Origin of the sequence: Rhizobium laguerreae, assembly GCF_002008165.1 — a bacterium.
Lineage (GTDB): Bacteria > Pseudomonadota > Alphaproteobacteria > Rhizobiales > Rhizobiaceae > Rhizobium > Rhizobium laguerreae.
The window spans coordinates 673,326-783,770 of record NZ_MRDM01000014.1; the positions used below are offsets into that span (position 1 = coordinate 673,326).

The 110,445-nt window shown below is 61.8% G+C and carries 111 protein-coding genes, 1 tRNA gene, 3 pseudogenes and 1 riboswitch (2 of these 116 running past the window's edge); of the genes and pseudogenes, 49 read left to right on the forward strand and 66 right to left on the reverse strand.

All coding sequences use genetic code 11. The features are described from left to right. Positions 1–30: the 3' end of a GNAT family N-acetyltransferase gene (locus tag BS630_RS19125; RefSeq protein ID WP_077978645.1), read on the forward strand. It extends 507 nt beyond the left edge of the window; 30 of the gene's 537 nt are visible here — the last part of the coding sequence; the start codon falls outside the window, past its left edge; the stop codon is at positions 28–30. 170 nt (positions 31–200) lie between these two features. Here the strand turns inward: BS630_RS19125 and BS630_RS19130 are convergent, their stop codons facing one another. Further along, the gene (locus BS630_RS19130) at positions 201–3,080 is read right to left on the reverse strand and encodes a helix-turn-helix transcriptional regulator (protein ID WP_077978646.1); all 2,880 of its coding nucleotides are present in this window, start codon (positions 3,078–3,080) and stop codon (positions 201–203) included. A gap of 371 nt (positions 3,081–3,451) precedes the next feature. Here BS630_RS19130 and BS630_RS19135 point away from each other — a divergent pair, with 371 nt between their 5' ends. Further along, positions 3,452–4,033, forward strand: a complete 582-nt coding sequence (locus tag BS630_RS19135; protein WP_077978647.1) for a glutathione S-transferase N-terminal domain-containing protein — start codon at positions 3,452–3,454, stop codon at positions 4,031–4,033. Next, positions 4,030–4,884, forward strand: coding sequence for an alpha/beta fold hydrolase (locus tag BS630_RS19140; protein WP_077978648.1), 855 nt, complete (start codon positions 4,030–4,032; stop codon positions 4,882–4,884). Before BS630_RS19135 ends, BS630_RS19140 begins: the two co-directional genes overlap by 4 nt. Before the next feature lie 55 nt (positions 4,885–4,939). On the opposite strand, the gene BS630_RS19145 is transcribed toward BS630_RS19140, so the two are convergent. From BS630_RS19145 to BS630_RS19155, 3 genes are all read right to left on the reverse strand, one after another. Further along, positions 4,940–5,854, reverse strand: a complete 915-nt coding sequence (locus BS630_RS19145; RefSeq protein ID WP_077978649.1) for a phosphotriesterase family protein — start codon at positions 5,852–5,854, stop codon at positions 4,940–4,942. A 223-nt stretch (positions 5,855–6,077) separates the two neighbouring features. Further along, the gene (locus BS630_RS19150; RefSeq protein WP_077979232.1) at positions 6,078–6,734 is read right to left on the reverse strand and encodes a Vgb family protein; all 657 of its coding nucleotides are present in this window, start codon (positions 6,732–6,734) and stop codon (positions 6,078–6,080) included. Between the two features lie 49 nt (positions 6,735–6,783). After that, on the reverse strand, positions 6,784–8,004 hold the full coding sequence (locus BS630_RS19155; RefSeq protein ID WP_077978650.1) for a helix-turn-helix domain-containing protein: 1,221 nt from the start codon (positions 8,002–8,004) through the stop codon (positions 6,784–6,786). A gap of 119 nt (positions 8,005–8,123) precedes the next feature. On the opposite strand from BS630_RS19155, the pseudogene BS630_RS19160 reads away from it, so the two are divergent. Together BS630_RS19160 and BS630_RS19165 are read left to right on the forward strand one after the other, a co-directional pair. After that, positions 8,124–8,920 (forward strand): annotated as a pseudogene (locus BS630_RS19160) (DUF899 domain-containing protein). A 5-nt stretch (positions 8,921–8,925) separates the two neighbouring features. Next, on the forward strand, positions 8,926–9,273 hold the full coding sequence (locus BS630_RS19165) for a hypothetical protein (protein WP_077978651.1): 348 nt from the start codon (positions 8,926–8,928) through the stop codon (positions 9,271–9,273). Positions 9,274–9,372: 99 nt separating this feature from the next. Here the strand turns inward: BS630_RS19165 and BS630_RS19170 are convergent, their stop codons facing one another. The 9 genes and pseudogenes from BS630_RS19170 to BS630_RS19205 form a co-directional block, all read right to left on the reverse strand. Further along, entirely contained in the window at positions 9,373–10,014 is a 642-nt protein-coding gene (locus tag BS630_RS19170) for a metallophosphoesterase family protein (RefSeq protein ID WP_077978652.1), read from the reverse strand. A 173-nt stretch (positions 10,015–10,187) separates the two neighbouring features. Beyond that, positions 10,188–10,715, reverse strand: a complete 528-nt coding sequence (locus BS630_RS38435; RefSeq protein ID WP_280952162.1) for an ADP-ribosylglycohydrolase family protein — start codon at positions 10,713–10,715, stop codon at positions 10,188–10,190. 86 nt (positions 10,716–10,801) lie between these two features. Further along, positions 10,802–11,095, reverse strand: a pseudogene (locus tag BS630_RS38440) (ADP-ribosylglycohydrolase family protein); the annotation flags it as partial. 333 nt (positions 11,096–11,428) lie between these two features. Beyond that, positions 11,429–12,259: an inositol monophosphatase family protein gene (locus tag BS630_RS19180; RefSeq protein WP_077978653.1), complete on the reverse strand. Its 831-nt coding sequence runs from the start codon at positions 12,257–12,259 to the stop codon at positions 11,429–11,431. Then, positions 12,256–13,086, reverse strand: coding sequence for a glycerophosphodiester phosphodiesterase family protein (locus BS630_RS19185; RefSeq protein WP_077978654.1), 831 nt, complete (start codon positions 13,084–13,086; stop codon positions 12,256–12,258). The genes BS630_RS19180 and BS630_RS19185 overlap by 4 nt, the downstream gene beginning before the upstream one ends. 10 nt (positions 13,087–13,096) lie before the next feature. Continuing rightward, the gene (locus BS630_RS19190) at positions 13,097–14,203 is read right to left on the reverse strand and encodes an ABC transporter ATP-binding protein (protein WP_077978655.1); all 1,107 of its coding nucleotides are present in this window, start codon (positions 14,201–14,203) and stop codon (positions 13,097–13,099) included. Positions 14,204–14,205: 2 nt separating this feature from the next. Further along, on the reverse strand, positions 14,206–15,123 hold the full coding sequence (locus tag BS630_RS19195; RefSeq protein WP_077978656.1) for an ABC transporter permease subunit: 918 nt from the start codon (positions 15,121–15,123) through the stop codon (positions 14,206–14,208). 4 nt (positions 15,124–15,127) lie between these two features. Beyond that, entirely contained in the window at positions 15,128–16,018 is an 891-nt protein-coding gene (locus BS630_RS19200; RefSeq protein WP_077979233.1) for a carbohydrate ABC transporter permease, read from the reverse strand. Between the two features lie 98 nt (positions 16,019–16,116). After that, entirely contained in the window at positions 16,117–17,424 is a 1,308-nt protein-coding gene (locus BS630_RS19205; protein ID WP_077978657.1) for an extracellular solute-binding protein, read from the reverse strand. Between the two features lie 208 nt (positions 17,425–17,632). On the opposite strand from BS630_RS19205, the gene BS630_RS19210 reads away from it, so the two are divergent. The 3 genes from BS630_RS19210 to BS630_RS19225 all read left to right on the forward strand — a co-directional run bounded on the left by BS630_RS19210 (position 17,633) and on the right by BS630_RS19225 (position 21,173). Then, the gene (locus BS630_RS19210; protein WP_017961112.1) at positions 17,633–18,784 is read left to right on the forward strand and encodes an ROK family transcriptional regulator; all 1,152 of its coding nucleotides are present in this window, start codon (positions 17,633–17,635) and stop codon (positions 18,782–18,784) included. A gap of 387 nt (positions 18,785–19,171) precedes the next feature. Continuing rightward, on the forward strand, positions 19,172–20,053 hold the full coding sequence (locus BS630_RS19220) for a transglutaminase-like domain-containing protein (protein WP_077979234.1): 882 nt from the start codon (positions 19,172–19,174) through the stop codon (positions 20,051–20,053). A 97-nt stretch (positions 20,054–20,150) separates the two neighbouring features. Continuing rightward, complete coding sequence (locus BS630_RS19225; RefSeq protein WP_025395152.1) at positions 20,151–21,173, forward strand: LLM class flavin-dependent oxidoreductase; 1,023 nt, start codon at positions 20,151–20,153, stop codon at positions 21,171–21,173. Between the two features lie 40 nt (positions 21,174–21,213). Here the strand turns inward: BS630_RS19225 and BS630_RS19230 are convergent, their stop codons facing one another. The 3 genes from BS630_RS19230 to BS630_RS19240 all read right to left on the reverse strand — a co-directional run bounded on the left by BS630_RS19230 (position 21,214) and on the right by BS630_RS19240 (position 23,790). After that, entirely contained in the window at positions 21,214–21,663 is a 450-nt protein-coding gene (locus BS630_RS19230) for a potassium channel family protein (RefSeq protein ID WP_077978658.1), read from the reverse strand. Further along, positions 21,660–22,766, reverse strand: a complete 1,107-nt coding sequence (locus BS630_RS19235; RefSeq protein WP_077978659.1) for an AI-2E family transporter — start codon at positions 22,764–22,766, stop codon at positions 21,660–21,662. The genes BS630_RS19230 and BS630_RS19235 overlap by 4 nt, the downstream gene beginning before the upstream one ends. A gap of 199 nt (positions 22,767–22,965) precedes the next feature. Continuing rightward, positions 22,966–23,790: a helix-turn-helix transcriptional regulator gene (locus BS630_RS19240; RefSeq protein WP_077978660.1), complete on the reverse strand. Its 825-nt coding sequence runs from the start codon at positions 23,788–23,790 to the stop codon at positions 22,966–22,968. 97 nt (positions 23,791–23,887) lie between these two features. On the opposite strand from BS630_RS19240, the gene BS630_RS19245 reads away from it, so the two are divergent. Next, complete coding sequence (locus BS630_RS19245; protein ID WP_077978661.1) at positions 23,888–24,811, forward strand: phytanoyl-CoA dioxygenase family protein; 924 nt, start codon at positions 23,888–23,890, stop codon at positions 24,809–24,811. A 297-nt stretch (positions 24,812–25,108) separates the two neighbouring features. Next, positions 25,109–26,008 (forward strand): LysR family transcriptional regulator, encoded by a 900-nt coding sequence (locus BS630_RS19250; protein ID WP_077978662.1) that lies wholly within the window; start codon positions 25,109–25,111, stop codon positions 26,006–26,008. A gap of 121 nt (positions 26,009–26,129) precedes the next feature. On the opposite strand, the gene BS630_RS19260 is transcribed toward BS630_RS19250, so the two are convergent. Continuing rightward, positions 26,130–27,365, reverse strand: a complete 1,236-nt coding sequence (locus BS630_RS19260; RefSeq protein ID WP_077978663.1) for an MFS transporter — start codon at positions 27,363–27,365, stop codon at positions 26,130–26,132. Next, positions 27,362–28,012 (reverse strand): ArsR/SmtB family transcription factor, encoded by a 651-nt coding sequence (locus BS630_RS19265; protein ID WP_077978664.1) that lies wholly within the window; start codon positions 28,010–28,012, stop codon positions 27,362–27,364. Before BS630_RS19265 ends, BS630_RS19260 begins: the two co-directional genes overlap by 4 nt. A gap of 158 nt (positions 28,013–28,170) precedes the next feature. On the opposite strand from BS630_RS19265, the gene BS630_RS19270 reads away from it, so the two are divergent. Continuing rightward, positions 28,171–28,854: a class I SAM-dependent methyltransferase gene (locus BS630_RS19270; protein ID WP_077978665.1), complete on the forward strand. Its 684-nt coding sequence runs from the start codon at positions 28,171–28,173 to the stop codon at positions 28,852–28,854. Here BS630_RS19270 and BS630_RS19275 read toward each other — a convergent pair. The 5 genes from BS630_RS19275 to BS630_RS19295 all read right to left on the reverse strand — a co-directional run bounded on the left by BS630_RS19275 (position 28,835) and on the right by BS630_RS19295 (position 33,948). Beyond that, positions 28,835–29,653 carry an ABC transporter ATP-binding protein gene (locus BS630_RS19275; RefSeq protein ID WP_077978666.1) on the reverse strand — a complete coding sequence of 273 codons (819 nt, stop codon included), beginning with the start codon at positions 29,651–29,653 and terminating at the stop codon, positions 28,835–28,837. The two genes, BS630_RS19270 and BS630_RS19275, sit on opposite strands and share 20 nt — an antisense overlap. A gap of 8 nt (positions 29,654–29,661) precedes the next feature. After that, complete coding sequence (locus BS630_RS19280; RefSeq protein ID WP_077978667.1) at positions 29,662–30,699, reverse strand: FecCD family ABC transporter permease; 1,038 nt, start codon at positions 30,697–30,699, stop codon at positions 29,662–29,664. Then, positions 30,696–31,700 carry a FecCD family ABC transporter permease gene (locus BS630_RS19285; RefSeq protein WP_077978668.1) on the reverse strand — a complete coding sequence of 335 codons (1,005 nt, stop codon included), beginning with the start codon at positions 31,698–31,700 and terminating at the stop codon, positions 30,696–30,698. Before BS630_RS19285 ends, BS630_RS19280 begins: the two co-directional genes overlap by 4 nt. Before the next feature lie 20 nt (positions 31,701–31,720). Continuing rightward, complete coding sequence (locus tag BS630_RS19290; protein WP_077978669.1) at positions 31,721–32,689, reverse strand: ABC transporter substrate-binding protein; 969 nt, start codon at positions 32,687–32,689, stop codon at positions 31,721–31,723. 155 nt (positions 32,690–32,844) lie between these two features. Beyond that, the gene (locus BS630_RS19295) at positions 32,845–33,948 is read right to left on the reverse strand and encodes an adenylate/guanylate cyclase domain-containing protein (RefSeq protein WP_077978670.1); all 1,104 of its coding nucleotides are present in this window, start codon (positions 33,946–33,948) and stop codon (positions 32,845–32,847) included. A 215-nt stretch (positions 33,949–34,163) separates the two neighbouring features. Here BS630_RS19295 and BS630_RS19300 point away from each other — a divergent pair, with 215 nt between their 5' ends. Further along, entirely contained in the window at positions 34,164–34,388 is a 225-nt protein-coding gene (locus tag BS630_RS19300) for a hypothetical protein (protein ID WP_017961130.1), read from the forward strand. Positions 34,389–34,502: 114 nt separating this feature from the next. Here the strand turns inward: BS630_RS19300 and BS630_RS19305 are convergent, their stop codons facing one another. Both BS630_RS19305 and BS630_RS19310 read right to left on the reverse strand, forming a co-directional pair. Further along, positions 34,503–34,811 (reverse strand): GCG_CRPN prefix-to-repeats domain-containing protein, encoded by a 309-nt coding sequence (locus BS630_RS19305; RefSeq protein WP_077978671.1) that lies wholly within the window; start codon positions 34,809–34,811, stop codon positions 34,503–34,505. A 186-nt stretch (positions 34,812–34,997) separates the two neighbouring features. Beyond that, complete coding sequence (locus BS630_RS19310; protein ID WP_020050677.1) at positions 34,998–35,444, reverse strand: SRPBCC family protein; 447 nt, start codon at positions 35,442–35,444, stop codon at positions 34,998–35,000. A 246-nt stretch (positions 35,445–35,690) separates the two neighbouring features. Further along, a riboswitch (FMN riboswitch) is annotated at positions 35,691–35,833 on the forward strand. A gap of 77 nt (positions 35,834–35,910) precedes the next feature. Between BS630_RS19310 and BS630_RS19315 the strand changes: the two genes are divergently transcribed. Continuing rightward, complete coding sequence (locus tag BS630_RS19315) at positions 35,911–36,345, forward strand: 6,7-dimethyl-8-ribityllumazine synthase (RefSeq protein ID WP_077978672.1); 435 nt, start codon at positions 35,911–35,913, stop codon at positions 36,343–36,345. A gap of 256 nt (positions 36,346–36,601) precedes the next feature. Then, a complete protein-coding gene (locus BS630_RS19320) occupies positions 36,602–37,291 on the forward strand; it encodes a VOC family protein (protein WP_077978673.1) in 690 nt (229 codons plus the stop codon). Between the two features lie 208 nt (positions 37,292–37,499). Here BS630_RS19320 and BS630_RS19325 read toward each other — a convergent pair whose 3' ends face one another. Further along, positions 37,500–38,033 carry a cytochrome b gene (locus BS630_RS19325; protein ID WP_077978674.1) on the reverse strand — a complete coding sequence of 178 codons (534 nt, stop codon included), beginning with the start codon at positions 38,031–38,033 and terminating at the stop codon, positions 37,500–37,502. Next, positions 38,014–38,490, reverse strand: a complete 477-nt coding sequence (locus BS630_RS19330; protein ID WP_077978675.1) for a MarR family winged helix-turn-helix transcriptional regulator — start codon at positions 38,488–38,490, stop codon at positions 38,014–38,016. Before BS630_RS19330 ends, BS630_RS19325 begins: the two co-directional genes overlap by 20 nt. A 98-nt stretch (positions 38,491–38,588) precedes the next feature. Between BS630_RS19330 and BS630_RS19335 the strand changes: the two are divergent. Beyond that, a pseudogene (locus tag BS630_RS19335) lies at positions 38,589–38,959 on the forward strand (antibiotic biosynthesis monooxygenase family protein). Positions 38,960–39,033: 74 nt separating this feature from the next. Here the strand turns inward: BS630_RS19335 and BS630_RS19340 are convergent. Further along, complete coding sequence (locus BS630_RS19340) at positions 39,034–39,918, reverse strand: LysR family transcriptional regulator (RefSeq protein WP_077978676.1); 885 nt, start codon at positions 39,916–39,918, stop codon at positions 39,034–39,036. 123 nt (positions 39,919–40,041) lie between these two features. On the opposite strand from BS630_RS19340, the gene ampC reads away from it, so the two are divergent. Further along, positions 40,042–41,199, forward strand: coding sequence for a class C beta-lactamase (ampC, locus tag BS630_RS19345; protein ID WP_077979235.1), 1,158 nt, complete (start codon positions 40,042–40,044; stop codon positions 41,197–41,199). Positions 41,200–41,303: 104 nt separating this feature from the next. Here ampC and BS630_RS19350 read toward each other — a convergent pair whose 3' ends face one another. Further along, complete coding sequence (locus BS630_RS19350; protein WP_077978677.1) at positions 41,304–42,080, reverse strand: DUF1194 domain-containing protein; 777 nt, start codon at positions 42,078–42,080, stop codon at positions 41,304–41,306. Positions 42,081–42,193: 113 nt separating this feature from the next. Further along, positions 42,194–43,096 (reverse strand): LysR family transcriptional regulator, encoded by a 903-nt coding sequence (locus BS630_RS19355; RefSeq protein ID WP_077978678.1) that lies wholly within the window; start codon positions 43,094–43,096, stop codon positions 42,194–42,196. A 194-nt stretch (positions 43,097–43,290) separates the two neighbouring features. On the opposite strand from BS630_RS19355, the gene BS630_RS19360 reads away from it, so the two are divergent. Beyond that, positions 43,291–44,016 (forward strand): SDR family NAD(P)-dependent oxidoreductase, encoded by a 726-nt coding sequence (locus BS630_RS19360; protein ID WP_077979236.1) that lies wholly within the window; start codon positions 43,291–43,293, stop codon positions 44,014–44,016. After that, on the forward strand, positions 44,010–44,498 hold the full coding sequence (locus tag BS630_RS19365; RefSeq protein WP_077978679.1) for a RidA family protein: 489 nt from the start codon (positions 44,010–44,012) through the stop codon (positions 44,496–44,498). The genes BS630_RS19360 and BS630_RS19365 overlap by 7 nt, the downstream gene beginning before the upstream one ends. An 81-nt stretch (positions 44,499–44,579) precedes the next feature. Here BS630_RS19365 and BS630_RS19370 read toward each other — a convergent pair whose 3' ends face one another. Then, the gene (locus tag BS630_RS19370) at positions 44,580–45,119 is read right to left on the reverse strand and encodes a Pycsar system effector family protein (RefSeq protein WP_077978680.1); all 540 of its coding nucleotides are present in this window, start codon (positions 45,117–45,119) and stop codon (positions 44,580–44,582) included. 130 nt (positions 45,120–45,249) lie between these two features. On the opposite strand from BS630_RS19370, the gene BS630_RS19375 reads away from it, so the two are divergent. Both BS630_RS19375 and BS630_RS19380 read left to right on the forward strand, forming a co-directional pair. Then, positions 45,250–49,008: a FecR domain-containing protein gene (locus tag BS630_RS19375; RefSeq protein ID WP_077978681.1), complete on the forward strand. Its 3,759-nt coding sequence runs from the start codon at positions 45,250–45,252 to the stop codon at positions 49,006–49,008. Further along, complete coding sequence (locus BS630_RS19380; protein ID WP_077978682.1) at positions 49,008–50,978, forward strand: CHASE2 domain-containing protein; 1,971 nt, start codon at positions 49,008–49,010, stop codon at positions 50,976–50,978. Before BS630_RS19375 ends, BS630_RS19380 begins: the two co-directional genes overlap by 1 nt. A 31-nt stretch (positions 50,979–51,009) precedes the next feature. Here BS630_RS19380 and BS630_RS19385 read toward each other — a convergent pair whose 3' ends face one another. Then, the gene (locus BS630_RS19385) at positions 51,010–51,762 is read right to left on the reverse strand and encodes a nucleotidyltransferase domain-containing protein (RefSeq protein ID WP_077978683.1); all 753 of its coding nucleotides are present in this window, start codon (positions 51,760–51,762) and stop codon (positions 51,010–51,012) included. Positions 51,763–52,045: 283 nt separating this feature from the next. On the opposite strand from BS630_RS19385, the gene BS630_RS19390 reads away from it, so the two are divergent. Together BS630_RS19390 and BS630_RS19395 are read left to right on the forward strand one after the other, a co-directional pair. Further along, complete coding sequence (locus tag BS630_RS19390) at positions 52,046–52,741, forward strand: fumarylacetoacetate hydrolase family protein (RefSeq protein ID WP_077978684.1); 696 nt, start codon at positions 52,046–52,048, stop codon at positions 52,739–52,741. 10 nt (positions 52,742–52,751) lie between these two features. Next, a complete protein-coding gene (locus tag BS630_RS19395; protein WP_077978685.1) occupies positions 52,752–53,282 on the forward strand; it encodes a gamma carbonic anhydrase family protein in 531 nt (176 codons plus the stop codon). 40 nt (positions 53,283–53,322) lie between these two features. On the opposite strand, the gene BS630_RS19400 is transcribed toward BS630_RS19395, so the two are convergent. Further along, positions 53,323–54,030: a methyltransferase family protein gene (locus BS630_RS19400; protein ID WP_183594419.1), complete on the reverse strand. Its 708-nt coding sequence runs from the start codon at positions 54,028–54,030 to the stop codon at positions 53,323–53,325. A gap of 89 nt (positions 54,031–54,119) precedes the next feature. Further along, positions 54,120–54,521, reverse strand: coding sequence for a hypothetical protein (locus tag BS630_RS19405; protein WP_077978687.1), 402 nt, complete (start codon positions 54,519–54,521; stop codon positions 54,120–54,122). A 441-nt stretch (positions 54,522–54,962) separates the two neighbouring features. Between BS630_RS19405 and BS630_RS19410 the strand changes: the two genes are divergently transcribed. Continuing rightward, entirely contained in the window at positions 54,963–55,319 is a 357-nt protein-coding gene (locus tag BS630_RS19410; protein WP_077979237.1) for a hypothetical protein, read from the forward strand. A 29-nt stretch (positions 55,320–55,348) separates the two neighbouring features. On the opposite strand, the gene BS630_RS19415 is transcribed toward BS630_RS19410, so the two are convergent. From BS630_RS19415 to BS630_RS19440, 6 genes are all read right to left on the reverse strand, one after another. Continuing rightward, a complete protein-coding gene (locus BS630_RS19415; RefSeq protein WP_077978688.1) occupies positions 55,349–55,747 on the reverse strand; it encodes an ester cyclase in 399 nt (132 codons plus the stop codon). 89 nt (positions 55,748–55,836) lie between these two features. Further along, a complete protein-coding gene (locus BS630_RS19420; RefSeq protein WP_077978689.1) occupies positions 55,837–56,412 on the reverse strand; it encodes a transglutaminase-like cysteine peptidase in 576 nt (191 codons plus the stop codon). A 317-nt stretch (positions 56,413–56,729) separates the two neighbouring features. Next, positions 56,730–57,353 (reverse strand): hypothetical protein, encoded by a 624-nt coding sequence (locus tag BS630_RS37675; protein ID WP_158081420.1) that lies wholly within the window; start codon positions 57,351–57,353, stop codon positions 56,730–56,732. 427 nt (positions 57,354–57,780) lie between these two features. Next, positions 57,781–58,179: a Fur family transcriptional regulator gene (locus BS630_RS19430; RefSeq protein WP_011652680.1), complete on the reverse strand. Its 399-nt coding sequence runs from the start codon at positions 58,177–58,179 to the stop codon at positions 57,781–57,783. Continuing rightward, a complete protein-coding gene (locus tag BS630_RS19435; RefSeq protein WP_077979238.1) occupies positions 58,176–58,991 on the reverse strand; it encodes an iron chelate uptake ABC transporter family permease subunit in 816 nt (271 codons plus the stop codon). The genes BS630_RS19430 and BS630_RS19435 overlap by 4 nt, the downstream gene beginning before the upstream one ends. Beyond that, entirely contained in the window at positions 58,984–59,895 is a 912-nt protein-coding gene (locus tag BS630_RS19440) for an ATP-binding cassette domain-containing protein (protein WP_077978691.1), read from the reverse strand. The genes BS630_RS19435 and BS630_RS19440 overlap by 8 nt, the downstream gene beginning before the upstream one ends. Positions 59,896–59,997: 102 nt before the next feature. On the opposite strand from BS630_RS19440, the gene znuA reads away from it, so the two are divergent. The 3 genes from znuA to BS630_RS38055 all read left to right on the forward strand — a co-directional run bounded on the left by znuA (position 59,998) and on the right by BS630_RS38055 (position 62,585). Further along, a complete protein-coding gene (gene znuA / locus BS630_RS19445; RefSeq protein WP_077978692.1) occupies positions 59,998–61,056 on the forward strand; it encodes a zinc ABC transporter substrate-binding protein ZnuA in 1,059 nt (352 codons plus the stop codon). Positions 61,057–61,197: 141 nt separating this feature from the next. Continuing rightward, on the forward strand, positions 61,198–62,403 hold the full coding sequence (zigA, locus tag BS630_RS19450) for a zinc metallochaperone GTPase ZigA (protein ID WP_077978693.1): 1,206 nt from the start codon (positions 61,198–61,200) through the stop codon (positions 62,401–62,403). Then, positions 62,400–62,585 carry a hypothetical protein gene (locus BS630_RS38055; RefSeq protein WP_077978694.1) on the forward strand — a complete coding sequence of 62 codons (186 nt, stop codon included), beginning with the start codon at positions 62,400–62,402 and terminating at the stop codon, positions 62,583–62,585. The genes zigA and BS630_RS38055 overlap by 4 nt, the downstream gene beginning before the upstream one ends. A gap of 65 nt (positions 62,586–62,650) precedes the next feature. Here the strand turns inward: BS630_RS38055 and BS630_RS19460 are convergent, their stop codons facing one another. Further along, positions 62,651–62,977 carry an RcnB family protein gene (locus BS630_RS19460; RefSeq protein ID WP_077978695.1) on the reverse strand — a complete coding sequence of 109 codons (327 nt, stop codon included), beginning with the start codon at positions 62,975–62,977 and terminating at the stop codon, positions 62,651–62,653. Positions 62,978–63,452: 475 nt separating this feature from the next. Between BS630_RS19460 and BS630_RS19465 the strand changes: the two genes are divergently transcribed. Both BS630_RS19465 and BS630_RS19470 read left to right on the forward strand, forming a co-directional pair. Next, on the forward strand, positions 63,453–63,836 hold the full coding sequence (locus BS630_RS19465) for a VOC family protein (RefSeq protein WP_012758163.1): 384 nt from the start codon (positions 63,453–63,455) through the stop codon (positions 63,834–63,836). Between the two features lie 242 nt (positions 63,837–64,078). Then, positions 64,079–65,410 carry a hemolysin family protein gene (locus BS630_RS19470; RefSeq protein ID WP_077978696.1) on the forward strand — a complete coding sequence of 444 codons (1,332 nt, stop codon included), beginning with the start codon at positions 64,079–64,081 and terminating at the stop codon, positions 65,408–65,410. Between the two features lie 13 nt (positions 65,411–65,423). Here the strand turns inward: BS630_RS19470 and chrA are convergent, their stop codons facing one another. Together chrA and BS630_RS19480 are read right to left on the reverse strand one after the other, a co-directional pair. Further along, entirely contained in the window at positions 65,424–66,845 is a 1,422-nt protein-coding gene (gene chrA / locus BS630_RS19475; RefSeq protein ID WP_077978697.1) for a chromate efflux transporter, read from the reverse strand. 1 nt (position 66,846) lies between these two features. Next, complete coding sequence (locus tag BS630_RS19480; RefSeq protein WP_077978698.1) at positions 66,847–67,662, reverse strand: chromate resistance protein ChrB domain-containing protein; 816 nt, start codon at positions 67,660–67,662, stop codon at positions 66,847–66,849. Between the two features lie 383 nt (positions 67,663–68,045). Here BS630_RS19480 and BS630_RS19485 point away from each other — a divergent pair, with 383 nt between their 5' ends. Further along, entirely contained in the window at positions 68,046–68,354 is a 309-nt protein-coding gene (locus BS630_RS19485; RefSeq protein ID WP_003541169.1) for a hypothetical protein, read from the forward strand. Between the two features lie 241 nt (positions 68,355–68,595). On the opposite strand, the gene BS630_RS19490 is transcribed toward BS630_RS19485, so the two are convergent. From BS630_RS19490 to BS630_RS19535, 10 genes are all read right to left on the reverse strand, one after another. Beyond that, entirely contained in the window at positions 68,596–68,898 is a 303-nt protein-coding gene (locus BS630_RS19490) for a hypothetical protein (protein WP_017961165.1), read from the reverse strand. Positions 68,899–69,102: 204 nt separating this feature from the next. Then, complete coding sequence (locus BS630_RS19495) at positions 69,103–69,399, reverse strand: hypothetical protein (RefSeq protein ID WP_020050710.1); 297 nt, start codon at positions 69,397–69,399, stop codon at positions 69,103–69,105. A gap of 155 nt (positions 69,400–69,554) precedes the next feature. Then, positions 69,555–69,630: transfer RNA gene (locus BS630_RS19500), tRNA-Lys, on the reverse strand. A gap of 327 nt (positions 69,631–69,957) precedes the next feature. Then, a complete protein-coding gene (locus tag BS630_RS19505) occupies positions 69,958–70,869 on the reverse strand; it encodes a PhzF family phenazine biosynthesis protein (protein WP_077978699.1) in 912 nt (303 codons plus the stop codon). A gap of 165 nt (positions 70,870–71,034) precedes the next feature. After that, entirely contained in the window at positions 71,035–71,808 is a 774-nt protein-coding gene (locus BS630_RS19510) for an NUDIX hydrolase (RefSeq protein WP_077978700.1), read from the reverse strand. Next, the gene (locus tag BS630_RS19515; protein WP_077978701.1) at positions 71,805–72,914 is read right to left on the reverse strand and encodes an endonuclease/exonuclease/phosphatase family protein; all 1,110 of its coding nucleotides are present in this window, start codon (positions 72,912–72,914) and stop codon (positions 71,805–71,807) included. Before BS630_RS19515 ends, BS630_RS19510 begins: the two co-directional genes overlap by 4 nt. A gap of 179 nt (positions 72,915–73,093) precedes the next feature. After that, a complete protein-coding gene (locus tag BS630_RS19520) occupies positions 73,094–74,113 on the reverse strand; it encodes an ABC transporter ATP-binding protein (protein WP_077978702.1) in 1,020 nt (339 codons plus the stop codon). After that, a complete protein-coding gene (locus BS630_RS19525) occupies positions 74,101–75,795 on the reverse strand; it encodes an ABC transporter permease (RefSeq protein WP_077978703.1) in 1,695 nt (564 codons plus the stop codon). The genes BS630_RS19520 and BS630_RS19525 overlap by 13 nt, the downstream gene beginning before the upstream one ends. A gap of 7 nt (positions 75,796–75,802) precedes the next feature. Then, entirely contained in the window at positions 75,803–76,780 is a 978-nt protein-coding gene (locus BS630_RS19530) for an ABC transporter substrate-binding protein (protein ID WP_077978704.1), read from the reverse strand. Positions 76,781–76,972: 192 nt separating this feature from the next. After that, a complete protein-coding gene (locus BS630_RS19535; RefSeq protein WP_077978705.1) occupies positions 76,973–77,740 on the reverse strand; it encodes an alpha/beta fold hydrolase in 768 nt (255 codons plus the stop codon). 230 nt (positions 77,741–77,970) lie between these two features. Between BS630_RS19535 and BS630_RS19540 the strand changes: the two genes are divergently transcribed. The 3 genes from BS630_RS19540 (at position 77,971) to BS630_RS19550 (ending at position 80,858) form a co-directional block, all read left to right on the forward strand. Beyond that, the gene (locus BS630_RS19540) at positions 77,971–78,441 is read left to right on the forward strand and encodes a MarR family winged helix-turn-helix transcriptional regulator (protein WP_077978706.1); all 471 of its coding nucleotides are present in this window, start codon (positions 77,971–77,973) and stop codon (positions 78,439–78,441) included. A 216-nt stretch (positions 78,442–78,657) separates the two neighbouring features. After that, positions 78,658–79,716, forward strand: a complete 1,059-nt coding sequence (locus BS630_RS19545) for an aldo/keto reductase (protein ID WP_077978707.1) — start codon at positions 78,658–78,660, stop codon at positions 79,714–79,716. A 98-nt stretch (positions 79,717–79,814) separates the two neighbouring features. Then, positions 79,815–80,858, forward strand: a complete 1,044-nt coding sequence (locus tag BS630_RS19550; protein ID WP_077978708.1) for a DUF2278 family protein — start codon at positions 79,815–79,817, stop codon at positions 80,856–80,858. 303 nt (positions 80,859–81,161) lie between these two features. On the opposite strand, the gene BS630_RS19555 is transcribed toward BS630_RS19550, so the two are convergent. After that, positions 81,162–82,382, reverse strand: coding sequence for an aminotransferase-like domain-containing protein (locus BS630_RS19555; protein ID WP_077978709.1), 1,221 nt, complete (start codon positions 82,380–82,382; stop codon positions 81,162–81,164). A 205-nt stretch (positions 82,383–82,587) separates the two neighbouring features. Between BS630_RS19555 and BS630_RS19560 the strand changes: the two genes are divergently transcribed. The 6 genes from BS630_RS19560 to BS630_RS19585 all read left to right on the forward strand — a co-directional run bounded on the left by BS630_RS19560 (position 82,588) and on the right by BS630_RS19585 (position 85,883). After that, positions 82,588–83,688: a branched-chain amino acid aminotransferase gene (locus tag BS630_RS19560; protein ID WP_077978710.1), complete on the forward strand. Its 1,101-nt coding sequence runs from the start codon at positions 82,588–82,590 to the stop codon at positions 83,686–83,688. A gap of 345 nt (positions 83,689–84,033) precedes the next feature. After that, on the forward strand, positions 84,034–84,243 hold the full coding sequence (locus BS630_RS19565) for an AbrB/MazE/SpoVT family DNA-binding domain-containing protein (RefSeq protein ID WP_017961195.1): 210 nt from the start codon (positions 84,034–84,036) through the stop codon (positions 84,241–84,243). Further along, on the forward strand, positions 84,243–84,620 hold the full coding sequence (locus tag BS630_RS19570; protein WP_077978711.1) for a type II toxin-antitoxin system VapC family toxin: 378 nt from the start codon (positions 84,243–84,245) through the stop codon (positions 84,618–84,620). The genes BS630_RS19565 and BS630_RS19570 overlap by 1 nt, the downstream gene beginning before the upstream one ends. Before the next feature lie 118 nt (positions 84,621–84,738). Then, positions 84,739–84,990 (forward strand): ribbon-helix-helix domain-containing protein, encoded by a 252-nt coding sequence (locus BS630_RS19575; protein ID WP_026158760.1) that lies wholly within the window; start codon positions 84,739–84,741, stop codon positions 84,988–84,990. Further along, on the forward strand, positions 84,974–85,309 hold the full coding sequence (locus BS630_RS19580; protein ID WP_011652706.1) for a type II toxin-antitoxin system RelE/ParE family toxin: 336 nt from the start codon (positions 84,974–84,976) through the stop codon (positions 85,307–85,309). The genes BS630_RS19575 and BS630_RS19580 overlap by 17 nt, the downstream gene beginning before the upstream one ends. After that, positions 85,299–85,883 carry a class I SAM-dependent methyltransferase gene (locus BS630_RS19585; RefSeq protein ID WP_077978712.1) on the forward strand — a complete coding sequence of 195 codons (585 nt, stop codon included), beginning with the start codon at positions 85,299–85,301 and terminating at the stop codon, positions 85,881–85,883. Before BS630_RS19580 ends, BS630_RS19585 begins: the two co-directional genes overlap by 11 nt. A 355-nt stretch (positions 85,884–86,238) precedes the next feature. Here BS630_RS19585 and BS630_RS19590 read toward each other — a convergent pair whose 3' ends face one another. Next, positions 86,239–88,233 (reverse strand): PhoX family protein, encoded by a 1,995-nt coding sequence (locus BS630_RS19590; RefSeq protein WP_077978713.1) that lies wholly within the window; start codon positions 88,231–88,233, stop codon positions 86,239–86,241. A 268-nt stretch (positions 88,234–88,501) separates the two neighbouring features. Between BS630_RS19590 and BS630_RS19595 the strand changes: the two genes are divergently transcribed. Continuing rightward, complete coding sequence (locus BS630_RS19595) at positions 88,502–88,786, forward strand: hypothetical protein (protein WP_077978714.1); 285 nt, start codon at positions 88,502–88,504, stop codon at positions 88,784–88,786. A gap of 115 nt (positions 88,787–88,901) precedes the next feature. On the opposite strand, the gene ilvC is transcribed toward BS630_RS19595, so the two are convergent. Continuing rightward, a complete protein-coding gene (gene ilvC / locus BS630_RS19600; RefSeq protein WP_003560822.1) occupies positions 88,902–89,921 on the reverse strand; it encodes a ketol-acid reductoisomerase in 1,020 nt (339 codons plus the stop codon). Between the two features lie 49 nt (positions 89,922–89,970). After that, positions 89,971–90,636 carry a TetR/AcrR family transcriptional regulator gene (locus BS630_RS19605; protein ID WP_183594423.1) on the reverse strand — a complete coding sequence of 222 codons (666 nt, stop codon included), beginning with the start codon at positions 90,634–90,636 and terminating at the stop codon, positions 89,971–89,973. Between the two features lie 171 nt (positions 90,637–90,807). On the opposite strand from BS630_RS19605, the gene BS630_RS19610 reads away from it, so the two are divergent. Together BS630_RS19610 and BS630_RS19615 are read left to right on the forward strand one after the other, a co-directional pair. Then, on the forward strand, positions 90,808–91,266 hold the full coding sequence (locus BS630_RS19610) for a hypothetical protein (RefSeq protein WP_077978715.1): 459 nt from the start codon (positions 90,808–90,810) through the stop codon (positions 91,264–91,266). Between the two features lie 22 nt (positions 91,267–91,288). Further along, positions 91,289–91,654 (forward strand): DUF4087 domain-containing protein, encoded by a 366-nt coding sequence (locus BS630_RS19615; RefSeq protein WP_077978716.1) that lies wholly within the window; start codon positions 91,289–91,291, stop codon positions 91,652–91,654. An 83-nt stretch (positions 91,655–91,737) separates the two neighbouring features. On the opposite strand, the gene BS630_RS19620 is transcribed toward BS630_RS19615, so the two are convergent. From BS630_RS19620 to BS630_RS19630, 3 genes are all read right to left on the reverse strand, one after another. Then, positions 91,738–93,420: a hypothetical protein gene (locus tag BS630_RS19620; RefSeq protein ID WP_077978717.1), complete on the reverse strand. Its 1,683-nt coding sequence runs from the start codon at positions 93,418–93,420 to the stop codon at positions 91,738–91,740. Beyond that, positions 93,420–94,478, reverse strand: a complete 1,059-nt coding sequence (locus BS630_RS19625) for a glycosyltransferase family 2 protein (protein WP_077978718.1) — start codon at positions 94,476–94,478, stop codon at positions 93,420–93,422. The genes BS630_RS19620 and BS630_RS19625 overlap by 1 nt, the downstream gene beginning before the upstream one ends. 107 nt (positions 94,479–94,585) lie before the next feature. Continuing rightward, positions 94,586–95,494 (reverse strand): AraC family transcriptional regulator, encoded by a 909-nt coding sequence (locus BS630_RS19630; protein ID WP_077978719.1) that lies wholly within the window; start codon positions 95,492–95,494, stop codon positions 94,586–94,588. Between the two features lie 203 nt (positions 95,495–95,697). Here BS630_RS19630 and BS630_RS19635 point away from each other — a divergent pair, with 203 nt between their 5' ends. Continuing rightward, complete coding sequence (locus BS630_RS19635) at positions 95,698–96,744, forward strand: NAD(P)-dependent alcohol dehydrogenase (protein WP_077978720.1); 1,047 nt, start codon at positions 95,698–95,700, stop codon at positions 96,742–96,744. Positions 96,745–96,920: 176 nt separating this feature from the next. On the opposite strand, the gene BS630_RS19640 is transcribed toward BS630_RS19635, so the two are convergent. The 3 genes from BS630_RS19640 to BS630_RS19650 form a co-directional block, all read right to left on the reverse strand. After that, positions 96,921–98,876 carry an elongation factor G gene (locus BS630_RS19640; protein ID WP_077978721.1) on the reverse strand — a complete coding sequence of 652 codons (1,956 nt, stop codon included), beginning with the start codon at positions 98,874–98,876 and terminating at the stop codon, positions 96,921–96,923. Positions 98,877–99,085: 209 nt separating this feature from the next. Further along, positions 99,086–100,351 carry an NAD(P)/FAD-dependent oxidoreductase gene (locus tag BS630_RS19645; protein ID WP_077978722.1) on the reverse strand — a complete coding sequence of 422 codons (1,266 nt, stop codon included), beginning with the start codon at positions 100,349–100,351 and terminating at the stop codon, positions 99,086–99,088. A gap of 109 nt (positions 100,352–100,460) precedes the next feature. Further along, entirely contained in the window at positions 100,461–100,925 is a 465-nt protein-coding gene (locus tag BS630_RS19650; RefSeq protein ID WP_003541227.1) for an Lrp/AsnC family transcriptional regulator, read from the reverse strand. A 158-nt stretch (positions 100,926–101,083) separates the two neighbouring features. On the opposite strand from BS630_RS19650, the gene BS630_RS19655 reads away from it, so the two are divergent. The 5 genes from BS630_RS19655 to BS630_RS19675 all read left to right on the forward strand — a co-directional run bounded on the left by BS630_RS19655 (position 101,084) and on the right by BS630_RS19675 (position 105,317). After that, the gene (locus tag BS630_RS19655) at positions 101,084–101,803 is read left to right on the forward strand and encodes an aspartate/glutamate racemase family protein (protein ID WP_077978723.1); all 720 of its coding nucleotides are present in this window, start codon (positions 101,084–101,086) and stop codon (positions 101,801–101,803) included. 230 nt (positions 101,804–102,033) lie between these two features. Then, positions 102,034–102,951 carry a bifunctional helix-turn-helix transcriptional regulator/GNAT family N-acetyltransferase gene (locus tag BS630_RS19660; protein WP_077978724.1) on the forward strand — a complete coding sequence of 306 codons (918 nt, stop codon included), beginning with the start codon at positions 102,034–102,036 and terminating at the stop codon, positions 102,949–102,951. Between the two features lie 60 nt (positions 102,952–103,011). Then, positions 103,012–103,635 carry a TetR/AcrR family transcriptional regulator gene (locus BS630_RS19665; RefSeq protein ID WP_077978725.1) on the forward strand — a complete coding sequence of 208 codons (624 nt, stop codon included), beginning with the start codon at positions 103,012–103,014 and terminating at the stop codon, positions 103,633–103,635. A gap of 110 nt (positions 103,636–103,745) precedes the next feature. Continuing rightward, positions 103,746–104,954, forward strand: coding sequence for an MFS transporter (locus BS630_RS19670; RefSeq protein WP_077978726.1), 1,209 nt, complete (start codon positions 103,746–103,748; stop codon positions 104,952–104,954). A 132-nt stretch (positions 104,955–105,086) separates the two neighbouring features. Further along, the gene (locus tag BS630_RS19675) at positions 105,087–105,317 is read left to right on the forward strand and encodes a DUF6429 family protein (RefSeq protein WP_077978727.1); all 231 of its coding nucleotides are present in this window, start codon (positions 105,087–105,089) and stop codon (positions 105,315–105,317) included. A 21-nt stretch (positions 105,318–105,338) separates the two neighbouring features. Here BS630_RS19675 and BS630_RS19680 read toward each other — a convergent pair whose 3' ends face one another. Next, complete coding sequence (locus BS630_RS19680) at positions 105,339–105,755, reverse strand: winged helix-turn-helix transcriptional regulator (protein WP_077978728.1); 417 nt, start codon at positions 105,753–105,755, stop codon at positions 105,339–105,341. Between the two features lie 123 nt (positions 105,756–105,878). On the opposite strand from BS630_RS19680, the gene BS630_RS19685 reads away from it, so the two are divergent. Then, on the forward strand, positions 105,879–106,766 hold the full coding sequence (locus BS630_RS19685) for an SDR family oxidoreductase (RefSeq protein WP_077978729.1): 888 nt from the start codon (positions 105,879–105,881) through the stop codon (positions 106,764–106,766). Positions 106,767–106,993: 227 nt separating this feature from the next. Here BS630_RS19685 and BS630_RS19690 read toward each other — a convergent pair whose 3' ends face one another. After that, entirely contained in the window at positions 106,994–108,724 is a 1,731-nt protein-coding gene (locus BS630_RS19690; RefSeq protein WP_077978730.1) for a WG repeat-containing protein, read from the reverse strand. Positions 108,725–108,995: 271 nt separating this feature from the next. Further along, positions 108,996–109,748, reverse strand: a complete 753-nt coding sequence (locus tag BS630_RS19695; RefSeq protein ID WP_077978731.1) for a pyridoxine 5'-phosphate synthase — start codon at positions 109,746–109,748, stop codon at positions 108,996–108,998. 443 nt (positions 109,749–110,191) lie between these two features. On the opposite strand from BS630_RS19695, the gene BS630_RS19700 reads away from it, so the two are divergent. After that, a protein-coding gene (locus BS630_RS19700; protein WP_077978732.1) for a MerR family transcriptional regulator crosses the window boundary here: on the forward strand, positions 110,192–110,445 show its start. 439 nt of this gene lie beyond the right edge of the window; 254 of the gene's 693 nt are visible here — the first part of the coding sequence; the start codon lies at positions 110,192–110,194; the stop codon falls past the right edge of the window.

Below are 110,445 nucleotides of genomic sequence, written 5' to 3' on the forward strand. Positions count from 1 at the left end.
CTTTTGTTCGATGAGCGCGGCTTCTCATAGATCCTGGTATCGCCGTCGATTTTTGGAAAGGCTCCAGCAAGCCGACAGAGCCGAAGCGGCCGTCGCCGTCGGCAGCCGACGGCTGAGGACGCAATTTTGCTTGATCACTCCGGTCCAGCCGAATTTCCTTGTCCAATCCGTATACGCACTGTGCATCCACACCATCAGTCCTATCCCAGATCGATGATCCTGAGCCGGTGTGCGACCGCCGCGGCGGCGCCCCGGCTGGGGACGGAAAGCTTGCTCAAAATGTTGGACACATGAACGCTCGCCGTTTTCGAGGAAATGAATAGGTTCTTCGCGATCTCCCGATTGCTCTGGCCAGCCGCGACTAGCCGGAGGACCTCGAATTCCCGATCTGTCAGGCCGAGGGGCGCCTTCGGCGCCCCCTCATCCTCTTCATCCCGCAAGTTAATACGAGCCTTTGCAGCGAGGGCTTCAATCTGGTTGCCCAAAAGGCGGGCGCCGATCGAATGAGCAAGCTTCGCGCCGCGCCTGAAATGGCGCACCCCACTCGTCCGCTTGCCGGCGCTCACCGCGGCGGCACCTGCCTGCATAAGGGCGTACGCCTCCCGAAAGGGCTGGTTTAATCCAGCCCAGCTTTGGGCAACAGCAGCCCATCCATCGAGATCAGAAACCGTGGCGCGCGACATCTCAGCCAAAATCGCCAGCCTCTCGGTCTGCTCTACCATATTTCGGCATGGGACCTGAGCGGCAAGCTCGGCCAGTTCCAGAGCAACGTCTCTCTGGTTCGTATCGACGGCAAGGCGGATGGCGGAAGCCAGGAGCGGCCAAGAGGCGCTTCCTCGCTTCTCCAGATGCGCCAGAGCAGATCTCACCAAAAGCGCCGACTGATCCATGTCACCTGATAACGCTGAGCTTTCAATGTCAAATTTCAGAAGGTTGGCTGCCATACGGCTGGCAACTTGGGGCCCCGGCGGGAGAGCGCGCAACGATCTTGCCGCTGCAGCAATTCGATCCGCATCCCCTAATGCCAAGGCGATCTCGGCTTGGCATTCGAAGACGTGAACAAGCCCCAATGGCAGCGGATCCAGCGCCGCCATCCGTTCGCATGTCTCAGTGGCTTCGGAGACATGGCCCAAGACCAAGAAGGCGCGGCAAAGGGGCGAACCGACCAGTGCTCCTATATACCGTGCCTGCCCGAGTTCGACCGTCCGCGCAAAAATCGCCGGTCCGATCTCAATGATCTGACCATATTCTCCTGCATCGAGCAGGGCCTGCAGCAGTGCTGCGCCCGCAAGAATCTCGACTCGGCCTATGGACACCTGCTCCGCCCGCATTGCGACGGTCCGATGGGCATCGATGCGAGACACGTTCGGCGCCATGTCCAGCGACGCCGCAATGATCAGGGCCTCGATACGGTATTCCTCATCGTCGAGCCCCCCCGCCAAATCCCTCAGTTCCTCGCCCAAGCACCTGGCGCGATCGAACTCTCCCCGTAAAATCAGCGCACGGGAAAACTGCCCCAGGGCATCAGCGCGCAACCTTGTGGGACGGACCGCATGATCGAGCGCGCGCTCAAGGTCTGCGATCTCGCCTGGGAGAAGCGCGTGCTGACGCATTACCGCGCGCTGCAGAAGAAGCGCCGCCAATTGCTCGCCATCGCCGTCGGCATCCAGTGCGGCGAGCGCGCGTTCGACAAAGGCGAGCCCCTGCTCCGCCTCCGCTGCCCAGCAGGCGGCATCAGCAGCGAGTTCCAACACCTTGCAATAGTCCACGCCGATCAATCCAGTCGCATCTTCGACCTCGGGCCACGCCGCTAACACGAGCTTCAGCATCTCCATCTGGTCTACATAGGCGAAAGTGGCAGCGGCTTCCGCCGCAGCATGCCAGGCCCATTTCAGGCAACGTTCTGCTTGGCCGGCGCCGTGCAGATGACGCGCGAGCGCTACGGAATGCCAAATCCGGTAGCTTGGAACCGGTCCGCGTTCGAGCACGTCGGCATAGAAGCGATGGATGGCCACCTTTTCGCCGGCGATCAGGTCGCCCCGCACAGCGTCCTGGATGAGTGCGTGGCGGAACGCATATCCATCACGATCGGCCGCGACGACCCCCGCCGAAATCGCGGGGCGCAACAACTCTGCGAGTTCGAGGTCATGTTTGTTCGCCACGTTGCGAAGTAGCGAATGGGTAATATGCGGTCCGCCGAGCGCCATCACTTTCAACAACTTGGCCGTGGATGCCGGCAGGTCTCTCACGCCTCTCAGCAGGTAATCGTTGAGCGAGCCTGGAACATCTGTGCGCAAGCTTCCGCTCGCATCGATAAGTGCCTCGGTAAACAGCGGGATTCCGCAGCCCCGCAAATACACGCTGTTAATTGTAGCAGGCGTTGGCGGCGATCCGAGCAGGCCCTGGAGCTGCATGGCGATCTCCGCGCGGGTGAGGCGAGGAAGTTTCAGCACTTCAGAACCCTCGGAAAGAGAGAGGTCCACGATGGTTGTCCGCAATGCGTTGGGGCCGTTCGCCTCCTCGGGTCGATAGGTGACGATCAGCATGAGCCGAATTTTCTTCAGCCGCGTCGAAAGAAAGCGAAGCAAATCGCAGGTTCCCTGATCGGCCCAGTGGATGTCCTCGATGACCAGGACGAGCGGCATCTCTCGCGCCAATTCCTCGAACAACATTCGAAGTGTCTCGAACAGCCGTGACCTTGCGATGCCCGCATCAAATCGCTCGGAGGTTTCGCCGAGTTCGGGAAGAAGCCACGCCAGTTCTCGGGCACCCTCGCCGCTGACAAGCGATCCGACTGCGGACTGGCCGCGCAGGCGAACCAATTCATGCAGAAGAGCTGTAATAGGCGCGTAAGGTAAGGCCGATTCCTGGTGCTCAATGCACCCACCTTTTAGGATCAGGGCCCGGCCTGAGAGTCGATCGGCGAACTCGTCGACCAGCCGGCTTTTTCCGCCACCTGCTTCTGCCCCGAGAAGAATGCAACATTGCCGACCGCCAGAGACATCTCGGAAAGCGGTTTCCATGGAATTGAGTTCTGCGGCTCTGCCCGAAAACCGCGCCCTTTTACGGAAAGTCGACACAACATGCTCCGATACCTGGAATTCGAGATTGCAGAGATGAAGCCATAATCATCCCATCTGTACAACCGGCAGCACGCTGCCCGATCCCGACGGTTTGTAAACACCAGTAGGCCGACCTTCCAAAGGCAGAGGTGGGGTTGATGCAGAGCGCCACAGACTAGACTGCGCTCGGTCGGTCGACTGAATTTCTATGCCCCCAGACATGCATTTCAAACCATTCCTAATGAATATGCCCGATGCGGCACCCCCCACCTTAGCCACAGTATCCGGACATGAAGGGAACATTTATGCGTGGGCGATCGGGTAACCGCCCGACGCTGCCCACCTCTTCTTGGACAATGGACATACGAAACGAAGGAAGGAACGGTTGGATGAAACTTTACTCTGCGCCCGGATTCTCCAGCTTGGCGGACCACATCGCCATGCTGGAGGCTGGAATTCAATTCGACCTGGTCAAGGTCGACCTGGAGACGAAGCAGATTGAAGGGGGCGGCCGATACATGGACATCAATCCGGCGGGCTATGTGCCCGCCCTTATGTTCGACGATGGTGAGGTGCTGACCGAAAATGTTGCCATCCTGGCTTGGATCGCCGACCGCGCACCGGAGTTGGCACCGCAGGGTCATCTGGGCCGCTTCCGCCTGATCGAGATGCTGAGCTTTCTTGCAACCGAGATTCACAAGCGCTTTCCCACCTACCTATCGCTTCCGAAGGAAGCCAGGGAGCCGACGGGCCAGCAAATAGTGCACTGGTTCGGCTTCGTCGCCGGCCGACTTGAGCGGGGCTATCTGTTCGGAGAGACCTTCACGGTCGCTGATGCCTATCTTTTCCAACTCGCGTGGGGCGCAACTCAACTCGGATTCGCTCTGCCCGAGCCGTTAGGCGAATACATCGTACGGATCGAACAACGGCCGGCGGTGCAAGCCGCGCTGCACCCCGAGGGCTTGGCATGAGTGGGCTGATGATCCGCACTGACGGAGTCGAGCTCGCGACGCAGAGCTTCGGCGATCCGAACCAGCCGCCGTTACTTCTGATCATGGGCGGAATGGCGTCGATGCTGTGGTGGCCGGAGGAATTCTGCCGTCGGCTCGCCGAACGCGGTCGTTTCGTGATCCGCTACGACCAGCGCGATTCCGGCCTTTCGACCAAATATCCGCCTGGTCGGCCCGGCTACACCTTCGAGGACGCCGTCGATGACGTTTTCCGTGTGCTCGACGGCTACGGAATCGCGAACGCTCATATCGTCGGCTTTTCCCTCGGCGGCATGGTCGGGCAGGTGGCCGCACTGAAGAGGCCGGAACGCGTGCTTTCCCTAACGGCGATCAGTACCTCGCCGGTCGGTGTGGATAGATCCCATTTCCCTCCGAGCGGCGAGGCCTGGCTGGAACATATGGCCGTGGAGGCGGATTGGTCGGACCGGGCGGACGCGGTCGCGTACCTGGTCGAGGATTTGCGCCTGACCGCCGGAATGGCACATCCATTCGACGAAGCCGGAACTCGAGCCTTCCTCGAACGCGACTTCGACCGCTCCGGAGGCTATCTGAGTGCCACCAACCACAGCGTCCTCTTTGAGATCGGCGAGACATGGCGAGGCCGGCTCGACGAGATGAAGGTGCCGCTTCTCGTCCTTCACGGCACCGCCGATCCGGTCTTTCCGCCGACGCACGGAGAGACACTCGCGCGGACTGTGACAGATGCGAAGTTCGTGAAGATCGAAGGTGGCGGCCACGAACTTCACCCCGGAGATTGGGAAAAGATCATTTCCGCCATCGACGAACATGTCGTAAGAGCGATGTGCGTCTAGCAACAGAGACAAGCCATTGGGGATTGAAATAATGGGCCGTGCCTGGCCACTCCACCTATCGGGCGAAAGCCTCGAACGGATTGTCGTGGGTCAGGCGCATCAGGGTCCCGTCGTCGATGCCCCGCCGTTTCAGCTCTGGCAGCAAGACCGTGGAAAGATGGGTGTAAGGCTTGGGTGTTCCGCCCATCGGCAGCGCCGGATCGAACCAGCCGCGGTCATGACTCAATAACAGGCGATCGCCGCAGCCCGCTTCCAGCGCCTTGATCACCAGCTCTGCCACCTCGTTGTCCTCGCCCCGGCCGACATGGTCATATTCGATCCAGGCGCCTCGCTCGGCGACGGCGACGTTATAGGCGAAGTCCGTTTCTTCCTGCGTATGGATCGAGATGAACCTGTCGGCCCTGTAGCCCTCCGCCTCGATGACATCGAGCTGATCCATGACGACCCGTCCCCTGATCGTATGACTGCCGATAACGGCGTCTTTCTGCGCCGCGGCGCGCGAGGCTGCCCGCAGGATTTTCGTCTCGAGCGCCGTCATGCCGTCATCGCCGGCGCTGAGCTTGATCCAGCCCGCCTGGAAGCCGGTCTCGCCGATCTGCTCGGTCAGCTCGGCAAGCATCCACGCCTCCAGTTCCTTCTCGGAAGCATGGCGAACCCATTCGGAAATCCAGGGCTCGCGGTAATTGCCGGTGGGAACGACGATCGGAAAATCCGTCGCGAGCGACACGGCAAGATCGATATCCGCGCGGCGCCCGACGCCGCCCGTCGAGCATTCGACCAATGCCGTCACACCGAGCTTCTTGATCCGTTCGATCTCAGGGGCCATCAGCCGAACGACGTCTTCGATCTCAGCTTCGGCATAACCGGGCTGGTCGGGCGTCCTAAGGTCGACGAAGACATGCTCGTGCGGGAGGATCATCCCAAGTTCGGATTTGCTCTTAGGCCCGAGCGTCGTGCGCAGATATTTCAAAGTCTCTCCCCCTACCGTCGCACCGGCTTGGCGTACAGCCCCCTCGACCGACACCGAAGCCTCGACACTGCCCGCGAAAGTAGATCGTCACGTGACGAAATCAATCGCTCACTCAGTTGAAATTTCCACAACTTGACCCTTGGTGTCGACTTCCAACTTGGCGCCCGGATTGCTGGCGAGCTGAATGTCGCTGGGGAGAGATATGCCGCATCGGCCTCTTCGGCTACTTCCCCTTCCCCTCCTTGCCCTGCGCCGGCCGGCTGATCGCGCGGACCTTGCCGCTGGCGCCGCCGCCGCAGAAGAAGCAGTCGGCGCCGTCGGATTCGAGGCCGGAGACGCCGGTGCCCTCGGGCATCTCCAGCCGCTCCAGCACCTCGCCGGTTTCGGGGTCGATGCGTCTGACGTCGCTGTCATCGCCCTCCCAGGTGCCGTGCCAGAGCTGGCCGTCGACCCAAGTGACGCCCGTCACGACGCGGTTGGATTCGATGGTGCGGAGGATCTTGCCCGTCTCCGGGTCGATCTGATGGATCCGGCGCCCCCGGTGCTGACCGACCCAGAGCGAGCCTTCGGCCCAGGCAAGGCCGGAATCGCCGCCATTGCCGGGCGCCGGGATGGTGGAAAGGATACGTCCGCTCTTCGGGTCGATCTTGTGAATGACATCCTCGGCGATCTGATAGAGGAACTCGCCGTCGAAAGCCGTTCCGGCATGGGACGCAACCTCGATCGAGCGCACCACCTCGCCGCTTGCGGGATCGAGCGCATTCAGCCTGTCGCCCGAGGCGAACCAGACGTGTTCACCATCGAAGGTGACGCCGTTGACGCGCTCGGCGCCGGGAAACGGTCCATATTCACGGATGATCGTCGCAGCCGATTTTTTCATCTCTTCCATCCTGTTCGCCCATAGGGCCATCTTCATCAGTCAGGCCATACTAGTCGCTTGGCAAAGGTCCCGGGAGTAACAAGATCGTCGGGAAACCGGGCAGCGGCGGGCTCATCCAGCGCCTTGCCCGCCCGCGCCCGAAGGATTGCACTTTGGCCTCCCCGGCAAGCGAATCCAGCGCCCGCTGCACGGTGCGCGGGCTGGCGCCGAGCGCGATCGCCAGCGCCGAGCTCGACCACGCCTCGCCATCAGCGAGAAAGGCGAGCACCGCCCCATGCTGGCCTTCGACCAGCGGCGCCAGCACGACGGTCTCGCCGGCTCGCCGCGGCGAAAGCGCAAAACCGCGTTTCGTCGCCGAAACCTCGGCGAGCGCCCGCAGCTCGGCGCGCAGCCGGCCGATCTCGACGCGCAGCCGGGCACGATGCGATTCATCGGCATGTTTCCCGCGGAAGGCGCGCGCGACGAGCGTGCCCCTGGCCATATCCCCCGGCGAGGCTTCGGCGAGCGCTCGGGCGAGCGCGAAGAGCACCGGCCGCGTTGCCAGCGACACGGAAAGCTGATCGTCTCGCACGACATGGCGGCAGGCATCGACGACGAGCGCGCCCGAGCCGAGCAACTCTTCCACCTCCTCAAGCCGCAGCGGACTTTCCCGCCAGCGCGAGATCAACCGTGCCACGGGTGCGTTGAGTACGTCGGCGGCATTTTCTACCTCCGCCGTCAACACGGGCATACCGGCCTCGCGCGCCGCCTGCCTCGCCCGGTCAAGCGCCGCACGCGCCGCTTTCGTCTGCAGGCGCCGGATCGCGATACCCGCCACCACCAGCTCGTGGGCAGCCCTTGCCGCCGGCGGCAGCGGCGTCGGGTCGAGTGTTTCGAGTGCCCGCTCGGCCTCGTCGAGCCGGCCGATCAGCACCAGCCGGCGAAGCTCGACATTCCTGGCATGGGCGGCATTGACCCTGTCGCCATGCGCTTCGAGCACCTTGCGCGCGCCCTCCAGCGCTTTGGGCGGCCAGGTGAGATCGCGCGAGACCAGCGCGATCTCGGCCTCGGCGACCACGCAGCGGGCGCGCGCCACCGCCTCCCGCGGACCGAAAGCACGCGCCGCACTCTTCAACAGCGCCTTGGCACGGACGAGATCGCCGAGCTGCGCCATCGCAATGCCGCGCAGCGCCAGCGCCGGCGCATCGTCGCGCAGCGCCACACGCTTCAGCGCGCCGAGCGCATCTCCCACTGCCAGCGCCCGCGCCGCTGCCGTGATCAGCGAGTCCATTCAAATCCCGTCACACTTGTCACTCCCACCATTTCCCCACCCGGCCTTAGATTTGTCGTCGACCGGCAAGCAAGCCTGCGCCGGATGCTACGACGAGAGACAGGCAAAGGAGAAGACCCATGACGACAGAGCTGAACGCAACACGGCAGCAATGGCTGGCGGCTCGCCTCGATTTGCTCGAAGAGGAGAAGGCGCTGACCCGGCAGAGCGACGCGCTGGCGAGCAAGCGCCAGCAATTGCCGCGTGTCAGGATCGACAAGCAATACCACTTCGACACCGACGCCGGCAGCATCTCGCTGAAAGACCTCTTCGGCGGGCGCTCGCAGCTTCTCGTCTATCACTTCATGTTCGGGCCGGATTATACCGCGGTATGCCCCTCCTGCTCCTCGATCGCTGACGGTTTCAACGGCTTCTTCGTTACCTGGAGAACCACGACGTCGCCTTTTGGGCGGTCTCGCGGGCGCCGCTCGCAAAGCTCGAAGCGTTCAAGCAGCGGATGGACTGGAGCTTTCCCTGGGCCTCCTCCTTCGGCAGCGACTTCAACGGCGATTTCAGCGTCTGGTTCTCTGCCGAGCAGCAGCACCAGGGCGAGGTAGACTATAATTACCGCCGCGAACCGCCCGCTCCCGAACCGCTCCCAGGCAGGACTGTCCAGGAATGGCAGCCGCGCGACAGCGAGGCCCCGATCACCCAGATCGCCGCCATGACCGGCACCGATGTCCCCACCTATACCCGCGACCGGCCGGGCGTCAGCGCCTTCGAACTTATCGATGGCGCCGTCTACCACAGCTATTCCAGCTATGCGCGCGGGCTGGACGGGCTCTGGGGCATGTATCAATGGCTCGACCGCGCACCCAAGGGCCGCAACGAAACCGGCATCTGGTGGCGCCACCACGACCGGTACGGCAAGGAGTGACGCCGATGCTGCTTTCAGCCCACACTCCCGAGCGAGGCGACGGCAACGCCGCTCTCAACGCCGCCGAATGGCTCTCGCTGGCCGCCGCAGCAGACGGATCAGTTGCTAAGCCGAGCAGTGGCATGGCGAGCCCGGGCCGCCGGATCGCCACCCACGCCGCCGATTGGCTGTCGCTTGCCGCTGCCCCGACATTCGCGGTCATGGCGCTGCTGACGGCCACGACCGGCAGCGCCGACATGATCTGCACGACGACGCCGGATGCCTTCCCGATCGGCGGAATGGTGCCGATGTACCTGCTGATGAGCGGTTTCCACCTGGCGCCCTGGCTGCGGCTCGCCGGCTGGCGAGCCTGAATGGGCGGCGACCTCGCGCCCTCTTCTCCCCAGCGGGGAGAAGAGGGAGCAAGCCGCACTGCCTCCTCCCGTAATATCTCCCTGCCGGCCCTCCCAAGTTCACGCCCTCACCGCGATAAAATCGATCGGTCCGCCGGCAATCTCGTCATCGAACACCGCGCAGGAAAGCTTGCCACCGAAGACGCAGCCGCTGTCGATGTTGGTGCGGTTTCCTGTCGTCACCGGATTGGACCGTGACGGCGTATGGCCGTGGACGAGGTGTTTGCCCCAATATTCGCCTGGCTCACCGGCCAGGAACCGCATCCATAGAAGATCGTCCTGGCTCTGCCGGTCCAGCGGAAATGCCGGATCGACGCCGGCATGGACGAAGATGCGATGCCGGTCGACATGCATGAGCGGACGATCGGCCGCCCACTGCAGATGCTGCGGCAAAACCCTGCCGCCATAGGATATTTCGGTCTCCAGCCCGCCGTTGCCGAGCCATACGGCTCTGCTCTGACCGTCGGCATAGGCAGCGACCATCATATCCTCATGATTGCCTTTCAGGCAGATCCATCTCCACGGCTCAGATGGACCGGCAATGATCCGGTCGAGAACACTTTTGCTGTCAGGCCCGCGATCGACATAGTCGCCAACGAAGACGACGGTCCCTTCAGACGCATAAGCCTCGATCCGATCGACCATCCTGTTCAGCGGATCGATACAGCCGTGGATGTCACCTATGGCGAATGTGTAGCGCATGCTTCGTTTTTAACGCCTGTCGGGGGCCAGGTGAAGTCCGGATCGCCGCGGCAGATCTCAATACTGCCGACAGAATCCGACTCATTTCCTGGCACTTACGGCGATTGCTTCGCCTTTGGCTTGAGTTCACATATTGATCGCCGATCCGCGGATGGGTATGGCATTGGGCATTGCTAGCCAGCCCTCTTCAACAACTGGCCGGCCAGCTCGATGCAATCAACCGGCCAATATAGTTCGGGCCTTGGATGCGCGACCTTTGGGTTTCCCTCGTGTGGTCGGCAGGAAAGTATCGATTCACGCCATCGGCTGGGGATTGCGCACTCCCCATGAATCGCACCGAGTAGAGCTCCGGCAATCGCTGCGTTCGTATCCGTATCGCCACCACTTGAGACGGTGCTCACTACGCCGTCCTCCAAGGAATTCGAATGCAGCAATTGAAAAATGGCATTCTGAAACGCGATCAGGACCCAGCCTTGCTGATTCACGAAGTCCTTTGGCGGTTCCTTTTCGGCGGCGGCTATTGCATCACGAATGCTGTGATCGACACCAAGCTCATCGGACCATTTTCTGATCGTCTGATAAACATCTCGAGGCGTCGGGCCTTCGGCAATTGCGTACGATAGCGCGCGAGCAAAGAGATTGTTGATCTGCCGGCACACAAGGTTCGGATGTGTGATGATGGCGTCCTGTTCCGCCCACAACCCGACCTGTGCGGTTGGAAGCTGAGATCCAAAATGCCGAGAGGTGACACACGCATGAGCGCACCGTTGGCTTGGCTTTGGTGGTCAGGCTCGTAGCGAATTCCATTATATATCGTCCGGCCAATGTCAAAGGGCTTGGATGCCAGCCAATCTTCATAGGCCCGTCGGGCAGCGTCCTGAACATATGCTCCTTCCGCGACAATCGATCTGGCCAAAGCCAGCGCCATCTCGGAGTCATCAGTTGGTTGACCAGCAATGGTGTTCCATGCGCCGCCATCATGAAGTTCGCGAACGCCATGGGGATATTTCTGGCGTATTTCCTGGGGCGTCTGAAACTCTACCAGCGAGCCAAGTGCATCCCCTGCCAGTTGACCGAGAATACAACCATTGCACGGGACGTTGTTGTATTATCTATGATTTTCATGCCGCCTCTGGCGAGTCGTGAAGCGCCTTGATGCGATCACCCTGTCATGCGAGTGGCGCAACGCCGCAAGCGACGATACTAATCCGCTCAGCTTTCCGCTAGTCGTTACGATGTTCGAGCGACCGCTATCGGCACAAAATAAAATCCCTCATCCGTCTACCGCGACCTCCGCTCCCACCGTTCACCTGTCGCATTGCAAGTCCCCCCGCCCCGTTAGGGTGAGGGGTAGTGTCTTGCGTCCGCTTTGAGTGAGTGCCCTTGCCAGACTTTCCGCCAACGTGCCGAGCTATCACCCCTCCGTAAAACTCCGGCGGATCGCCTCCCAGCTTTCCGCATCCGGCGCCAGTAGCAGCCGGCCCTTGGTCATCGCAGGACGATAGGTTTCGCCGCTGAGCAATGCCCCGTAGCCGCCGGCTTCGTGGTGGATCAGCACGCCGGCGGCGTGGTCCCAGGGCTTGAGCTCGGCGTTGAGCGAAAAGCTCATAGCGCCTGTTGCCACCGCCCGGTATTCATAGGCCGAGCAGCGCCATGTGGTTGTGCGGGCAAAATGCAGCAAGCCCTGAGCGTAGACCGGTTGCTCCTCGGCGGGAAACATATGCAGCGGCACGAAGCCGTGCATTTCCCCGATCGGCCCCGGTGGCGCGACGCTGAGCCGGGTCTGCGTGCCATCACGGGCAATATGCCACGCCCCTCGCCCCGGCCGGGCGGCGAGGAAATCGCCGGTCACGGGATAGTGGATCAGCCCGGCCACCGTCTCGCCGGCAGAGACGATCGCCACGATCATGCCGAACAGCGGCAGGCCATGGGCGAAATTCCAGGTGCCGTCGACAGGATCGATGATAACGGCGAGATCGGCGTCGGCAAGCCGCGTCAGAATCGACGGATCGGCGGAGACCGCTTCCTCGCCGACCAGCAGCGCCTCGGGAAAGTGCGCCGACAGCGCTTCGGTGAGCCGTCGCTCGGCACCGATATCGGCATCGGTCACCAGATCGTCAGGCGCGGTCTTGGTGCGAATGCCCTCGGCGGTGACGCCGAGGAAGCGGGGCAGGATTTCCGCCTCCGCCGCCCGGCGCATATCCTCCATCACGGCGAAGAATATGTCGTCCAACACGTCCCTCATGCGCGGCGCCCCTCGATATAGGCCTTAAGCGCGGCGGGCTGGTCGGTCTGGATGACGCTGATGCCGGCCGCCATCATCCGACCCCAGATCGCATCGGGATATTCAAGGGCCGCACTATCGGTCAGGCCGCAGCAGGAGACCGGATCGAGTGTGTTGACCCAGAGGGAGATCCCGGCGTTGCGCAGACGTTCGTGCTGGCCGGCCAGCGTCTCAAGCTCGTCGAACTTGGCTTCGCACATGAAGGGGCGCGCCGCGATGACTGCCTTGGCGGTCTCTTCGGCGCTCCCGACCCTGAAAAACGCCTGGCCCATGAACGGAATGCCGTCGATCCCGGACTGCCTGGCGAGCCAGGCCAGCGCCTCCGGCGTATCGGCGCGAGCCTTGAGATCGACCTGGTCGGCCATGCCCATCTCTTTGACCTTGGCCGCGACGATATCAATCATCTCGAGGTCCTTGAGGTCGAGATCGACGAAGATGCGGCCACGTACGGTTTCGAGCACCTGTTCCAGCGTCGGAACCGTCTGCGTCGTGAACGGCTGGTCCGGCCCGCCATCGGCCATGCGCAGCCGCAGGCTGGTGATCTCGGCGATCGTCATCTCCTCGGGGATGCGATCGATGCCGGCCATGCGCTCGAGCGTGTCGTCATGCAGGATGAACAGCACGCCATCGGCGCTCTGGCGGATATCCACCTCGACGATGTCATAGCCGCCGGCAATCGCATTCTCGATTGCGGCAAGGCTGTTCTCCGGAGCCTGATGCCAGGCGCCGCGATGGGCGACGATGGCGCAGGAACGCGACGGATCGGCAATGTGGTCGATGTATTTCATGGGACTTCCTTTAGTTTGCGCTGAGGGCGCCGGGTATGGCCCTGCCGCTCGCTGCATCGAAGAGATGCAGGCGGGAAGCCGGGAGATTGAGAAGGAGTTGGCTGTGATCCGGTATCTCGACGCCGAAGGGCGTCGCGATCCTGACGACCGAGCCGCCGAGCTCGGCTGCCAGGATCGCGTGCGAGCCGAGATCCTCGCGAAACCGCAGAGCTGACGTGACCACATGTCCGTCGCCCCCGCCGTCAATCAGGACATCCTCTGGCCGGATGCCGAGCTGATAGGCGCCGGTAAGCCGGGCCTGCGCCACCACCTGCCCGTCGGCGAGCCTGAGCACCGTGCCGTCGCCGATGACAGGCAGGATGTTCATCGGCGGCGCGCCAATGAATTTGGCGACGAAGACCGAGGCCGGCTGGTGATAGATCGCTTTCGGCGTGTCGAACTGTTCGATCCGCCCCTTGTTGAGGATGAGGATGCGGTCCGCCAGCGTCATCGCCTCCACCTGATCGTGGGTGACGAAGACGGTGGTGGCGCCGATGCGCCGGTGCAGTTCGGCAAGCTCGACACGCATGTCGTGCCTGAGCTGAGCGTCGAGGTTGGAGAGCGGCTCGTCGAATAGAAGCACGCCGGGCTCGCGTACGATGGCGCGGCCGATCGCGACGCGCTGGCGTTGGCCGCCGGAAAGCTGCCCGGGCTTGCGGCCGAGGAAGTCCGACAGCCCGAGCATCTTCGCCACCGCGCCGACCCGCTCGATGCGCTCGGCCTTCGCCATGCCTGATACCTTGAGGCTGTAGGCGATGTTGTCGAAGACGCTCATATGCGGGTAGAGCGCATAGTTCTGGAACACCATGGCGCAGCCGCGATGTTTCGGCTCCAGATCCTGCACCTGCCGGCCGCCGATGACGATCGTGCCGCCGCTCACCCGCTCCAGCCCGGCGATCATCTGCAACAGCGTGGACTTGCCGCAGCCGGAGGGACCGAGCACGACGGTGAATTCGCCGGCTCGGAGTTCGACATCCATCGGCGGGATGACGACGGTCTCGGCGTCATAGGCCTTGGTGACGCCTGATAGCGTGATGTTGGCGGCAGCGGCGCGGATGGCCATGTCGATGGCGTTCATGCCTATTTCTCCGTGAGAGCGAGGCCCTGGACCAGATAGCGCTGCAGGAGCGCGATCATCGCGAGCGGAATGATGGAAACTATGACGGCGCCGGCCATGATCATCGGAAAGTCGGGGATCTCTCCGTCCGAATCCGGCACGAGCCGCGCCAGCCCGACGACGGCGGTCTGCATGTCTGACGTCGAGGCGGCGACCAGCGGCCAGAGATATTGCGTCCAGCCGCTGAGGAAGGTCAGCACGAAGAGCGCGGCGAAGCTGGTGCGCGACAAGGGCAGCAGGATATCGAAGAGAAAGCGGATCGGCCCTGCCCCATCCATGCGCGCCGCCTTGAACAGATCCTTGGGCAGGGTGAGGAAGAACTGGCGGAACAGGAAGGTACCGGTGCCATGCGCCACAAGCGGCGCGATCAGGCCGAAATGCGTGTTCAGCACGCTCCATTCGAGCTTGACCGGCGCGCCGAAGTACTGGGCGATCAGATCGTTCAGGCCGGTGATATCGAGCAGCGCGTTGACCGGCGAAAACACGTTCGACGCCACCTGATAGGTGGTGATGACGCGGATCTCGATCGGCAGCATGATGGTCGCAAGGATGAGCGCGAAGACCACGCCCGCCCAGCGAACACGGAAATAGACGATGGCATAGGCCGACAGAAGCGACAGGACGCAGGTCGCCAGTGCATCGCCAAAGGCGACCACAAGACTGTTGAACATCTGGATTGGGATTGATGTCTCGGTGAAGATGTGCGCCGCGTTGGCGAAAAACTGGTCGCCGGGATACCAGGCGAGCCCGTTGCGCAGGATGAATTCATAGGATTGCGAGGCCGTCGCCAGCGTCAGATAGAGCGGCCCGAGGATATAGACGATGCCGACGATGAGCACGAAGCCGGCTGCGATGTTGAGGGAACGTGCGTTTTCGATCATGGGGTCACCGCTCGTAGTTGATGCGCCGGCCGAGGAAGAGGAACTGGGCGGCGGTGAGGAGGACGATGAAGACCATCAGGATCGCCGTCTGGGTCGAGGCGCCGGAGAGGTCGTAGCCGCTGAAGCCGTCGGTATAGATCTTATAGACCAGCAGCGTCGTGGCGCCGCCGGGACCGCCATCGGTGATCGTATCGATCAGCGCGAAGCCCGAGGTGACGCTTTCGGTGAACTCGAGCACCAGCGTCAGGAAGAGCTGCGGCATGATGAGCGGCAGTTGCACGTCGAAGATGCGCCGCCACGGCCCTGCCCCATCCATTGCGGCTGCCTGGTGCATGGTCTTCGGGATCGACTGCAGGCCGGCGAGCAGGATGACGAAATTGAACGGGATGCCGCCCCAGACATGCGCGGCGATCAGCGTGATGAAGGCGTCTGTGCCGTCGATGCCGGGCGCCCATATGCCGGGAAAGGCTGAGTTGAGCGGCGCGAGCACGCCGACGAAGGGATTGAAGATGAAGGCGAAGACGATGCCGATCGAGGCGCCGGCAACCCCCTTCGGCCAGACGAGCACATTGCGCGCCGGCAGCGACAGGCGGATCTTCCGGTCGGCCGCGACCGCAAGGATCAGCGGGACCGCGACCGCAAGCGCTGAGGCAGTGACCATGAAGACGATGGTGCGCCAACAGCTCTTCCAGAATTCCGGATCGGAAAACACGCGGGCAAGATTATCCCAGCCGACGAACATCGAGCCACCGCCGAAGGGGCGCTCGAGGAAGAATGACCAGTAGAAGGCCTGAAAAACAGGCACGTAGAAGAAGAGTGCGATCAGCAGCATAAGCGGCGCTACCAGCAGAAGCGGCAGCCAGCGGTGGCTGAAGAGAGAAGATTCCGACGTCATGGAGAAGCCCTGCATTGGAAGACCGCACGGGAGCGCGGGACGCGCCCGTGCGTAGGACGCGCGGGACGTTCAAACGTCCCGCGCGTGAGATGTCGGGATCACTGCATCCTCACGCCCTTGTAGGTCTGCTCGAAGCGGCGCAGCAGCTCGTCGCCACGCCTCTTGGCATTGTCGAGCGCCACCTGCATGGTCTCCTGGCCTGCAAAGGCCTTCTGCGTCTCTTCCACGAAGACTTGACGGAACTGCACATAGAAGCCCAGACGGATGCCGCGGGTATCCGGGGTGCGCGGCTGGTTCATCGATTCGATGCCGACGGCGGCCGTCGCATATTTCGGCGAATTCGCCTCGCCGCTCTTGGCGATCGCATCCATCACGTCGTTGGTGACGGGGACGTAGCCGGTGGCGGCGGTCAAGAACATCTGCTGTTCGGGACGGCGCACGAAGTCGAGGAAGGCCTTGGCGCCTTCGACCTCGGCCTTGTCGTGACCCTTCATGATGTAGATCGAGGCGCCGCCGACAAGCGTGTTGTGGCGCTCGTAACCCTCATACATCGGCGCCATGCCGACTGACAGTTCGTATTTGCCTTCGAACGCCTTGGCCGAGGCGCTATAGGAGCCCGAGGAATTCTCCATCATCGCGCATTCGCCGGTGTTGAAGGCGGCGGTGAAGTTGCCGGCCTTGGTATCGGCATTGAGCTTGACGAGGCCTTCCTTGCGCCAATCGACCAGGTTCTGCAGATGCTGGGCGGCGAAGGTCGTGTTGAGCACATATTCGGCGTCGAGACCGTCATAGCCGTTATGCTTTGAGGCGACCGGCAGCCCGTGGCGGGCGGAAAACTGTTCGAGCACCCGCCAGGTGTCGCCATCGGTGGTGAAGGGGCAGGCATGACCTGAGGCCTTCAGCTTGCGGGCGGCCTCGATGATCTCTTCCCAGGTCGCAGGCGTCTTGGTGATGCCGGCTTTCTCGAGCTCGGTCTTGTTGGTGTAGAACAGCAGCGTCGAGGCATTGTAGGGCTGCGCGAAAAGCGCGCCGCCGGAGGTTTCGTAATAGGCCCGCGCGCCGGCGATATAATTGTCCCACTTGACCTCGGGCAGCGCCTCCTGGACCGGCACGACGGCATCGGACAGCATCAGGTCGAGCGTGCCGGCGTCGAAGAACTGGATGAGAACGGGATGTTTTTTGGCGCGGAAGGCGGCAATCGCCTTCTGCATCGACACTTCGTAGCTGCCTTGACCGACGCAGGTGACGTGATGCTCCGATTGCGCGGCATTGAAAGCGCTGCACTGGTCCTGGATCGCCTTTTCGACGACACCGGTATTGCCGTACCAGAATTCGATATTGGCGGCCTGCGCGGAACACGCGCCCGCCATCAGCGCGGCCGCAGCCGCCAGAATGGAAATCTTCATCTTGTCCTCGCCTGATTTGATCGGCCGGCTTCAAGCGCCGACGCCGTGACGGCGGATTACTACACGCTACGTGTAACAATTTAGTGACGAACGGAAGCGCTTGTAGCGCGGTGAGGCTGCTGCTATAGGCTGCATATCGGATATGCCGGCGGAGGCGACACTAATTACTACACGCCTATGGTAATTATTGACGGCAGAGGTGTTGGATATGGCCTATTTCCCGGAGCCGCTGATTGCGCCACGTTTCCTGCGCGAAGGCGGCGGCGTCGTCTCCTCTAACGAACGCGATCTCCTGCGGCTGATCTGGCGCAATCCCGGCCTCTCACGCTCCGAAGTCACCAGCCACACCGACCTCACCCAGCAATCCGTCTATCGCATCATCGACCAGTTGGAGGAGCGCGGCATCATTTCCTTCGGCTCGCCGAAACCCGGCGCCGGCCGCGGCCAGCCGAGCCCGACGCTCCGGCTCGACGGCCGCTACGCCTATTCCTGCGGCATCTCGGTCAATACCGACGTGATCGGCATCTGCCTGATGGATCTCGCCGGCAACGTACTGGCCGAGAGTAGCGTCGCCTTGCGGGAACGTTCGATGGCCCAGGCGCTCGATCTCGTTCGCCAACAGCTCATCGAACATCAAAGGATGAACAACCTCTCGGAAGAGACTTTCTTCGGGATCGGCTTTGCCATCGCCGGCTTTCACGTCAGCGGCACCCGCTACAATGCCCCGCTGCCGCTACACGAGTGGTCGCTCATCGAACTCGGACCGCTACTGTCGGAGTTTTTCGGCAAGCCGGTCTGGGCGCATAATGGCGGCAAGGCGGGAACGGTCGCCGAATCCATGTTCGGCGCCGGCCGCTACATCAGGCACTTCGCCTATCTGAGCTTCAACTACGGCTTCGGCGGCGGCCTGATCAGCAACGGCGAGCTGCTGCATAACGGCATCGGCAATGCTGGCGAATTCTCGGGCATCTACGACGCCGAGGAGAATAAGCGCCGGCCGGCTTTGCAATATCTGATCGAAAATCTCAACCGCAATGGCGTCGACGTCCCCTCGATCAGCTATATGCGCAAGCATTTCGACCCGAAATGGCCGGGCGTCGTGGAATGGGTGGACGAGGTGACGCCCGCCTATAACCGCCTCATCAATGCGATCTGGGCGATCTTCGATCCGCAGGGGATCGTTTTCGGCGGCCAGATTCCGCCGGCCCTGGCGCAGATGCTGATCGATCGCACCGAGATCTACGACCGCCCCCGCTACGGCGTGCCACGCCCCCGCCCGAAGCTGATCATCTCCGAGATAGCAAGCGACGCATCGGCTATGGGGGCCGCCATCGCCCCGTTCAAATCGGCCTATTATTGATCCGAGCGATTTCGCCGCCCGTCGCGCGAAATCGACACCCTCTCAGCCGCTTACGGCAATTCTCTCTGCTTCCGCTTGAGGACATCATGCATTTTTCGCCCGGAGGCAACGCAGGCGATTTTCGGCCGCGCGGTTTCTGCGCTATGATCTGATTCTGGCGCAGCCCACGCCTCCATCCTACCAGCGATCGCAAAAGCCCTGCCTGATATCGCCGATATCAGGCTGCCGAACCCGCTCGACTTGAAACTGTTCGACAGGACGTGCTTCCTGAACAACGGCCAGGTGGCGTTTCAGGCTGCGCGATAAGGACCCGTGATCCGCTCGCGGGCCTCACGCATGGTCCGCGGGACCTTGCTCCGTTGGTCTGGTTTTATCATACTGCCCGGCATGAGCGGATATGAGAGCCCTGTCGATTTCTACACGCGCCCCGGCCAGATGACATCGGCCGGGTCGCATGCCCCCGCCCTTGCAGCGCTCAAGGGCGTCGAAACCGTTGCTGCGGCCGTGCAAGGCGCGCTGCTGCATGAAGCCTGGGCTCCGCGCTACAATCAGCCGCTCACCCCGGCGCGAAGGGCGCAGTCACACACGCGGCCGGCGCGAGAGATACTCGATACGATCATGGGGATCGATCCCGCCCCACTCGACATCCCGCGCCCACCGGAGAAGCGCAGCATCGGCGTGTGCCGCCATTTCACCGTGCTCGCCTGCGCGGCACTCAAGGCCCAGGGCATCCCGGCACGTGCCCGCTGCGGCTTCGGCATGTATTTCGAGGCCGGCGAGGGCATCGATCACTGGATCGCCGAATATTGGGACGGAGAGCGCTGGGTATCCGCGGATTTCCAGATCGACGATCTTCAGCGCGCCGCCTTGCAGCTCGATTTTGATCCCCTCGACCAGCCGCCGGGCAAATTCCAGAGCGCCGGCGAAACCTGGCAGCGCTGCCGCGCCGGCGCCGCCGACCCCGGCAAATTCGGCATCTTCGACGAGTTCGGTTTCTGGTTCATCGCCATGAACCTCGTGCGCGACTTCGCCGCCCTCAACAACATGGAGATGCTTCCCTGGGACGATTGGGGAGCGATGCCGCATCCCGAGGAAGAAATATCTCCGGATGGCTTGGCGCGCTTCGATCGTCTCGCTGCGCTGACGGTCGACGTAGACCAACGCTTCGGCGAGCTGCAGGCCCTCTACCAGGACGATGCCGGGCTGCGCGTGCCGGCGCAGGTCTTCAACGGCGTGCGGCAGCAGATGGAGAATGTTGGCGGCGCGTGATCTTGAGATGGGACTTCCGGTCCCGATTGTCTTCCGGGCCGAAACTGTGCGATGACCGGTCGACCCCAGATACAACAGATCAAGGTGCGGCATCGGCATGAAGAAGATCGGTTTCCTCTCGTTCGGGCACTGGACGCCCTCACCTCAATCGCAGACGCGCTCGGCCGGCGATGCGCTGCTGCAGTCGATCGAGCTTGCGGTGGCGGCCGAGGAACTCGGGGCTGACGGAGCGTATTTTCGCGTGCATCATTTCGCCCGACAGCTGGCCGCACCCTTCCCGCTGCTATCAGCCGTCGGTGCTAGAACCAATCGGATCGAGATTGGCACCGCCGTCATCGACATGCGCTACGAGAACCCGCTTTATATGGCCGAGGATGCCGGTGCGGCCGACCTCATCGCCGGCGGCCGCCTGCAGCTCGGCATCAGCCGCGGTTCACCTGAACAGGTGATCGATGGCTGGCGCCATTTCGGCTATGCCCCGCCCGAAGGCCAGAGCGAGGCCGACATGGCTCGCCACCATGCCGAAGTCTTCCTCGAAGTGCTGCGCGGCGAAGGGTTTGCCAAGCCGAACCCGCGGCCGATGTTTCCCAATCCGCCCGGCCTCTTGCGCCTCGAGCCGCATTCCGAGGGCCTACGCGAGCGGATCTGGTGGGGCGCAAGTTCCAACGCCACCGCCGTCTGGGCGGCCAAGCTCGGCATGAACCTGCAGAGTTCGACGCTGAAGGACGACGAGACGGGCGAGCCCTTTCATGTCCAGCAGGCCGACCAGATCCGGGCGTACCGCGAGGCGTGGAAAGAGGCCGGCCACACGCGCCAGCCGCGCATCTCGGTAAGCCGCAGCATCTTCGCGCTGGTCGATGATCGCGACCGCGCCTATTTCGGTTACGGCAACGACGGTGAGGACAAGATCGGCTTCATCGACGAGAAGACCCGCGCAATCTTCGGTCGCAGCTATGCCGCCGAGCCCGACGCCCTGATCAAGCAGCTCGCCGACGACGAGGCGATTGCCGAAGCCGACACGCTGCTGCTCACCGTCCCCAACCAGCTTGGCGTCGATTACAACGCCCATGTCATTGAAGCGATCCTCACCCATGTCGCGCCTGCGATGGGTTGGCGCTGATGTTCGTTCCCGGCGAGCTGTCTTCGCCGGCTCCAGCACACTACGGCTCATGCGCGGTTTGATTTGCCACAGCCAATTTCCCCATGGCCTGCTGGATGGCCGAGAAGAAGAACGCCGTCGTGATCCCGAACATCATCAGCCCGTTGGCTGCCTGCAGCGGCCCAAGCAGCCGGATACGACCGTCAAGCACCACGTCGCCATAACCAAGCGACGTGAAAGTGACGCCCGAAAAATACATGGCCGTTTCGAAATCCTCGAAGGCGCCGAGCGCACGATATAACAGCGCCCAGAAAGCGACTTGCAAGATATTGCCCAGCATGAGGACGATCATCAACACCGCGAATTGCAGGAAGATCCTCCGCCGAGGCTTTCGGCCCACGGGTTGCGTGCGCGCGTGAGCAAAATAACGCGCGGCCAGCACTGAAGCCAGTGCCTGGAGCGCGAGGCACATCGACATCGCAAGCAGGCCGAGACCAATGACTGTAATCATGGGGCCGGACCTTCGATCTGGGGTCCGTCCTCGATCGGGCGCTGATGCAACCATTCCATCAGCAACACGAAGCCAACAGCCAGCAACACGGGACCGACAAATATGCCGAGAAGGCCGTCGGCTATCATCCCTCCGATGACACCCACCAAGATGACCGGCATTGGCACGTCCGATCCACGGCCGAGCATCAAGGGTTTGAGCAAATTGTCGCTCAGCCCGGCGACCAAAGACCATATGGCGAAGATGATTGCCGGTGTTGTCGTTTCCGTGGCGAAAACATAGGCCATGACGGGCAGCGTCAACAGCAGCGGCGGTATCTGCACGACCGCCAAGAGAAACGTGACGAGCGTCAGAGCACCGGCAGCCGGAAGGCCGATAGCGAAGAAGCCAATGCCGACGAGCATCGACTGGATCACCGCCACGCCGACCACGCCGACCGCCACGCCCCGGATGGTAGCGGCGGTCAGATGGACAAGCCGGGCACCCCGCGCCTTGCTATTGGTGATGAGCTCCAGCAGACGGAGGGCAAATGCCGCAGCACCCTTGGCATAAGCGACAAGCACGGCGGCGATCGCGATGGAAAGAACGAAGGACAAGCCACCAGTGGCCAGGCCGCCGGCGAAGGATGCGAGCCACGCAGCAGGCTTGCTCAGCATCTGGCCGTATTGACTGAGCGCCAACGGCAGATTGGCGACAGTGAGCGACCAGCCCTCCGAGAGCTTCGCTCCGATCACCGGCAGGTCGGCAAGCCACGTTGGCGGCGGCGGGATCGTGAGGCTGTGGTTCTGCAAGCCGGAAACAAGCCAGTAAATGGAAGACCCAAGCGATGTGACCACGACGAGCATGGGCACCAGCACCACGGCAACGCCGACCATCCCGATGAGAAATGCCGACCACCGATTGCCGATCCGACCGGACAGGCGCAGATGCAAGGGATAAAGCATGACCGCCAGGATCACCGACCAAAGCAGAATGCCCATGAACGGCAATATGATCCTGGCACAGACATAGACCAGAAGCGCGACGAGGCCCAATTGAACCGCCGCGTGGATGATGGATGGTCTCGACGACGCAAGGTCGGCGTTCAATGCGCTGGACGTCATTTTCCCCTCCCGATCCGGAACGTTCGCGAATGAGCGAAGCCGGACGTTCCCCAATCGGACAACGAAACCTTCCTGCCGGTAACACGCCGTAATTGGTGGTTCGGCGAAAATATTACCGACGCCATGAAAGGTCGTCTCCAACGCCCCGTCATCATACACGACTTCGTGAAAACGGGATACGGCCGCCGCTGCCGGGCTCTCAAGCCCGCGGATATCTCGCACGGAATTCGCGAGGGCTGCAGCCCTCGCGTTCATGAAAGACCCGCGAAAAATAAAACGGGTCATCGAGGCCGATCATGGCGGCCACCGTTTCGATCTTTTCGTCGGTGGTTGCCAGTAGTTGTTTGGCATGATCCATGCGCGCCCGAAGCTGAAATGCCTTGGGAGGCAGTCCGGTCTCGAGCGTGAACCGCCTGCGCAGCGTGGCCGGAGACATGCCATGCTCGCCGGCAAAGGCTGCAAGGTCCAACGGTTGCATCGCCCGCCGCCGTAGCGTTTCCACGATGTCGGCCATATCCCGCCTTTCCTGGCGTCGATCGGCCGCGCCGCTTGCCTGTCTGGCGGCTGATACGACGATGCGATGCAGCATCAATGCCGCCGACGCCTGCCCGAGGTTGGTGTCGTCAAGCAGATCGGCATGAAGCTTGCCGAAGAGCCGCACCACCTCGTCGAGATGATGCAGGGCCACGACGGGATGTCGCTCCGCGATGATCCTCAGCCTCACGAAGTCCCGCGTGAACGACCCTTCGAAAAGCGCCCAGCGCTCGTCCCAGCCGCCTTCGTCGGGGGCATAGGAATGCACGCGGTTGGGAAACAGCCAGAACAGTGCAGGTCCGGTCAGGCTCATGCGGCCGGTGGCGGCGGTTTCCAGCCAACCCTGCCCCCGCTCCACCAACACGACGGCAAAATTCGGTAGTTTCCGGTCCGTCACCGCGCGGCGGGCATGCTGCCTGCCGCTGCCGGTGACTGCCAGTCCGCCGGCCGCGCTGAGCGGTGTTCTATAGATGGCCTCGGCATCTCTCATGGTGAGCGAAAAGTCCAGCTATGAATTTCCTCTATGTCGGTTGGTATGCCGGATCAGGTAATTGATGACAAGCCAACTCAAGCGACGGAGGAGTGAAATGTCAATTGCTGCAGAGGTCATACAAGCTCGCAAGATGGAATTTCCTCTTGCCGCAACTGGCAGAACCTTGCCCGTTGAGCGAGTCGGTTGGCTCGCGCCGACCGATCCCGGCATCGGCATCGACGCCATCCGCCGCCGCTATCAGGACGATGGTTATGTCTGGCTGAAAGGCCTTCTGCCGCGGGCCGATGTGATCGATTTCCGCCGCTGGGTCTTCGAACGCCTCGCCGAAACCGGGCTGGTCGAGCCCGGAAGCGATTTTTCGCTGGGCTTGGCGTCTGCCGGTGGCTTCGACAGGAGCCTGGCGGACAGGCGCCTGATGTCGCTCGTCCGCTCCGCCGCCTATGAAGGCTTCTGCGCGCAACCGCCACTCGCCCGATTCATGGACGATTTCCTGCAGGGTATCTCCTATCTCCACAAGCGCAAGATCATGCGTTTCGTCCAGCCGGGAACGCCGACGGCCACACCCGCCCACTACGATCTCGTCTATCTCCGCGGCGGCACCAGGCGCCTGGTGACGGCCTGGATTCCGATCGGCGACATCCCGACCGAGATGGGCGGCCTGGTCTATCTCGAAGGTTCGCACGCGCTGGGCGTCAGGATGGAGGCCGAGTTCCAGGCAGCAAGCGGCGATCTTTCTGCGGAAGAGCGGGTCAGTGCCTATAACCGCCATATGGCGGAAGGCGGCTGGATCTCGAAGGATCTGCCCGATATGGCGGAGCGCTTCGACACCCGCTGGCTCGCCGCCGATTATGAGGCCGGCGACGTGGTGCTCCACTCGCCCTATATGATCCACGCCTCGACCACCAACCAGGACCGCAGCCGGCGGCTGCGCCTCTCCACCGACATAAGATATCAGAATGTCGACGACGAGATCGACGTCCGATGGAACAACCATTGGAGTCTCGGCGATATGCTGTAGTCCGGCTCTCCAAGGCCCTTTCGGCAGAACCCCGATTGTCTGAAGTCGACGCCGGCCGCGCGTCAGCCGGCATTGGCGGCCATGTCCCTTTCCTGCCTGTTTGTCGTGCCCCCGCCACCCTTGTTGACCGGCGATCCGGTGCGATGGCTGCTATAGCAGGTTGTTTGACGAAGGCATGTCGACACAGAAGCGAAGCGGTCGGACCTTACTGCCGCGTTGGACGTTGATGGTCGGAACCTTGAATCGATCCCATGACTGACCGACTTATGGCTGTAGCCGAACCGCGCGAGTTGCCTGATGCCGCGTACGAACCTGAACGATATTCTGATCTTCATGGCCGTCGTCGATGCCGGAAGCTTTATCGCCGGCGGCCAGGCCGTGGGCCTGTCGCGTTCGGCGGCAGGCAAGGCTGTCATCCGTCTGGAAGACCGGCTCGGCGTGCGCCTCCTCAACCGCACGACGAGGACGTTGAGCCTGACCGAAGAAGGCCGGATGTTTTACGAGCGCGGGCTGCGGATCCTTGTGTCGGTCGACGAGGCGGAAGCAAGCGTTGCGGGGCAGGACAGCACGCCGCGAGGCGTTCTCCGGCTTACCGTTGACGATGCTTTCGGGCGGCTCGTCGTGCTGCCCTTGCTTGAAAAATATCTTCGGGCCTGGCCCGACATCCAGGTCGAAGTGAGCTTCACCGATCGCCTGGCCGACATTGTCGAGGAAGGCTTCGATCTGGCGATCCGGGTCGGCGCGACGGCGACGGACACCCGCCTGGTCTCACGCGTGATCGCCACCTATAAGGCGCGGCTCTGCGCTTCCCCATCCTACCTTGCCGAGCGCGGCGAACCGCGCAATGTCGACGATCTCGCGGTCCACGACTGCCTGATCTCCGCCGGCCGCAATCAAAGGCAGGGCTGGCGCTTTCGCGGGGAAGGCGGCTCCTGGATCAAGGCGCGGGGCCGCAGCCGACTGAGGCTCGACAGCGGAGAGGCGATCCGCGACGCCGCCTTGGCGGGGCTGGGCATCGCACTGCTTCCCGATTTTCTCGTCACCGACGATCTCGCTGCCGGCCGTCTCCGGCAGATCCTGGCCGACCTCGAAACCGACGACGCAAAGATCGTGACGCTCTATCCCGACAAGCGCCTGCTGGAACCGCGTGTCCGCCGCTTCATCGATCTGATCGGCGAGGAGCTTGGGCGCGGCTAGAGCCTTTCCGGATCAGATTGAAGCATTCTGTTGGCTCAAACGGAGTCGGATGGTCGACCGGCCGGCGCGTGTCGTAGCCCGGCTCTACGGCCAAGCCGGCCGGTCGATCAGCCGGCCCGTTTCAGCCAACTTCAGGCGAGGCCCTGTCAAACCCGCGAAAGCTCTTCAGCGCCAGCGGCGCAAGCGTTGCCGCGAGATAGGCAATCCCCATCAGGAACAGCGCCGCGGCAAGGCCGAGCGTGCTGATCAGCGCGCCGCCGGCGAGGCCGCCGAAAGGGATGAGGGCGAAGCAGAGGGCGGTGTTCAATGCGGTGACGCGACCAGTCAGCGGCTTGGGGATGCGCTCGAAGATGACCGCCGACAGGATCGGGTTGAGGAAGCCCGACGCGAATCCTGCTATGGCGAGCGTCGCAAATACGAGGCCGATGGGCGCGTCCAGCGCCGGAACGAGAAAGCGCGGAAAACCGGTCAGGAGGAAGGCCACCGTATAGACCATCAGTCGCGGCATGCGCTCGCCTATCGCCGCGGCAATCGCCGCGCCTGCGATCGAGGCGCCGGCGAAGGCGGCGAACATCGCACCGAGCAGCTCCGGGCCATGACCGGCATCCCGTGTCCAGACCGGCAGCAGCACGGCATGATAGGCTTGGTCGAAGAGATTGGTAACTGCCACCATGGCGACGATGCTGACGAGCACCGCATCGCCGCGCAGAAAGCGCCAGCCTTCGCGCAGATCCTCGATATAGGAAGCCCGCTCAACCGGTCGAGTCTCGGGCGCGGGCGTGCGTCGCGTCCCGGGTATGCCAGCAGCAACGATCAGCGCGGCGGCGGCGAAAGTGGCGGCATTGACGAGCAGCGCCTGGCCGGGGCCGATCAGCCCGATCAAAGCGCCGGCGCCGGCCGCACCCGCCGTCGAGGCCAGCCGCTCGATGGCGCTCGCAACGCCGGTCACTCGTTCGAGCGGTACATTGGCGAGTGTGGCGATACCGGGAACCATCGCCTGCTTGGCCGCATCGGAGGGGCCGCGCAGCACGCCCATGGCAAAGACGAGCGGCAGCAGCACCGGCATGCCGAGCATGCCGAAGAGATCGAGAAGCGGCACCAGAGCGACCACGAGCACCGAGGCGGTGTCGCAGATGATGGCGATGCTCTTGGCGCCGGCGCGGTCGATCAGCGGTCCGCCGAGCGCCTTGGCGATAACATAGGGTAGCATCTCCATCATTGCCGTCAGGCCTGTCAGCACCGGGCTGCCCGTCGTGCTCAGCACCAGCCAGGGAATTGCGATGGTCGAAAGCCGCGTGCCGGAGAGCGAGAATGTCTCCGCAGCCGCGAGCGCCAGGAACGGCCCGCCCCGTCTCACTGCTTATCCTCACCTTCGCGATGCGGAACGCGGCCCGGATAGGGAAAGGCGTGCAACATGACATAGAAGGGAACCATGCCGGGAACCTGCGACACCGCCTCCCCGAGCGGCGGGGCCGCCCGCATCGCCTCCAGGATGATGTCGCTCAGCCGTTTTGTCAGGGCCTCAGCCTGTACCGCCGTCATCGGGATGATGATGTCGTCGGCAGCCGTCGCCTTGCGCCATTCAGCCGGCAGCTCGGCATATTCCTCCAGCGCCTGCTGCATCTGGCCGACCTGCAGCGAGAGTGCGGCCTGGTTGAAGGCGATGTCGAGATCGAGCGCCTCCCCTTCGGCCTCACTTGGCGGCACCGAGGTCAGCTCATGGCTGGCGCGCCACCAGCGGTCGCGCCGCGAGGCATGCGGCGCCTCCTCGATGAAGCCGTACTGAGCAAGCTGGCGCAGATGATAGCTCGTCGCGCCGCTGTTCAGGCCGAGCCGCGCGGCAAGCTGCGTCGCCGTGGCAGGCCCATCGATCCTGAGCATGCCGAGCATGCGCAGTCGGACAGGATGCGCCAGCGCCTTCAGCGCGGTCGGCTCGGGCACGACCCGGCTAACGGTGCGGGCAGCGGCGGCATCTGCGGCAGGTTTGGTGTGCGGATGTTTCATGCGCGAAGCATATAATCGCAAACATATCTTTGCAAAACTTTCTTTGCAAAAATTTGACTGCTGTGGAAGGCGCTCGAAAACCGGCTTCTGATCTAGCCAAGCATGACCACGCATTTTAAGACCGTCACCGTGATCGGCATGATGCGAGGGGCAAGAGGATGGCTGAGGAAGCGCAGAAAAACATCGGCACGTGGTATATCGATCCCGATGCCGAAGACAGGATGGCCGATGGACATGCGCCAATCTGGCGCCACCTGATCGACCTCATCGTCGAGCGAGACCTGACCGACAAGAGCGTGCTTGATTTCGGGTGCAATCAGGGCGGCCTGCTGCGACATCTCTATGCGATGCGCCCATTCCGCAAGGCGCTCGGCATCGACATCGCCGAAACCTCGATCGCCAAGGCAGAGACGCTGAAAGGCAACCTGCCGATCCAGCACCAGGTTGGCGGCCAACTGGAAGGCTGGGCTGAGGAATTCGATCTGGCCATCAGCCACGAGGTCATCTACCTCGTTCCCGATATCGACTCCCACGCCGCCGATATCTGGCGGGCGCTGAAGCCAGGCGGCGTCTATTATGCGGTGACGGGATGCCATACCGACAACCCGCTCTGGCCGAAATGGCGCGAGCTCGTCGCCAACCGTACGAATACTGTCGTTCAGGATCGATCGATCACTGATTATGGCCGCGCCTTCGAAAAGGCGGCCTTCGACGTCTCCGCCCGCAAGCTCGAATATGACGGCTTCATTCCCTTCGTCGCGGACGGCTGGACGCCGGACTTCGCCGATGCGCTGACCTACTATACCCAGACTAAAACCGTCTTCAGACTGGTGAAGCGCTAATCCCAGTTTCGGATCGTTGAAGCCTCATGAGCTCGACGTCGAAATGCGGCGGGCTGTCCGGAGCGACCTGGACGAAGCGGCCCCTGACGCGGAAGATTTGCTGGATCAGGTCGCATTCGGCCAGCTCGTGCGGTGCGCCGTCAAATCTGAGCTGTCCCTTTTCGAGCAGCGAGATGCGGTCACTGACGGCGATTGCCTGGTTGATGTCGTGGATCGCCATGATGACGGTGACGCCCTTTTCCCGGCTCAGACGATGCACCAAGTCAAGCACTTCGACCTGATAGCCGATATCGAGGAAGGACGTCGGCTCATCGAGCAACAGGATCTCCGCTTCCTGCGCAAGGGCGGCTGATATCCACGCCCTTTGCCGCTCGCCCCCGGACAGTTCCCGAAGGCTGCGATCGGCAAGTCCTGTAAGTCCGGTGCTTTCGAGCGCCCATTCGATCGCCATCTCGTCGCCGCTGTCATAGGAGCGGAACAGACCGACATGCGGATAGCGGCCCTGCCGGACGAGTTGGGCGACAGTCATCTCGTCCGGTGCGGCTGGCTGTTGCGGCAAGAATGCCAACCTCCTCGCCAGCATCCGCCGCGACATCGAGGTGACGGCAACGCCGTCCAGCGACGCCTTGCCCTCCGCCGGTTTGATCAGGCCTGCAAGCGCATGCAGCGCCGTGCTCTTGCCCGAGCCGTTCGGACCGATCAGCGCTCGAATCTCGCCCTTTTCAAGCGAAAGGCTGAAGCTGGTGAGAGCCTTTCGCTGGCCGTACATCACCGACAGGTCAGAGCAGGACAATGGCATTTTCGGCCTCACATGGTTTTGCGCAGCAGCGCGAGCAGAAGCGGCACGCCGAAAACAGCCGTCACCACCCCGATTGGGATTTCCTCCGCCTGTCCCAGCAGCCGGCCGGCGAGATCGCCGAGCGTAACGATGATGGCGCCGAGCACGATCGTCAGGGCAAGCGACAGGATGAAATTCCTCCCCGCCAAAAAGCGGGCGAGGTGCGGCACGATGAGTCCGACGAAGACGACCGGACCGACCGCGCCGACGGCGCTCGCCGCAAGTGCGCAAGACACGATCAGCACGAGCGTGAACTGCCGCCGATAGGCAAGTCCGAAGGACCGGGCAACAGGCGCATCGAATTGCAGCAGCATCAGCGGCCGGTAAATGGCCGGCAACATGGCCAGTCCGGCGATCGTGAACGGCAGCAGGAAGAGCGCGTGATCCCAGCTGCGGGCGTAAAGGCTGCCCGAAAGCCATTCGAGAATGATCTCGATGCGGGCCGACCCCCATCCGGCGATGAGGCCGATCGCCAGTGCATGCAGCACCGCGCCGACCGCCACACCGCAAAGCGTGATGCGCAGCGCACTCAAGCCGAGCCGAAAGGCCAGCAGATAGATGGCGCCGCCGGAGAGCATGCCGCCGGCGAGCCCGGCGGCGGGCAGCCATGCGACCGGCAGCTCGGCAAGCGTGTTCGAGCCGGGCTGGAAGATATAGACGGTGAACAGCAGGAAGATCGTGACGGAGAGCGTCGCCCCTTGCGACACACCCATCAGCGACGGGTCGGCAAGCGGATTGCGGGTGATGGTCTGTAACAGATATCCCGCCAGCGAAAAATGGATGCCAGCCAGAATGCCGGTGACGATGCGCGGAAGCCGGATATCGAGAATGATCGAACGCGATTCAGAGGATCCGCCGCCGGTCAGCACGGCTACAACATCCGCCATCGGAATATCGGCGACGCCGAGGAAGATCGCGGCGGCAAGCGACAAGACCGCCAATGCGGCGAGCGCGGCAACCATCCATGCGGCCGAGAAGCCAACCTTTGTCGAAACCGAAGCGGTCATCGCGTTTCACCCGCAAGGTTGAGCTGCCCGCGCTGGATGAGGTAAATGAAGACGGGACCGCCGAGCAGCGCGGTGATGATGCCGACCGGCAGCTCGCGCGGAATGGCGACACTGCGGGCGATAACGTCGGCGACCGTGACGATCAGCGCGCCGAGGGCGGCGGATAATCCGATCTCCCATCCCGTGCCCCGCGGTTTGAGCAGCCGGGCAATATGGGGAGCGGCAAGGCCGACGAAGGCGACCGGCCCGGCGACCGGCGCGACCCCCGCCACCGGGATGACGGCGAGAATGAGGATGAGCGGTTTCCACAGGCCGAGCTGAAGCCCCATGCCGGCCGCCGCATGATCGCTCAGCATGAACATGCCGATGACGCGCCGGAGAACGAGCGCACCGGCGACGCCGGCGACCGTCCAGGGCAGCATGTAGAGGAGGTGCGACCAGGTGCGCCCCTGGAAGCCGCCGGCCAGCCAGAAGAGCAGCGATGCCGATTGGGGCCCGGTTAGTAAAAGCACATAGGTGGTGATCGCGCCGAGGAAGAGCGAGACGCTGACGCCGCCGAGCGCAAGCTGCAGCGGCCGCCCCTGCCCGCCGCGCGACACCCAGAATGTCACCGAGGCAGCCGCTAGCCCGCCGGCAAGGCCGATGAAGGGATAATAGCCGGCCGAAAGCCAGGGCACGAACACGAAACAGCAGACGATCGGCGCGACCGCCCCCGATGTCACGCCGGTGATGCCGGGATCAGCCAGAGGATTGCGCGTCAGCGTCTGCAGCACGTAGCCGGAAACAGCAAGCCCCGCGCCGCCGGCAACGGCCGTCAGGCTGCGCGGCAGACGCAGCGTCCAAACAAGGATGGATTCGATCTTCCCATCGGGTGCGAGGAGCACGCGGACCGCCGTCTCGATCGAAATCGGCTTTGCGCCGACCAGCAATCCGAGCATCACGGCCAGCATGGATGCAACGACGATGAGCCCTATGGCCAGGAACGATTGCCGGGGGCTCATCGCAGGTCTTTTCCTGAGCTTTAGTTCTGTAGTTCGGCGGGGATCAGCTTGGCGGCCTCCGCTTTGACATCAATGGCCGGGAACGTATCGGGATAGAGATAATGTGCCGCCTCGCGCAGGACGATTTCGCGGGCGATCGGGCCGTTGGTCTCGACCCACTGGTCGCCGACATAGAAGACCCGGTTGTTCTTGACCGCCGACAGCTGCGACCAGATCGGATTGCTCTCATGCGGGCGATCCGGGCCGGAATCATAGATGAAGATGACCTCGGGATCCTTCTCCAGCATGGTTTCGAGGCTGAGATCGATGCCGAATTCACCACCTGGGCTCTTCGGCCCCGGAATATTGTCACCGCCGATTGCGGCGACGATCGAAGCCGAGGTATTTTCCGTGTGGAAGGCGAAAGGTGTTGCGCCACCCCACATGATCAGGAAGCGGGGATGAACATCCTTCGGCGCCTTGGCTGCGTACTCTGCAAGATGCTTGCGGAAATCGGCATTCAGCTGCTCGCCGCGTTCGGGCTTGCCGAGCAGCATCGAAAGCGCGGCGGTTTCGCTGTAGCTCTCTTCGAGCAGTTCCATATTGTAAGCGACATAGGGGGCGATGTTCTGCAGCTGCGCCGCGTTGCCGACGGTATAGCGGCGGATCGCGATGATCAGGTCCGGCTTGGCTTCGGAAAGAAGTTCCAGATTGGGTTTGGCACGCTGGCCGATCTGCTTCATCCCGGAGGTCAGGCCGAGCAGGAAATCGGGTTCGCGGCCCGCCGTCATATAGGTGCTCGCAACGGGCTTGATGCCGAGCGCCAGCGCGACGTCATCGGCGAAATAGGAAATCGAGGCAATGCGCTTCGGCTGCGCCGGGACTTCGACGGTGACGCCGCGGTCGTCAACGATCGAGACTTTCTTGCCCTCTTCGGCCCGAGCGGCCCCTGCCATCAGAATTGCAGACAGACCCAGAGCAGAGAAAAACGTGCGTGTGTATCGAGCCATGCGTGAAACCTCCCGTGCGATGTGCGGACAGGCTTTAGCTAAAAAAGCGGAGTTTCACAATCATGATTTTGCGGTGCGATTTCCCGGGTGGACAAATCGCAACTGGAAGAAACCGTTGCATATCCAACTCCATCGGGCAGTGTCCTGTTGACGGCTCAATCCGCCGGCAGCGTGAACACCGCACAAGGGTCGGCAATGCCGCGCAAGGTATGCTCTCCGAGCGGCGTCAGCGCCGTCGCCGTATTCGCTGCCACCGCGCCCGAGATCAGCACGCTTCGGCCGAGCGGCTTGCAGAGCCCTTCCAGCCGGCTGACCAGATTGACGGCGGGGCCGATGGCGGTGAAATCCAGCCGGTCGGCCGCGCCGATATTGCCCCACAGGATTTCCCCGAAATGCAATGCTGCGCCGAAGGGCAGCGGCGCCAGCCCCTGCGCCAGGCGTATCTGGTCGAGATGGGCCATGCCGGCACGGCTCGCGGCAACCGCGCGAAGGGCGGCCTCGCAGGCCTCGCGATCCCCTCGGCCAGCGTCTGCCTCGACCGACCCAGCCGTGACCGGAAAGATCGCCAGCACACCGTCGCCCATGAATTTCAGCACCTCGCCGCCGAAGGCGTGCACGGCGCCTGCCACACGATCGAACCAAGCGTCCAATGTGGCGATCATTGCGTGCGGCTCGGTCACCTCCGAAAGCGCGGTGAAATCGCGCAGATCGGCGCAGAGAAGAGCGGCACGGATGGTCTCGCCGGTGCCGCGGGCAAGCTCGCCGGCCTGCACCCGGGCGGCACTACGCCGGCCGAGATAGGCTTCGAGCAGAGCTGCCCGCGCCTCCCGCGCCGCGAGTGCTGCGAGTGGTGCGGCGGCAAAACGCGCAACCTCGCGCAGCCGGTCGGCGTCGGCCGGAGCGAATGCGCCCGACCCTGCCCGGTTGTCGATACCCGCCCAGTCGAGCATGGGACTATCCTGCGAAGGCCCTATTCGCTCCTCCCATACCGGCCCGAGCCCGGTCAGCCAGTCGCGCCCGGCCTCGCTCTGCGGAGCCGCGGCAAAGGCCAGCGCCTCGATGACAGCACCGGTCTCGGCCCGCCATAGCCAGGTGCGCCGTGCAATGATCGGATGCGGCACCGAAAGCGTCAGCGTGCCGCCGGAAAGCGGCAGTCCGTCGGCCAGCAGCCGGCGCCCGAGTTCGGCCAGAAACCGTTCGGGACCAGGCGAGGCTCCGGCCTCATCAACCAGCCAGGCAAGGGGAGACGGCAGATCCATCGCTTAACATCGCACGCCCACGTGGACATCCGCAAGGACATCCCCGGGTGATCGTGGGGACGTTTCCAGCGACTCGGCCTGTCGCCCGCAAAGGCCGTCCGCATCGGCTGTCGAAAACCATTCGGCGTGGTGGAAAACAAAAAATAAACACTTTAAACTTGCGCGACTTTGATTCCACTATAGGGTCGTTCGTCATCGTGTGATTGAGGGGTGCGATGGGCACGATATTCTGGCCGAAAGATCCGCTGGATGGGAATGACATGACGCTGCTGACGTCGATCCTTAGGCGATGGTGCGAAAGACATCAGGTCGAGCTGACGGCGGAGGAGAGCAGCCGCAAGGCGAAGGAACTCGTCGAATGGTTCGAATTCGGCGTCAAGGACCCGGTCGAGCTCGAGGAGCTGATCGACGACAAGTACTGGCTCGTCAGCAGGATCTGACCGTATCGGACAAATCGGGAGGACGCTGCCGGTCAGCGTCGTGAAGCTGTCTCATCAGAAAAGGCCGGGCGAAAATCGCCCCGGCCTTCGTCCATCTCCAACTAAGCAAGACCCTTAGTCATCATCCCGCCAACGGCGGTCGCGATCCCAGCGCCGCTCATGGCGCCAGCGCGGACCATCCCAATCCCGGTGACGCCGCTCCCAGCCCCAGCGGGGCGGGCCACCGTAGAAAGCTACCGGCGGTGGGCGGCGCCAGTTTCGCCGGCATTCGCCCCAGCGCGTCAGATGCCAGCCGCGACCGCAGGCGTAGTCGACCTTTGTGACATTGCTCTGGACATTGATTGTCCCCATCGGCATCGCCTGCGCTGTGCCGAACGAGAGGCTGCCAGCGAGCAAGGCAGCCGCGATAGAAAGTGCCTTCATCGAGAACTCCATTTCAATCCAGCCGTCCACACCTTATGACCGCCAAATTGAACTGGAGATGAACTGCGCGTTCATGTTTGCGGGAGAAAAAGAAGCGCTTCCGCACGGCTGGTCCGAGCGCTCGCCGACCGCTGTTGTCGCAACGGCAAGCGCTTCAGAACCGCCCCGCCGCCCGCAAAAAATTGTTCATGTCCTGCCGTAAAAAGGATCGGGACCCGGATCCCCCCCGGCGGCGACCTCGGTCAGCCGTCCGAGATAATGTGCCCAGCCTTCCGCATGGCCGGCGCATTGCTCGGCGCTCGGCAGGCCGCTGTGGGTGAGCCGCAGCAGCGTTCCGCCCCCCTGCTCGATCAGGTCGATCTCGACTAGGCTCGACCCCGGCGGCACCACCTCGCTGCCGTCCCAGCCGAAGCTGTAGGCAAGGCGATGAACCGGCACCACCTCGCGAAACGAGCCGCGCGCAAAGCGCGCGCCGGTAACGTTGACGAGATAGAGCCCGCCGGGCTGCGGCTCGACCTGCGCTTCCGTTCCCATCCAGCGCAGGATCTTTTCCGGGTCGGTCATCAACGCGAACACCGCAGCCGGCGGCGCCGCGATATGCGCCTCGCGGTGGACGACAAAGGGGTCTTGCATCTCTCTCTCCCATGGTTTCCACGGCCCTGCCCGTCTCCGGTGGAGACGGCGCAGCCTGTCTTGCCGTGCTATTCTGACGTGAATATCCTCACGCACAGCATGTAGGCGCAAGCCCATCCTCCGCAAGAGGGCTTGCCCGTCGCGATCGACCAACAAGCGAAATCGCCGGGTCGGGAGCGCTGATGCTGCATTGGCCGCCAAGCATTTCGACCTATTGCCAGCCCGTCACCTTCCCCCTATTGTTCGCGCCGTTCTCAGGGCGGGGTGCAAGTCCCTACCGGCGGTATGCAATTTAGATTGCGAGCCCGCGAGCGCCTTCTCAGGAAGGGTCAGCAGATCAGGTGAGATGCCTGAGCCGACGGTCATAGTCCGGATGAAAGAGAACGTGCGTTCCTGCCGCCCTGCGGCTGTCGGGGACGTTCGTGATCGCCTTGGGTGATGTGTCTGTTCGCCAAAGGAGATTACCATGACACCCACCCGCTATGCCTTCGTCAAAGCCAGCTGGCACGCCGATATCGTCGACCGCGCCCTAGATGGCTTCCATCAGCTTATTCCGCCCGAGCAGATCGATGTGTTCGATGTTCCCGGCGCATTCGAAATGCCGCTGCTGTCGCGCGATCTTGCGGCAACCGGACGCTATGCCGCTGTCGTTGCCGCCGCCTTCGTCGTCGACGGCGGAATCTACCGCCACGAATTCGTCGCCCAGGCCGTCGTCGATGGGCTGATGCGCGCCGGCATGGATACCGGTGTGCCGGTGCTGTCGGTTTCGCTGACGCCGCATCAGTATCAGGAAACCGAGCACCACAAACAGATCTACCGCGCACATTTCGTCGAGAAAGGGCGCGAGGCAGCAAAGGCGGCTCTGACGATCGGCAAAACCCGCGCCGCTCTCGCCGCGTAAGAACTTCCTGCACGCCGGCTCGACGAGCCGCAGGACGACAGACGAAGGTGGCGGGGAACCGACCCCGCCGCCTCACGGACGACATGCCCTCACCAACCGCACGAATCGAGAGCGACGCGCCGTGTGTCGCAGCGGACTCCGCCAATACCGGCCAAATCAGACAGAATAATTGATTCGACGACCCCACCGCGCCGTGGTCAACTTGACCGTCACGTGTCCGCAATTCTCAAGACATCCAGAACCCAAGGAGCTTAAGATGAGCAATGCACTGCGCAGCGAACCCCCCATTGAGACCCCGAGAACACAGCCCGTCGATACCAAGCTCGAGGTGGTCGTCATCCCCGTTTCCGACGTCGACCGCGCCAAACGTTTTTATGACGACCTGGGCTGGCGGCTCGACGCCGACTTCGCCAATGATGCCGACTTTCGGGTGATCCAGTTTACGCCGCCGGGCTCCGGCTGCGCGATCATCTTCGGCAAGAACGTCACCGCCGCCGCCCCCGGCTCCGCCCAGGGCCTCTACCTCGTCGTCTCCGACATCGAGGCCGCCCGCCGCGATCTCATCGCCCGCGGCGTCGAGGTCAGCGAAGTGTTCCGTGACGCGGCCGGCGTCTATGCCGGCAAGGACGAACCATACCTGTTCGGGCGGCTCCGCATTGCCGGCCGCGATCCCGATCACCGCAGCTATCGCTCCTTTGCCTCCTTCAAGGATCCCGATGGCAACGGCTGGCTGTTCCAGGAAGTCACCACGCGCCTGCCGGGACGCATCGACGCCGACGGGACGACATTCACAACGTCGACCGATCTCGCATCAGCCATGCGCCGTGCAGCGACCGCGCACGGCGAACACGAGAAGCGAAACGGCGGCAAACACGACGAGAACTGGCCGGACTGGTACGCCGAATACATGGTCAGCGAACAGGCCGGCAAGCAGCTGCCCTTATAGGCAAGGGCGGCGACGTCACGCAGACGGTGACATCATTTGAGAAGCGTCTCGGCGGGCAACGGCGCGGTGCTTTATCGCGCCTTCTTGGCGCACAGCGTTGATCGTCGAATTGGGCGTGGCACTGGCCAGCTCCTTGCCGGCTTGGTGATCTGCGTCTCCTGAGTCAGGCCCGAGAAGCCAAACATTAGACATCGACGGCGGCGGGATCTCAGCCGCCATACCACATTCGCCGCAGCAGGTGATCACCGCGGACGAACTGGTGATAGAGCGCGGCGCTGGCATGGAAGACCAGCAGGCCGACAAGCAGGAAGGCGCCGAACCCATGCGGGCCACGCGGCGGATAGGTGGTGAAATCAGGCAGCGTGGCGCCGGCTGCCCCGAAGACGGCGGGAGCAGCGCCGCTGAGGATCATCATTCCGATGCCGCTGGCAACCATGCCGAGAATGAAAATGTAGAAGGCGAGGTGAACAAAGCCCGCCAGCCGCTCCTGCCAGCGAGGCGATGCCTGCACCGGCGCAGGCTTGCGATCGAAACGCCACCACCAGACAATGCGGAGAGCCGTGAGAAGCAGGACGACGATCGCCACCGGAATGTGGAAACGCAGCAGCCCGGCCTTGGTCACCGCGTCCATGGCGTTGGCAGCCCGGAAGCCGGAGCCGAGCAGCGCCAGGATCAGAACCGCACTCAACCAGTGGATCGAGACCGCTATTGCGCCATGGCGATCAGGCCTGCTCTTCAACATCTCCATGTCCTTCCAGTTTGCTGCGCAGCGCCTTCATGACGGCATGCGTGGTTTTGATATCCTCGACCTGAAGCCCTTCCGAGAGCATGTCGACCCAGGGGGCCTGCAGGTGCATGGCGGTTTCATATGCCTGTTTTCCTCTGTCCGTCAGCACGACGAGCTGTGCCCGTCGGTGGTGCGGGTTGGGCTCGAACGCCAGAAGCCCTTCCTTCTCCAGATCGTTGACGATGCGCTGGACGTTCTGGCGGTTGGCCCCCATGTCGCGCGCCAGCCATGCGACCGGTTGTGGCCGGCCTGCTGTGATGACGGTGCCGAGGACATGCCAGCGGGCGCTGGTCAGGCCGAGCCCCTCGACGAGCTTGTCGCCGGCGTTGATCATCCGGTTATTGAGCCGGAAGAGATCCAGAATGAGGTCGGTCAAGGCTGTTCCGGCCGGGGTCCGTTGAGGTTCGTGCATTTGTCACCATAAAGCTATATTGACACCATAGTGTCAAATTGATTATGTATCCATATCACCAGATTGACATCATGTAACCAAATCAGATGGAGTCGACCATGTCGCTCATGCGCCCGATGGACCCTGCCTTCCCGATCGATCGCCAAATCGCGATCGATGCCTCCGCGATCGTCCTCATCAACCTCTTCACGCTCGACAAGGCCGATGAGCAGGCCTTCCTTGATGCCTGGCAGGCCGATGCGGCCTTCATGAAACGGCAGCCGGGCTTTATCTCGACCCAGATGCATCGCGCCGTCGGCGAAAGTCCTGCTTATCTCAATTATGCCGTCTGGGAATCGACCGCCGATTTCCGGGCGGCATTCTCGCATCCGGAGTTTCGGGGGGGAAGCTCTCGGCCTATCCGTCCTCGGCGGTCGCCTCACCGCATCTCTTCCAGAAGGTCGCCGTGCCGGGCATCTGTGTGGCGTAAGCAAAGCGGCGGCGGTGGAGGCATGAAGTCCTTGAGCGTCGGGATGATCTCGGCCTCCGGCTCGCCGGAAGCTGTCATTGCGATGCGGAAGACATCTGCGACATCATCCAATCGGAAAATGCGAGCATGGCTGCTGTTGGCGGCCTTGATTGCAGTCGGGTCAGCCAATAGCTTCCCAGCGATATGGTCGTGGGAAAAGGTTGTCTGATAGCCCCCGAGGATAGATGTCTGGAAAACATCGACGGCGGTGCCAGAGCGATCCCCAGTCCTTGCAGAGCCGCCTCCATCATCGCCAGGGAAGAGTCGAAGACGATACCGGCGTTTATCTGTGCCGCCGGCGGAACGTTCGCTGCGGCAAACCAGGTGCTCCACTCATCCGCTCGATAGCTCCGCAAAAGCGTCGCCTCGACCAGATCTGCAGGCGACCTTAAACGCTCCGCCAATTTGGGTGTGCACAGAGGAGAGAGCGGAGCCTCGAACAGACGCAGCGCCTCTGTGCCGTGCCAGGAGCCGCTGCCGAAGCGAATGGCAAAGTCCAGTCCCTCGGCCGCCATATCGACGCGATTATTGTTTGTCGAAACGCGCACATCGATGAACGGGTGCCGCAGTTGAAAATCCGAAAGCCTTGGCAACAACCAGCCGACGGCAAACGTCCCGACCACGCCCAGGAACAGCAATTCCCGAACCTGCCCGGCTTCAATCCGGTCCAGCGTGATCGCCATCTGATCGAAGGAATTGGTCAGGGTCGGCAAAAGAGCTTCGCCTTCTGCGGTGATTTTCAAGCCTCTTGGGAGGCGCTGAAAAAGCGCAGCCCCCAATCGCTTCTCCAGGCTTTTGACCTGCTGGCTGACAGCCGCCTGGGTAACGCAAAGCTCGATCGCAGCCCGGGTGAAGCTGAGATGTCTTGCCGATGCTTCGAAGGCCCTCAAGCCATTCAAGGGGAGGAATTGCCGAACCATCTTAGCCCTAGATTTTCTTGGATCTCCTCCGAGATATCATCGTTTGCTGCCGCAAAACAGTGCCATAAAATGCCGTCCTCATGCGCCTTTGCGCTGATGAAGCTGCTTTTAGAGGATGAAGAAATGACGCGTGATTGGATAGGAATTCTATCGGCCGCATTGGTCTCGACATGCATTTCCACAAGTGGCTTTGCGGCTGACGAGCTGAAACTGAAAGCCATCTCGGACGCCGCGATAAAACCAATCATGGATAAATACAGCATTCCGGGCATTGCCGTTGCCATCACCGCTGACGGACAGAACCACATCTTCAACTACGGCGTCGAGTCGAAGGACACGGGCAGGCCCGTCACCTCGGCGACCATGTTCGAACTGGGATCGATCAGCAAAACCTTTACAGTCACCCTCACCTCCTACGCAGACGTGACCGGCCGACTTTCGCTGTCGGACAAGGCAAGCAAATATCTTCCGTCGATGAAGGGAAGGCCCTTCGGCGATGTCGTCCTGATGGATTTGGGCACCCATACGGCTGGTGGATTTCCGCTGCAAGTTCCCGATGAAGTCAAAACCGAAAAGCAACTGATGGAGTATCTCGCAACCTGGAAACCATCATATGCCGCCGGAACGCACCGAACATACGCCAATCCAAGCATTGGCGCGCTCGGATATATAACGGCAAAAAGCATGGGCAAAGACTTCGCAGCTCTTATGGAAGAGCAATTGTTTGCTTCTCTCGGGTTGACGAGCACGTATATCAATGTGCCGAAATCGAAAATGGCCGACTATGCCCAAGGCTACAAGCGAAGCGGCGAGCCGGCTCGGATGACACCCGCCACTCTTTCGTCCGAGGCCTATGGAGTGAAATCCACAGCAGGCGACATGATCCGGTTCATCGACGCGAATATGGGACTGGTCGAATTGGACGATAAGCTCCAGCAGGCGATCACGAATACGCACACGGCATACTTCGATGTCGGCGCGATGGCCCAGGACCTTATTTGGGAACAGTATTCCTATCCTGCGACATTGACGACGTTGATGGACAACAATTCCAGCGCGATGCTCAAGACCATCCCCGTCAAGCAACTGATGCCGGCAATGAAACCGCGCGACGATGTGTGGATCAATAAAACCGGCTCAACGAATGGTTTCGGCGCATATGTCGCGTTCGTCCCGAAAGAGCGGCTCGGTATCGTCATTCTGGCCAACAAAAACTATCCCAACGAGGACCGCGTCTCCGCCGCTTACCAGATACTGACTGATATAATTTCGGCGCGCTGATCCGGTAGAGCATGATGCCGAAAAGTGTTCATGCTCTAACTATGTAATTCAGAACAGGATTGAGATTTTAGGCCGACCCGGCCTAAAATCATCCTGTTCTGGCATCAACGGTCGAAGATGTCCCGCCACTGCTTCTCACCGATCAGGCAGTCGGCACCCGCCTCGGCGCCGGCTGTTTCCTGCACCGTCGCCGCCGGGGAAATGCCGCTGATCTCCAGCACCAGCTTGCGGCGCACGGCAACGGCGAAATCCTCGATTTTGCGGACAGGCAGCACAAAGGCGCCGGGACCGCCGATCACGCAATCCGCATAATATTTATCGAGCCCGTTGGGCGCATCGGAAGGCCGCAGCATGATGGCGAGGCCATTGATAATCATGCCGGCTTCTATCGCCTTGTCGCGGGCGGGGGTGACAGGATCGCCGGAATTGTTCGGCCCATCGCCGGAGACATCGATCACCTGCCGCCTGGACTGAAAGGGACTGGAAACGATCATGCTGGCGCCCTGGGCGATCGCGGTGGAGATCGATGTGCGCCGCTGCGTGGCAATCGGCCGGGCTTCGAGCTTGTCGGCAAAAGCGATCGCGTCCTCTTCAGTCTCGATCACCTGCCAGTCGATGACGGAATCCTGGACGACATAGCCTGCCCATTCGAAATAGCTGATGGCGATGCGGCCGGTCAGCCCGCCCTTGACCGCGTCGATGAATTCCTTGTGCTTGAGCGCTTCGACATAGCCCTCGCGCTGGATCCCGATCTCCTCGAAATCCATCGACCGCGAGGTGTCGACGGCAAGTACGAGGGTCACATCGACCTCGCTTTCCCCCGCTTGCGCGATGGGGACGATGCCGGAAAGACTCATGAGCACCGCAAGTGTCGTCAGCATTGGCAATCCAATCCCTGCGCCATGCAAGCCGGCGAACTCTAACACAGCTTGGCCGAGGGAGGACGCTCGCCCACGCGCACGGCTTCAATTTTCGGTGATGGAATCGGAAGCCTTCAATGCAAGGGAAGCCACAAGGGGGTCTTCCATGCTTTCAGCGCCTCGAGAAAGACCTGCAATCGGGAGGGCAGGAAGCGGCGCGTGGGATAGACGGTGTGCACGAAAATTTCCTCGGACGACCAGTCCGGCAGCAGGCGGACAAGTTCGCCTCTTCTGATCTGTTCGTCGCAATAAGTCGAAGGAAGCAGGCCGATGCCGTGTCCGCGATAGGTAAAGGCGCTCACCGCATCGAAATCCCGGCTCGATACCGGCCCCGACACATGCAGGCGAACCGATTTGCGACGGCTCACGAGATGCCATTCTGCCTCGCCGTTGCGGCCGTTCAAGAGCACGCACTGATGGTCCTTCAGGTCTTCGGGCTTCAAGGGAAGCACCCTGGCCTTCAGATAATCCGGTGCGGCGACCAGATAGCGCACGCTCTTGCCGAGCCGCTGCGCCACGATGGAGGAATCCTTAAGATCGCCGAAGCGGATGGCGAGATCGATGTTCTCCGCGATCAGATCGAGGAACAGGTTGGTGACGAAGAGATCGAGCTGGATATTGGGATAAGTCTTCAGGAAGGATGAGATGAATTCGTAGAAGACTTCCTGCCCGAAGATGACGGGCACGGAGATCTTCAGCAGACCTTCCGGTTTTCTCTGTGTCTCGGTGAGCGCCTGCTCGGCGTCGACGAGATGGGCGAGCGGTTCGCTGCACCTGTCGTAATAGGCGCGGCCTTGCGCGGTCAGGCTCAGTTTGCGGGTCGTCCGCTGTATGAGCGTCACGCCGAGCTGCTCCTCCAGCGACGTCACCTTCCGGCTGACGGTCGATACCGGCATGCCGAGGGAATGGGCAGCGCGGCTGAAGCTGCCATACTGCGCCACCTTCACGAAAACGGCGATGTCGTTCAGATCGGCCATGCGTTGATTTTTGCATGGATGCAAAAGAGAATCCAGATATTTCCATCTAATCGGGTAATGAAGTTTTCGCCATATTCACCTTGCGAAAACAACCACAACCGATGGAGGCGCATTCGCAGCAGCCCCATCTCGAGCGACCCCCGCCTTTGCAACCGCAAGGCCCGCGTTGCCCGAACCAGATTATGGAGATCAGCATGACTACGAGAAAAACAGTCATCGTCACGGGCGCCTCCCAGGGTATCGGAGCCGGCCTCGTCAACGCCTTCATCCAGCGCGACTACAATGTCGTCGCTACCTCGCGCCAGGTCAGTGCTTCGGAGGCTTTCCAAGCCTCGGACAGGCTGGCGCTCGTCGATGGCGACATCGGCGATGCCGAAACCGCAGCGCTGGTGGCAAGGACTGCGATCGATCGCTTCGGCTCGATCGACGCACTCGTCAACAATGCCGGCATTTTTCTAGCCAAGCCATTCGTTGAGTTCACGATGGCCGACTTCGAGAAATTGTCCTCGACCAATCTCGAAGGCTTCATCCACCTGACCCAACAGGTCGTCAGGCAGATGCTCGCGCAGAAAACGGGCGGCAGCGTCGTCAGCATCACCACGCCATTGACCGATCATCCGATCGCCGGCTTCTCCGCCTCAGTCTCGATGATGACAAAGGGCGGCATCAACGCCATCTCCAAGAACCTGGCGATGGAATATGCGAACGAGCGAATTCGCTTCAATATCGTCGCTCCGGGTGTTGTGGACACGCCGTTGCACAAAGACAACCCGAAGGACTTCCTGAGCACTCTGTCGCCGATGGCAGGCATTTCCAATGTCGAGGAGATCGCCGATGCGGTCGTCTTCCTCACCGAAGCTCCGCGTGTCACCGGGGAGGTGCTGCACGTCGACGGCGGCGCACATCTGGGCAAATGGTAGACCATGCAAAAGCGCAGGCAGCCGGCGCGGAACGGCGGCTGCAGGATCTCGGCATCGCCCTTCCCCCACCGCCGACGCCCTTGGGCGCCTATGTCGAGGCGGTCAGAACCGGCAAGCTGGTCTTCTTCAGCGGTATGCTGCCGGTCGTCGACCGCAAGCCCCGCTATATCGGCCGCGTCGGCGGCGCGCTGACGGCCGAAGACGGCAGGAAGGCCGCCGAGACAGCGACCCTTAGCGCCCTTGCGGCCGCCAGGGAATATCTCGGCTCGCTGGACAGGGTGGCAAAGGTCGTCAAGCTCGGCGTCTACATCGCCACCGAAGGCGATTTTCGCGACCACCCAAAGGTCGCCGACGGGGCATCCGAAATGCTGCTCCAGGTCTTCGGCGAAGACAAACTCTCCGGCCGTATCGTCCTCGGCGTGGCCAGCCTGCCGTTAGGCGTGCCGATCGAGCTCGAGCTCGTTCTCGAGATCGAAGATTGAACCGGCGGGCGCGCCTCGGCGCGCCCTGCATTCTTGGCCGCGCCTGCGATCGGCGCATTCGCTGGTTCGCCGCTTACTCCCTCACAAAGCAATCAACAGCAGCACATAGGCGATCACGCTTACCATCAGCCCACGAAACGCGAAGGTGACGCAGCGGTATTTGTTGCGGGCGATGGCCGAAAGAATGTTGGCGTTTTCGAGATATTGGTCGAAGAGGTAGCGCTCGTCACGGCGAAGCGCGGCCTCGAAGAACATATCGCGATGATCAGGCCAGGCGCCCCAGAATAGCGAGGTTGAGGTGCCGAGACGCCGCGGCAGCACGACAAGAATCGCCGAGAGGATCGAGAAGACCGAGGCTGAGGCAAGCAGGCCGGAAAAGAGCATGCTGCCCGGTGTGCCGCCGGTGTAACGCGTCAGGCTGAACACGGCCCTCACCTCGCTGGAGCTCACCAGAAAGGCGAGCATGAAAGTAAAGATATAGGCGGCCTTTTGGTCGGATATCTTGATCTGATCATAAAATATGTCGTTGATTTTCTTGATATGATCGAAATACTCGGTGCTGACGTCCCCGCTTGAGGGCTTGCTCAGCATAACCTCAGTGGCATTTTCAAATTCACTCACCTGAATACTCCATACCCCAAAGTGTTTCCCTGATATTACACTTGACGACGAAAGCAAGAACACGTGTGCAACATACTTGACTTTTCCACTCTACACGGACAAAGGGGAAGCGGGGTATGGGGTCGAGGACATGCGGGGTTATTCCAGTAACATCTGTCGCGTCGGGATGGCGCTGGCGTTTGCCGTGCCCGGTTTCGGGCTGCCGGCGATGGCCGATCCCGTGCCGCGCGCTACGCCGGTCGCCGGCTCCGTCATCGCCCGCAAGATCGGCGAGGAAGTCCGCTTCATCGACGTGTCGAACTGGCGCGTCGTCGACATCAATCAGGATCTTTTGACCGGCGACGTGCTGCGCACCAACGCCAACGGCCAGCTCGCCATCGTCTTTTCCGATCACACCCAGGTCCGCCTCGGCCGCAATTCCTCGCTGCAGGTCAAGAAGATGGCTGCCGGCGGCGATACGGTGCTCAATCTCCAATCCGGCACCATCTGGGCACGCGCCGAGCGTGGCGGCCAGGGCCTGACGGTGGAAACACCGGCCGCCGCCGCCGCCATCCGCGGCACCGACTGGACCATGACCGTCGAGGGCGCCAAAACCTCGATGATCGTGCTCGAAGGCCGCGTAGCGCTCAGCAACCCGCAGGGCAGCGTCGAGGTGAACGAGGGCGAAGGGGCGGTCGCGACCATCGGCCAGGCGCCGAGCAAGATCATCAGCGTCAATCCTGACGACCGCGAACAGATGCTCTTCTATCTGGACTTGCGCGACGGCTTCGACCTGATGCCGACTTCGCCGCTGCGGGCCGACCGCATGGCGACCGAACGCCGCCGCCTGTTAGGGCTGCCGCCGGAGCGCCGCACCACCGAAGATTGGCTGGAACTTGCCGAAGTGCAGAGCGCCTTCGACGGACGCCAGGCTGCAGCCGCAACGCTGCAGAATATCCGTGGCCGCAAACTGACGACAGCCCAGCAGGCGCGCGTCGACCTGATCGACGCCACCATCGCCGGCTCGGAAAAGCGTTATGGCGATGCCGCCAGGCTCTTCCAGAAGGCCCTGCCGCATCTCGACCCGACACGCCGCAACATGGCCCAATATGGCGGCTATTTCGCCCGTTCGCTGGCCGACCCCGCCCATGCCGAACAGCCGCCGGCCAACACCACCGGCCCCTATGGCGCAATCATGCAGGCATATACCGCTGGCTTCCTTGAGAATCCGCGCGCGGCGATTGATATCATCAGGAAAGCGGAGCAGCGGTATCCCGATGATCCGACCCTGCCGGCAGTCCGCGCCCAGTTGGCGCAGCTCACCGATGACCGTGAGCAGATGAAGGAAGCAATAGAACGCTCGCTGTCGCTCGACCCCGATCATCCGATGGCGCTGTCGGCCCGTGCCGGCTACAAGGCAAGTTATGAAAGCGATATCAACGGCGCGCTTGCGGACCTGAACCGCGCCATCGCGCTTGCCCCCGGCGCATCGGGCACACTGAATTCTCTCGGCCTGCTGCAGAGTTCGCGCGATGCCAACGGCGAAGCGGAAAAGGCCTTCAAGAAGGCGATCGAGCTCGATCCGCAGGACCCGCTGCTGCACGCGAACCTCGCGATCCTCTATCTCGATCAGGCGCGCATGAAGGAGGCCAAGCGCGAAATCGACACCGCGATCGCTCTCGATCCATCCTTCGATCACGCCCTGCTTGCTCGCGGCCGCTATTACCTGCAGACCGGCGAGCGCGACAAGGCGCTGGCAGATCTGCTCGCCGCCAGCACCGCCAATCCCGCGCATTCGCAATCGCAGTTCATGCTTGCGGCCGCTCATTACGAAAAGGGCGACCGGCTTCCCTCCGAGCAGGCGCTCGACAATGCCAACCGCCTCGACGATGACGATCCTGTTATCTCGTCCTTCCGCACCGCGATCGATATCGACGATTATGATTCAGACGGCGCGATCCGCAACGCGCAGGAATTCCTGCGCCGCTCGCGCGCCCGCGGCGGCGATTACAGCGGCCTCGGCGCCAATGCGAGCGCCGGTTCGACACTGAACGACGCCTTCCGCCTGCAAGGATTGGATGCCTGGGGCCGCTATTACGGCGATGCCGTCTTCGATCCCTTCAACGGCACGGGTTATATCGATCAGTCGATCAAGGGCAGCATCTTTCCTTTCGTCAACGCGACCAGCTTCAGCGACGACAATATCATCCAGAACCGCGGCAACGCGTCGAGCTACTCATCCTTCATCCAGGGCCTGCTGCTTTCGCCGCACATGCTTTCCGGCCGCTCACGCTCGGTAACGCTGTTTGATGTGCCCTTCATCGAAGGCTCGCTCGGCGGCGGCATCAACAGCGTCGACGGCCATACGAGGCGTATCGGCGAGGCCGAAATCCAGGGCTATTCCAACGAAACCATTCCGCTCAGCTTCTACGGCAACCTGACCTGGGAAGAACTGGCCCTCGACGGGGATTATCGCGACTTTGGCGGCTTCGAGACCGAAAACAAGATCGTCGGCGGCAATGGCTACCTGACGGCAACGGTAACGCCGGACGATCGCGTAGTGGCCTATGTCAACCATGCCAAGAACGATGGCACGCTGAACGCGCTGTCGGCCGGCTCAGCACTGACGGACTTCCTCAACCTGCTAGGCGCTGGGGTACCGACTGAAATCTCTTCGCAATACAGTTATAGGCGCAATGTCAGCGAGACGACCAATGCCGGCCTCGGCTGGAGCCATACTTTCAGCTACGAGAATATATTGAACGGCGCCCTCCTCTATTCGGAAAGCAAGTCGCGGACTTCCACCTCCCTTCAGGTCGACGATGCGCCGGTTCTTGGCCTGCGTGACCCCGACATTATTCCGTTCTTGGACGGGACCGAGGAGCTGTCCTCGAAAACCTATATCGGCGCTCTCAGCCATTCCATCGGCAGCGGACCACTCACCTGGCGGTACGGCATCGAAGGCGGCTGGATCGATGCCAGCACGACCACTTTCTCTCGCCTTCATGAACTCTTTCCGCGCTTCCCGGTCCTCCCTGAGACCACTAGCGGCCCGGATACATTCGGCAACCGCGTCAATATCGGCCGCGCCTATATAGACGTGCTGCACGAGATCACGCCCAATCTCAAGGGCGAATATGCTCTCTTCGGCACGCGTATGGAAGGCGATGGCGTCGATGTCAGCCGGTTCGAGCCGCGCTTCGGCCTTGCCTGGTCACCCGTCCAGAACCATTGGCTGCGCGCCGCCTTCATGCGCCAGAGCCTCGACACCGGCGTACCCACTCTTGCCCCGATTGGCATCCTCGGCTTGCAGGCCAACCAGTATTCGGTGGGCGTCGATGGCTATACCGACACGGCGGCGCTGCAATGGGATGCCGAGTGGACGGACCGTTTCTTCACCTCGGTCGAATACCAGCACCAGGAACTGCATGATTTCTCGATCGACTTTCCGCTGATCTCGCTTCCGGCGGCCGACAGCCTGCCGCTGTCGCGCGGCAGCATCGACCGCGCCGCCGTGACTGCCAACGTCGCGCTCGGCTACGGTTTCGGCCTTTCCGCCACCTACGCCTATATGGAATCGGAGAACAAGGACCCGCTGGAACCGAATTACGGCGGTTCGCTGCCGTTCATCCCGAAGAATTCCGGCCAGATCGCACTGACCTGGGTCAATGAAGCCAAGGTCAAGGCGACGGTGGCGGCCAATTATATCGGCGAGCGCGACGGCGACGATCTCGGCACCAAGCTCGACGATTACTGGAGCCTCGACGCCCACTTGGTCTGGGAACCGTTCGACAAGCGCATCGAGCTGGAAGCAGCCGCCTATAACCTGCTCGACGAGGACTTCGAGATCACCCCCGGCGTGCCCGGCTGGGGCCGCGCTTTCAAGGGCACGCTCAAAGTTCGCTTCTGATGCGGCCGCAGGAGAAGTCGCGGCAGGCAGGGCAGACCAGGAGCCGACATCTCAGGCTGCTTGTGCTGTCGCTGACGACGCTGATCGCCATCTCTTTTCTATCGCGCCTGCCCGCCTGGTCGCTGCTGGAGCTCCGAAGCTTCGACTATCTCTCGACAGTCGACGATCCCCGTCCGCCGCCCGGCGGACCCGTCATCGTCGCGATCGACGAACCCTCGCTTGCCGATATCAATGCGCAATGGCCCTGGCCGCGCAGCCTACATGCCGAGCTCATCAGCCAGCTGCGCGCCGCCGGCGCCCGCGTCATCGGCTTCGACATCATCATGGCCGAGCCCTCGAACCCCGATAATGACGCGGCGATCACCAAAGCGGTCGGCCCCGATACCGTGCTTGCCGGCGACGAAACGCTGATCGAAACGCCGCAGGCCTCGCAGCTGATCCGCGCGACACCCCTGCCGCAGCTCACCGAAGCAGGTGCCGTGACCGGCATCGCCTCCGTCGAACTCAGCGGCGACGGCACCTTCCGGCGCATCCCGGGCTATGAGGACGGCTTTGCCGCCATGCTGACCAAGGTCGCCGGCGTGGCCCCCGAGACCTTGCCGGCCGGCCGGCTCATCCAGTCGTTTGGCCCGGCCCGCAGCTATCCCACCGTCTCGTACTATCAGGCGCTCGACCCGAAGAACCTGCTGCCGCCGGATTATTTCAAGGATCGCATCGTGCTGGTCGGCCTCAGCCTGCAGAATGCGCCCGCCATCGATAAAGGCGGCGTCGATGCCTTCGCGACGCCCTATACCGTCCATACCGGCAAGCTCGTCTCCGGCGTCGAGATCCAGGCGACGATCTACGACAATATCCGCAGCGGCTTGTCGATTGCAGAGGCCCGGCTGCCGACGGTCGCCGCCTGTATCCTGATATCGGTCCTGCTGGCCGCAACCACCGTCTGGCGCGCAACCGGATGGCTGACGATCGTGACCAGCGCGGCGGCCCTCCTTGCCTTCGCCGCCGTCAGTGCCGCCGGTATGCGGCTAGCCTATATCTTCGTCTCGCCGCTTGGCCCGACCGTCGCCTATATCTCCGTCGTCTTCGGCCAGGCCGCCTTCGATTTTGCCGAGGAGCGCCGCAACAAGCGCCAGATCACCCGCGCCTTCGCCCAATATATCTCGCCAGATCTCGTCCGGCGCCTGTCGCAGGATCCCTCGCAGCTCAAGCTCGGCGGCGAGCGGCGCACGCTGTCGGTGTTGTTTTCCGATGTACGCGGCTTCACCACCATCGCCGAGACACTGAAGGACGATCCGGAGCAACTGACCGGCCTGATCAACCGGCTGCTGACGCCGCTTTCCGACGTGGTGATGGATCATGGCGGCACGATCGACAAATATATGGGCGATTGCATCATGGCCTTCTGGAACGCGCCGCTCGACGATCCCGAGCATGCGCTCCACGCAGTCAAAGCCTCGCTCGCCATGCAGGCGGCGATTTCGAACCTCAACCGTGAGCTGGAACGGGAAGCCGCAGCACGCGGCGGCAAGCCCCACGTCTTGAAAATGGGCGTCGGCATCAACACCGGCGAATGCATCGTCGGCAATATGGGCTCGACCCGCCGCTTCGACTATTCCTGCCTCGGCGACAGCGTCAACCTTGCCTCCCGCCTCGAAGGCGCCTCGAAGAATTATGGCGTGGCCCTGCTGCTCGGCGAGGAGACCGCAGGGCTGGTCGCTGGCACCTACACCGTCGTTGAGCTCGATCGCATCATCGTCAAAGGTCGCACCGTACCTTCGCCGGTCTATACCGTCGTGCACAAGGCCGACGCCGAAGCCCTTGCCGCCCATCGGGCCTTCACGCAAGCGAAATACGCCGGCACTCTTGCGCCATCCGACCCCGCCTTCGACAGGCTGGCCGCCGATATTCCCGAGCTTGCCCCCTATTACGCGATCGTCCGGGAGGCGCTGGTCGAGTCTGGCGAGGAATGAGCGAGCAGAACGCAGTCAACGCAAATCGATACTATCCCAGGTGGCGCGCTTCCAGCGGCGCGTCCTGCTTGAAACCCTCGAAATAGCGGCCGCCATGCAGGGCAAGCTCCCGGTCGGCCAAAGCCAGAAATCGCGCGCCGTCGCCTGCTGCCGCCAGTCTGAACGCCGCGTCGAATTCGGCTGCCAGTTGCGCATCGAGCTTCTTCATGAGGCGCGGCGCCCATTTTCCGCGGCCGGTCCATACGCCGCGTCCGAGCAGAATCAGGTCGGCCAGCTTTTGGTAGAGAAGTGCGGCGATGGCGGCGATCTCTTCGGGCGGGCGGGCGCCGCGCAGGTCATCGGCCAGATCGGTGACCTGATAGCGCAGCAAGTCGTAGTCTGCCCCGGCAAGAGGTTTCGGTCCCGCCGCCAGCATCCTTGCCGCCCTTGCCTGTATGACGCGGGCGTTGTCGATATCCGGCCCCAGTATACTGCCCGTGACAACCATGTTGACCATGATGGGATAACCGCTGTCTGCATCCTGATGGAGATAATGCGCCAGCGTCTGCGGATCGTGGACGAAGGCCTCAACCGGAAACCCATCCACGCTGAACGACTCCCGCCAGGCTCTTTGGAGCGACGGGAACACCACGACCAAATCGATATCCGAAAAGGTGGTGCCTTCGCCGCGCATGATGGAGCCGGCGACATAGGCGAATGCGGCCCCGGCATAGCGGCTGGCGATGCAGTGGCGGGCGACGGCCAGCGCCCGCTCCGCAAGAACATGTTTCTGGATATCGTCCACGATCTCGTCCTCGAATACGGGGCACAGGCGGGAACAAAAAACCCGCTCGTTTTCGGCGGGTTGGTTTCAGCAGCAATGAACGGAATTCAGTTCACGCGTCTACCACCCACCGCGGCGCGGTGGTCGTAGACGTCGTCGAAACTGTAAAAATCCTGCTCATGGCTAAGGTTAACGCGCAGCCGCGATACCGTCAATGCACCGAGCCGGACGCCAAGGACGGCTTTCCCGGCGCGATGTTTTGCGTCTAAGATGCATCAAGACTCGAAACAGGAAGAGCCCGCCAATGTCCGATCCCGCCACCGTCATCCCGCTTCCGCAACCGGTGTTGTTGCCGGTCGAAAGCAGCGCCGAGCGTTTTCCGGTGCGCCGCGTCTATTGCGTCGGGCGCAACTATGCCGACCATGCGATCGAGATGGGCCATGATCCCAGCCGCGAACCGCCCTTCTTCTTCCAGAAGAATGCCGACAACCTGCTGCCGGCTGGCAATGCCTTTCCCTATCCGTCGCTGTCATCAGATGTGCATTACGAGGTCGAATGCGTGCTGGCGCTGAAATCAGGCGGCGCAAACATCGAGGCCGCGGACGCGCTCGACTGCGTCTATGGCTATGCCGTCGGCATCGACTTCACCCGCCGCGACCTCCAGGGCGAGGCAAAGAAGCTTGGTCGTCCCTGGGAGATCGGCAAGGCCTTCGAACATTCCGCCCCTATCTCCCCAATCGTTCCGGCAAGCAGCCTCGGCCACCCCGCGCAGGCGAAGATTTGGCTGGAACAGAACGGCAAGCGCGTGCAGGACGGCGATCTCAACCAGATGATCTGGAAGGTGCCGGAGATCATCGCCGAACTGTCGAAGCTCTTCACTCTCGCAGCCGGCGATATCATCATGACCGGCACACCCGCCGGCGTCGGCGCCGTAGCCAGGGGCGATAGTATCAACTGCGGCATCGACGGCGTCGCCACCCTATCGGTCGAGGTCGTCTGAGGAGAGAGTAATGCCCGTCTACGCGCTTGGCGGATCGACGCCGAAACTGCCCGCCGCCGGCCTCTATTGGATTGCACCGGATGCCAACATCATCGGCCAGATCGAACTCGGGGAGAATGTCGGCATCTGGTTCGGCGCCGTGCTACGCGGCGACAACGAGCCGATCACCGTCGGCGAAGGCACGAACATCCAGGAAGGCGTGATGGCCCATACGGATATGGGCTTCCCGCTGACAACAGGCAAAGGCTGCACCATCGGCCACCACGCCATCCTCCACGGCTGCACCATCGGCAACAACGTGCTGATCGGCATGGGCGCCACCATCCTGAATGGTGCGAAGATCGGCAACAACTGCCTCGTCGGCGCCAATGCTCTGGTGACCGAAGGCAAGCAATTCCCCGACAACTCGCTGATCGTCGGGGCACCGGCGCGGGTCGTGCGCCAGCTCGACGAAGCGGCGGTCGAGGGCATCCGCCGCTCGGCAGAAAACTACGTCGCCAACTGGCAACGCTTCGCCAGGGATCTCAGGCAGATCGGGTGATCGGATAAGTCGGCGGCGGGTGGCGAAGCACCCTCTCCGCTCACCAGACTCCCGGAATCCAGCGCCACCGCACACGCTCCATGTACTCCGCATAACCTTCGAGGCCCTTGCGCAGTTCGGCTTCCTCGCCGAGCGTGCGGCCGAACAGGACGACGACGAGCAGGCCGGCGGGGATCAGCGCGTAGAGCGATCCAAGCGACAGCGCCATGCCGGCGCTGAGCACGATGGCGGTTGCGTATCCGGGATGGCGGATTACGGCGTAGGGTCCGGTGTCGATCACCTTGTGGTCGCGGTTGGTCTGAATGCGCACCGTCGGCTCGAAATGCCGGTTGACCGATTGCGCCCAGGTCAGGCCGAGATAACCTGATGTCATCAGGAGATAGCCGATAAAGACGACCCAATCGGGCTGCGGCGCCCAGTGGAAACGTCCGTCATCGAATGCGCCGACCGGAAGAATGGCAGCAAAGAGAATGATCGTCAGCGTCGCCACCACGGCGTCCCAGGATTTGGTACCCTTCTGGTATCGGCTGCGCGCCGCAAACAACTCCGGATTCGTCCGCCAGATCCAGATGATTGCGACAGCAGTCAGCACAAGGAACAGGCCGAGAAAAATCCAGCCGCGCGGCCAGTCGAGCGTGCCGGCCGGCCAGAACAGCGCTACAAACATCACGGCAATGGTGATGGCGAGCGATCCGAGCGACGGCGCCGCGGCGAATGAGTGACCGGGCCGAGTGTCCCGCTGCGTCATGATCGCTCTCCGTTCCATTACGGCGCCCAGCGTCCTCTTGGACGCGCAGAAGGATGCTGCGCATGGCGGATTTCATAAAAAAAATCGCCTTACTCGGCGGCTTCGAGAAACTGGGTGTTTCGTGAGGATGAGGCAAGAGCCTGAACCCTGGCCTCGGCCTTGGCGATCAGCTGATAGAATTCGTCCTGCGCTTCGACATCCAGCTGAATGACGGCATTGACGTCATCAGGCGTATCGCAAACGCAGGCGACCGCAGAAATCGGACAGATGCCGCCGGGATAACGCCTGCCGGCGCCCGTATAGGCGCGACGTCCCCAACGCTCGGAATAGACCGTCTCTTCCCGCTCGAGCTGCAGGATCGTTCCCTTGCAGGCGGTCACGATAGCCGCCTTGCCGTAGGCGAACCAGTGATAGTTCAGCCTCCGGAGAATATATTTGCCGGTGATATCTTCGCCAGCCAGTTCGGCAGGGTTTTCAATCATTCTAATCATGACGGCTTCCTCAACGTTTAAACAATATCCGACATGTCTTCGCGCGCAGCAAGTCAAAAAACGCAGCTTTTGGAGACACTTAGTCACAAAGTGTTTCCGATTCTTACATTAAGCACGCGCCGAGCCCCCCTAGTGCGCACAATTCTTCGTCGAATTTCCCGCAACCTGCTACCGATTTCGTCATGGTCCGAGGTGGCGGTCACGTCAATGTCCCCTCGTGTTTTTCGGCGCGGGCTCGATAAGTCTCCCTGATTGGCCCGAAGACCGCGCCGTTTTCATCCCCGGAAGCGGGCGGCTGGTTTGCCGGTTCGCCATGAGCATGATGCCGAAAAGTGTGAGCAGTTTTCGGATGGCATCGTGCCCTAACTCTTTAATTTAGAACAGGATTCAGGCTTTAGGCCGACAGGACCTAAAATGATCCTGTTCCAGCAGGAGAGCATCATGGTCGACGCGATCAACCCCATCTCCGCCACCGCCGCGTCCGAACCCACCAAGGTCGGCACCAGCACCTCGATCGGCTCCGAACCAGACAATGCCTGGGTCGCCGCCCGCCAGTCGCAGATCACGGCCGATCAGCTGGCAGCGAAGAAGGCCGCAAAAGGTCTCATCCCGCACGCGGATCTGATCGTCGAAAACGAGGAGCATCCGCAAAAGCGGCACGGGCATGCGGCATCGGACGACGGGGAAGAGGCCGGCGAACAGGCGGAACAGCCGGTCTTGTCAGGTGAAAGCGATCGGATCGGCACCCGGAATTTCGACGACGACACACCCTTCGGCGAGCGCGTCGCCATCATCTGATCGACGCAGACCGGAAACCGTCCGCGCCGTCAATTCGAGCCCGCAAGCCGGGCTTCGATCGCCGACTTATCGATGACCGACCAGACCTCGACGATCTTGCCGCCGCGAAATTCGTAGATGACGTTCTCGGTGAAGGAAAGGCGCCTGCCGTTCACATCGAGGCCGAGGAATTTTGCCTTTGGCCTGCAATCGAAGCCGAGCCGGCAGGCGATGTATGGGGGATCGCAAAGCAGCATCAGCACCTTGAAATAGAGATCGGGAATCTCATCGAAGTCCTGCTCGAGCATGCCGACATAACCCGGCAGCCCGAGCCGCCGGCCGTTATGAACCGCATCGTCGCCGACGAACTGCCCGAGATTGTGCCAGTCCTGCCTGTTCAGGCAGGCGATGTAGCCGCGGTATATCTCCGCGAGTTCGGTTTTCGTCACGCGATCGCCCCCGGCTTGGTTTCTCAGGCAAAGATAGCGCCGGGATCAGCACTTGCCAGCAGCGAACGCGCCGCCTCGAGAGTTTCAGTTCAAGAGAACTCGCCTGCACGGGGACCAGCAAGCGTCACGCGCCAGCCCGTTCGCGATTGGAAATCTTGGGTGGCCAGAAACGTATAGCCTGTGGTGCGCCAGAGCCTCACCGCGCTGGTCAGATTATCGAGCACATAATCGCCGCCGTCCGTCCGGGCAATGAGAACGACGTGGTTTTGATCCTGCGGTCCAATCACCACGGAAAGCGCCAACCTGTTCGATGGAAAACCAGCTTCGATCAGGTCCTTCATCTTCTGAAGAGCGTAGTCCTCACAGTCGCCACGGCCGGCAACCGGCAGAGACCAAATATCCTTATTTCGGGAAGACGGGCGATCTTCCGCGGGAATGATACGTCCATTTACGGCGCGATTGACCTTTTGAAGAAGCGCTATTCCTGTCTGATCATTCAGCTGTTGCGCCGCCATCCTGCCGCACAGCCACTTGTACTTGGCGCAGGCTGCGGCGAATCCCACGGGTGCGCCGATGCTTCGCGTCACAGGAAGTGATGATCCCGCAACAGCTTGAAATTGCAGAAGAATGAATAAAAAGGCAGCGAGCGAAAAGACGCACTTCATAGCCGATTCCCTTTAGTTGTTGCGAGACGATAACATAGGCTTAATAAAAATTTAGTAAAATTTTATACTTGCGATTTTAACTCTATTTGATGAATGAGACAGATTAACCATTATCTATTCTTCATGTTAATTGATCGTTAGTGTAAGAGTTCTCCCAGTTAACATTTAGTTAACCTTGGGAGACGATTGAAATGATCAGCAGAGCCGCGAAATTCAGCATCGCCGTTGCTTCCCTTCTGGCAAGCAGCAGCTTGGCAACGGCAGCCCCGGCAGTCGTTAATTGCAAGGCCGCAGTTCGCGGCACACTCGAATACAGACTATGCATGCCGACCAAAGCAATTCGTGCCGATAACAAGTTTAGTCCGAACGATAAGGATCGCGGCAGCCGAGACATTGGCGGCAGCCAGAAGACGTCCAGCACCGGCTCCGTCGCCAGCAACGGGAATAGCGGCGGCGGCAACGGTGGCGGCAATGGTGGCGACAACGGCGGCGGCAACGGTGGCGACAACGGCGGCGGCAACGGTGGCGACAACGGCGGCGGCAATGGCGGCGGCAATGGCGGCGGCAACGGCGGCGGCCATGGCGGCGGCCATGGCGGCGGCAACGGCGGCGGCCATGGCGGCGGCCATGGCGGCGGCAACGGCGGCGGCCATGGCGGCGGCCATGGCGGCGGCAACGGCGGCGGCCATGGCGGCGGCCATGGCGGCGGCAACGGCGGCGGCCATGGCGGCGGCCATGGCGGCGGCAACGGCGGCGGCAATGGCGGCGGCAATGGTGGCGGCAACGGCGGCGGCCATGGTGGCGGCCATGGCGGCGGCAACGGTGGCGGCAACGGCGGCGGCAATGGTGGCGGCAACGGCGGCGGCAATGGTGGCGACAATGGCGGCGGCAACGGTGGCGGCCATGGCGGCGACAATGGCGGCGGCAACGGTGGCGGCCATGGCGGCGACAATGGCGGCGGCGGCGACAACGGTGGCAATAACGGTTCGGGCAAGGGCGGGTCGGAATCTAAACCGAACTAACTTGATCGGCGACATGAAAATGGACGTGAGGCCGGGTAACCGGCCTCACCTTTTTGATCGCCGCTTTGTGTATCAATGGGCGTCTAATACAGTCCGGGACCCCTGCGGGCTCAGCCATCGCGGTCGCCCATGTGGGCTATAGCATCGCTTCCAGCGAGCACCTTGGCAGCTCATGTCCCAACAGATATGGCCGTCGACGCCGAGCGGCATCCGTGAAAACGGAATACGATACCGTAAGAATGCAAAGAAGCCGGCGAAAAGGGGGAACGACCAAATCCGCGCCCGCGACTTTGATGACGACGACCCCTTTAGTGAGCGCGAGGCGATCGTCCAGCGACCACGAAGCCTACGCCGCGCAGGCCTCGCACAAGCCACGGATCTCGATCGTCGTCTTCTCAGGCTTGAACTTCTGCCCGCGCACCCATTCCATCAGTCGGTGGTCAACCTCGTGGTCGTGGAACTCCGTCACCTGGCCGCAGCTTTCGCAAATGGCGAAGGCGACGATGCCGTGACTGTGGCAGTCGTCGCCCGGATGGGCGCAGGCGACGAAGGAGTTGATGCTTTCGAGCCGATGCACCACGCCATATTCGAGCAGCTTCTCCAGCGCCCGGTAGACCTGCAGGGGCGCGCGAAAACCGTGGTCGCGCAGCTTGTCGAGAATGGTATAGGCGCTGAGCGGCCCTTCGGCCTTTTCAAGCACATCGAAGACCAGCGACTGGTTCTTGGTCAATTGCGGTGTCGTCATGAGCCTTGTCCTTGCATGACCGCGCGGTGTCGCCTGACGGGAAGCAGGCTGAGCATGAAGAGGATCAGCGCCGCGACCACGATCGAGGGGCCGGAGGGCGTATCGTAGGTGAGCGAGCCGAACAGACCGCCAACGACGGCCGCCGCCCCGATCAGCGAGGCGAGCACTGCCATGATCTCCGGCGTCGGCGAGAAGCGCCGCGCCGCAGCCGCCGGTATGATCAGCAGCGAGGTGATCAGCATGATGCCGACGATCTTCATAGCAATGGCAATGACGACGGCCATCAGCAGCATGAAGAACAGCCGCGCCCGCTCCGGCTTCAGCCCCTCGGCCTCGGCGAGCTCGGCATTGACGGTCGCAGCCAAGAGCGGTCGCCAGAGCCAGGCCATTGCCACGAGCACGAACAGCCCGCCGCCCCAGATCAGTGCGATGTCGGTGGTGGAAACGGCAAGAATATCGCCGAACAGGAAGGCGATGAGATCGATCCGCACCCAGCTCATGAAGGCGACCATGACGAGGCCGATCGCCAGTGTCCCATGCGAGAGGATGCCGAGCAGCGCATCGGCCGACAGCGCCTGGCGCTTCTGCAGGAAGAGCAGCAGCACCGACACGAGGGCGGCGACGGCGAAGACAGCCAGTGTCAGGTTGAGTTCGAAAAGCAGTGACAGTGCGACGCCGAGCAGCGCCGAATGGGCGATCGTATCGCCGAAATAGGCCATGCGCCGCCAGATGATGAAGCAGCCGAGCGGCCCCGTCGTCAGCGCCAGACCGACGCCGGCAAGGATGGCGCGCACGAAGAAATCGTCAAGCATGGCGCTCTCCCGCTTCATGCGCATGCGGATGGGCATGGTCAGGATGATCGTGACCATGTTCATGACCGGCATGCCCATGCTCATGCGCGTGATGGCCGTCGTCGGGGTGGCAATGATCGGTGACGGAGCCGTCGGCATGTTGCACCCGGCCGTCCGGCAAGTGCGTATGATCATGGTGATGGCTGTAGACGGCCAGCGTCTGCGCCGCCCGGCTGCCGAACAGGCGCACATATTCCGGGCTGCGGCTGACGGATTCAGGCGTGCCACGGCAGCAGACATGTCCGTTGAGGCAAATGACCGTGTCGGTTTCGGCCATGACGACATGCAGGTCGTGCGAGATCAGCAGGATGCCGCAGCCCGTCGCATTGCGGATCGACTTGATGAGGTCGTAGAGGGCGATCTCGCCGGAAAAATCGACCCCCTGCACCGGCTCGTCGAGGACCAGCAGATCGGGCTTGCGGGCAATCGCCCGGGCCATCAGCGCCCGCTGGAATTCGCCGCCGGAGAGGTGCTGGACCTCGGCATCGAGCATATGGGCGATGCCGGCGGATTCGAGCGCCGAGAGCATATCGCACTCAGGCAGCGGTCCTGTCAGCGTCATCAGCCGGCGTACCGAAAGCGGCAGTGTCCAGTCGATCGTGAGCTTCTGCGGGACATAGCCGACCTTGAGGCCGGCTTTGCGCTCCACCCTGCCCTCATCAGGCTTCAACACACCGATCGCCGCCTTGGCGCTGGTCGACTTGCCCGAGCCGTTCGGGCCGATCAGCGTGACGATCTCGCCGCGCGAGACGGAAAAATCGACACCGCGCACCAGCCAGCGGCCGTTGCGCAGAATGCCGACATCTTCAAGGGAAACCAGCGGTTCGGCCCTGATACCAGCGGGGGTCTTTGCGGGAGAGAGCATCAAATTTTCCGAAAGTGCTGTTGCGTCCTGCTATTGCACACGTTATAGCATAACGCAATTGATGTAATAACATAACAACTGCAATTCAAGCGGAGCATATTGATGAAACGCGCCTTGGGGCCTGCCCTCAAAATCTCGGCCCTCAGAATGCCGGCCCTCGCAATCCCGGTCCTGGCGATCCCCACCCTGCTCTTTTCCGGCACGATGCAGGCAGCCGATGCACCCGTCGTCGTCACCTCGATCAAGCCGATCCATTCGCTGGTTTCAGCGATCATGCAGGGTGTCAGCGAACCCGAATTGATCGTCGATGGCGCCGCCTCTCCGCATACCTACAATCTAAAGCCATCGAATGCCCGCGCCCTGCAGGACGCCAAGGTGATCTTCTGGGTCGGCCCCGGCCTCGAGGCCTTCCTCGAAAAGCCGCTGCAGGCGTTGGGCCGGGATGCCAACATCGCGGCCCTCGACGACGCGCCTGGTCTCGTCAAGCTGCCCTTCCGCGAAGGCGGCGCCTTCGAGCCGCATGATGACGCCCCGGAGCACGAAAGTGCTTCCGGTCACGAGCATGATAAGGCTGACGCCGCACATGATGCTGATTCCGGGCACGCCAGTGACCACGACGACGACCATGACCACGACCACGGCGCCTTCGACACACATCTCTGGCTCGACCCGATGAATGCCAAGGCCATGGCGGCCATGATCACCACGACACTGGTCGCCGCTGATCCTGCCAATGCTCTGACCTATCAGGGCAACGCCAAGGCGCTGGACGACAAGCTGGATGCGCTCGATACCGAGATCAAGGGCATGGTCGCTCCCGTCAAGGACAAGCCCTTCATCGTCTTCCACGACGCCTACCAGTATTTCGAGCACCGCTACGGCATCCGCGTCTCCGGCTCGATCACCGTCAGCCCGGAAACCATTCCCGGCGCCGAGCGCGTCTCGGAAATCCACCGCAAGGTCGGCGAACTCGGCGCCACCTGCGTCTTTGCCGAACCGCAGTTCGAGCCGCGCCTCGTCAATGTCGTCATCGAAGGCACGCGCGCCAAGTCAGGCGTGCTTGATCCCGAAGCGGCAACACTGAAGGCCGGTCCCGATCTCTACTTCAACCTCATGCGCGGCATCGCCAACAACATGAAGGACTGCCTCTCCGGCGCATGACTCTCATGCGCCGCTCCGCGCGTCCTGCCGGACACGCGACGCTCCACGGAGAGCTGAGGCGGAAAGGCGGACAACCCCGTTCCGCCTTTTTTCGGCTCCCCAAATGTAATGATATAACATTAAGACTGTGATGAGGTTTCCATGAACAACAGACTTCCCGTTACGGTGCTTTCAGGCTTCCTCGGCGCCGGCAAGACGACGCTGCTCAACCACGTGCTGAGCAATCGCGAAGGCTTACGCGTCGCGGTTATCGTCAACGACATGAGCGAGGTGAATATCGATGCCGCCCTGGTGCGCGACGGCGGCGCCAATCTCTCCCGCACCGAGGAACAGCTCGTCGAGATGACCAATGGCTGCATCTGCTGCACGCTGCGCGACGATCTGCTGAAGGAGGTGCGCCAGCTCGCCGATCAGGGCCGCTTCGACTACCTCTTGATCGAATCGACCGGCATCGCTGAGCCCCTGCCCGTTGCCACCACCTTCGAATTTCGCGACGAGAATGGCCAAAGCCTTTCCGACGTCGCAAGGCTCGACACCATGGTAACCGTCGTCGACGCCGCCAATCTTCTTGCCGATTATGCCTCGGCCGATTTCCTCGCCGACCGCGGAGAAACGGCCGGCGACGGCGACAACAGAACCATCGTCGACCTGCTGGTCGAACAGATCGAATTCGCCGACGTCGTGGTGCTGAACAAGATCGGCACGGCAACCAAGGAAGAGCGCGACGCCGCGCGCAAGATCATCACCGGCCTCAACCCGGATGCGAAGCTGATCGAGGCGGATTTCGGCAAGATCGTCCTGAAAGACGTGCTCGGCACTGGCCGCTTCGATATCGACAAGGCCGAAACCCATCCGCTCTGGTACAAGGAACTGCACGGTTTCCGCGATCACGTGCCGGAGACCGAGGAATATGGCATTCGCTCCTTCGTCTATCGCGAGAAGCGGCCCTTCCATCCGGCAAAGCTGCAGGCCTTCCTCGATCGGACTTGGCCAGGCGTGGTGCGCGCCAAGGGCTTCTTCTGGCTGGCGACGCGCCCGCACCATGTCGGCGAGATCAGCCAGGCGGGCGCGATCGTGCGCACCGGCAAGATGGGTCTCTGGTGGGCGGCCCTACCCCGCGAACAATGGCCTGAGGAGCCGGCCTTCATGCGCGCCATCGGCCCCTATCTCGACCCCGTCTGGGGCGACCGGCGCCAGGAAATCGTCTTCATCGGCGCCGATCCGATGGACGAAGCCTGGATCAGGAAGGAACTCGACGCCTGTCTGGTCGACAGCACGGTGTTTGCGCCGGAGCGCTGGCGCAACCTGCCCGATCCTTTTGCCAGCTGGAACAGGCAGGCGGCATGACGGCGAAGGCAATCAAACGCACTCTTTGCGTCTGTACCGAATGCGAACCGCTGCCGCCGATCGAAGGGCTTCATCCCGAAACCGTCGAGGCAACAGGCGAACGGTCCGATCGGCAACGACGATCCGGCGGCCTGTTCCGAAGCCTCGCCGAACGCATAGTTCCATTCAGGACGCCCTCCTGACGAGATTCGCCTGCCGGCAAACGAAGAGGGCGGCCGAAGCCGCCCTCTTCTCATCCATCCGCCGATCAGCGACCGGCAATAATGCTGGAGATGACGCCGCTGGTGACGCCGATCAGCAGGTAATCGTTATCGGCCCGCACCCAGCGATACCCGCGCGGCGGAGGCGCGAGACGGTAGCGGCGGTAGTCGTTGACATCGGAGAACCGGCGACGCTCGCTGGCATTGACGCGGTATCCCTTTTTCCAATGCGACCGGACGACCGTCTTCTTGACGACCACCTTCTTCTGCACGACGACAGGCGGACGGCGATAATCGTCGGCGCTGGCCTGGGAAACAACCATCGGGGCAAGAAGGAAGGAAGCGGAAAGAAGAGCTGCAAAAATCTTTTTCATGTGGGGTTCCTCATGTTGGGCACGAGACCAAACTAGGGCCGAAAAGATGAACCGAAACTGAAATAAAAATTAAACTTTTGTAATGAAATCCAATAGCTAGGGGAAGACGTTTATATTTTAGATTAAACTTATGCACTGTGACGAATATTTCGTCGCCATAGACGAGGCATCGGCGCCGCCGGCCAGTTTCGTCCTTTGGCAGCACCTCAAAGCATGACGGAAGAAAAGATATTTGCGGAGCATCTGAGGATGAGGTTGGGCGACGCCGCCAGTGCTCATCGCCTGGAAGGCGCCGTCGTGGAGGGATGTCCTGCTGCTGGCGGCGGCAGGTGCTCAGCGATTTGGCATAACGAGATGCTAAAAAAAACTTGAAACGGGCGCATAATCGAGTTTCGAAGCGACGTATCTTGGGCACAGGAGAATTCTGCATATCTGGTGAGGGGACGATCAGACCAAGACAACAATGGAGGAAAACATGCCCGGTATCAGCATGCGCTATATCGTCGACGACGTCGACGCCGCGGTGGAATTCTACACGAGACATCTCGGCTTCTCCGTCGCGCTTCGTCCCGCACCGAGTTTCGCCATCCTGACCAGGGACGGGTTTCGTCTGTTCGTCAGCGGTATGACGGGACCGGGCGGAGCATCTCAAGCAATGCCCGACGGGCGAAAACCGGAGCCTGGCGGATGGAATCGTATCCAGATCGAGGTCGGAGATCTGGAGGCGAAAGTCACCGCACTGCGCCAAGCCGGTGCGCGCTTCCGCAACGAGATCGTGCAGGGCATCGGCGGCAAGCAGATCCTGCTCGATGATCCGGCCGGAAACCCGATCGAACTCTTCGAAGCGCCCAAGAGGTGAACGAGGCGACGTCGGTAATGCGGTTCACCACGCGTTTTACGCTTCGCATCGATGAACCGCACGTATGATCCCGGTCATGCGGTTTGCCACGCATTTTGCGGCCAGCATAGCAAACCGACGCAGTATTTCCGATTACGCAGCCCGGCTTCGGCATCTCTCGCCCCAGGACTAGCCGGAACGCCTTGCCACCGGTGTGCGAGCGTGTAGTTTCGGATTCCCATCAATTCGAAGGCAGGGAAAACATGTCCGATTCCGCCGGCGGGCTCTCCGACTATGTTGGGATACTAGCCGTGTTTCTTCTTGTCGCCGCCAATGGCTTCTTCGTTGCCGCCGAATTCGCCCTGGTGTCGGTCAGGCGTAGCCGCGTCGCCGAACTCGCTGCGGCAGGCCGCATGAACGCCTCGGCACTTCAGCGCGCCGTCGACAATCTCGACTCCAACCTTGCAGCCACCCAGCTCGGCATCACCATCTCGTCGCTCGCCCTCGGCTGGGTTGGAGAACCGGCGCTTGCCCACCTGATCGAGCCGCTGCTGTCCTGGCTGCCCGGGCAATGGGCGACGGCGGGCGCGCATACTGTTGCCGTCGTCATCGCCTTCGTCATCATCACGGCGCTGCATATCGTGCTCGGCGAGCTCGCGCCGAAGAGCCTGGCACTTCAGCGCAGCGAGGCCACTTCGCTTGCCGTGGTGCGCCCGCTCGGTCTGTTCCTGGTGCTGTTCAAGCCGGCGATCTTTGTCCTGAACGGCATGGGCAACATGGTGCTGCGAGGCGTCGGTCTTCGCGCCGGAACCGGGGAATCGTCGTTCCATTCGCCGCAGGAGCTCAAGCTGCTCGTTGCCGAGAGCCAGGAGGCCGGCCTTCTCAACCAGGTGCAGCAGCAGCTCGTCGAGCGGGTTTTCAACATCGGCGACAGGCCGATCTCCGACATCATGACGCCGCGTCTCGATATCGAATGGTTCGACGCCGACGACAGCGAGGCTGAAATCCTGAAGACCATCCGCGAATGCAGCCACGAACAATTGCTGGTCGCCAGGGGCTCGATCGACGAGCCAATCGGCATGGTGTTGAAGAAGGACCTTCTCGATCAGGTTCTCGACGGCGGCAAGGTCCGGCCGATGGAGGTGATCAAGCAACCGCTGGTGCTGCATGAGGGCACCTCGGTCGTCCGCGTGCTCGACAGTTTCAAGGCCTCACCCGTTCGCCTCGCGATCGTCATCGACGAATATGGCAGTCTCGAAGGCATCGTCACCCAGACAGACCTGCTCGAAGCCATCGCCGGCGATCTGCCGGGGTCCAACGAAGAGCCCGATATCGTCGTCAGGGAAGACGGGTCGCTGTTGATCGATGCGATGATGCCGGCCTTCGACGCCTTCGAACGGCTAGGCCTGCGCGATCGTCCGGATGCCGATTTCCATACGCTGGCGGGCTTCGCGCTGCATCAACTTCAGCACATCCCCGAAGCTGGCGAAACCTTTGTCTTCGACAACTGGCGCTTCGAGGTGCTCGACATGGACGGCATGCGCATCGACAAGATGCTCGCGACGCGCATTTCCATGGATGGGGCGGAGGCCTAAAGCCGGAAATGCTCTAGTTCACCGCCAGCGTCCAGAGCATTCCCGCGGCTGCGCAGGCTAGCAGCGTCGCGATCACGGAAGCCTTGAAGCGGAAGATTGCTATCGCCGCGGCGGCAGACAGCGCCATTGCCGCCGGCACGGCCGATTGCAGCACGGGAATATCGAGCCGCAAGCCGCCAAGCTGGACGGTCGCAACCTCGGCAAACAGCGTGTGCAGGGCAAACCAGATCGCGAGGTTGAGGATGACCCCAACCACCGCCGCTGTTATGGCCGACATCGCGCCGGCGAGCGCGATGTTGCCGCGCAGTTTTTCGATGAACGGCGCACCGAGGAAGATCCAGAGAAAACAGGGCACGAAGGTGACCCACGTCGTCAGCATCGCCGCCAGCGTGGCGGCTAACATGGGATCCAGCGATCCGGGATCGCGGTAGGCGCCCATGAAGCCGACGAACTGCACGACCATGATCAGCGGTCCCGGCGTCGTCTCGGCCATGCCGAGACCATCTAGCATCTCGCCGGGTTTCAGCCAGCCGAAATGCTGCACGGCCTCCTGTGCGACATAGGCAAGCACGGCATAGGCCCCGCCGAAGGTGACGACGGCCATCTTGCTGAAGAACAGACCGATTTCGGCAAAGACGCTGTCCGGCCCGACGAATGCATAGAGCCCGGCGACCGGGACGAGCCAGAGGGCAAGCAACACGCTCGACATGCGCAACGACCAAGCGAGGTTTGGACGAGCATGCGCCGGTATGTCCTCGCCCAGCACTGAATCGGCATCCGACAACACCGCCCCGCTGCCCGCCTTGTGTCCGCCACCAGTCCTGAAGGCGGCGATCCCGGCCCGGCCGCCGAAAAAACCGATAATGCCGGCGGCAAGTACGATCAGCGGGAACGGGACATGGAGAAAGAAGATGGCGATGAAGGCCGCGGCCGCGATACTGACCATGACGCGATTCTTGAGCGCGCGGCTGCCGATGCGAATGACGGCCTGCACGACGACAGCGAGCACCGCCGCCTTCAGCCCGAAGAATAGGCCGGCGACGATGGCGACGTTGCCAAAGGCGGCATAGATGTAGCTGAGACCGAGAATCGACAGAAATCCCGGCAGCACGAACAGAATGCCGGCAACGAGACCACCCACAGTCCGGTGCATCAACCAGCCGATATAGATGGCGAGCTGCTGCGCCTCGGGGCCGGGAAGCAGCATGCAATAGTTCAGCGCGTGCAGGAAACGATGCTCACCGATCCATCGCTTCTCGTCGACGATGATGCGGTGCATGACGGCAATCTGGCCGGCCGGGCCGCCGAAACTCAATGCAGCGATCCGCAGCCAGACCCGGAAAGCCTCGCCAAACGAGACGCCGTGATTATGTTCCTTGCCTGTGTCTTTTTCCACCATCTCGCCGGCGGACGCATTTCCTGTCATCTCGACCATCTCATGCCCTCTTCTTTGGAGCGGGCCAGTTGTGGGTTTCCTCGGTTGCGTCGCGGCACCAGCGGAAAAAAGCGTCGTAGAGAAGCATCCCCGCCTCGAGTTGCTCCAGATCGTCGGAATACATTCTGGAGAGGCCGAGCGACGCCGCAAGCAGGCCCGCCGCCTCGGGGGCAAGATCGAGCCTTGCGGTATCCGCCGCCCTGACGATCCGCGCCAGGCGCAGAAGCGGTTCCGACGCTAGCCCGAACTCTTCGATCATGACGTCGAAAGTGCATAATTCGCCGCGATGGCTCCAGAACACGTCTTCGATATCGAAGGGCGTCGCCGCGAAGCGCTCGCTGACGGCTAAAACGTCAGGCGCCGGCACGAACAGGAACACGGCGTTCGGATCGACGAAGCGCCGGATCAACCAAGGACAAGCGATACGATCGATCTTCGGCCGTGCGCGCGTCACCCAGACGGTGCGCTCTTCAGCGTCGCGTTGCGGCAGCTTTGCATCGGGCACGGCCGGTCCGCCCGCGATCCACGCCTCGAAGCCACCTTCGAGGCTTTCCGCGTCGAGCCCGGCATGGCGGAGATAGGCGGCAACACCATGACTGAGCTTGCCGCCTCTCTGGCATACCACGACCACGGCTTCGGCATCGACACTGCCAACCCAAGACGCGACGCCGGCATGGGCGCGCCGGATCGAGCCCGGCACCAGGCGCGGATCGAGCGCGAAGTCCTCCTCCGTGCGCACGTCGATAATCATGGGAGCCCCAGGTGTCCCGATGAGACGGCTGAGCTTTTCAGGTGAGATTTCTAGAAATGACGGCATGACGCGTCCCTCCGTTGATCGGTTTTACTGGACGCGATTCTTCAGCATGACGCCTCGTGGGGTGATCGCGACCCCATGCAGAAATCATTCGCAAACAGACCCCGTGGTGTCAAGCGCATTGCGCCCAGGCGGCTGCCGTCCGCACCGGCGGGCTGCCATCCACCAACGCACCCGATCAGCCGGCAGCTCTACTGCCGGGTCCCTGCTGGTCGTCCCCAAGCAGATGAGCAACGCGTGTGAGCGACAAAGCCCGCGAATGCGCGGAGCGCCAGTAAAGCGAGAATAATGAGTACGAAAACCCAATCAGCACAAGCGCTTCGGCCCAGAACGGAACAAAATGCCCACTTCGGCATTCTTCTGTCACCGAAAGAGGAGAAAGTACCATGACGTACGACCCCAATAATGCCAACGACCCGAACCGCCCGCTGAACCCAAATCTGGATCTGCGCACCACGCCGAGCGCGCGCAGCAGTAATACGTGGGTTGTCTGGGTCGCTGCATTGGCCGTGATCGCTGTCGCTGCATTCGCCTATTCGCAGTGGAGCACCCCCGGCACATCCCCGGACACGACAGCCTCCACGACCCAATCAGAGCCGGCGCCGGCCAAGCCGATCGCTCCGACCGACAACAGCGCAACGCCTGCACCGGCACCAGCACCGGCCACCCCGCCGGCTGCCCCTGCACAGCAGTAATCGCTGCCCGGTCAGAAGAAGCCGACCCAGTGCCGGCTTCCTCTCGGCTGCGAGCTCTTGAAGATTTTTGAGCAAACCCTATTTAAGGGATACTAAATCTGTCTCTGACGGCTGACCACGGACGTACTGGCAGCCGTTATCGAGACTGATCGAGGAAGGTCGGTGCGAGTTTCGCCCGGCCTTTTTTCTTGACCTCGTCATCCATACCGAACAGGCTACTGGCAACGCCTGGATCAGGATATTATTTGGGAATCCTATTATAGAAGGACTGCGGATCGTACACGCACTCGTAGTCGAGGAGGCAAAGCTTGCCATTGGCATCCCTCACCCTCGCGGTGTCGTACTTGTCGCCGAGATTGCATCTGGCCGGCGGATAACGGAAGCTGCGGCCGCCAAAGCCCATGCGCACAAAAACCGCCTTGTCCTTGCGGATGATCTGCGCAAGCTCTTCGCAATTGTGATCCCTGGCATTGACCTCCACCGCCTCCGCGGCAAGAGCGACGGACGGAAACAACAGTGCGACGGCCAGAACAACGCTTTTCATGGAAACTCCTGAATGAGAGAGAGCGAAGGTAGGGCATCGCACCGCGTGCCGCCAGTGCGGGAACCGCCGCAATTATACACTGAGCACAGCTCTGCCTTTTTACCTCTCGTTTTTCATCGTCGCAGGCCTCTGGCTCGCAGGCATGAAACTGAGCGGCGGCGATTGAGGGACACACAAAGAACGATTTTCGGAAAGCGCGATGCGCTAGGGAAAGTTATAGGGCGACGCAGGGTCGAAGACGCAGGAATAGTCAAGGATGCACTGCTTTCCCAGCGCATCGCGCAAACTGGTCGTGGTGCGCTTATCGCCCATGCTGCATTGGGCGGGCGGATAGCGGAAACTGCGGCCGCCGAAACCGACGCGGACAAAGACCTTTTTGTTCTGGCGGATGATCTGCGTAAGCTCACTGCAGCTATGCTCGCTCGCTTTGACGTTCATGACGCCTGCGGCAAAGGCAGGCAACGGCAGAGACAATGCGACGGCAAAAATAACGCTTCTCATAGCCCCCTCCCGATACGCGAGAGGGAGATAGGGCGCACGGACCGACGCGGCCAGTCCCGCGGACAGCGCGAACCATGCCGCTCGCTTCGAGAACAGTTTCCGGCAGGCCGGAAAATCCGGCCTGAATTCGAATATATCAATCTTTTCAAGAAATTTGGTGGGTGATGTAGGGCTCGAACCTACGACCCGCTGATTAAGAGTCAGCTGCTCTACCAACTGAGCTAATCACCCGTTCGCGCTTGGCTGCGCGGTGTGACGGGGCGTATAAACAGGATCGGCAGCCTTGTCCAGCGCATAGCCGAAATTTCTTTGGTTAATCGCGAAGATTTTTCGGTTTGGCTGAAATGCAGCCCATTACCCCGAAAATCGGAATCGATTTTCGGAAAGGATTATGCGCAGATTCAAAGTGATAGAGCGTCGCTTAGCGCGTCCTTGGGCGCGGCGCTCCAATACATGTCGCCCAAAAGTGCGCAGCGGTTTTGGGATAACGACTTGCATAAAACAAAGACTTAAAGCGCGTCGCATGAATCCGGATTGACGCGACGCGCTTTAACGAAATCAAAGGTCGAGCGTGCCGCTGGCCAGCCGCACTGCCTGGCCGCCGATCCGCGCGTTGGAGATTGTCCCGCCGTCGACATCGATATGCAGGTGGATGAAGGACGGCCGGCCCATCTCGACGCCCTGCTCGATCATGATCGGGTGATGCCCGTCCGTCAGCCGGTCGAAATGGTGGATCGCACCGGAGAGTGCGGCCGCCGCCGAGCCGGTGGCCGGATCTTCGGCGATGCCCATGCCGCTTGCGAACATGCGCGCATGGAACTTCGCCACGTGGTTGACGCCGCCGCGGCAATAGACATAGGCCGAGGCAAGCGCGCCATCGACGAAGGGCACGATTTTTTCCCAGAGTTGCGGATCGAATTCCACCCGCTGCGTGGCTCCGACATCGTGCACCGGAATGAGCAGGAAGGGAACGCCGGCGCTCCAGACGGAGGGCACATGATTTTCGAAGCCGATCTCGGTCACCTTCAGCGATAGCGCATCGGCGATGCCGAGCTTGTCGAGCGGCATGATGGCCGGCTGCGATTTGCGCGGCAGGTCGAATTCGGCAAAACTCGCCTCCCCCTCTCTCAGCCGCACCGCGCAGCGCACCGGCCCGACATTTTCCTCGAGCACCGAGACAAGATCGCGCGTAGCAGCACCATGCGCCCGTTCGGCCAGCGCCACCGCCGTACCGACCGTCGGATGGCCGGCAAAGGGCAGTTCGCGCCCCGGCGTGAAGATCCTGAGCTTCGCCGCATAGGCGGGATTGGTCGAAGGCTGCACGAAGACCGTTTCGGAGAGATTGATCTCCCGGGTGATCGCCTGCATCGCCTCGTCGCTGAGATCGTCTCCGTCGAAGATCACCGCCAGCGGATTGCCCGCAAGCTTTCGATCGGTAAACACGTCATAGACGCTGTAGCTTCGCGCCACATCGGCCTCCTTGAATCGTCATCGCGCCGCCAACCTGCCCGACCACGCGAGCGAGTGCAAGGCGCTAAAACGCGTCACGTCAACCGGATTCACACAACGCGCTTTCGATCTTTACGTGATGCGTGTCGTTATCCCGAAACGCTACATGGCTTTGGGCGGCATACATCAACTCCGCCCGGCCTTACCGAAATACCAGTCGATCACGGGCAACATGGCGATGTTATAGGCATGGGCGGAGGGATCGGCCGAGCGGATCGCCACCGCACCCGCGATCTCCTGATCCTCGGCGACGAGCATATGCCGCTCGATCCGCTCGATCATCTCGTCCGCCGTCATGTCGAAGCGGAATAGCCGCAGCAGCGTCACCGTGCGCTTGTTATGGGTGGCGAACAGCCCCTCACCCGCAACGGATTCGGCAAGATCGAGCCCGGTCTCCTCGTGGACTTCGCGGCGCATGTTCGCCTCGATGTCGCAGCGCCCCTCGACGATATCCTCCGGCTCCAGCGAGCCGGCGGCGAAATAGACCTGGCCGGGATTGGCGGTATGGGCGCCCATGCGGATCGCCACCAGTGCGCCGTCGGAGGTCTCGAGCACCGGATAGGCGAAGATGTGAATGCCGCCCTGGCGCTGCGGCTGCCGGCGCCACCACATGAAAGCGGAAAAGGGAATGACGTGGCCCTCGCCGGCAATCCCGTCTTCACCGAGCGATACCAACCGCTGGAACACCATGCGCCCGTCGAACAGCGCCGGATTGGCAGCAGTCTCCCTGCCCCAGTTCTCCCGGATCGCCGCCTCTTCGGCGGCGACGAAGGGATGGGGACCGGGCAGAATGCGCAGATCCACGCCGGCAATCGGAAAGACCGTCGCCGCCGGCGGCCAGCCGGCGAAATCATCGGAAAAATTGATGTTGGTGAAATTCGCGTTCAAATTTGCATTCATGGGAGATCCAGTGTCATGACGACGGGGCAGTGATCGGACGCCTTCGGCCTGTCCCAGCCGGTGCGCGGATAACGCTCCACCTCCTGCCCCGGCGGGAAGACGGTGCGGTAGGGCTGGCCGCTGCGGATGATTTCGGGCAGGCGGCCGGCATTATGGGCGGCAAGTGCTGGCGAAAGCCAGAGATAGTCGAGTTGGCAAAGCCACTGCTCCAGTGGCCCGCGCGCGTGATAAAGCGTCCAGCGGTCGAGGGGGTCGCGGCGGCGCACGACATTTTCGGCAAAGCCGTCGCGACTGAAAACGTCGAGCGCGCTTTCGGTCTCGTTCTGATATTCGAAGCGATAGCCGGTGCCCCGGCGGCCGATGACATCGACACGCTCCTGATAATCGTTCATGTCTCCGCAGATGGCGAAGCTCTTCGTACCGGCTTGCTCCGCACTGAAGCGATCCTCGATGATGCGGCGCACGGCGCGCGCCTCGGCGCGGCGGATCGGCATGGTCGATTGCCGCCCGTCCAGCCCGTCGCGCGGATTGCCCATCGACTTGAAATGCACGACGTAGAGCGAAAACGGCCGGCCGCCGATCAGAAGGTCAAGCTCCAGGCAGTCGCGCTTGAAGATCTTGTCGTCGATGCGGTTGGTGAGCATCAGCTCCTCATTGAAGAGATCGAGATCGCGATAGGTCGTCATCGCATGGCTTCTGATATCCCGCAGCTCGATCTTCTGGCCGTCGCGCGTTTCCTCGCGCATGACGACGGCAACATCGATGCCGCGGCCGTCATTGCCCTCGACCAGGAATTTCTGCCGGTAGCCGTTTCCAACCATGCGGAAGAGGTAGCCGTATTCGAAGGCCTGAAGGGCGGCCATGTTGTCGATTTCCTGCAGGCAGAGGATATCGGCATCCGCATCGGCGATAGCCAGCGCCGTCATCTGCCTTGTGTCGTCGGTCGCGGCGACTACCCGCGCCTGCTCGAGCTGCTGGTAGACGCCCTCGCTCGACACTTCGAAAAGCTTGATGACGCGGTCTTGGCGCAGCTGGTTGCGGAAGCCGGTGAAATCGAAACGAGTAAGCAGGTTTTCGACATTGAAGGTGGCGAGGCGAAACGACATGGAATGAGTCCGGTTGCGGGCAGTACCTTAACCAGTAGAAGCAGGAGGAAAAGATGGATGCCGCAAGAAAAGTGCGAATGGCCGTGGCTTTCGAAGCCTCGGACGTGATTGCCTGTGACTTAGGCCGCTGACATTTTCCCGCAGCCGCGGCCACTTTTGCGCGACATGCTTTAGACCTCTCAAAGCCGCCACCCGGCGCGGATGACGATGTGTACGACTTCACCGGGCACGACAGGGACGCGGCTGAAGGCGCGCAGCGTCTGGCCGTTGCCGAGCGTCAGTTTCGCAGCATAACGCTCGCCCTCGAAAAGCGCGGATTCGACGGTTGCCGGAGCCCCCTCGCCGCCGATGATCACATCCTCCGGCCGCACGAGGATATCGGTGCCATCGATATTGGTGGCCTGGAGCGCATCCTGCAGTTCATCCCATTCCAGCTGGCGTTCGCCGCCCATTACCGACAGTGTCAGGATCGCGCCGCGCCCGATCAAGCCGCCGACGATGCGCCCTTCAGGCCGCGCGTAGATCTCGGCGGGCGCCGCCACCTGCAGCAGCCGCCCTTCCGACATGACGGCGACGTCGGTCGCGAGTGCCATCGCCTCGCTCTGGTCGTGGGTGACGTAGATCATCGTCGCGCCCGAGCGCTGGTGGAACTCGCGAAAAGTCTCCTCCATCTCCTGTTTCAGGTGCCGGTCGAGATTGGCAAGCGGCTCGTCAAGCAGCACGACGTCAGGCGATGTCACCAGGCAGCGGGCAAGCGCCACGCGCTGTCGCTGGCCGCCGGAAAGCTCGGCCGGGCGCCGTTCGGCGTAGTCGGCGAGCCTGACGGTGCCGAGCGCATCGCGCACCTTCGCCTGGTAGGCTTCGCCCGAGATGCCGCGCACTTTGAGAGGATAGCCGACATTGTCGGCAACACACATATGCGGCCACAGCGCGTAGGACTGAAACACCATCGCCATGTTGCGCTTTTCCGGCGGCAGCGACTGTGCGGCATCGGCAAGCAATCTCTCGCCGAGATGGATCGAGCCGTCGCTCGGCGTCTCGAAACCGGCGATCATCCGCAGCACTGTCGTCTTGCCGCAACCGGAAGGCCCGAGCAACGCCAGGAAGCCGCCCTCGCGCACATCGAGCGAAAAGCCGCTGACGGCGGCGCGACCGGTGCCGAAAACCTTGCCGAGCTGGTTGAGGATCAACCTCGCCATGGGACCACTCCTTTCGGCAGTCGTTTCGCCAGAAGTTCGAGCAGCAGCATCAGCACGACGACCATGAGCACGACGAGCACCGAGAGCGCCGAAGCAAGGTCCGAGCTGCCGCTATCATCGAGATTGTAGATGGCGACGCCGAGCGTCTGTGTGCCGGCAGACCAGAGCAGCGCCGAGATTGTCAGCTCGTTGCAGGCAATCAGAAAGACAAGAATAACGGAGGCGCCGGCGGCCGGCGCAATCAGCGGCACGATGATATCGGCAAGCCTGCGGAAGAAGCCGGCGCCGGAAAGCCGCGCCGCCTCTTCCAGCGCCGGATCGAGCTGGTGGAAGGCGCTGACCACGGGTTTTAGGCTGACGGCGAAGAACGAGGAGAAATAGGCGATCAGGATGATCCAGATCGTGCCATAGAGCGACAGGTGGAGGATCGGGATCGGTGCTGCGAACACCAGGATGAAGCAGACCGCCATGACGATGCCGGGCAGCGAATAGGGTATCTCGATCAGACTGGAGACAATGCGGGAAGCCGCATCCCTGCGCCGCGTCAGCGCGTAGGCCGCAAGCACCGTCACCACCAGGAGACCAAGCGCTGTGGCTCCGGCGAGCGACAGCGAATTGATAAAGGCCGTGCGCGTCACCGCCTGCCGGAACAGGATCTCCTCAAAGGCATGCAGCGACATGGTCTTGAAGGTGAGCGGCACGCCATAGGCCGGCACCAGCGCGCCGGCGACCAGCGCGAAGAAGGGTGCTGCCAGCATGAAGAACAGGATCGCCCAGACGAGCGGTGTGAAAGCAAGGCGCCAGGCGCCGAGCTCGAAGGCCGCACTCGCTCCAGATAACCCGACGACGCGGTAGTCGCGGCCGCGCAACGCCCGGTCCTGGATTATCAGCCCGACGACCGAGATGATGGCGATGATCGCCGAGAGCACGGCGACATCACCGAAGGTGCGGCTGGTGAAGGCGGAGAACTTGGTGAAGATCAACGTCGGCAGCGTGAAAATCGAGGCCGGAATGCCGAGAATGGCGGGAATGCCGAAATTGCCGGTGCAGGAGACGAAGGAGATCGCCGCACCCGCAATGATGCCGGGCAGCGACAGCGGCAAGATGATATCGCGGAACACCTGCAAGCTGGAAGCGCCGGAAAGCCGTGCGGCTTCGACGCCATCGCGCGGCAGCGTCATCAGCCCGGCTCGGAGCGCCAGATAGACCAGCGGCGCATGCTGCACGCCATAGAGCAGCGCGATGCCACCCACCGAATAGAGCGGCTGCGGCGAACCGAGTGGCGGGGCGATGTGCAGCGCCTTCAGCAACGGGCTGGAGGGGCCGGACATCTGCACCCAGGCAAGCGCCGTCACTTGCGGCGGAATCATCATCGGCAGCACGAAGAAGAAGCTGAGCAGCCCCTTGGCGCGGATATCGGTCAGCGTCAGCAGGAAGGCAAAGAGGCAGCCGATGACGAGCGAGATGATCGTGCCCAGGATGGCGGTGACGACGGTGTAATAGGTCGCCGACCACAGCGACGCCTCGCTCAAAACATCAATCACGCCGCCATCGGCGAAGGCCGCCATTCCGACCAAGGCGAGGCGGGCGAGCGGCAGCACGCTGAGGATCAGGACGATGATGACGACAAAAGGAAACAGCCAGGCGGGCTGGCTGTTTCCGGTTTTGATGTATCCGTACATGAAAGGATCAGTTCGAGCCGTAGATGCCCGAGAAGGTCTTGAGATCCTGGTCGGTATTCTTCAATGCTTCGGCCGCCTTGATCGGCAGGACCTTGATGGTGTCGCGCGCCGGAAAGCCTTCCGGCAGCTTCATGCCGTTACGGGCCGGGATGTAGCCGAGTTTCAGGAAGCCTTCCTGGCCCGTTTCGGAGAGCACGTAATCGACGAATTTCCTGGCGGCATCGGCATTTTTGGTGCTGGCGAGGATGCCGACAGGCTCGGTGACGGCCGAAACGCCTTCGCTCGGGAATACGAACTCGACGGGCGCGCCCTTGGCCTTCTCGCGGATCGGCATGTAGTCAACGACCATGCCATAGGCCTTTTCGCCCGAGGCGACCGACTTCAGCACGGCGCCGTTGCCACCGGCTGCAATCGCGCCGTTTTCCGCAAGCGACTTGTAGAAGCCCCAGCCGAGTCCCGGAACGGCGGCAAGCGTCTGGGCGTGGATGAGGGCCGCACCCGAGGCAAGCGGGCTCGGCATGGTAACGAGGCCCTTGGCTTCCGGCTTCGTCAGGTCCTTCCAGCTCGCAGGTTTCATCGCGGCCGAGGTATTGTACATGATGCCGGTGGTGATCAGCTTGGTGGAGTAGTAATAGCCGTCGGCGTCATAAAGGGCGGCGTCGTACCCTGCGGCTTCCGGCGACTTGTAGGCCAGGAGCTTGCCGTCTTCCTTGAGGCGCTCCAGCGTCACCATGTCGGCAATGAGGAGAATGTCGGCGACCGGGTTGCCGGCCTGGATCTCGGCCTGGAGTTTCGCCATGATCTTCGGCGTGCCGTCGCGTACCCAGTCGACCTTGATATCGGGATTGGCGGCCATGAAGCCATCGACCGTCGCCTGCGCGTCTTCGTTCGGCTGGCTGGTGTAGAGAACGAGGTTTGCGGCCGAAGCCGGAATGGCAAAGAGGCTCGCGGCGACAAGTGCTGCGGCGGAGACGATCGTTTTCATGGGAGGGGTCCTCGATTTCGATACCCCTCCCTTATTAGGGGTCGTTGACAGAGATGTGACAGGGCGCCGCGGTTGGTCCACGCCCAGCGCCACAGCTTTCCCACCGACCGGTCGTGACCGCGCCATGCGCGGACAAAACCTCCGCAGCGGCCGACCACGGCGCTCACACGCCGTGGCCCCTCGGATCGAATACTACTTTGCAGCTTCTTCGATCAGTTCAGCCACCTTCTCGGGATGCGACACCATCACGACGTGGGAGGCGCCATCGACCACCACGGTCCGCTTGGAGCCTGCCCGCTCGGCCATGATGCCTAGGGCTGCGGCCGGGATGTTCTTGTCGCCGGTGCCGTAGACAAACCACGACGGCAGCTTCTTCCAGGCGGGTTCGCCGGATTTGTCGGTCAGGGCGGCCTCGGTGACTGGACGTTGGGCAGCCGCCATCAGGGCCGCCTGCTCGGCCGGCACGTCGCTGGCGAACTGATCATGGAACTTCGCCTGGTCGATATAGAGATCGACACCGCCGGTGCTGAGCTTTACCGGGGCCGCCAGCGCTCCGCTCAGCGTGCCGCCCGGAAACTTGCCGGCAAGATCGGCAACCGATTCCCCTGCATCAGGGGCGAAGGCCGCGACATAGACCAGCGACTTGACGTTGTCGTGGCCGTTGGCCGCGGTCGAAATGACCTGGCCGCCATAGGAATGGCCGACGAGGACCACGGGGCCGGCGATGCTGCCGACCACGTCGGAGACATAGGCAGCGTCATTCGCAACGCTACGCAGCGGATTGGCCGCTGCCACGACAGAAAAGCCATCCTTGCGCAGGATTTCAACGACGCCGTTCCAACTGGATGAATCGGCAAAGGCGCCATGGACGAGGACAACGGTCGGCTTGGCCGGCTGGGCAACAGCAGCACCGGAAAGAAGAGCGCCTGCCAGGGCGACGGCAGCAGCAAACTTGAACATTGGTCATTTCCTTTCGTCGGTTGAGTTTCAAAGGAACCGAATCGGGAGCCACAAGGGATTCATGTGCTTGCGCATCCGTTGACGCAGCAAACCTCTGCAGCTTTCCGTGTTTGGCGTATACTTTGTCAGCGATTTCTTTGTACGCTATCTAATTAGGCCGCCTCACTTGCCGAGTCAATAGCTTGCAAATAGATCGCGCACAAATTATATTGAGATCAAAGGAGAGCGTGATGAAAGAAACCAGATCAAATGATCTCGCTGACGTGCCCAAGATCGATGAAATGCTTTGCTTTTCGATCTATTCGGCAAGCCACGTCTTTAACCAGCTTTACCGTCCCCTGCTCGACGAGCTGGAACTCACCTATCCGCAATTCCTTGTCATGACGGCTTTGTGGGCGCGCGACGAACGCACGGTGAAGGACCTCGGCGAGACGCTTTTTCTCGACTCCAGCACCCTCACGCCGCTGCTGAAGCGGCTGGAAAATGTTGGGCTCGTCACACGCAACCGAAATCCCGCTGATGAGCGCCAGGTGCTCTTGCGCCTGACGAAGAAGGGACTGGCTCTCAAGAGCCGTGCCACTCATGTGTTCGACTGCATCGGCAAGGCCGTCGGTCTCGACGCCCAGACTGTCAACAAGATTCGGGACACGATTGCTTCGCTTCGCGACAATATTCACAACAAGGACAAGCACGAGAGCTGATGCGGCCTCCAGCGCGTCGACTGCGCCAAGACGATTTCCGTCGACAAGCCGATGTCATATTGTACGATCTACCGCCCGGCTCGTGATCGGCCATAGCCGCCACATGACCGGAAGATGCCGGCGCTCAGGAATCTTTACCTAAGCCTCGCGAACACGCCGCCATTGCCATCTCGGAGCGTTGAGGTACGTCAGTCTCGTTTAAAGGAGGAGTTCCAAATGGAATATCGTTTGCTTGGCGGTTCGGGCCTGAAGATTTCCACATTGACCATGGGCACTATGACCTTCGGCGGCGTCGGTTGGGCGAAGATGGTCGGCGATCTCGGCACCTCCGAGGCGAAAAAGATGATCGATATATGCATCGATGCCGGCATCAACCTGATCGACACCGCCAACGCCTATTCATCAGGAGAATGCGAAAACATCATCGGTGACGTGCTCTCCGGTAAGCGGCCGCAAGGCGTGTTGCTCGCCACCAAGGCCCGCTTCAGCATGGGCGACGGCCCGAACGACCAGGGTCTGTCGCGCTACCACCTGATCCGCGAATGCGAGGCGAGCCTCAAGCGCCTGAAGACCGATGTCATCGACCTGTACCAAGTGCATGAATGGGACGGCCAGACGCCGCTCGAAGAGACGATGGAAGCGCTCGACACCCTGATCAGACAGGGCAAGGTGCGTTATGTCGGCTGCTCGAATTATTCCGGCTGGCACATCATGAAGGCGCTCGGCATCGCCAACGAGCACAGGTACCAGCGCTTCGTGAGCCAGCAAATCCACTATACGCTGGAAGCCCGCGACGCCGAATACGAGCTGCTGCCAATCTCAATCGACCAGGGCCTCGGCGTGCTGGTCTGGAGCCCGCTCGCCGGCGGCCTGCTCTCCGGCAAGCATCGCCGCGACCAGGCAGCGCCCGAAGGTACGCGCCAGTTCGCCGGCTGGACCGAACCGCCGATCCGCGACGAGAACCGCCTCTGGAATATCGTCGAGACGCTGGTCGCGATCGGTGAGGAACGCGGCGTTTCCGCCGCTCAAGTTGCGCTCGCCTGGCTGATCGGCCGCAAGGCGGTGACGTCGGTCATCATCGGCGGCCGCACCGAAGCCCAGTTCCGCGACAACATCGCAGCCGCCGAGCTGAAGCTCACGGACGAGGAGCGCAAGCGCCTCGACGCGGTCAGCCTGCCGCCGGTGATCTATCCCTACTGGCACCAGCTGAACACGGTGAGCGACAGGCTTGGTGAAGCCGATCTCGAGCTTTTCGGACCGCATCTTCAGCAATAGCGTCGGCGCTCCTCCCTTGCACGGTGAAAGATATGCGTCACAAAAGATGCACTTTCACCGTGCTACCATGAGATCCCGCCACCGCAGCGAGGGTTTCCATGCTGAAGAACTACAAAGTCCTGAAGGGTACGGCGAGCGCACTCGCCCTTGATGACGACAACGATCCCCATATCGAGATCCGCATCGAGGCGGACGGCGTCAGCTACCGCATCGCGCTGAACGTCCGCTCGAAGATGTCACCGCACGACCTCCTCTACGCCAATATCGTCGATTTCAAGCATCCGGCACTGACGGACGCGCTCGAAGCCCTGCCGATGGGCCTGACCGACATCCGCAAGGACCGTCCGGAGCTTGCGATCGACTACGTCAGCGGCGGGCTGATCGAGCGCGAGGACATGAATGTCGCGCCCTTCCAGCTTTCCGGCCCGAAGAACGATCTTCGGGAATTCATCGAACCGATCGTCGAGGAAGGCATTGCCGATCCCGACATCCATTTCTATGCCTTCGGCGAGGCCTGGGGCCCCGAGCATAACAAGCCCGACCAATATTTCGATTTCGAGCCTGGCAACGGCATCCACGACATCCACATGAACCAGGGCGACGGCGGCAGCTTCAAGGCCACCAATGGGCCGAACCAGGACGGCGCGCTGCTCGTCCATTTCAACGATACCGACGAGTGGGCGGCGATCTTCCTCTGCTTCCAGTCCCAGAACTGGAACACCGATGCGGCGACCGGCCATCCCGTTTCGGAGAACCGCGGCGGCCAGGGCCGCGGCGAAGGCACACGCCGGCCGCAGCCGATCGTCGCCTCGTCGCTGCGCATCGTCGCCGCGCTGATCAACCCGGTCAACGGCGAAGGCGGCACCGAGGCCGAAACGGTGACGATCATCAACCGCTCCGACATGGAGGCATCGCTCGAAGGCTGGAAGCTGGAGGACGAAAACGGCAGAACCCAGACGCTGTCGGGATCGCTTAGCGCAGGCGAGCTGCGCACCATAGCGCTCGATGCCGCAGCCGGCGGCCCGCAGCTTGCCAACCGGGGCGGCGACATCATCCTGCGCAATGCCGACGGCGCCGTCGCCGATCGGGTCGGTTACGGCAAGAGCGAGACGGCGAACGAAGGCTGGACGACGATCTTCTGATCGGCGCCCTGCCTGCTGTTTTGCAAAACGGGAAGTCCAGGGAGCTGCATGGCATATCCCACATGTTGCCCTTCGCTTGCGCTCCGTGCATTCGCGGCTCTGCCGCTCACCCCCTCAACCGGCTGCCGCCACCTTCTCCCCGCTGGGGAGAAGAGATTTGTGGCGACGCCTCGCCTCCTCGAAAGCGTTCGTTATGGAAGCAAGAGCTTACGGCTTGCTTCTTCTTCTCCCCAGCGGGGAGAAGGTGGCCTGAAGGGTCGGATGAAGGGCCGCACGGCACGCCCTCTCCTCAACCTCTCACGCTCAGCTACCGATCTCGGCCGAGATCAGCGCGCTCAGGCGGCCTATGCCGTCTTCGATCATCTGCTCGTTGGCGCAGGAGAAGCTGAGGCGGAAGGTGTTGGCGCCGGAACCATCGGCGAAGAACGCCTTGCCGGGCACGAACGCGACCTTGGCGGTTTCGAGCGATTTCGCCAGCAACTTGGCGCCGTCCATGCCCTCCGGCAGCGTGATCCAGATGAACATGCCGCCCTCCGGCTTCGTCCAGCTGGTGCCTTCCGGCATGTATTTCTCAAGTGCGGTCAGCATGCAGTCGCGGCGTTGGCTATAGGCGCCCTTGATCTTGGCGACCTGCGCATCGAAGCCGCGCTCGGCGACATCTGATATCGCCATCTGGTTGATCGTCGAAGAATGCAGGTCGGCCGCCTGCTTCATCAGCACCAGCTTGCGGATGACGGGCGCATTGGCGACGATGAAGCCGACGCGAAGGCCGGGCGCCAGCGTCTTCGAGAAGCTGCCGCAATAGATCGTGCGCGTATCGTTGATATGGCCCTTCTCGGCGATCTCCAGCGCCAGGATCGGCGGGATCGGATCGCCGTCGTAACGCAGCGACTGGTAGGCCGCATCCTCGATGACGGCGATGTCGAGATCTTCCGCCAGCGCCAGGACCTTCTTGCGGCCGTCAAGATCGATGGTCTCGCCGGTCGGATTGGAGAAGTCAGTGGAGAGATAGGCGAACTTTACCTTGCCGCCGGCAGTGGAAGCGGACGCACGGTAGGACTCGGGCGTCCGGTTGCCGTTCGGCGTCAGCTGGTCGTAGAACGGTTCATAGGCATTGAAGGCCTGCAGCGCGCCGAGATAGGTCGGCCATGTCACGAGTGCGGTGTCATCAGGCGACAGGAAGAGTTTGCCGAGATAGTCGAGGCCCTGCTGCGAACCGGACACGATGAAAACGTTGTCGAGTTCGCAGGGGATGGCGAGAGCCGCCATCTGCCCGACCAGCCATTCGCGCAGCGGCTTGTAGCCTTCGCTGACCGAATATTGCAGCGCCGAGTTGACGGCGGCGCCGTCGAAGATATCGGCATAGGCCTGCTTGAATTCCTGATCGGGAAAGAGCGCCGGATCCGGAATGCCGCCGGCAAATGAGATGATGTCCGGCCGGTCGAGAAGCTTCAAGAGCTCACGGATCTCGGATGCGCGCATGCGCGACGAGCGCGACGCAAACATGGTGTCCCAGTTCAGCATGGAGTTTCCTCATATTTTCTATACCGCCGACAAACCATGCCGCCGGAATTATGTCAATAATACTGACCTATTTTCTTGTCATGGTGACAAGAAAGCGATGATTCCTCTGATCGATGCCGAAACCGGCTGATTCAGGCCTTTCCAAGACCAGCCCGGCGGCGGTAGTGTCGCCGCCACTATTCAATGTACTATCAAGGTGCCAGCAATGACCGCGACGACGACCTCTCCTGAAATCAAAATCGAACTCCACAAGTCTCCCGTCTCGGACGCCGATCGCATCCAGGCACTGGAGACGCCCGGCTTCGGCAAGGTCTTCACGGATCATATGGTCCTGGCACGATGGACTGCCGACAAGGGTTGGCACGATGCGAAGGTTACGCCGAGGCGTCCTCTGGAGCTCGATCCTGCGAGCGCCGTGCTGCACTATGCTCAGGAAATTTTCGAAGGCATGAAAGCCTACAAGGCAGACGATGGCCGGATTCTACTCTTTCGACCAGAAGAGAACGCCCGCCGCTTCGCGCAATCGGCGATCCGCATGGCTATGCCTCCTGTGCCCGAAGAACTCTTTCTGAAGGCAGTCGAAGAACTGGTCCGCGTTGACAAGGCCTGGATTCCATCCGGCGACGCCAGCCTCTACCTTCGCCCCTTCATGTTCGCCAACGAGGCGTTCCTGGGCGTTCGTCCGGCTCAGGAATATGTCTTCTGCATCATCGCCTCTCCGGTCGGCGCCTACTTCAAAGGCGGAGCGAAGGCGGTCTCCCTATGGGTCGAGACCGAATACACCCGTGCTGCCGCCGGTGGCACCGGTGCTGCAAAATGCGGCGGAAACTACGCAGCCAGCCTCGTGGCGCAAGCGGAAGCCGCGAAGAAGGATTGCGATCAGGTCGTCTTCCTTGATGCAGCCGAGCATCGCTGGGTCGAGGAACTCGGCGGCATGAACGTCTTCTTCGTCATGAATGACGGATCGGTGGTCACCCCGCCTCTTGGCGGCACGATCCTGCCGGGTATCACCCGGGCCTCGGTGATCGTGCTCGCCGAAGAAAAGGGCTTGCGCGTCGAGCAGCGTCCGTACTCCTTCGAAGAATGGCGGCAGGACGCAACCAGCGGCAAGCTCGTCGAAGCCTTCGCTTGCGGCACTGCCGCGGTCCTGGCGGGCATCGGCCTGGTTCGACATGCCGGCGGCGAGTTTCTGGTCGGAGACGGACAGACCGGTAAGTTGACCAGCGAACTGCGCCAGCAACTCGTCAGTCTGCAGAAGGGCGTAACCAACGATGAGCGCGGCTGGACGCGCCTTATCCCGGCTTGAACTCCGGACGCGTCACGCAACGGCGGCGTCAACACCGACTTGGTGGGCGCCGCTCTCCGCCTCGCTTGCAAAGCCGCCGGGCTGGCGATCTATTCCGCCCGCGTCCAAGTTCGTTTCGACCTGCACGATACTCTATGTATGTTCTTCGAGCCGACAGCCATTAAGCAATCCGCGGACCTCTTTCGAAACCGAGCGCCGCCCGGTTTTTTTGGCCGAGTCAGCGGGGAAAACCGTCGTCAACTTCCCATTTGGCGACCGAAATAGCAGCAACGCCAAAAACGATTCCCCATTGACCGACGCCAAGTGAATTCTTACTATCCACTAATCGATAGAGGAAAGGTAAGAATGGCAACAGCAACCCTCTCTACAAAATTCCAGATCTCCATTCCCAAGGAAGTGCGCGAACAACAGCACTGGTCAGCGGGACAGGAATTCGTGTTCATACCCAAAGGCAAAGGCGTATTGCTGATGCCGGTCCCGACGCTTGCTGATCTTCGCGGCATTGCCGAAGGCGCAGACAAGAAAAATTACCGCGACCGGAACGACCGTTTCTGATGCGCGTGGTCGACAGCTCCGCATGGATAGAATGGCTGACGAAAAGTGCTGCCGGAACCCGGCTGCAGGCCGAAATCCCGGAACGCGATCAATGTATCGTTCCGACGATCGTGCAGCTCGAGCTTTCCAAATGGCTGGCACGAGAAAAGGACGAGGAAGCCGTCGACAGCTTCATCGCCTATACCGCGACATGCATGGTTGTTGCGCTCGACACGACGCTTGCCCGCCGTGCCGCCGAAGTATCGGCAACCCACAAACTCGCCACCGCCGATGCGATCATTTATGCGACCGCGGAGTGCCACGATGCCGATATCCTGACCTGCGACGCCCATTTCAAGGGTCTCGAACGCGTCATCTATATCGATAAAAAAGACTGATCCGCATGTGACCCAAGCCCTCGACGGCGCGGCACAACGCTTCTATCACAAATTGGGAAATGATAATCTGGCATCTGGAATGGCTGATAACCGGCATGTGCAGGCGGCACCGAATCCAATGGCGAAAATGACGATCTCGCTTCCGGATAATCTGGCGGAATACGTCGAAAACCGTGTCGCAAGCGGTAGATACAGCAGTGCCGACGCATTCCTGGCGGAGCTTGTTCTGAAGGATCAGCTCCATCATAAGCTTGACGATGAAGAACTGCGCAACATTCTGAGACAGGCTGAGGAAAGCGGGCCGAGCGAGCGACGCATTCCCGACATCCTGTCGGAAACGAAGGCAAAGCTGCGTGACAACCACCTATAGGCTGACCCGAACCGCGTACTCCGTGCTATCGGGCATCGACGAATATGCTTGCCTCAATTTCGGCGAGGCGCAGGCAGACGCCTATCTTCTCGACTGGGACAGGATTTTCGTGCTTCTTTCGCATGCTCCCTCCATGGGAGAAGAGTGCGACGAACTCGGCGCTGGCCTTCGCCGCCTCCTCCACATGCGCCACGTCGCTTTCTACCGGGTGACGTCGGAAGGGATTGTCGTCATTGACATCATCGACGCCGACCGGCTTCCTGAAAGACATCTCCAATCCAACCGACGCCCGCGATCGGCCGAACAGCATGCCTCTTGACCGCACCTCCGCCTTCTATGAGGAAAATGCCGAGACATACGCCAAGCGGGTGCGCAGCCTGCCGAAGCAGCTCGATGGCTTCCTCGCCGGGCTTGCGCCGGGTGCGGCAATCCTCGAGCTCGGCTGCGGCGGCGGGCAGGACAGCGCCTACATGCTAGCGCACGGTTTCGACGTGACGCCGACGGATGGCTCGACCGAGCTTGCAAGACAAGCGGAGGCGCTGATCGGCAGGCCGGTGAGGGTCATGCTGTTCCAGGAGCTCGACGCCGACAGCGCCTTCGACGGCGTCTGGGCGCATGCAAGCCTTCTCCATGTTCCAAGATCTGAGCTGCCCGACGTCTTCGCCCGCATCCGGCGCGCGCTGAGGACGGGCGGCATCATTCACGCGACCTTCAAGGCAGGGGAAGCGGAGGGCCATGACGGCTTCGGCCGCTATTACAACTATCCCTCTGCCGACGGACTGTTGGCGCTTCTGACAAAAGGCGGCTGGCGTGACATCACCATCGAGGAAAACGACGGCGGCGGTTATGACGGTGAGCCGACACGGTGGATCACGGTGATGGCGCATCGGTAGAGGCTGCTTGCTTTCCGGGCTGAGCGTCCATTCCCGGTTGAGATCATGATCTTATTCGTAGAGGCGGATTTCTCTGCAGTTGACGGAGGTCTATGTCTCGCTTTGCCCCGTCAATTTTTGCGGCTGCTATCTGAAATCCAAACCGTGCTTCAAGAAACCCTGCATCCATAGCAGGCTACTTCTCAATGGGTCGGGATGGCCTTGAGTTTCCCACCGATACGACGGCCACGCCCCGTGCTCAAAATGAGAGCTACATAACGCACATACGGGCGCGGCGACAGGCGGCCGGAAGATGGGCTCATCCACGGCCGCCAGAGGGCATTTACAGCGAGGTGGCAGCCTCCGTGTTCAACCGTCAGACGGCAATCTTGCCACCGCCAATCTTGGTGATGGCGACGACCGCAGGCCGCACTGGCATGTCGGGCTTGAAGTCCGGCCAGCGGGTCGAAAGGTCCTCGTAATAGGACGGGCGGCCATGGCCCCGCCAGTCCTCGCCGCCATCGGCGGGATGCTGCACGGCGACGAAGGCGGTCTCGTCGTCCGGCGTGAAAAGCGGGCCGCACATTTCGGCGCCGACCGGCACGCGGAAGAACAGCTTCGAAGTGGCGCGCGCCGCCCCTTCCGTATCGACGGCCCACAGACCGTCGGTGCGGCCGGTGGCCTTGTTGTTGTTGCCGTCGGTCGAAACCCAGAGGCGGCCGGCAGCATCGACGGCGCAGTTGTCGGGCATGCCGAACCAGCCGTTCTTGGTCGTTTCGGTGGAGAAGGTCGCACCGACGGCCGCAACCGAGGGATCGCCGCACTTCAGGAGCACTTCCCACTTGCCCGATGTGGCAGTGAAATCGCCGTCGTTTTCAGAGATCTCGATGATGTGGCCGAAGGCGTTTTCCGCGCGCGGATTTGCGGCATCCACCTGGTCGGCCTTGCGGCGGGTGTTGTTGGTCAGCATGACATAGACCTTGCCGTTGACGCTGTTCGGCTGGACGTCTTCCGGGCGGTCCATCTTGGTGGCGCCGAGCGCGTCACCGGCGCGACGACATTCGATCAGCACGTCAGCCTGGCTGGTGAAACCGTTTTCCGCCGTCAGCGGACCTTGGCCGAAGACCAGCGGCAGCCACTGCATGGTGCCGTCCTCGTTGAACTTGGCGACATGAAGCGTGCCGCTGTCGAGCAGGTTCATGTTGGCGGCGCGATCATTCGGGTTGAACGCTGCTGATGTCACGAACTTGTAGACGTAGTCGAAGCGCTCGTCGTCGCCGAGATAGAAGACGACCTTGCCGTTCTTGGCGACGATCGACTCGGCGCCCTCGTGTTTGGTGCGGCCGAGCGCGGTTCGCTTCTTCGGCGCCGACGTCGGGTCCATGACGTCGACCTCGACGATCCAGCCGAAACGGTTCGGCTCGTTCGGCTCCTTGGAAAGATCGAAGCGGTCGTAGAAATTGGCCCACTCGTAGGCGCCTTCCGGAACGCCATAACGCTTATAGTTCGGGGCTTCCTTGTGACCTTCCGGCAGCGCGCCGGAGAAATAGCCGTGGAAGTTCTCTTCGGCCATGATGTAGGTGCCCCAGGGCGTGACGCCGCCAGCGCAGTTGTTGATCGTGCCGATGGCGCGGGTGCCGGTCACGTCGGCACTGGTCTTCAAGCGGTCGTTTCCGGCGGCGGGGCCGGTAATTTCCATCGGCGTGTTGGCGGTGATGCGGCGATTATACTTGCCGTCGGCGACGACCTGCCACTTGCCACCCGTCTTGCGGATCTCGACGATAGTGCCGCCGTGGGCCGCCATCTCGACATCCACCTGCTCCTTGCTGAGCGCGCCCTGCTTGATCTTGCCGTCGACCACCTGGACGAGGCCGGGGAACATCAGGTGCGGGTTCGTGTATTCATGATTGACGACGAGCAGGCCGTGCTCGGACGAACCTTCGAGCGGAATGAAGCCGACATAATCGTTGTTGTAGCCGAACTGCTTGCTCTGTGCATCGGCCGTCTGCTTCGCCGGATCGAATTGCGGGGCACCCGGCAGCACGGCATCGCCCCAGCGCAGCAGAATATCGGCATCATAACCTTCAGCGATATGATGCTTGTCATCGACGCCGGCCTCCACTTCGGAGAAGTTGAAGGCAGAGCCTTTATTGTCTGCAGCGCGCGCCTCGTCCGCGCTCATCAGCGCGATCGGGCTTACCGTGGCTGCAATGGCGGAAACGGCAAGCGAGCCCTGCAGAAAACTGCGGCGTGAAAAACGCTTGCCGATGATTTCACCCATCGTCGGATTGGCGCTGGTGTTGTGGCCGTCACCATCCGCGTCTTCGAGCTGAGTCGTCGGGAAAATCCTCTGGGAAAGATGCTCGTTCATCCAATGCCTCCACGGTTAAAAACTGGTGTCAAATTGTCTTGTTTTAGATCCGCTCTAAACCTAAAGGCGCGATATTACGGTTTTGCGACAGGAACATCTTGGGGATGCTGTTCTTTCTCAGGCAGGAGCGACACGGCTCAACGAAGGCCAAGACCGGACGTTGCCGTAGTCGGCACGTTGCCTCCGCCCTATGATTCATACGTCATGAAGATGAGACAATGGATCGCTCGATGAGCTCTCCGACACGAATGAGGCTTTCGAGCTCGCCTTGACCGGTCCCTATGCCGGGTCTGCGACGCCTCAGGTCCCCCAGATGCGTGGCCATGCCACGATCCAGGGAGGCCTCCCCTGTAGCGGAGAAGCATCAAGCCTCGCCGCCTCGCAAGGCTTTAGCGAGCTGGACGACCCGGACGGCTGGATTGTTCTCGCACGGCTGCGCGCCGGCTCGGCAACGGGTCGCGTCTTTTGGGACGCCAGCGATCTCGTCATCATGGCTCCGGCCGCTGACGTTGCAGCCCGACGCTTCGACCATTGCGTGCTCTTGTCCGGCTAGTCCGATGCAAGCGGAAAGCCGCTACCGATGGCAACGGCTTGGCAGGACAACATGCACGGAGGATAACCGCAAAGCGCGCCGCATGAACCAGGTTCGATGCGGCGCGGAAAATCGCTTAGTTGACCGACTTATCGACCAGCTTGTTCTTGCCGATCCAGGGCATCATGCCGCGCAGCTTGGCGCCGACTTCTTCGATCGGGTGGCTGTCGTTCAGGCGGCGGATGCCCTTGAAGCGCGAGCCGCCGGCGCGGTATTCCTGCATCCAATCGGACGTGAACTTGCCGGTCTGGATGTCCTTGAGGACGCGCTTCATCTCGGCCTTGGTCTCGGCAGTGATGATGCGCGGACCGGAGACATATTCGCCCCACTCGGCCGTGTTGGAGATCGAGTAGTTCATGTTGGCGATGCCGCCTTCATAAATCAAGTCGACGATGAGCTTCACTTCGTGCAGGCACTCGAAATAGGCCATCTCGGGCGCGTAACCGGCTTCGGTGAGCGTTTCGAAACCGGCGCGGATGAGCTCGACGAGACCACCGCAGAGAACGACCTGTTCGCCGAAGAGGTCGGTTTCGCACTCCTCGCGGAAGTTGGTTTCGATAATGCCCGAACGGCCGCCGCCGACGCCACAGGCGTAGGAGAGAGCGAGTTCAAGCGCATTGCCCGAAGCGTTCTGATGAACGGCAACGAGGCAGGGAACGCCGCCGCCCTTCTGGTATTCGCCGCGAACCGTGTGGCCCGGGCCCTTCGGTGCGATCATGACGACGTCGACCGAAGCCTTCGGCTCGATGAGACCGAAGTGAACGTTGAGGCCGTGAGCAAAGGCGATGGCTGCGCCATCGCGGATGTTGCCGGCGATGTCGGCCTTGTAGATGTCGGCCTGCAATTCGTCCGGGGTCGCCATCATCATCAGGTCCGCCCAGGCGGCAGCTTCGGCAACCGTCATGACCTTGAAGCCATCGGCTTCGGCCTTCTTGACGGTCGGCGAACCGGCCTTGAGTGCGATGACGACGTTCTGAGCGCCGCTGTCCTTGAGGTTCAGCGCATGGGCACGGCCCTGCGAACCATAGCCGATGACGGCGACCTTCTTGGCCTTGATGAGGTTGAGATCGGCATCACGATCGTAATAGACGCGCATTTGAAGTTCCTTCCCTTTGCTTGTCTTGTTGACTGTCATTAAAGCGGAATCAGCCGAGAACCGGCATCTCCGCCAGAACCTTGTCCGTGCCATAAAGCCTGAGGAAGGCGGTGACCGCCCTCTCCGCCTGGCGTGCGGTATCCTTGAGGCCTGGTTCGCCGAGCAGCATGCGCACATGCAGGTCGGAGACAACAAGGCCGTAAAGCGTGTGATAAGCCTCGTCGGCATCGGCAAAACGCAGGAGCCCTGCCCTTTTGCCGGCATCGATCAGCGCCATGGCGCGCCGGTCGATCTGGCGACGGCCGCGCTCGAGCAGCAGTTTGCCGAGTTTCGATCCCTCGCGGTTCGACTGCCCGATCGCCAGCCGGTTGAGCGCCAGCGAGACGTCGCCGGCAAGCACCTCCAGCAGGTCACGCGCAAAAATGACGACATGGTCGTGCAGGCTCGCCGCCGTCAGCCGCTCGCCGTTGCGCTCGAAGGTGCGCACTTTGCTGGCCTGATAGGCGATCATCGCCGACAGCAGCCCGTCGCGATCACCGAACCACTTGTAGAGGCTTTCCTTCGAGCAATTGGCGGCGCGCGCCACGCCGGAAGTCGTCAGCGCCTTCTCGCCGCCATCGACGAGCAACTGCAGCGCCTGCTCCAGAACGGCGTTCTGGCGCGGCGAAAATTCGCTCGGCTCTGCGGTACCGACGGACACGGTCATGGCTCCCATATACGTACCGTACGGTACGGTTCGTGAGGTTTATGCGACAAACCGATCAGGTCGTCAAGAAGCCGCGACAGATTTTTTATACGGGAAAGCTGGATGAGACACCAGAATTGGATAGGCGCACTACATCGGGGACCGCATAATGCCGCACCACGCCATTTGCCGGAGCCTTCCATGCCGCGCCTGCCTGCAGCCCTTCTCCTCGCCGGAACGATGCTTCTGGGAACAGCGCTTCCGAGCACAGGCGCCTTCGCCCAGTCGGAAAACGAGGTCTATAACCGTATCGAGGAACTGCACGGCGATGCCGCGGGCTTCGACCGGCCGCTGCGCCAGCTTGTCAAGGCGATGCGCTCGAGCGACGCCGAGACCATCGCCGGCCTTGCCGAATACCCGCTGACGGTCAAGACCGATGGTAAGCCCTACGAAGTCGAGAGCGCCGAGGATTTCATCGACAATTTCGACGATCTCGTGACGCCGGAGACGCGCCGCGCCGTCGGACGCCAGCAATACGAGGATCTTTTCGTCAACAGCGACGGCGTCATGCTGGCCGGCGGCGCCGTCTGGATGGGCGCGGTCTGCGACGACAACGCCTGCGAGGCGAGCCATTGGGCGATCATCGCGATCAACAACTGACATTTGTCGTGGGGAAAAGGCAATGAGATACTGGATAGCCGCCGCGGTCATGACCACAGCTCTCGCCATCGCAGCAAACGCACAGGCCGCCGAAACGCGCTGCGGCTGGATCGAGAATCCGACGCCCGCCAACTGGTGGCTGGAGGACGCGGAGAACACCTGGACAATCATGACCCAGGGCGACGATGCCGGCGAGGTCGAAGGCATGGAGCTGATCTCCGACATCTCCGAACATGATTATGTCAAAACCAACGGCAATTATGGCTATGCCTGCGCCTGCATGAGTGTGGAAACGGATGGCAAGGATCGCATCACCCGCATCCTCTCCTTCCGTCAATTAAAGCTCGCCAAATGCCGTGCCGACAAGGCGTTGAAATTCCCCGGCTGACCAACCCATCGCCCGAATACCGGATGGCGGCCGCAGTCACGATCCACTCGCCCAGAGGCAGTTGATCCGCGAAGAGCCGGAGCCTATGACGCCGTAGCGCAACCAGCAGGGATCGAGAGAGGCTCTGCCGGCATCGTCTTGTCGATTGCGTAAAGCTTTGCGAAACCCGCATCTTCGACCAGCGTCAGGCCCGCCGGCATCAAGGTGCCGACATAGCGGTCGGGGATATCGGCATTGGCGACGAGAACGAAATCGAAACGCCTGCGCCAATCCGACAGATAAGGCGTAAAGTTTCTATATTCCTGCATCATTGCCGGGCATGAAAGCACGCCGATCGACAGCAAATTGCCCTCGGGAACCGAGATCTCAGACCATGGCGGCAGAACGGAGAGCGGCTGCTTGCCTTTTGCCGTGAAGAGCGTCGGCACGAAAGCATGAGACAAGGGCACGGCGAGCGTCGGCAAGTGCCGGAAGGTATCCAGCCCCCAGGCAAAATGCCGGTTGGAGTGGGCAAGACTGCTCACCGTCTCGGGTTCATGTCCCAGAGGCAACACGGCCGCACCGGCCGGCACTTTTTTAAGCACCGTCTCGACGGCGGCAACATCCTTCTGTGCCAGCCACCAGTTCCAGCCGACCCAACCGCTGCGACCGAAGACTGCGAGATTGATGATGAGCGCCAGCAACAGCGCTTGCCGGCGCGGCAGATTGGCGAAAGGGCACACCATCGCCATGGCCACGAGCGCCGTCATGATCGGAAAGCGCCAGCTGATCCAGCCGGTTCCGAGCATGTGGCGAGGTGCAATGCAGGACAGCAACAGCAATCCGCAGGCGGTGACGGCAAGCCCCGCATGGATGCGGATATCGCTCCCGCGGATGGCACGCGTGCAGATGAGGATCAGCGGCAGAACCAAAACGACATCCACCACCGGGACATAGGTGGTGATGGCGGAGAGCAGGTTCAGAAGGATCAGGACGATGCCGTCGTTCCAGGCAAGGCCGAGGCCGTTGCCGCCGGCGTTGGGCAAAGCCGCAGTATGGAGATAGAGCGCGAGCGGCGGCAGGACGCAGGCGCCGAGCGCCAGCGCCAACCGGCCGGCGAGCCTCATCAGAGCCGCCTTCGATCGCACTATTTCGATGCGCCAGGAAAATTCGAGGCCACAGACGATCGCCATATAGAAGCCAAGCGCGAAGAGATGCATCACCGTCAGCAGCAGCGCGGCGGCGAGCCGCCAGGCAAAAACCAGGGCGGGATTTCTGCGCTGCAGCCGCAGATCAACGCAGGCAAAGAACAACGCCATGCCGAGGCCGATCTGGAAGTTGATGAAGCCGCCGATCATGGTGGCGCACCAGCCGAGCGACAGCATGGCGGTCTGCCAATGGTGTCGGCCGCCGAAAAGCGCGCGATGCAGGCCGATTGCCCCGAGCGGCGGCAGCACGATCGCCAGGAAAAGCAAAGCCCGCGCAAGCCTGTCTGCGCCGACAAGCGGCCCCAGCCTGGTGGCCAGAACGTCGATCCCGACATTGGTGAAGGTGCGGTTCCAGTCGACGACATAGATTTCAGGAAACGGCTGCTCGCCGATCCCGCCAGTAAGGAGCCAGATACGGGCGTAGTGATTGGCGTAATCGAGAACCGGCGGAAAGGGAAACAGGAGAACCAGAGCCGCGGCAAATCCGACGAAAGCGGCAATCGCAACGGTGGAATCCTGCCTGGCGATCGATTCCTCAGGCCCGGCTGCGGCCACAGCAGGCGCGGCAATCCGGTCCATTATCCGATCCGGCTGTTCTTTTGCGAGCGCGGCGGCTCTTTTGATGCAAAGGCCGCATCCAGCGCGGCGCGCTTGTCGCTGGCGCTCATCTCCGAGAAAGCGATCGACAATTCTGCTTGTTCACTGCCGCGCACGATCGTCTCGACCATGAACATCGGCCGCTTCTTGCTCTCTTGTACGAGACGGCCGAGATACTCACCGATGATGCCGATGCAGATCAGCTGGATAGCGCTGAAGGCGCTGACCGCGGCCATGATCGACGACCAGCCGGTCACCGTCTCGCCCTGCAGCCAGCGAACGAAGGTGTAGATGAGCAACGCGATCGCGACGCCCGCGCTCATCATGCCAAGCCAAGTGCTGATGCGCAGCGGCGTCGTTGAAAAGCTGGTGATCGCATCGAGAGCGAAATTGATCATCTTTCGCAGAGGATATTTCGTCGTGCCGGCAAAACGGGCGTCACGCTCGTAAGGCAGCGCCACCTGCCTGCCGCCGATCCAACTGACCATGCCGCGGATGAACCGATCGCGCTCCGGCATCGCCAGCAGGATATCGACGACACGCCGGCGCATCAGCCGGAAATCACCGGTATCGCGCGGAATGGTCACGGAAGCGAGCTTGGACAAAGCGCGATAGAAAAGCGAAGCGGAGGCCAGTTTGAACCAGCTTTCGCCCTGACGGCGCGTGCGCTGGCCGTAAACGACGTCGGCGCCGCGCTCCATGATCGGCATCATCATCAAAAGCAGCTCTGGGGGATCCTGAAGATCGGCATCGATCAAAAGCACGCGCTCGCCGCGCGACGCGGAAAGACCCGCCGTCGATGCCAACTGGTGGCCGTGATTGCGCAGAAGACGAACACCGAGCAGCTGCGGCACATCGGCCGCCAGATCCGAAATGATCTCCCACGTGCGGTCGGACGAGCCGTCATCGACGAGAATGAGCTCGAAGCCATCGCCGGCAACACTATGCGCGGCAGCAGCGGCGCGGCGGCAGAATTCGCGCAAGCCCTCTTCCTCGTTGTGACAAGGAGCGACGATGGAGAGAAACGGTGCTTGCGTCATGCGGACATCTGGGCCTGCTTGATATCTGCCGCAAGACTAGTCGGAAACGTCAAACAATCCTTTAATGATCGCACCGCGCTTGGCACGTTCTTGCTGGGCGCGGTACTCTATTCCGCCGCCATGACATCGCGGGCGCCGTCGACATCGCGGGCCGGCGAAGCGCCGTAAAGGCGGCTGTATTCGCGGCTGAACTGCGACGGGCTTTGATAACCGACGCGGTGACCGGCCGTGCCCGCATCGAGCCGCTCCACGAGCATCAGACGACGCGCCTCGTGCAGGCGAAGCTGCTTCTGATACTGCACCGGCGTCATCGCCGTGACCGACTTGAAGTGGTGATGGAACGACGACACGCTCATGCTGACGCGGTCGGCAAGGTCTTCGATGCGCAGCGGCCGCGCGAAATTCTCCTTCAGCCATGCAACGGCGCGCGCAATCCTGTTGCTGTGGCTATCTGATGTGGCAATGTTGATCAGCCGCGCGCCATCCGGCCCGGTCAGCACGCGATAGAGGATTTCCTGCTCGATCAGCGGCGCCATGGCGGGAATGTCGCCCGGACGATCGAGCAAACGCAGCAGCCGGACGGCAGCATCCAGGAGCTCTGGCGGAGCGACATTGACCGCCATCCCGCGCTGCCCGTCGGTATGGGCGGCCGGACGCGGAATATCGATGCGGCTAAGTAATTCCAGCAGCTTTTCGGAATCGATTGCCAGCCCCAGGCAGAGATGCGGAACCTCGGGGCTTGCCTCCGTGACGCGCCAGGCGACCGGCAGGTGGAGCGAGGTCAGCAGATAGTCGCCGGTCCCGTAGCTGATAAGTTCCGTGCCGAGGCGCAGGCTCTTGGCCCCCTGCAGTACAAAGGCGAAACAGGGCCGATAGCTGCTGTGCAGCGGATCGCTGGGCCTGGACCGGCGGCTGACATGAAGATTGCCGATATCAGTCGAGAACTCGCCGTCACCAGGCGCGAAGCGCATCGCGATGTCGACGATCTCCCGATAGGGGCTGAAAGGCAAAGTCATGGGGCAACTCTTTCTGTCAACTGTCTGACGCCGGCTATACCGCCCCTATCTAGAGTGTCTTCGCCATTTCGCAAACAGGCAGGCGTCTCACTTTTGCAGGATCGTGCAAAAAGCTGAGAGGATCGCTCTAACCGTCTCACGCAGTTCCGGGCAATAGTCCACCATCCCGTTCAACCCCTCCACAATCGAAAAGGAAGGTTCCCATGCCTATTGCAAGAGGCTACGCCGCGACCGACGCTTCCAAGCCGCTGACCCCTTTCACCTTCGAACGCCGCAACCCGAACCCCGATGACGTCGTCATCGACATCAAGTTTGCCGGCATCTGCCATTCGGACATCCACACTGTCCGCAACGAATGGAAGAACGCCGTCTATCCGATCGTGCCGGGCCATGAGATTGCCGGCATCGTCTCGGCCGTCGGCTCCGCCGTGACCAAGTTTAAGGTCGGCGACCGCGTCGGCGTCGGGTGCTTCGTCGATTCCTGCATCGGCTGCGCCGAGCGCGACCTCGATCGGGAACAGTATATGCCGGGGCTCGCCGGCACCTACAATGACTTCGAAGCTGACCGCAAGACACGGACCCAGGGCGGTTATTCCGACTCGATCGTCGTTCGGGAGGGCTATGTCATGTCCATTCCGGACAATCTGCCGCTCGATGCCTCCGCGCCGCTGCTCTGCGCCGGCATTACGCTCTACTCGCCGCTGCGCCACTGGAATGCCGGCCCCGGCAAGAAGGTCGCGATCGTCGGCATGGGCGGTCTCGGCCATATGGGCGTCAAGCTCGGCGCCGCCATGGGCGCCGATATCACCGTTCTCTCCCAGAGCCTTTCCAAGAAGGAAGATGGGTTGAAGCTCGGCGCCAAGGAATATTACGCCACCAACAACCCGGAAACCTTCACGAAGCTCGCCGGCACGTTCGACTTGATCATCTGCACCGTCAGCGCCGAGATCGACTGGAATGCCTATCTCGGGCTCCTGAAGGTGGATGGTTCCTTCGTGGTGGTCGGCGCGCCGGAAAACCCGATCCCCGTGCATGCCTTCTCGGTCATCCCCGGCCGCAAGAGCATTTCCGGCTCGATGATCGGCTCGATCAAGGAAACCCAGGAAATGCTCGACTTCTGCGGCGAGCACAACATCGTCTCCGAGATCGAGAAGATCAACATCCAGCAGGTCAACGAAGCCTATGAACGCGTCCTGAAAAGCGACGTCCGCTACCGCTTCGTCATCGACATCGCCTCGCTGGCGGCCTGAGGAATGAGAGGCGGCTCGCGAGAGCCGCCTTTTTGATAAAGGCATCCTCCATCCGTCCTTATGCTGAGGTGCGATCCAAAGGGTCGCCTCGAAGCATCGCCGGTCAACGCCGCTTCTGCCCGCCGCATCGGAGCGCCCCGCTCGTGCTCGATGTTCCGGCCTCTGGCCTGCGCACCTCAGCAGGAGGATCTCGTGGACTGCAGCCGCAGCAGATATTCGACTGGATTGAACGGATCAGGCCCCGAACGCCGGCGCAGGCGCGGCGGCCCGGCCATCGGGGCGTAGTGATCGAAGCCGGTTTCCATCGTCCCCACCCCGCTCGTCAGCCCCGGCAATTGCTGATGGACGCTCTGGACCATCTGAGACGCCAGAGTGCCTTCGAGCCGCGCTACGCCATCGGCAATCACGGAACCCGTCGTCACCGCTGCCGATTTGGCAAGCAAGGTGAGCACGCCACTCAAACTCTCCGCCGGCGCTTCGAGATTGAAACCGTCGACCGGCTCGCAGATGACGGTTTCAGCGGCCGATAGCGCCGTTGCCAGCACCCAGGGCGTCAGCTGGCGGAAATCGGCGGCGGCGCTTGCCGGCGAACTGTGCCGGGCTGCCGTCATCGCCACGTGGCAATCGATGACCTGCCAACCGAAAACACCTTGCTTCAGCGTCTCGAACACGGTTTCCTCGATGGCCCGGTAAAAGGCTGCCGGCATCTGGCCGACATCCACTTCCAGCGCGAAGCTGTTGCCCGCGCCGGCAGGCCGCGGCTCGACCCGCAGACCTACCGTCGCCAGGAAGGGATTGGGTTCCTTGAAGAGGATCTGTAAGCCGGTCCCAGTTCCTACAGGCCTCTCGACCAGAATGACCGTACTTTCCTCGAAGCTGGCGTCGAGGCCGAAATCCGTCAGCAGGGTCGACTGGATAACCTCCTTCTGCACCTCGCCATAGAGCGAAACGAAGACCTCGTCCGTTTCCTCGTTCCGGCGCAGATTGATCAGCGGATCCTGTTCGGCCATCTGGTTCAGCGCAAGCCACAGCGCCGCCTTCTCGGAAGGTCGCCGGGCAAGAACTCGGGTTTCCAGCGTCGGCGGCGCGAAGTAAGCCCGTCTGGCGGAGAGCGGATCGCCGCCCACCGCATCGCCGATGCGGGCACCGGTTAGGCCGCCGACACGCGCGATCTGCCCGGCGCGGACGCTGTCGACGCCATGGCTGCGGCCTTGCTCGAAGAGCTGGATCGCGGTTACTCTTTCCGGGCCTTTCGGCAGATCCAGATATTGCCGGAGCCGCACCGTGCCTGAGGTCAGTGAGAGATAGCACAGCTTTTCCCCGCCCCAGCCGCGCTCGATCTTGAATATCTTCCCGGCAACCGGACCATCTGGATCGGGGCGCCGCTCCGGCAAGATCGTCGCAATGGCCGTTGCCAGCGCGGCTATGCCGACACCGGTCATCGCGGCGCCTGCAAAGACGGGATGCACGAGGCCGCGCGCCACCTGACCGGCTAGAGAGCGGCCAAGCCTTTCCTCCGTCAGGCGCTCGGGGGCGAGCACATAATCCTCGAGCAGTGCTTCGTCGTTTTCGCCGAGCGCCTCGCAGAGCGCCGAAAAAAGCGGCTCGCATCCCGGAGAGAGCGCCTCCACCCCGGCAAGTTTGCTGCCGGCATCGATAACCGCGGACATGGCGATCGGCCGGACCGAGAGCTGCGCGGCAAGTGTCTCCAGCACCTCCTGATAACGGGCACCGAGACGATCGACCTTGTTGACGAAGAAGACGAAGGGAACGCCAAGCCGCCGGAGCGCCCGAACCAGCACGCGCGTCTGCGCCTGCACGCCTTCGACCGCCGAAACGACGACGACGGCCGCGTCGAGCAATCCAAGCACCCGCTCGACCTCGGCGATGAAATCGGGGTGGCCGGGCGTATCGATCAGATTGACGACCCTGTCGCCGATCGCAAACGACACCACCGCGGCCCTGATCGTGATGCCGCGTTGCCGTTCGAGCTCGAGAGTGTCCGTCTGTGTATTGCCGGTATCGACGCTGCCGAGTTTGTCGATGACGCCGGCGTCAAAAAGCAGTCTTTCGGTAAGGCTAGTCTTGCCTGCATCCACATGGGCGAGGATGCCCAGATTTAAAGTGCGCATGAACCACCAATTTCTCAGAAATTCGGATGTGATTTTCGTGAGAAGTGAGTCTGCGCATTGGAACCTCTACTCGCTGTAGCTACGGCTGGATGCGTAACCCCCGGTGGTATCCGGAAGACACGGCGCAAACCTAAGGGCGGATCCGAAGATATGTCAAGCTTGGCTACATCGCTGCTTCAAGGCTTGGCCTCTGGAGGACGGGAGAAGAGTTACTCCTCCTCCCGCATCGTCTCCCGCTGGGTGATCAGCCGGGCGCTGTGCTGGCCGCTCAGATAGATCCACAGCCAACTCCAGGCGACGGAGAAGCGCGAGCGGGTGCCGATCAGGAAGTAGATATGGGCAAGGCCCCAGATCCACCAGGCGAGCCAGCCTTTCAGCTTGATCCGGCCGAAATCGATGATCGCCGCACTCTTGCCGATCGTCGCCAGGCTGCCCTGATGCCAATAACGGAAGGGCGCCGGCGCCGGTTTGCCGGACAGGCGCGCGCGGATGACCTTGGCGACGTAACCGCCCTGCTGCTTGGCGGCGGGCGCAATGCCCGGCACCGGCCTGCCATCCTCGCGCATGACGGAGGCGGTATCGCCGACGACGAAAACGTCGGGCAGGCCGGGCGCGCTCAGATCGTTCTCGACCACGACGCGCCCTGCCCGGTCGGCCGGCACGCCGAGCCATTGCGCTGCCGGCGACGCGGTGACCCCGGCGGCCCAGACGATCGTCCGGCTGGCAACGAAGGTCTCGCCGATCTTCACGCCGTCGGCGTTGCATTCGGTCACCGGCTTGCCGAGATGGATCTCGACCCCGAGTTTCTCCAGCGCCTTCTGAGCATAGGCCGAAAGCTCCTCGGCGAAGGTCGGCAGCACCCGCGGGCCGGCTTCGACCAGAACGACGCGAGTCTTGCGCGTGTCGATGTTGCGGAATTCCTTGGGCAGCGTGAAATGCGCGAGTTCGGCGATGATGCCGGCCAGCTCGACGCCGGTCGGCCCCGCCCCGACGATGGTGAATGTCAACAGCGCATCGCGCACGGCCGGGTCGGCCTCCATCTCCGCCTTCTCGAAGGCAAGCAGCACGCGTCGACGGATCGTCGTCGCATCCTCAAGGGTCTTCAAGCCGGGCGCCACCGGCTCCCATTCGTCGTGGCCGAAATAGGCATGTGTCGCCCCGGTCGCCAGCACCAGCGTATCGTAACCAAGAGTCATGCCGTTGCTTAAGGAAACCGTCTTCGAACCGCTGTCGACGCCGGCGACTTCGCCGAGCAGCACCGTCACGTCAGGTCGGTCGGCATAGAGGCGGCGGATCGGCCAGGCGATCTCCGAGGTGGAAAGAATGGTGGTCGCCACCTGATAGAGCAGCGGCTGGAAGAGATGGTGATTGCGCCGATCGACCAGCGTGATCTTGACGCCGGCACCTTTCAAGCCGTTGACGAGCTGCAGCCCGCCGAAACCGCCGCCAACGACGACGACATGATGATCGCTCATGACCTACCCCTTTTGCGCCATTTCGCTCAAAGCCAATGTGGCCTTCGCCGCGATGGTTGCAACTGCCGTTTCGGCATAGCTCCCCTGCATCCCGGTCGGTGGACCCGGCTCAATCGGCATACCCCACGGGGATCGCCGTGCCGCCCTTCAGAAGCTCCATCGAGATTGAGGCCGAGACGTCGAAGAGCTCGATCTTGCGCACGATCTGCTTGTAGATCACATCGTAGTGCTCGACGCGCGGCAGCACGATCTTCAGGATGTAGTCGTGATTGCCAGTCAGCCGGTGCGCTTCGACGATCTCGGGAATGTCGCTGATGATCCGGCGGAAGGTCTCCGTCCATTCGTCGGAATGGTGCGCCGTCTTGACCAGCGCGAAGACCGTCGTCGGCACGCCCATCTTTTCCCGGTCGAGCACGACGATGCGCCGGGCGATATGGCCGCTCTCCTCCAGCCGTTGGATGCGCCGCGAGCAGGCCGATATCGAAAGTGCCACGCGCTCGGCAAGATCGGTCACGGATATGCCCGCATCCTTTTGCAGCATGTCCAGAATGCGTCTGTCGCGATCATCAAGCATGTGTCGAACATATACCTCTCGCGTCTTTTTTGCAGGATTTCATAAAATGACGCAAAATCCTGTCACATATATGACGCGAGAGACAAACAAAGCAAACACATCGCGCCGGGATTGCGGCATCATTTTCGAAAGTTCAGAAGCATGGAGAGCATGAAGAGATGGAAACGATCGGCCTTATCGGCGGCATGAGTTTCGAAAGTTCGGCGGTCTATTACCGTGTCGTCAACGAGATGGTGCGTGACCGCAAGGGTGGCCTCGCCTCGGCCGAACTCATCCTGCATTCTGTCAATTTCGAGGAGATCGTCGCGCTTCAGAAGGCCGGCGACTGGGATATGGCCGCCCGTCGCCTCGCCGACGTGGCGCTGCGCCTGCAGATCGCCGGCGCCGGCTGCATCCTCATCTGCACCAACACCATGCATCTGATCGCCGACAAGGTCGCAGAGAAGATCTCCGTACCGCTGATCCACATCATCGACGAGACCGCGAGATCGCTGCATGCGGCCGGCCGCAAGCGCCCGCTGCTGCTTGCTACCCGCTATACGATGGAGCACGGCTTCTATAGCGACCGCATGAAGAGCCTTGATGTTGATATCATGGTGCCAGATGCTAGCGACCGCACGACCGTGCACGACATCATCTTCAACGAACTCTGCGCCGGCAAGGTGCTCGACAGCTCTCGCGACAAGCTCATGGCAGTGATTGCACGCGCCATCGACAACGGCGCCGACAGCATCATCCTCGGCTGCACCGAGATCTGCATGATCCTCGATCCCGACCATTTGCCGCTGCCGGGCTTTGACACCACCGCGATCCATGCGAGGGCGGCGGTCGATTTTGCGCTCGGCGCAGACGAAGCGGCAGAAGAGGAAGCAGCTTGATATTGCCATGTTAGTTGACTCAGTCCACTAAATACAGGACAAGATCTCCAACTGGAGATCTTGTCGGACTGCTGACAAAGTCGGCCAACTCCTCTTTCGTCATGCTCGGGCTTGTCCCGAGCATCTGCAACCGGTGCAGCAGATCCTCGGCACAAGGCCGAGGATGACGCCGAGCAAAGAGCGAGGTTTGTCAACAAACTGGCAACGATCTCCATCTGGAGATTTTTGCCATGTCCGATATTGCCCTCATCGAAACCGCTCGCGATTTCAACCGCTTCTATACGAACTTCCTCGGCCTGCTGAACAAGGCCTATCTCGACACGCCCTTCACGCTGACGGATGCCCGCATCCTCTTCGAGGTCGGCTCGCATGACGGCGTCAGCGCCGCCGCACTTGTCCGCGACTTGCATCTCGACGCCGCTTATCTCAGCCGCATCCTCAAGCGTTTCCGCGCCGAGGGGTTGATCGAGACCAGCCCCGATCCGGCCGACCTGCGCAGCCAGGTCATCATTGTCACCGACCGGGGACGAGAGCAGTTTAAAGAACTCGGCCGGCGCGCCAATGCGCAGATCGCCGCCCGTTTCGACAATCTCGCCAGCGGCGAGCCGGAGGCCGCGGTCTCCGCCATGCACACGATCCGCACGCTGCTCGACCCGGCGGCAAAGCCCGCACCGGCCATCATCCGCGCCCACCGCGCCGGCGATATCGGCTGGATCGTTCAGAGCCAGGGCCGTTTCTATGCCGAGGAATATGGCTGGGACCTGCGCTTCGAGGCGCTGGTGGCCGACGTCGCCGGAAAATTCCTCGCCAATTTCGATCCGGCCAAGGAATATTGCTGGATCGCCGAACGCGGCGGCGTCAATATCGGCTCCGTCCTCGTCACCAATAGCGGCGACGGCATCGCCAAGCTCCGCCTGCTCTATGTCGACAAATCAGCCCGCGGCCTCGGGCTCGGCAAACTGCTGGTCGACGAATGCATCCGCTTCTCCAGGCAGAAAGGCTACCGCGAACTCTCGCTCTGGACCAACGACATGCTGGAGACCGCCCGCGCCATCTACGTCAAGGCGGGCTTCCGCCTTGTCTCCGAGGAGAGACATCGCATGTTCGGCCCTGAGGCCAACGGGCAGACCTGGGTGCTCGACCTTTGAATTTGCTGCGTCGCAGAAATTTCACTTGATTTGGAAACGTTCATTCCCTAATTAGGCGCCATGACCGTTGCCACTCTCACATCAGAAGCAAAGACCCGCAGCCGTGGCCGTCCGCGCGAGTTCGATATGGACGCCGCATTGGATTCGGCCTTACGGGTCTTTTCCGAACGCGGCTACCACGCCACCTCGATCAGCGATCTGACCGAGGCAATGGACCTCGCCTCTGGCAGTATCTACAAGGCGTTCAAGGACAAGCGCGGCGTCTTCCTCGCCGCTTTTGGTCGTTATCGCCAACTCGGCCGGTGGCGTCTCGAAGCGATGATTGCGTCGGCGGAAACAGGCCGCGACAAAGTCTTCCAGATGGTGATGTATTATACCGAGCTCTCCTATGGCGAGGCCGGCCGTAAAGGCTGTCTCGTCGTTGGCGGCGCCAACGACTTCGCCCTGCTAGACGAGGAAGCGGCTGCCCACGTCGTGACTGCCTTTGCCGCAGACGAAAAGCTGATGGCCGATCTCATCCGCATCGGCCAGGCAGACGGCAGCATTCCGAAGACGGTGGACCCGGATGCCGCCGCCCTCGCCTTCCTCTGCTTTACCAAGGGCCTGCGCGTCATCGGCAAAACAGGACGCAGCAGGGAAGAGATGATGTCTGCGGCCGAGGCCGCGATGAAGCTCGTGACCTGAACAGTCCGCACCGTGGACGAGAGAAATACCGGCATTCGGTCAAGGATCGGGTGGCCGCAGCCAGCATTTTTGCATTCAATCCCTACAATCTTTGAATACCGGAGTTTCTGATGAGCGTTTCAGCCACCACGCCGGATGAGGCCATTCCCCGGGAGTTATCCCCCTGGCTCACCTTCCTTTTCGCCGCCGCCTGCGGGCTGGTGGCCGCCAATCTCTATTACGGCCAGCCGCTCGCCGGTCCGATCAGCGCCGATCTCGGCTTCACGCCTGCCGCCACTGGCCTGATCGTCACGCTGACGCAGATCGGCTATGGTCTCGGTCTGCTGCTGATCGTGCCGCTCGGCGACCTCACTGAAAACCGCCGTCTGGTATTGATGCTGATCGCCGTCTCTGCCGTTGCGCTCATCGGCGCGGCGCTGTCTTCGACGCCCACAACCTTCCTCGTCGCCTCGCTCTCTATCGGTCTTTCATCGGTCGCAGTTCAGGTCCTGGTTCCCTTTGCCGCCAACATGGCGCCTGATGCAACGCGCGGCCAGGTCGTCGGCAACGTCATGAGCGGCCTGCTCTGCGGCATTATGCTCGCCCGCCCCTTCGCAAGCTTCGTCGCCGAGGCCTCTTCCTGGCATGTGGTCTACTACGTCACTGCAGCGCTCATGCTCGTGCTCGCCGTCGTGCTCCGCGCCAACCTGCCGGTTCGCCGGCCGACGACCAGGCTACGCTACGGCGAATTGCTCGCCTCCATGGGCCATCTGGCGCTGACGTCGCGGGTGTTGCAGCGCCGGGCGCTCTATCAGGCCGGCATGTTCGGCGCCTTCAGCCTGTTCTGGACGACGACGCCGCTGCTGCTCGCAAGTCCCGCCTTCGGCCTGACACAGAACGGCATCGCCCTCTTCGCCCTCGCAGGTGCTGCCGGCGCGATCGCCTCGCCGATTGCCGGCCGGCTTGCCGATCGCGGTATGACGAAGATCGCCTCGACGCTTGCCATGCTGCTCGGCATGGCTGCCTTCCTGATTGGCCATTTCGCCGGCGACGGCTCGCTTGGCGCTTTGCTGCTCTTGACGGCAGCGGCGATCCTTCTCGATTTCGGCGTGACAACCAATCTCGTCTGCGGCCAGCGCGCCATCTATGCGCTCAACCCGGAACACCGCAGCCGGCTCAACGGCCTGTTCATGGCGACCTTCTTTGCCGGCGGCGCACTGGGCTCAGCACTCGGCGGCTGGGCCTATGCGACCGGCGGCTGGACGATGACGGCCTGGATCGGCTTCTGCTTCCCGGCGCTGGCTTTCCTGCTGTTCCTGACGGAAGGACGCGGCAAGTAAGGCGCCATTAGAATCCAGGATCGAACACCTAAACCTTGACAGAGCCAACTTTTGGATGCCCACCTCCAGGAGGCAGCGTATTCATCCGTTTGAGATCTGCAGAATTTTCGCCTTTTTGCATGGGATTCCGGCATGGAGATAGACGAAGAGAAAATCGACGATGCCGTTCTCGCATTGTTATGGCTGACCCTGCATGACGGAGACCGTGCCTGGAAGGGTTTTGACTGGGGCGTGATGGACCATTTGCATCAGAAAGATCTGATTGCAAATCCCGCGGGCAAGGCCAAGTCTGTGGTTCTGAGTGACGAAGGTTTGCGACGATCGGAGGAATTGTTCCGCGCTCTGTTTATGCGATCGACCTGATAGTCCGATTTATCAGTGGCACTAGCCGTTGGCGGAATCGAATTGCGAACGGGCGGCGCGAACCGCATCATGGTTCGCTTCCGCCCAGTTCAACAGTTGCGCCAGCGTCTGATAGAGCGAGCGGCCGAGTTCGGTCATCGAATACTCCACACTCGGCGGCTTGGTTGGGAACACCTCGCGGTGGATGTAACCGTCCCTCTGCAGGTCGCGCAGCGTCTGCGTCAGCATGCGCTGCGAAATATCGGGGATCATCCGCCGCAGCTCGCCGAACCGGTAGGGCCGATCCGCCAGCACATCGAGGAGCAGCGTCGACCATTTGCCGCCGATCTGCTGCATCATGTCCCTGACCGGGCAATTGCCGAAATCGAGGCCGGCAAGATCGATCTCGCGCCGCGTCCCCGGCATCCTGTTCTTCAAACTGAGGACTGCACCGCTCATCTGCTGGTTCCCTTTTGGTAACGTACAGCCGAAAAACTGCCTCCTTTACACCGCCAAGTCAATTCCTATTCTAGCGTTACTCTCTTTTTGAGACCACCGCTGAAACATAGAAGGAAACGACTTATGAGCGAAACCATCCTGGTCACCGGCGCTGCCGGGCAGCTCGGCCAGCGAGTCATCCATCACCTCATCGAGACCTACAAGGTCGCCCCCGGCAACATTGTCGCGGCAACGCGCAGCCCCGAAAAGCTCTCCGAACTCGAAAAGAAGGGTGTGGTCACCCGCAAGGCCGATTTCGATGACGCGGCTGGCCTGGAAAAGGCTTTCGCCGGCGTCGACCGGTTGCTGATCATCAGCACTGACGCACTGGATACTCCCGGCAAGCGCCTCGCCCAGCACCAGGGCGCCGTTGCGGCGGCAGTCAAATCAGGCGTAAAGCACATCGCCTACACCTCGATGCCGGCGCCTGACAATTCGGTCGTCACCTTCGCGCCCGATCATCTCGGCAGCGAAAACGCCATCAAGGCAAGCGGCATCGCCCATACGATCATCCGCGACGCCTGGTATCACGACAACTATCTGCACGGCATGCCGCACAATCTGCAGGGCGGCAAATGGTACAGCGCCACGGGCGGCGGCAAGATCTCGACCATCTCGCGTGACGACTGCGCCCTGGCGATCGCCGCAGCCCTTGCCTCCGGCACATCCGAGAGCGCCACCTATACCGTAACCGGCACCCAGTCGCTGAACAGCCGGCAGATTGCCGCCATCGTTTCCGACGTCGCCGGCAAGCCGCTCGAAGTGATCGACGTCACCGACGAACAGCTCGGCCAGGGCATGCGCGGCGCCGGTCTTCCCGGTTTCGTCGCCGACATGCTGGTTTCTGCCGACGCCAACACCCGCGCCGGCAAGTTCGACATCGTCACCGAAGACTTCTCCAAGCTGACCGGCAAACAGCCGCAGCCGTTGAAGGATTTCTTCGTGGAGCACAAGGCTGCCCTGACCGCCTGAGGCAACGCTTGTCGCCCCTGTCCTTTGGGTTTAGCCCAAGGACAGGGGTGCTGTAGACACCGTCCTTGATTGCAAAAAAGCTTCATTCCAAGTGCGTCATTCACGACGAAGACGCCTGCGGCTGAATTCTGCGACAAGAACATGACCGAGGGACCATTGGAGAATACCGCGCTGTTTCTCGATACGGGATCGCCTGACGACTTCATGACGCAGAAAATAGCCGATCCTTAGAATTGCGAGACGAAGCGAGGCGGTTTTTCCCTAAGGTCGAGCCCGTATTCAAGCTCGGCCCGCATCCAGAGAACACCGCTTTCATAGGGATCGTCAGACATTGTCTCAGCTCGCGCGTGGGCGACATTACTGTCAGGCCAGTTCTTGATGCACGCGACGCTCTCGCGTCTCCGCTCGTTCCGGTCGATCGCACACCATTCTTGTCTCTCGTCGAACGGAACCCATACGAGACCATCCCGGAAACAGGTGATGGCGCGATATTTCGGCTCGACGACGATATTCCCGGCTGCATCCGCGATGCCCCAAAACAAGGTTCCGTTCGAATTCCTGGAGACGCGCTGTCCGCCGTCTGGTTCGCAACGCAACTTTGATTGCCGATCCTCCAGGCGGCGCGGCTCGGAGACTTCACGTCCTGATGCGTCAATCCAGAACTTCCGCGCATCCTTCGATACCGCATAGGCGCCGGAATCGGGCTGCATCTCGTCGAACTGAGGAGCGAGGGCCAGCAAACCGCCACTGTCCAATATACCCCATTTGCCGTCAATCTTCACGCCGGCAAAGCCACCGCTGAAACCAAATTGGCTCTGAAATGACGGCGGATCGACAAGCAGTTTGCCGTCCTGCTTCAGAAATCCCCATTTTCCATTGTACCGAACCGATACGGGGAATTCGCAAGTCATGTGCATGTCGTCAAAGAGATACGAAACCGTCGGCTTTTCGTCCGCTCCTACGACCTGAATACGGTTGCCGCTGTGCATGAATTTGATACCCGACGGACATACCGCAAGCACCTTCCCATCCTCCGGGTCGGGTATCAGATCCCCGGCACGGTTGAGCCCGATCCACTGGCCGTTGACCAAGATCTTGGTCACCTCACCGGAATAATCGGGCAATCTCGCATCGTCAAACAAACGCCCGCCAAGCAACCGTCCCGCCTCGTCAAGGACGCCCACTTTCTGGCGTTCGGTCACAAGGTAAAAACCGTTTCGATACCCATGAATCCTAAACTGCTGTGGGGCGAGAATAGTTTGACCGTCCCGGTCGATCGCGCCGCATTGGGTGGCGTCGGCCAGGCCATGTTGGGCGGACTGATCTTCGTGTCCGGTCGGCCGGCCATAACAGACAATTGCTCTTCCTCCATGGAGTTTACCGGCTGTTTCGAAGCGAGGCTCGATCTTCCAGGTTCCGTCGGGAGCAAGCAATCCGTATCGTTTATCTCCCGGTTGAGCGGCCCAGACGAAAGTGCCGAATTCGAATTCTTTAATGGCCAGCTCGTCCTTCAGGATCTTTCCCGAAGGCAGATCAATGAGCAGATAGCGCGAATCGGCTCTTTGGAAAAAAAGTTCCTGAGCCGTAAAGCGTAAAAGGCCATAGGCATCCGACGCGACCGCTTTGCCGGGACGAACGAGCGCCGCCCCGGCTCCGAACGGAATGGCACGCGCATAGTTCGGCGACAGCAGAAACTTTCCCGTTCTATCGACAATTCCTGCCTTGTCACCAACCACCACTTCGGCGTGCCCATTGCGAAATCCGCGGGCAAGGTCGAACGCAGGCGCGATCACCATCTCGGCACTCAAATTGATATAGCCGAATTTGCCCTCGGAGCGCACGGCGGCCAGCCCCTCCGAGAAAGGAAGCCCAACTTCGAACTTGCGATCGATCCGCGGTTCTAACGTCGCTCTGTCGATATAGCCGCACAGAGCGTAGACGCCACCGCACCTTTCCACCCATCTTTCCGGTCGGGGATCGGCGACTCCAGCTCCAACGGAGCAGAGCAAACACGCCCATGCCGCCGTGATAAACATAAGTTGACGCGTAACAACTCTCATCCTATCACCGCCGGTTGAAGGAACTAGGAGATGCTCGTGTGTTGGAAATATGGCCGGTCCGCAGGTCAGATGTAACGAACACAGGAATCCTGCGCCCTCATTCGCGGCACGAGAGACCCTTGCAGGGCAAGTTAGTCGCCGCCAATACGCAAGAAGTAAGCGACCTTCCTCAAACCACCTGCCCGCAAGCCCGGCAGAAGCGGCGCACCGTTTCCGCCATGCCGTATTCCAGTGCATCGGCGGTCAGGCCGTGGCCGATCGAGACCTCGGCAAGCTGGGGAATGCGCTTCACCAGATCAGGCAGGTTTTCGACCGTCAGGTCATGGCCGGCATTGACGGCCAGCCCGATCGCAAGGGCCGCATCCGCCGTCCGTCCGAGCGCTTCGAGGATCGGCGCCGCCCGCTCCGGCGCGTCGAAGCAGCCGCCATAGGGGCCGGTATAGAGTTCGATTCGATCGGCGCCGACCGCCTTGGCGATCTCGACCGCTTCTGCATCCCCGTCACCGTCGGCAAACAGCGACACCCGGCATCCCATCGTCTTCAGCCGCGCGACGGCATCGGTCAGGAACGCCTGGTGCTTGCGGAATTCCCAGCCGTGATCGGAGGTCGCCTGCGCGGGATCGTCAGGCACCAGCGTCACCTGCTCGGGTGCTGCCCCGGCACAGAGCTCGAAAAATTCCTCTGTGGGATAACCCTCGATATTAAACTCGGCCTTGGGAAATTCGTCATCGATCAGATTGCGGATGACGGGCAGGTCGGAGAAACGAATGTGCCGCTGGTCGGGGCGCGGATGCACCGTCAGGCCGCTGGCGCCGGACGCGAGTGCGATCCGCCCGAGCGCTTCGACGCTCGGCCAGGGCAGGTCGCGCCGGTTGCGCAGCATGGCGATGGCATTGAGGTTCACGGAGAGCTTGGCGGGCATGGCTGATATCCATCGGTCACGGAAACGGGAGGCCCTGCTTTTAAGCCAAGGGCCATGCGATGGCCAACGAGATTCGCAGATGGATGCGATGCGGATCGCTGATGAAACCCCGGTATTTCGGCTCGGCATTGACCGGGTGCGCACGGCAAACAGTATTTCCCGTCGCCGTTGAAGACGACCGACCGATGCGGCGGTGCAACACATGTCTTGCTGCAGCACACCCGAAATCATGCCGTCACGTTGCTATCCCATTTAAAAGAGATTATTTTTAGCACTTATAAAAAAGATCGTTCACGCATAACGTGGACATCGTATCGCGTAGTGTACGCCGCGTACTGCTTCTTTCCCAATGAGAAGAACGCCTAGAGGAAACCCCACTCGCCGCGCATGGGAAGCAACTGGCAAAACCGCATGAGGTGCAACAACATGCCCCAGGAGGGTTCATGCCAGACGGTTCCAAACGCCTGTTTGCCACCGCCGGTATCGCTTCGGAGGCCCGGTCGAAATACCGGTTCCTGCCTTCGGCCGCGCTACCGCCGGATCTACCGGATGGTCCGGTGCCCATTGCCGACATGGCAAACGCATTCGGCGTCACGCACAGGACACTGCATTTCTATGAAGAGAAAGGGTTGATTTCAGCCAACCGCATCGGCCTGATGCGGGTCTACGGCCAGGACGACGTGATGCGCATGGCCGT

What these genes read in the sequence shown, in the direction of transcription:
- BS630_RS19135 (WP_077978647.1), top strand. Translation starts at nt 3,452, where the DNA reads ATGAAACTTTACTCTGCGCCCGGATTCTCCAGCTTGGCGGACCACATC.
- BS630_RS19140 (WP_077978648.1), top strand. Translation starts at nt 4,030, where the DNA reads ATGAGTGGGCTGATGATCCGCACTGACGGAGTCGAGCTCGCGACGCAG.
- BS630_RS19150 (WP_077979232.1), bottom strand. Translation starts at nt 6,734, where the DNA reads ATGAAAAAATCGGCTGCGACGATCATCCGTGAATATGGACCGTTTCCC.
- BS630_RS19155 (WP_077978650.1), bottom strand. Translation starts at nt 8,004, where the DNA reads ATGGACTCGCTGATCACGGCAGCGGCGCGGGCGCTGGCAGTGGGAGAT.
- BS630_RS19165 (WP_077978651.1), top strand. Translation starts at nt 8,926, where the DNA reads ATGCTGCTTTCAGCCCACACTCCCGAGCGAGGCGACGGCAACGCCGCT.
- BS630_RS19170 (WP_077978652.1), bottom strand. Translation starts at nt 10,014, where the DNA reads ATGCGCTACACATTCGCCATAGGTGACATCCACGGCTGTATCGATCCG.
- BS630_RS19180 (WP_077978653.1), bottom strand. Translation starts at nt 12,259, where the DNA reads ATGAGGGACGTGTTGGACGACATATTCTTCGCCGTGATGGAGGATATG.
- BS630_RS19185 (WP_077978654.1), bottom strand. Translation starts at nt 13,086, where the DNA reads ATGAAATACATCGACCACATTGCCGATCCGTCGCGTTCCTGCGCCATC.
- BS630_RS19190 (WP_077978655.1), bottom strand. Translation starts at nt 14,203, where the DNA reads ATGAACGCCATCGACATGGCCATCCGCGCCGCTGCCGCCAACATCACG.
- BS630_RS19195 (WP_077978656.1), bottom strand. Translation starts at nt 15,123, where the DNA reads ATGATCGAAAACGCACGTTCCCTCAACATCGCAGCCGGCTTCGTGCTC.
- BS630_RS19200 (WP_077979233.1), bottom strand. Translation starts at nt 16,018, where the DNA reads ATGACGTCGGAATCTTCTCTCTTCAGCCACCGCTGGCTGCCGCTTCTG.
- BS630_RS19205 (WP_077978657.1), bottom strand. Translation starts at nt 17,424, where the DNA reads ATGAAGATTTCCATTCTGGCGGCTGCGGCCGCGCTGATGGCGGGCGCG.
- BS630_RS19210 (WP_017961112.1), top strand. Translation starts at nt 17,633, where the DNA reads ATGGCCTATTTCCCGGAGCCGCTGATTGCGCCACGTTTCCTGCGCGAA.
- BS630_RS19220 (WP_077979234.1), top strand. Translation starts at nt 19,172, where the DNA reads ATGAGCGGATATGAGAGCCCTGTCGATTTCTACACGCGCCCCGGCCAG.
- BS630_RS19225 (WP_025395152.1), top strand. Translation starts at nt 20,151, where the DNA reads ATGAAGAAGATCGGTTTCCTCTCGTTCGGGCACTGGACGCCCTCACCT.
- BS630_RS19230 (WP_077978658.1), bottom strand. Translation starts at nt 21,663, where the DNA reads ATGATTACAGTCATTGGTCTCGGCCTGCTTGCGATGTCGATGTGCCTC.
- BS630_RS19235 (WP_077978659.1), bottom strand. Translation starts at nt 22,766, where the DNA reads ATGACGTCCAGCGCATTGAACGCCGACCTTGCGTCGTCGAGACCATCC.
- BS630_RS19240 (WP_077978660.1), bottom strand. Translation starts at nt 23,790, where the DNA reads ATGAGAGATGCCGAGGCCATCTATAGAACACCGCTCAGCGCGGCCGGC.
- BS630_RS19245 (WP_077978661.1), top strand. Translation starts at nt 23,888, where the DNA reads ATGTCAATTGCTGCAGAGGTCATACAAGCTCGCAAGATGGAATTTCCT.
- BS630_RS19250 (WP_077978662.1), top strand. Translation starts at nt 25,109, where the DNA reads ATGCCGCGTACGAACCTGAACGATATTCTGATCTTCATGGCCGTCGTC.
- BS630_RS19265 (WP_077978664.1), bottom strand. Translation starts at nt 28,012, where the DNA reads ATGAAACATCCGCACACCAAACCTGCCGCAGATGCCGCCGCTGCCCGC.
- BS630_RS19270 (WP_077978665.1), top strand. Translation starts at nt 28,171, where the DNA reads ATGGCTGAGGAAGCGCAGAAAAACATCGGCACGTGGTATATCGATCCC.
- BS630_RS19275 (WP_077978666.1), bottom strand. Translation starts at nt 29,653, where the DNA reads ATGCCATTGTCCTGCTCTGACCTGTCGGTGATGTACGGCCAGCGAAAG.
- BS630_RS19280 (WP_077978667.1), bottom strand. Translation starts at nt 30,699, where the DNA reads ATGACCGCTTCGGTTTCGACAAAGGTTGGCTTCTCGGCCGCATGGATG.
- BS630_RS19285 (WP_077978668.1), bottom strand. Translation starts at nt 31,700, where the DNA reads ATGAGCCCCCGGCAATCGTTCCTGGCCATAGGGCTCATCGTCGTTGCA.
- BS630_RS19290 (WP_077978669.1), bottom strand. Translation starts at nt 32,689, where the DNA reads ATGGCTCGATACACACGCACGTTTTTCTCTGCTCTGGGTCTGTCTGCA.
- BS630_RS19295 (WP_077978670.1), bottom strand. Translation starts at nt 33,948, where the DNA reads ATGGATCTGCCGTCTCCCCTTGCCTGGCTGGTTGATGAGGCCGGAGCC.
- BS630_RS19300 (WP_017961130.1), top strand. Translation starts at nt 34,164, where the DNA reads ATGGGCACGATATTCTGGCCGAAAGATCCGCTGGATGGGAATGACATG.
- BS630_RS19305 (WP_077978671.1), bottom strand. Translation starts at nt 34,811, where the DNA reads ATGAAGGCACTTTCTATCGCGGCTGCCTTGCTCGCTGGCAGCCTCTCG.
- BS630_RS19310 (WP_020050677.1), bottom strand. Translation starts at nt 35,444, where the DNA reads ATGCAAGACCCCTTTGTCGTCCACCGCGAGGCGCATATCGCGGCGCCG.
- BS630_RS19315 (WP_077978672.1), top strand. Translation starts at nt 35,911, where the DNA reads ATGACACCCACCCGCTATGCCTTCGTCAAAGCCAGCTGGCACGCCGAT.
- BS630_RS19320 (WP_077978673.1), top strand. Translation starts at nt 36,602, where the DNA reads ATGAGCAATGCACTGCGCAGCGAACCCCCCATTGAGACCCCGAGAACA.
- BS630_RS19325 (WP_077978674.1), bottom strand. Translation starts at nt 38,033, where the DNA reads ATGTTGAAGAGCAGGCCTGATCGCCATGGCGCAATAGCGGTCTCGATC.
- BS630_RS19330 (WP_077978675.1), bottom strand. Translation starts at nt 38,490, where the DNA reads ATGCACGAACCTCAACGGACCCCGGCCGGAACAGCCTTGACCGACCTC.
- BS630_RS19340 (WP_077978676.1), bottom strand. Translation starts at nt 39,918, where the DNA reads ATGGTTCGGCAATTCCTCCCCTTGAATGGCTTGAGGGCCTTCGAAGCA.
- ampC (WP_077979235.1), top strand. Translation starts at nt 40,042, where the DNA reads ATGACGCGTGATTGGATAGGAATTCTATCGGCCGCATTGGTCTCGACA.
- BS630_RS19350 (WP_077978677.1), bottom strand. Translation starts at nt 42,080, where the DNA reads ATGCTGACGACACTTGCGGTGCTCATGAGTCTTTCCGGCATCGTCCCC.
- BS630_RS19355 (WP_077978678.1), bottom strand. Translation starts at nt 43,096, where the DNA reads ATGGCCGATCTGAACGACATCGCCGTTTTCGTGAAGGTGGCGCAGTAT.
- BS630_RS19360 (WP_077979236.1), top strand. Translation starts at nt 43,291, where the DNA reads ATGACTACGAGAAAAACAGTCATCGTCACGGGCGCCTCCCAGGGTATC.
- BS630_RS19365 (WP_077978679.1), top strand. Translation starts at nt 44,010, where the DNA reads ATGGTAGACCATGCAAAAGCGCAGGCAGCCGGCGCGGAACGGCGGCTG.
- BS630_RS19375 (WP_077978681.1), top strand. Translation starts at nt 45,250, where the DNA reads ATGCGGGGTTATTCCAGTAACATCTGTCGCGTCGGGATGGCGCTGGCG.
- BS630_RS19380 (WP_077978682.1), top strand. Translation starts at nt 49,008, where the DNA reads ATGCGGCCGCAGGAGAAGTCGCGGCAGGCAGGGCAGACCAGGAGCCGA.
- BS630_RS19390 (WP_077978684.1), top strand. Translation starts at nt 52,046, where the DNA reads ATGTCCGATCCCGCCACCGTCATCCCGCTTCCGCAACCGGTGTTGTTG.
- BS630_RS19395 (WP_077978685.1), top strand. Translation starts at nt 52,752, where the DNA reads ATGCCCGTCTACGCGCTTGGCGGATCGACGCCGAAACTGCCCGCCGCC.
- BS630_RS19400 (WP_183594419.1), bottom strand. Translation starts at nt 54,030, where the DNA reads ATGACGCAGCGGGACACTCGGCCCGGTCACTCATTCGCCGCGGCGCCG.
- BS630_RS19405 (WP_077978687.1), bottom strand. Translation starts at nt 54,521, where the DNA reads ATGATTAGAATGATTGAAAACCCTGCCGAACTGGCTGGCGAAGATATC.
- BS630_RS19410 (WP_077979237.1), top strand. Translation starts at nt 54,963, where the DNA reads ATGGTCGACGCGATCAACCCCATCTCCGCCACCGCCGCGTCCGAACCC.
- BS630_RS19420 (WP_077978689.1), bottom strand. Translation starts at nt 56,412, where the DNA reads ATGAAGTGCGTCTTTTCGCTCGCTGCCTTTTTATTCATTCTTCTGCAA.
- BS630_RS37675 (WP_158081420.1), bottom strand. Translation starts at nt 57,353, where the DNA reads ATGGCCGCCACCGTTGCCGCCGCCATTGTCGCCGCCATGGCCGCCACC.
- BS630_RS19430 (WP_011652680.1), bottom strand. Translation starts at nt 58,179, where the DNA reads ATGACGACACCGCAATTGACCAAGAACCAGTCGCTGGTCTTCGATGTG.
- BS630_RS19435 (WP_077979238.1), bottom strand. Translation starts at nt 58,991, where the DNA reads ATGCTTGACGATTTCTTCGTGCGCGCCATCCTTGCCGGCGTCGGTCTG.
- BS630_RS19440 (WP_077978691.1), bottom strand. Translation starts at nt 59,895, where the DNA reads ATGCTCTCTCCCGCAAAGACCCCCGCTGGTATCAGGGCCGAACCGCTG.
- znuA (WP_077978692.1), top strand. Translation starts at nt 59,998, where the DNA reads ATGAAACGCGCCTTGGGGCCTGCCCTCAAAATCTCGGCCCTCAGAATG.
- zigA (WP_077978693.1), top strand. Translation starts at nt 61,198, where the DNA reads ATGAACAACAGACTTCCCGTTACGGTGCTTTCAGGCTTCCTCGGCGCC.
- BS630_RS38055 (WP_077978694.1), top strand. Translation starts at nt 62,400, where the DNA reads ATGACGGCGAAGGCAATCAAACGCACTCTTTGCGTCTGTACCGAATGC.
- BS630_RS19460 (WP_077978695.1), bottom strand. Translation starts at nt 62,977, where the DNA reads ATGAAAAAGATTTTTGCAGCTCTTCTTTCCGCTTCCTTCCTTCTTGCC.
- BS630_RS19465 (WP_012758163.1), top strand. Translation starts at nt 63,453, where the DNA reads ATGCCCGGTATCAGCATGCGCTATATCGTCGACGACGTCGACGCCGCG.
- BS630_RS19470 (WP_077978696.1), top strand. Translation starts at nt 64,079, where the DNA reads ATGTCCGATTCCGCCGGCGGGCTCTCCGACTATGTTGGGATACTAGCC.
- chrA (WP_077978697.1), bottom strand. Translation starts at nt 66,845, where the DNA reads ATGGTCGAGATGACAGGAAATGCGTCCGCCGGCGAGATGGTGGAAAAA.
- BS630_RS19480 (WP_077978698.1), bottom strand. Translation starts at nt 67,662, where the DNA reads ATGCCGTCATTTCTAGAAATCTCACCTGAAAAGCTCAGCCGTCTCATC.
- BS630_RS19485 (WP_003541169.1), top strand. Translation starts at nt 68,046, where the DNA reads ATGACGTACGACCCCAATAATGCCAACGACCCGAACCGCCCGCTGAAC.
- BS630_RS19490 (WP_017961165.1), bottom strand. Translation starts at nt 68,898, where the DNA reads ATGAAAAGCGTTGTTCTGGCCGTCGCACTGTTGTTTCCGTCCGTCGCT.
- BS630_RS19495 (WP_020050710.1), bottom strand. Translation starts at nt 69,399, where the DNA reads ATGAGAAGCGTTATTTTTGCCGTCGCATTGTCTCTGCCGTTGCCTGCC.
- BS630_RS19510 (WP_077978700.1), bottom strand. Translation starts at nt 71,808, where the DNA reads ATGAATGCAAATTTGAACGCGAATTTCACCAACATCAATTTTTCCGAT.
- BS630_RS19515 (WP_077978701.1), bottom strand. Translation starts at nt 72,914, where the DNA reads ATGTCGTTTCGCCTCGCCACCTTCAATGTCGAAAACCTGCTTACTCGT.
- BS630_RS19520 (WP_077978702.1), bottom strand. Translation starts at nt 74,113, where the DNA reads ATGGCGAGGTTGATCCTCAACCAGCTCGGCAAGGTTTTCGGCACCGGT.
- BS630_RS19525 (WP_077978703.1), bottom strand. Translation starts at nt 75,795, where the DNA reads ATGTACGGATACATCAAAACCGGAAACAGCCAGCCCGCCTGGCTGTTT.
- BS630_RS19530 (WP_077978704.1), bottom strand. Translation starts at nt 76,780, where the DNA reads ATGAAAACGATCGTCTCCGCCGCAGCACTTGTCGCCGCGAGCCTCTTT.
- BS630_RS19535 (WP_077978705.1), bottom strand. Translation starts at nt 77,740, where the DNA reads ATGTTCAAGTTTGCTGCTGCCGTCGCCCTGGCAGGCGCTCTTCTTTCC.
- BS630_RS19540 (WP_077978706.1), top strand. Translation starts at nt 77,971, where the DNA reads ATGAAAGAAACCAGATCAAATGATCTCGCTGACGTGCCCAAGATCGAT.
- BS630_RS19545 (WP_077978707.1), top strand. Translation starts at nt 78,658, where the DNA reads ATGGAATATCGTTTGCTTGGCGGTTCGGGCCTGAAGATTTCCACATTG.
- BS630_RS19550 (WP_077978708.1), top strand. Translation starts at nt 79,815, where the DNA reads ATGCTGAAGAACTACAAAGTCCTGAAGGGTACGGCGAGCGCACTCGCC.
- BS630_RS19555 (WP_077978709.1), bottom strand. Translation starts at nt 82,382, where the DNA reads ATGCTGAACTGGGACACCATGTTTGCGTCGCGCTCGTCGCGCATGCGC.
- BS630_RS19560 (WP_077978710.1), top strand. Translation starts at nt 82,588, where the DNA reads ATGACCGCGACGACGACCTCTCCTGAAATCAAAATCGAACTCCACAAG.
- BS630_RS19565 (WP_017961195.1), top strand. Translation starts at nt 84,034, where the DNA reads ATGGCAACAGCAACCCTCTCTACAAAATTCCAGATCTCCATTCCCAAG.
- BS630_RS19570 (WP_077978711.1), top strand. Translation starts at nt 84,243, where the DNA reads ATGCGCGTGGTCGACAGCTCCGCATGGATAGAATGGCTGACGAAAAGT.
- BS630_RS19575 (WP_026158760.1), top strand. Translation starts at nt 84,739, where the DNA reads ATGGCGAAAATGACGATCTCGCTTCCGGATAATCTGGCGGAATACGTC.
- BS630_RS19585 (WP_077978712.1), top strand. Translation starts at nt 85,299, where the DNA reads ATGCCTCTTGACCGCACCTCCGCCTTCTATGAGGAAAATGCCGAGACA.
- BS630_RS19590 (WP_077978713.1), bottom strand. Translation starts at nt 88,233, where the DNA reads ATGAACGAGCATCTTTCCCAGAGGATTTTCCCGACGACTCAGCTCGAA.
- ilvC (WP_003560822.1), bottom strand. Translation starts at nt 89,921, where the DNA reads ATGCGCGTCTATTACGATCGTGATGCCGATCTCAACCTCATCAAGGCC.
- BS630_RS19605 (WP_183594423.1), bottom strand. Translation starts at nt 90,636, where the DNA reads ATGGGAGCCATGACCGTGTCCGTCGGTACCGCAGAGCCGAGCGAATTT.
- BS630_RS19610 (WP_077978715.1), top strand. Translation starts at nt 90,808, where the DNA reads ATGCCGCGCCTGCCTGCAGCCCTTCTCCTCGCCGGAACGATGCTTCTG.
- BS630_RS19615 (WP_077978716.1), top strand. Translation starts at nt 91,289, where the DNA reads ATGAGATACTGGATAGCCGCCGCGGTCATGACCACAGCTCTCGCCATC.
- BS630_RS19620 (WP_077978717.1), bottom strand. Translation starts at nt 93,420, where the DNA reads ATGGACCGGATTGCCGCGCCTGCTGTGGCCGCAGCCGGGCCTGAGGAA.
- BS630_RS19625 (WP_077978718.1), bottom strand. Translation starts at nt 94,478, where the DNA reads ATGACGCAAGCACCGTTTCTCTCCATCGTCGCTCCTTGTCACAACGAG.
- BS630_RS19630 (WP_077978719.1), bottom strand. Translation starts at nt 95,494, where the DNA reads ATGACTTTGCCTTTCAGCCCCTATCGGGAGATCGTCGACATCGCGATG.
- BS630_RS19635 (WP_077978720.1), top strand. Translation starts at nt 95,698, where the DNA reads ATGCCTATTGCAAGAGGCTACGCCGCGACCGACGCTTCCAAGCCGCTG.
- BS630_RS19640 (WP_077978721.1), bottom strand. Translation starts at nt 98,876, where the DNA reads ATGCGCACTTTAAATCTGGGCATCCTCGCCCATGTGGATGCAGGCAAG.
- BS630_RS19645 (WP_077978722.1), bottom strand. Translation starts at nt 100,351, where the DNA reads ATGAGCGATCATCATGTCGTCGTCGTTGGCGGCGGTTTCGGCGGGCTG.
- BS630_RS19650 (WP_003541227.1), bottom strand. Translation starts at nt 100,925, where the DNA reads ATGCTTGATGATCGCGACAGACGCATTCTGGACATGCTGCAAAAGGAT.
- BS630_RS19655 (WP_077978723.1), top strand. Translation starts at nt 101,084, where the DNA reads ATGGAAACGATCGGCCTTATCGGCGGCATGAGTTTCGAAAGTTCGGCG.
- BS630_RS19660 (WP_077978724.1), top strand. Translation starts at nt 102,034, where the DNA reads ATGTCCGATATTGCCCTCATCGAAACCGCTCGCGATTTCAACCGCTTC.
- BS630_RS19665 (WP_077978725.1), top strand. Translation starts at nt 103,012, where the DNA reads ATGACCGTTGCCACTCTCACATCAGAAGCAAAGACCCGCAGCCGTGGC.
- BS630_RS19670 (WP_077978726.1), top strand. Translation starts at nt 103,746, where the DNA reads ATGAGCGTTTCAGCCACCACGCCGGATGAGGCCATTCCCCGGGAGTTA.
- BS630_RS19675 (WP_077978727.1), top strand. Translation starts at nt 105,087, where the DNA reads ATGGAGATAGACGAAGAGAAAATCGACGATGCCGTTCTCGCATTGTTA.
- BS630_RS19680 (WP_077978728.1), bottom strand. Translation starts at nt 105,755, where the DNA reads ATGAGCGGTGCAGTCCTCAGTTTGAAGAACAGGATGCCGGGGACGCGG.
- BS630_RS19685 (WP_077978729.1), top strand. Translation starts at nt 105,879, where the DNA reads ATGAGCGAAACCATCCTGGTCACCGGCGCTGCCGGGCAGCTCGGCCAG.
- BS630_RS19695 (WP_077978731.1), bottom strand. Translation starts at nt 109,748, where the DNA reads ATGCCCGCCAAGCTCTCCGTGAACCTCAATGCCATCGCCATGCTGCGC.